This is a genomic window from Dielma fastidiosa (genome assembly GCF_003475485.1).
Classification (GTDB): Bacteria; Bacillota_I; Bacilli_A; order Erysipelotrichales; family Erysipelotrichaceae; genus Dielma; species Dielma fastidiosa.
Genome location: NZ_QRQL01000001.1, coordinates 1 through 113,646, shown reverse-complemented (window position 1 = coordinate 113,646; position 113,646 = coordinate 1). Strand labels below are relative to the sequence as shown.

130 protein-coding genes, 1 riboswitch and 1 other annotated feature (1 of these 132 only partly in view) are annotated in these 113,646 nt (G+C 41.1%); of the genes, 20 read left to right on the top strand and 110 right to left on the bottom strand.

Translation table 11 applies throughout. The features are described 5' to 3' along the window. From dinB to DWZ33_RS00610, 8 genes are all read left to right on the top strand, one after another. Positions 1-257: the final stretch of a DNA polymerase IV gene (dinB, locus tag DWZ33_RS00645; protein WP_118453455.1), read on the top strand. It extends 910 nt beyond the left edge of the window; the window shows 257 of its 1,167 coding nt (coding positions 911-1,167); its start codon lies beyond the left edge, outside the window; it ends in the stop codon at positions 255-257. Between the two features lie 61 nt (positions 258-318). Continuing rightward, positions 319-897: a stage II sporulation protein M gene (locus tag DWZ33_RS00640; RefSeq protein WP_022939600.1), complete on the top strand. Its 579-nt coding sequence runs from the start codon at positions 319-321 to the stop codon at positions 895-897. Positions 898-925: 28 nt separating this feature from the next. Next, positions 926-1,813, top strand: a complete 888-nt coding sequence (locus DWZ33_RS00635; RefSeq protein ID WP_118453454.1) for a tyrosine-type recombinase/integrase — start codon at positions 926-928, stop codon at positions 1,811-1,813. A gap of 12 nt (positions 1,814-1,825) precedes the next feature. Continuing rightward, on the top strand, positions 1,826-3,010 hold the full coding sequence (gene deoB / locus DWZ33_RS00630; RefSeq protein WP_022939602.1) for a phosphopentomutase: 1,185 nt from the start codon (positions 1,826-1,828) through the stop codon (positions 3,008-3,010). A 58-nt stretch (positions 3,011-3,068) separates the two neighbouring features. Further along, positions 3,069-3,905 carry an Mrp/NBP35 family ATP-binding protein gene (locus DWZ33_RS00625; protein WP_118453453.1) on the top strand — a complete coding sequence of 279 codons (837 nt, stop codon included), beginning with the start codon at positions 3,069-3,071 and terminating at the stop codon, positions 3,903-3,905. Between the two features lie 55 nt (positions 3,906-3,960). Continuing rightward, a complete protein-coding gene (locus DWZ33_RS00620) occupies positions 3,961-4,239 on the top strand; it encodes a hypothetical protein (RefSeq protein ID WP_022939604.1) in 279 nt (92 codons plus the stop codon). 165 nt (positions 4,240-4,404) lie between these two features. Further along, positions 4,405-4,986: a hypothetical protein gene (locus DWZ33_RS00615; protein WP_118453452.1), complete on the top strand. Its 582-nt coding sequence runs from the start codon at positions 4,405-4,407 to the stop codon at positions 4,984-4,986. 63 nt (positions 4,987-5,049) lie between these two features. Further along, complete coding sequence (locus tag DWZ33_RS00610; protein WP_118453451.1) at positions 5,050-5,628, top strand: xanthine phosphoribosyltransferase; 579 nt, start codon at positions 5,050-5,052, stop codon at positions 5,626-5,628. 483 nt (positions 5,629-6,111) lie between these two features. On the opposite strand, the gene DWZ33_RS00605 is transcribed toward DWZ33_RS00610, so the two are convergent. Further along, positions 6,112-8,028 (bottom strand): BglG family transcription antiterminator, encoded by a 1,917-nt coding sequence (locus DWZ33_RS00605; protein ID WP_182425449.1) that lies wholly within the window; start codon positions 8,026-8,028, stop codon positions 6,112-6,114. 190 nt (positions 8,029-8,218) lie between these two features. Between DWZ33_RS00605 and DWZ33_RS00600 the strand changes: the two genes are divergently transcribed. From DWZ33_RS00600 to DWZ33_RS00570, 7 genes are all read left to right on the top strand, one after another. Further along, positions 8,219-9,661 (top strand): glycoside hydrolase family 1 protein, encoded by a 1,443-nt coding sequence (locus DWZ33_RS00600; protein ID WP_118453449.1) that lies wholly within the window; start codon positions 8,219-8,221, stop codon positions 9,659-9,661. 10 nt (positions 9,662-9,671) lie between these two features. Continuing rightward, complete coding sequence (locus tag DWZ33_RS00595; protein ID WP_118453448.1) at positions 9,672-11,117, top strand: glycoside hydrolase family 1 protein; 1,446 nt, start codon at positions 9,672-9,674, stop codon at positions 11,115-11,117. A gap of 26 nt (positions 11,118-11,143) precedes the next feature. Next, positions 11,144-11,935 (top strand): histidine phosphatase family protein, encoded by a 792-nt coding sequence (locus tag DWZ33_RS00590; RefSeq protein ID WP_118453447.1) that lies wholly within the window; start codon positions 11,144-11,146, stop codon positions 11,933-11,935. Positions 11,936-12,102: 167 nt separating this feature from the next. Beyond that, positions 12,103-12,432 carry a PTS sugar transporter subunit IIB gene (locus tag DWZ33_RS00585; protein ID WP_118453446.1) on the top strand — a complete coding sequence of 110 codons (330 nt, stop codon included), beginning with the start codon at positions 12,103-12,105 and terminating at the stop codon, positions 12,430-12,432. After that, positions 12,425-13,690, top strand: coding sequence for a PTS sugar transporter subunit IIC (locus DWZ33_RS00580; RefSeq protein WP_118453445.1), 1,266 nt, complete (start codon positions 12,425-12,427; stop codon positions 13,688-13,690). Before DWZ33_RS00585 ends, DWZ33_RS00580 begins: the two co-directional genes overlap by 8 nt. A gap of 2 nt (positions 13,691-13,692) precedes the next feature. Beyond that, on the top strand, positions 13,693-14,019 hold the full coding sequence (locus DWZ33_RS00575) for a PTS lactose/cellobiose transporter subunit IIA (RefSeq protein ID WP_118453444.1): 327 nt from the start codon (positions 13,693-13,695) through the stop codon (positions 14,017-14,019). A 49-nt stretch (positions 14,020-14,068) separates the two neighbouring features. After that, the gene (locus DWZ33_RS00570; protein ID WP_118453443.1) at positions 14,069-14,953 is read left to right on the top strand and encodes an HAD family hydrolase; all 885 of its coding nucleotides are present in this window, start codon (positions 14,069-14,071) and stop codon (positions 14,951-14,953) included. Positions 14,954-15,139: 186 nt separating this feature from the next. Here the strand turns inward: DWZ33_RS00570 and DWZ33_RS00565 are convergent, their stop codons facing one another. Genes DWZ33_RS00565 through DWZ33_RS00550 form a run of 4 tightly spaced genes read right to left on the bottom strand, consistent with a single transcriptional unit; the run spans position 15,140 to position 17,696 of the window. After that, a complete protein-coding gene (locus tag DWZ33_RS00565; RefSeq protein ID WP_118453442.1) occupies positions 15,140-15,394 on the bottom strand; it encodes a hypothetical protein in 255 nt (84 codons plus the stop codon). Between the two features lie 12 nt (positions 15,395-15,406). Next, on the bottom strand, positions 15,407-16,228 hold the full coding sequence (locus DWZ33_RS00560; protein ID WP_118453441.1) for a transporter substrate-binding domain-containing protein: 822 nt from the start codon (positions 16,226-16,228) through the stop codon (positions 15,407-15,409). Between the two features lies 1 nt (position 16,229). Further along, a complete protein-coding gene (locus DWZ33_RS00555; RefSeq protein WP_118453440.1) occupies positions 16,230-17,015 on the bottom strand; it encodes an amino acid ABC transporter ATP-binding protein in 786 nt (261 codons plus the stop codon). Positions 17,016-17,018: 3 nt separating this feature from the next. Next, positions 17,019-17,696 carry an amino acid ABC transporter permease gene (locus DWZ33_RS00550; protein ID WP_118453439.1) on the bottom strand — a complete coding sequence of 226 codons (678 nt, stop codon included), beginning with the start codon at positions 17,694-17,696 and terminating at the stop codon, positions 17,019-17,021. Between the two features lie 158 nt (positions 17,697-17,854). Here DWZ33_RS00550 and DWZ33_RS00545 point away from each other — a divergent pair, with 158 nt between their 5' ends. Further along, positions 17,855-18,748 carry a LysR family transcriptional regulator gene (locus DWZ33_RS00545; RefSeq protein ID WP_022939612.1) on the top strand — a complete coding sequence of 298 codons (894 nt, stop codon included), beginning with the start codon at positions 17,855-17,857 and terminating at the stop codon, positions 18,746-18,748. A gap of 12 nt (positions 18,749-18,760) precedes the next feature. On the opposite strand, the gene DWZ33_RS00540 is transcribed toward DWZ33_RS00545, so the two are convergent. The 12 genes from DWZ33_RS00540 to DWZ33_RS00485 all read right to left on the bottom strand — a co-directional run bounded on the left by DWZ33_RS00540 (position 18,761) and on the right by DWZ33_RS00485 (position 28,517). Continuing rightward, positions 18,761-19,543 (bottom strand): DeoR/GlpR family DNA-binding transcription regulator, encoded by a 783-nt coding sequence (locus DWZ33_RS00540; RefSeq protein ID WP_022939613.1) that lies wholly within the window; start codon positions 19,541-19,543, stop codon positions 18,761-18,763. 86 nt (positions 19,544-19,629) lie between these two features. Then, positions 19,630-20,262: an HAD family hydrolase gene (locus tag DWZ33_RS00535; protein ID WP_118453438.1), complete on the bottom strand. Its 633-nt coding sequence runs from the start codon at positions 20,260-20,262 to the stop codon at positions 19,630-19,632. After that, positions 20,255-21,076 (bottom strand): BtpA family protein, encoded by an 822-nt coding sequence (locus DWZ33_RS00530; RefSeq protein ID WP_022939615.1) that lies wholly within the window; start codon positions 21,074-21,076, stop codon positions 20,255-20,257. The genes DWZ33_RS00535 and DWZ33_RS00530 overlap by 8 nt, the downstream gene beginning before the upstream one ends. 20 nt (positions 21,077-21,096) lie before the next feature. Beyond that, entirely contained in the window at positions 21,097-21,933 is an 837-nt protein-coding gene (locus DWZ33_RS00525; RefSeq protein WP_022939616.1) for a PTS system mannose/fructose/sorbose family transporter subunit IID, read from the bottom strand. Between the two features lie 2 nt (positions 21,934-21,935). Then, the gene (locus DWZ33_RS00520) at positions 21,936-22,679 is read right to left on the bottom strand and encodes a PTS mannose/fructose/sorbose/N-acetylgalactosamine transporter subunit IIC (RefSeq protein WP_022939617.1); all 744 of its coding nucleotides are present in this window, start codon (positions 22,677-22,679) and stop codon (positions 21,936-21,938) included. Between the two features lie 15 nt (positions 22,680-22,694). After that, entirely contained in the window at positions 22,695-23,168 is a 474-nt protein-coding gene (locus DWZ33_RS00515) for a PTS sugar transporter subunit IIB (protein WP_022939618.1), read from the bottom strand. Positions 23,169-23,175: 7 nt separating this feature from the next. After that, positions 23,176-23,586 (bottom strand): PTS sugar transporter subunit IIA, encoded by a 411-nt coding sequence (locus tag DWZ33_RS00510; protein WP_022939619.1) that lies wholly within the window; start codon positions 23,584-23,586, stop codon positions 23,176-23,178. A 165-nt stretch (positions 23,587-23,751) separates the two neighbouring features. Beyond that, positions 23,752-25,236: a DUF5011/hyalin repeat domain-containing protein gene (locus tag DWZ33_RS00505; RefSeq protein WP_182425447.1), complete on the bottom strand. Its 1,485-nt coding sequence runs from the start codon at positions 25,234-25,236 to the stop codon at positions 23,752-23,754. 76 nt (positions 25,237-25,312) lie between these two features. After that, positions 25,313-26,005 (bottom strand): zinc metallopeptidase, encoded by a 693-nt coding sequence (locus tag DWZ33_RS00500; RefSeq protein ID WP_244925823.1) that lies wholly within the window; start codon positions 26,003-26,005, stop codon positions 25,313-25,315. 40 nt (positions 26,006-26,045) lie between these two features. Next, positions 26,046-26,330 carry an HU family DNA-binding protein gene (locus DWZ33_RS00495; RefSeq protein WP_022939622.1) on the bottom strand — a complete coding sequence of 95 codons (285 nt, stop codon included), beginning with the start codon at positions 26,328-26,330 and terminating at the stop codon, positions 26,046-26,048. A 93-nt stretch (positions 26,331-26,423) separates the two neighbouring features. Continuing rightward, positions 26,424-27,902, bottom strand: coding sequence for a stage IV sporulation protein A (spoIVA, locus tag DWZ33_RS00490; protein ID WP_022939623.1), 1,479 nt, complete (start codon positions 27,900-27,902; stop codon positions 26,424-26,426). Positions 27,903-27,974: 72 nt separating this feature from the next. Beyond that, positions 27,975-28,517: a DUF1836 domain-containing protein gene (locus DWZ33_RS00485; RefSeq protein WP_022939624.1), complete on the bottom strand. Its 543-nt coding sequence runs from the start codon at positions 28,515-28,517 to the stop codon at positions 27,975-27,977. Between the two features lie 112 nt (positions 28,518-28,629). On the opposite strand from DWZ33_RS00485, the gene DWZ33_RS00480 reads away from it, so the two are divergent. Beyond that, positions 28,630-29,658: a threonine aldolase family protein gene (locus DWZ33_RS00480; protein WP_118453436.1), complete on the top strand. Its 1,029-nt coding sequence runs from the start codon at positions 28,630-28,632 to the stop codon at positions 29,656-29,658. Between the two features lie 39 nt (positions 29,659-29,697). Here DWZ33_RS00480 and DWZ33_RS00475 read toward each other — a convergent pair whose 3' ends face one another. From DWZ33_RS00475 to DWZ33_RS00400, 16 genes are all read right to left on the bottom strand, one after another. Further along, positions 29,698-30,693, bottom strand: coding sequence for an NAD(P)H-dependent glycerol-3-phosphate dehydrogenase (locus tag DWZ33_RS00475; protein ID WP_022939626.1), 996 nt, complete (start codon positions 30,691-30,693; stop codon positions 29,698-29,700). Positions 30,694-30,704: 11 nt separating this feature from the next. Continuing rightward, positions 30,705-32,015: a ribosome biogenesis GTPase Der gene (gene der, locus DWZ33_RS00470; RefSeq protein ID WP_022939627.1), complete on the bottom strand. Its 1,311-nt coding sequence runs from the start codon at positions 32,013-32,015 to the stop codon at positions 30,705-30,707. Positions 32,016-32,017: 2 nt separating this feature from the next. Then, positions 32,018-32,686 (bottom strand): (d)CMP kinase, encoded by a 669-nt coding sequence (gene cmk / locus DWZ33_RS00465; protein WP_022939628.1) that lies wholly within the window; start codon positions 32,684-32,686, stop codon positions 32,018-32,020. Continuing rightward, positions 32,686-33,501, bottom strand: coding sequence for a hypothetical protein (locus tag DWZ33_RS00460; RefSeq protein ID WP_022939629.1), 816 nt, complete (start codon positions 33,499-33,501; stop codon positions 32,686-32,688). Before DWZ33_RS00460 ends, cmk begins: the two co-directional genes overlap by 1 nt. A 71-nt stretch (positions 33,502-33,572) precedes the next feature. Continuing rightward, complete coding sequence (locus tag DWZ33_RS00455) at positions 33,573-34,190, bottom strand: ECF transporter S component (RefSeq protein ID WP_118453435.1); 618 nt, start codon at positions 34,188-34,190, stop codon at positions 33,573-33,575. 78 nt (positions 34,191-34,268) lie between these two features. Further along, a riboswitch (FMN riboswitch) is annotated at positions 34,269-34,383 on the bottom strand. 82 nt (positions 34,384-34,465) lie between these two features. After that, positions 34,466-35,023, bottom strand: a complete 558-nt coding sequence (gene efp / locus DWZ33_RS00450; RefSeq protein WP_022939631.1) for an elongation factor P — start codon at positions 35,021-35,023, stop codon at positions 34,466-34,468. A gap of 137 nt (positions 35,024-35,160) precedes the next feature. Next, positions 35,161-35,487: a hypothetical protein gene (locus tag DWZ33_RS00445; protein ID WP_022939632.1), complete on the bottom strand. Its 327-nt coding sequence runs from the start codon at positions 35,485-35,487 to the stop codon at positions 35,161-35,163. A 29-nt stretch (positions 35,488-35,516) separates the two neighbouring features. Beyond that, positions 35,517-35,789, bottom strand: a complete 273-nt coding sequence (locus tag DWZ33_RS00440; RefSeq protein WP_147352861.1) for a hypothetical protein — start codon at positions 35,787-35,789, stop codon at positions 35,517-35,519. Then, positions 35,746-36,246, bottom strand: coding sequence for a hypothetical protein (locus DWZ33_RS00435; protein ID WP_147352860.1), 501 nt, complete (start codon positions 36,244-36,246; stop codon positions 35,746-35,748). The genes DWZ33_RS00440 and DWZ33_RS00435 overlap by 44 nt, the downstream gene beginning before the upstream one ends. Next, complete coding sequence (locus tag DWZ33_RS17905) at positions 36,239-36,409, bottom strand: hypothetical protein (RefSeq protein WP_022939635.1); 171 nt, start codon at positions 36,407-36,409, stop codon at positions 36,239-36,241. The genes DWZ33_RS00435 and DWZ33_RS17905 overlap by 8 nt, the downstream gene beginning before the upstream one ends. Beyond that, positions 36,402-36,779 carry a hypothetical protein gene (locus DWZ33_RS00430; protein ID WP_118453432.1) on the bottom strand — a complete coding sequence of 126 codons (378 nt, stop codon included), beginning with the start codon at positions 36,777-36,779 and terminating at the stop codon, positions 36,402-36,404. Before DWZ33_RS00430 ends, DWZ33_RS17905 begins: the two co-directional genes overlap by 8 nt. After that, the gene (gene comGC, locus DWZ33_RS00425; protein WP_022939637.1) at positions 36,769-37,065 is read right to left on the bottom strand and encodes a competence type IV pilus major pilin ComGC; all 297 of its coding nucleotides are present in this window, start codon (positions 37,063-37,065) and stop codon (positions 36,769-36,771) included. The genes DWZ33_RS00430 and comGC overlap by 11 nt, the downstream gene beginning before the upstream one ends. 908 nt (positions 37,066-37,973) lie before the next feature. After that, a complete protein-coding gene (locus DWZ33_RS00415; protein WP_022939639.1) occupies positions 37,974-38,999 on the bottom strand; it encodes an ATPase, T2SS/T4P/T4SS family in 1,026 nt (341 codons plus the stop codon). Positions 39,000-39,122: 123 nt separating this feature from the next. Beyond that, positions 39,123-39,731, bottom strand: a complete 609-nt coding sequence (locus tag DWZ33_RS00410) for an MBL fold metallo-hydrolase (protein ID WP_118453932.1) — start codon at positions 39,729-39,731, stop codon at positions 39,123-39,125. Positions 39,732-39,769: 38 nt separating this feature from the next. Next, positions 39,770-39,919, bottom strand: coding sequence for a 50S ribosomal protein L33 (gene rpmG / locus DWZ33_RS00405; protein WP_022939641.1), 150 nt, complete (start codon positions 39,917-39,919; stop codon positions 39,770-39,772). 94 nt (positions 39,920-40,013) lie between these two features. Further along, positions 40,014-42,131, bottom strand: coding sequence for a peptidoglycan D,D-transpeptidase FtsI family protein (locus DWZ33_RS00400; RefSeq protein WP_118453429.1), 2,118 nt, complete (start codon positions 42,129-42,131; stop codon positions 40,014-40,016). A gap of 72 nt (positions 42,132-42,203) precedes the next feature. On the opposite strand from DWZ33_RS00400, the gene ispG reads away from it, so the two are divergent. After that, positions 42,204-43,271 (top strand): flavodoxin-dependent (E)-4-hydroxy-3-methylbut-2-enyl-diphosphate synthase, encoded by a 1,068-nt coding sequence (ispG, locus tag DWZ33_RS00395; protein ID WP_276330521.1) that lies wholly within the window; start codon positions 42,204-42,206, stop codon positions 43,269-43,271. Positions 43,272-43,292: 21 nt separating this feature from the next. On the opposite strand, the gene DWZ33_RS00390 is transcribed toward ispG, so the two are convergent. From DWZ33_RS00390 to DWZ33_RS00370, 5 genes are all read right to left on the bottom strand, one after another. Beyond that, entirely contained in the window at positions 43,293-44,045 is a 753-nt protein-coding gene (locus tag DWZ33_RS00390) for an ABC transporter permease (RefSeq protein ID WP_118453425.1), read from the bottom strand. Further along, positions 44,042-44,989, bottom strand: coding sequence for an ABC transporter ATP-binding protein (locus DWZ33_RS00385; protein WP_118453423.1), 948 nt, complete (start codon positions 44,987-44,989; stop codon positions 44,042-44,044). Before DWZ33_RS00385 ends, DWZ33_RS00390 begins: the two co-directional genes overlap by 4 nt. A 20-nt stretch (positions 44,990-45,009) precedes the next feature. Then, a complete protein-coding gene (locus tag DWZ33_RS00380; protein WP_118453421.1) occupies positions 45,010-45,867 on the bottom strand; it encodes an AraC family transcriptional regulator in 858 nt (285 codons plus the stop codon). A gap of 141 nt (positions 45,868-46,008) precedes the next feature. Further along, the gene (locus DWZ33_RS00375) at positions 46,009-46,884 is read right to left on the bottom strand and encodes a deoxyribonuclease IV (RefSeq protein ID WP_118453419.1); all 876 of its coding nucleotides are present in this window, start codon (positions 46,882-46,884) and stop codon (positions 46,009-46,011) included. Next, positions 46,881-48,239 (bottom strand): DEAD/DEAH box helicase, encoded by a 1,359-nt coding sequence (locus DWZ33_RS00370; protein ID WP_118453931.1) that lies wholly within the window; start codon positions 48,237-48,239, stop codon positions 46,881-46,883. Before DWZ33_RS00370 ends, DWZ33_RS00375 begins: the two co-directional genes overlap by 4 nt. Positions 48,240-48,430: 191 nt before the next feature. Here DWZ33_RS00370 and ispH point away from each other — a divergent pair, with 191 nt between their 5' ends. Next, entirely contained in the window at positions 48,431-49,315 is an 885-nt protein-coding gene (gene ispH, locus DWZ33_RS00365) for a 4-hydroxy-3-methylbut-2-enyl diphosphate reductase (protein WP_118453417.1), read from the top strand. 16 nt (positions 49,316-49,331) lie between these two features. On the opposite strand, the gene DWZ33_RS00360 is transcribed toward ispH, so the two are convergent. The 10 genes from DWZ33_RS00360 to DWZ33_RS00315 form a co-directional block, all read right to left on the bottom strand. Beyond that, complete coding sequence (locus DWZ33_RS00360) at positions 49,332-49,997, bottom strand: tRNA (adenine(22)-N(1))-methyltransferase (protein ID WP_118453415.1); 666 nt, start codon at positions 49,995-49,997, stop codon at positions 49,332-49,334. Continuing rightward, complete coding sequence (gene rpoD, locus DWZ33_RS00355) at positions 49,997-51,202, bottom strand: RNA polymerase sigma factor RpoD (protein ID WP_022939651.1); 1,206 nt, start codon at positions 51,200-51,202, stop codon at positions 49,997-49,999. Before rpoD ends, DWZ33_RS00360 begins: the two co-directional genes overlap by 1 nt. Before the next feature lie 21 nt (positions 51,203-51,223). Further along, positions 51,224-52,975 (bottom strand): DNA primase, encoded by a 1,752-nt coding sequence (dnaG, locus tag DWZ33_RS00350; protein ID WP_118453413.1) that lies wholly within the window; start codon positions 52,973-52,975, stop codon positions 51,224-51,226. A gap of 13 nt (positions 52,976-52,988) precedes the next feature. Beyond that, positions 52,989-54,371 carry a glycine--tRNA ligase gene (locus DWZ33_RS00345; RefSeq protein WP_118453411.1) on the bottom strand — a complete coding sequence of 461 codons (1,383 nt, stop codon included), beginning with the start codon at positions 54,369-54,371 and terminating at the stop codon, positions 52,989-52,991. Between the two features lie 122 nt (positions 54,372-54,493). Further along, on the bottom strand, positions 54,494-55,210 hold the full coding sequence (gene recO / locus DWZ33_RS00340) for a DNA repair protein RecO (protein ID WP_022939654.1): 717 nt from the start codon (positions 55,208-55,210) through the stop codon (positions 54,494-54,496). Then, complete coding sequence (gene era / locus DWZ33_RS00335) at positions 55,203-56,099, bottom strand: GTPase Era (RefSeq protein WP_118453409.1); 897 nt, start codon at positions 56,097-56,099, stop codon at positions 55,203-55,205. The genes recO and era overlap by 8 nt, the downstream gene beginning before the upstream one ends. Position 56,100: 1 nt before the next feature. After that, positions 56,101-56,496, bottom strand: coding sequence for a cytidine deaminase (locus DWZ33_RS00330; protein WP_022939656.1), 396 nt, complete (start codon positions 56,494-56,496; stop codon positions 56,101-56,103). Beyond that, the gene (locus DWZ33_RS00325) at positions 56,493-56,852 is read right to left on the bottom strand and encodes a diacylglycerol kinase family protein (RefSeq protein ID WP_022939657.1); all 360 of its coding nucleotides are present in this window, start codon (positions 56,850-56,852) and stop codon (positions 56,493-56,495) included. The genes DWZ33_RS00330 and DWZ33_RS00325 overlap by 4 nt, the downstream gene beginning before the upstream one ends. Further along, complete coding sequence (ybeY, locus tag DWZ33_RS00320) at positions 56,824-57,291, bottom strand: rRNA maturation RNase YbeY (RefSeq protein ID WP_118453407.1); 468 nt, start codon at positions 57,289-57,291, stop codon at positions 56,824-56,826. Before ybeY ends, DWZ33_RS00325 begins: the two co-directional genes overlap by 29 nt. A 51-nt stretch (positions 57,292-57,342) precedes the next feature. Beyond that, positions 57,343-57,705: a cysteine peptidase family C39 domain-containing protein gene (locus tag DWZ33_RS00315; protein ID WP_118453404.1), complete on the bottom strand. Its 363-nt coding sequence runs from the start codon at positions 57,703-57,705 to the stop codon at positions 57,343-57,345. Between the two features lie 148 nt (positions 57,706-57,853). Here DWZ33_RS00315 and DWZ33_RS00310 point away from each other — a divergent pair, with 148 nt between their 5' ends. Beyond that, positions 57,854-59,518: a Na/Pi cotransporter family protein gene (locus DWZ33_RS00310; protein WP_022939660.1), complete on the top strand. Its 1,665-nt coding sequence runs from the start codon at positions 57,854-57,856 to the stop codon at positions 59,516-59,518. Positions 59,519-59,541: 23 nt separating this feature from the next. Here the strand turns inward: DWZ33_RS00310 and DWZ33_RS00305 are convergent, their stop codons facing one another. From DWZ33_RS00305 to mnmA, 62 genes are all read right to left on the bottom strand, one after another. Continuing rightward, positions 59,542-60,300, bottom strand: a complete 759-nt coding sequence (locus DWZ33_RS00305) for an SDR family NAD(P)-dependent oxidoreductase (RefSeq protein WP_220452381.1) — start codon at positions 60,298-60,300, stop codon at positions 59,542-59,544. Next, on the bottom strand, positions 60,300-60,884 hold the full coding sequence (locus DWZ33_RS00300; protein WP_244925822.1) for a GNAT family N-acetyltransferase: 585 nt from the start codon (positions 60,882-60,884) through the stop codon (positions 60,300-60,302). Before DWZ33_RS00300 ends, DWZ33_RS00305 begins: the two co-directional genes overlap by 1 nt. Positions 60,885-60,933: 49 nt before the next feature. Next, positions 60,934-61,572 (bottom strand): phosphate signaling complex protein PhoU, encoded by a 639-nt coding sequence (gene phoU / locus DWZ33_RS00295; protein WP_118453402.1) that lies wholly within the window; start codon positions 61,570-61,572, stop codon positions 60,934-60,936. A gap of 9 nt (positions 61,573-61,581) precedes the next feature. Continuing rightward, positions 61,582-62,340 (bottom strand): phosphate ABC transporter ATP-binding protein PstB, encoded by a 759-nt coding sequence (gene pstB, locus DWZ33_RS00290; RefSeq protein WP_022939664.1) that lies wholly within the window; start codon positions 62,338-62,340, stop codon positions 61,582-61,584. A 9-nt stretch (positions 62,341-62,349) separates the two neighbouring features. Beyond that, the gene (pstA, locus tag DWZ33_RS00285) at positions 62,350-63,591 is read right to left on the bottom strand and encodes a phosphate ABC transporter permease PstA (protein WP_118453400.1); all 1,242 of its coding nucleotides are present in this window, start codon (positions 63,589-63,591) and stop codon (positions 62,350-62,352) included. Then, a complete protein-coding gene (pstC, locus tag DWZ33_RS00280; RefSeq protein ID WP_118453398.1) occupies positions 63,588-64,529 on the bottom strand; it encodes a phosphate ABC transporter permease subunit PstC in 942 nt (313 codons plus the stop codon). Before pstC ends, pstA begins: the two co-directional genes overlap by 4 nt. A 69-nt stretch (positions 64,530-64,598) precedes the next feature. Further along, positions 64,599-65,552 (bottom strand): substrate-binding domain-containing protein, encoded by a 954-nt coding sequence (locus DWZ33_RS00275; RefSeq protein WP_118453396.1) that lies wholly within the window; start codon positions 65,550-65,552, stop codon positions 64,599-64,601. A 164-nt stretch (positions 65,553-65,716) separates the two neighbouring features. Beyond that, entirely contained in the window at positions 65,717-65,917 is a 201-nt protein-coding gene (locus DWZ33_RS00270) for a cold-shock protein (RefSeq protein WP_022939668.1), read from the bottom strand. Positions 65,918-66,089: 172 nt separating this feature from the next. Continuing rightward, entirely contained in the window at positions 66,090-67,313 is a 1,224-nt protein-coding gene (locus DWZ33_RS00265) for a sensor histidine kinase (protein ID WP_118453394.1), read from the bottom strand. Further along, positions 67,300-67,977 (bottom strand): response regulator transcription factor, encoded by a 678-nt coding sequence (locus tag DWZ33_RS00260; protein WP_022939670.1) that lies wholly within the window; start codon positions 67,975-67,977, stop codon positions 67,300-67,302. The genes DWZ33_RS00265 and DWZ33_RS00260 overlap by 14 nt, the downstream gene beginning before the upstream one ends. Next, complete coding sequence (locus DWZ33_RS00255) at positions 67,970-68,938, bottom strand: PhoH family protein (protein ID WP_022939671.1); 969 nt, start codon at positions 68,936-68,938, stop codon at positions 67,970-67,972. Before DWZ33_RS00255 ends, DWZ33_RS00260 begins: the two co-directional genes overlap by 8 nt. 1 nt (position 68,939) lies before the next feature. After that, the gene (locus DWZ33_RS00250) at positions 68,940-69,863 is read right to left on the bottom strand and encodes a sporulation protein YqfD (protein ID WP_118453392.1); all 924 of its coding nucleotides are present in this window, start codon (positions 69,861-69,863) and stop codon (positions 68,940-68,942) included. Next, positions 69,856-70,053, bottom strand: coding sequence for a YabP/YqfC family sporulation protein (locus tag DWZ33_RS00245; RefSeq protein ID WP_022939673.1), 198 nt, complete (start codon positions 70,051-70,053; stop codon positions 69,856-69,858). The genes DWZ33_RS00250 and DWZ33_RS00245 overlap by 8 nt, the downstream gene beginning before the upstream one ends. 64 nt (positions 70,054-70,117) lie before the next feature. Then, positions 70,118-71,485, bottom strand: coding sequence for an MATE family efflux transporter (locus DWZ33_RS00240; RefSeq protein ID WP_118453390.1), 1,368 nt, complete (start codon positions 71,483-71,485; stop codon positions 70,118-70,120). A 64-nt stretch (positions 71,486-71,549) separates the two neighbouring features. Then, the gene (gene rpsU / locus DWZ33_RS00235; protein WP_022939675.1) at positions 71,550-71,729 is read right to left on the bottom strand and encodes a 30S ribosomal protein S21; all 180 of its coding nucleotides are present in this window, start codon (positions 71,727-71,729) and stop codon (positions 71,550-71,552) included. 63 nt (positions 71,730-71,792) lie between these two features. Next, complete coding sequence (gene deoC, locus DWZ33_RS00230; protein ID WP_118453387.1) at positions 71,793-72,458, bottom strand: deoxyribose-phosphate aldolase; 666 nt, start codon at positions 72,456-72,458, stop codon at positions 71,793-71,795. Next, complete coding sequence (locus DWZ33_RS00225) at positions 72,442-73,908, bottom strand: UDP-N-acetylmuramoyl-L-alanyl-D-glutamate--2,6-diaminopimelate ligase (RefSeq protein ID WP_118453385.1); 1,467 nt, start codon at positions 73,906-73,908, stop codon at positions 72,442-72,444. Before DWZ33_RS00225 ends, deoC begins: the two co-directional genes overlap by 17 nt. Next, positions 73,905-75,209, bottom strand: a complete 1,305-nt coding sequence (gene mtaB, locus DWZ33_RS00220; RefSeq protein ID WP_118453383.1) for a tRNA (N(6)-L-threonylcarbamoyladenosine(37)-C(2))-methylthiotransferase MtaB — start codon at positions 75,207-75,209, stop codon at positions 73,905-73,907. Before mtaB ends, DWZ33_RS00225 begins: the two co-directional genes overlap by 4 nt. Positions 75,210-75,259: 50 nt before the next feature. Continuing rightward, the gene (locus DWZ33_RS00215) at positions 75,260-76,012 is read right to left on the bottom strand and encodes a hypothetical protein (protein ID WP_118453381.1); all 753 of its coding nucleotides are present in this window, start codon (positions 76,010-76,012) and stop codon (positions 75,260-75,262) included. Continuing rightward, positions 76,009-76,752 carry an RsmE family RNA methyltransferase gene (locus DWZ33_RS00210; protein WP_182425445.1) on the bottom strand — a complete coding sequence of 248 codons (744 nt, stop codon included), beginning with the start codon at positions 76,750-76,752 and terminating at the stop codon, positions 76,009-76,011. Before DWZ33_RS00210 ends, DWZ33_RS00215 begins: the two co-directional genes overlap by 4 nt. Before the next feature lie 85 nt (positions 76,753-76,837). Continuing rightward, complete coding sequence (locus tag DWZ33_RS00205) at positions 76,838-78,247, bottom strand: MATE family efflux transporter (protein ID WP_118453377.1); 1,410 nt, start codon at positions 78,245-78,247, stop codon at positions 76,838-76,840. Positions 78,248-78,386: 139 nt separating this feature from the next. Then, positions 78,387-79,616 carry a helix-turn-helix transcriptional regulator gene (locus DWZ33_RS00200; protein ID WP_118453375.1) on the bottom strand — a complete coding sequence of 410 codons (1,230 nt, stop codon included), beginning with the start codon at positions 79,614-79,616 and terminating at the stop codon, positions 78,387-78,389. Between the two features lie 57 nt (positions 79,617-79,673). After that, positions 79,674-81,383, bottom strand: coding sequence for an FAD-dependent oxidoreductase (locus DWZ33_RS00195; protein WP_118453373.1), 1,710 nt, complete (start codon positions 81,381-81,383; stop codon positions 79,674-79,676). A gap of 159 nt (positions 81,384-81,542) precedes the next feature. Further along, positions 81,543-82,280 (bottom strand): pseudouridine synthase, encoded by a 738-nt coding sequence (locus tag DWZ33_RS00190; protein WP_022939684.1) that lies wholly within the window; start codon positions 82,278-82,280, stop codon positions 81,543-81,545. 40 nt (positions 82,281-82,320) lie between these two features. Further along, a complete protein-coding gene (locus DWZ33_RS00185; RefSeq protein ID WP_118453371.1) occupies positions 82,321-82,833 on the bottom strand; it encodes a spore maturation protein in 513 nt (170 codons plus the stop codon). After that, entirely contained in the window at positions 82,826-83,395 is a 570-nt protein-coding gene (locus tag DWZ33_RS00180; RefSeq protein WP_022939686.1) for a hypothetical protein, read from the bottom strand. The genes DWZ33_RS00185 and DWZ33_RS00180 overlap by 8 nt, the downstream gene beginning before the upstream one ends. After that, the gene (locus tag DWZ33_RS00175) at positions 83,392-84,372 is read right to left on the bottom strand and encodes a D-alanyl-D-alanine carboxypeptidase family protein (protein ID WP_182425443.1); all 981 of its coding nucleotides are present in this window, start codon (positions 84,370-84,372) and stop codon (positions 83,392-83,394) included. The genes DWZ33_RS00180 and DWZ33_RS00175 overlap by 4 nt, the downstream gene beginning before the upstream one ends. A gap of 69 nt (positions 84,373-84,441) precedes the next feature. Continuing rightward, positions 84,442-85,074 carry an HD domain-containing protein gene (locus tag DWZ33_RS00170; protein ID WP_182425441.1) on the bottom strand — a complete coding sequence of 211 codons (633 nt, stop codon included), beginning with the start codon at positions 85,072-85,074 and terminating at the stop codon, positions 84,442-84,444. Beyond that, entirely contained in the window at positions 85,067-85,615 is a 549-nt protein-coding gene (scpB, locus tag DWZ33_RS00165) for an SMC-Scp complex subunit ScpB (RefSeq protein WP_026881065.1), read from the bottom strand. Before scpB ends, DWZ33_RS00170 begins: the two co-directional genes overlap by 8 nt. After that, positions 85,608-86,336 carry a segregation and condensation protein A gene (locus DWZ33_RS00160; protein ID WP_022939690.1) on the bottom strand — a complete coding sequence of 243 codons (729 nt, stop codon included), beginning with the start codon at positions 86,334-86,336 and terminating at the stop codon, positions 85,608-85,610. The genes scpB and DWZ33_RS00160 overlap by 8 nt, the downstream gene beginning before the upstream one ends. A 63-nt stretch (positions 86,337-86,399) precedes the next feature. Then, entirely contained in the window at positions 86,400-87,458 is a 1,059-nt protein-coding gene (locus tag DWZ33_RS18190; protein ID WP_118453365.1) for a GNAT family N-acetyltransferase, read from the bottom strand. A gap of 69 nt (positions 87,459-87,527) precedes the next feature. After that, on the bottom strand, positions 87,528-88,895 hold the full coding sequence (locus tag DWZ33_RS00150) for a spore germination protein (protein ID WP_022939695.1): 1,368 nt from the start codon (positions 88,893-88,895) through the stop codon (positions 87,528-87,530). Next, positions 88,892-89,242 carry a stage V sporulation protein AE gene (gene spoVAE, locus DWZ33_RS00145; protein WP_022939696.1) on the bottom strand — a complete coding sequence of 117 codons (351 nt, stop codon included), beginning with the start codon at positions 89,240-89,242 and terminating at the stop codon, positions 88,892-88,894. The genes DWZ33_RS00150 and spoVAE overlap by 4 nt, the downstream gene beginning before the upstream one ends. Next, positions 89,242-90,237 (bottom strand): stage V sporulation protein AD, encoded by a 996-nt coding sequence (gene spoVAD / locus DWZ33_RS00140; RefSeq protein WP_118453363.1) that lies wholly within the window; start codon positions 90,235-90,237, stop codon positions 89,242-89,244. The genes spoVAE and spoVAD overlap by 1 nt, the downstream gene beginning before the upstream one ends. Continuing rightward, complete coding sequence (locus DWZ33_RS00135; RefSeq protein ID WP_022939698.1) at positions 90,234-90,674, bottom strand: SpoVA/SpoVAEb family sporulation membrane protein; 441 nt, start codon at positions 90,672-90,674, stop codon at positions 90,234-90,236. Before DWZ33_RS00135 ends, spoVAD begins: the two co-directional genes overlap by 4 nt. A 51-nt stretch (positions 90,675-90,725) precedes the next feature. Next, the gene (locus DWZ33_RS00130) at positions 90,726-91,478 is read right to left on the bottom strand and encodes a sigma-70 family RNA polymerase sigma factor (protein WP_022939699.1); all 753 of its coding nucleotides are present in this window, start codon (positions 91,476-91,478) and stop codon (positions 90,726-90,728) included. Further along, a complete protein-coding gene (gene spoIIAB / locus DWZ33_RS00125) occupies positions 91,435-91,872 on the bottom strand; it encodes an anti-sigma F factor (protein ID WP_022939700.1) in 438 nt (145 codons plus the stop codon). The genes DWZ33_RS00130 and spoIIAB overlap by 44 nt, the downstream gene beginning before the upstream one ends. Beyond that, a complete protein-coding gene (locus DWZ33_RS00120; RefSeq protein WP_022939701.1) occupies positions 91,865-92,185 on the bottom strand; it encodes an STAS domain-containing protein in 321 nt (106 codons plus the stop codon). The genes spoIIAB and DWZ33_RS00120 overlap by 8 nt, the downstream gene beginning before the upstream one ends. 102 nt (positions 92,186-92,287) lie before the next feature. Next, complete coding sequence (locus DWZ33_RS00115; RefSeq protein ID WP_118453361.1) at positions 92,288-93,448, bottom strand: D-alanyl-D-alanine carboxypeptidase family protein; 1,161 nt, start codon at positions 93,446-93,448, stop codon at positions 92,288-92,290. 74 nt (positions 93,449-93,522) lie between these two features. After that, on the bottom strand, positions 93,523-94,821 hold the full coding sequence (locus tag DWZ33_RS00110; protein WP_118453359.1) for a pyrimidine-nucleoside phosphorylase: 1,299 nt from the start codon (positions 94,819-94,821) through the stop codon (positions 93,523-93,525). Next, complete coding sequence (locus DWZ33_RS00105) at positions 94,809-95,297, bottom strand: dihydrofolate reductase (protein WP_118453357.1); 489 nt, start codon at positions 95,295-95,297, stop codon at positions 94,809-94,811. Before DWZ33_RS00105 ends, DWZ33_RS00110 begins: the two co-directional genes overlap by 13 nt. After that, positions 95,294-96,166, bottom strand: a complete 873-nt coding sequence (locus DWZ33_RS00100) for a thymidylate synthase (RefSeq protein ID WP_022939705.1) — start codon at positions 96,164-96,166, stop codon at positions 95,294-95,296. Before DWZ33_RS00100 ends, DWZ33_RS00105 begins: the two co-directional genes overlap by 4 nt. After that, positions 96,163-96,876, bottom strand: coding sequence for a pseudouridine synthase (locus tag DWZ33_RS00095; RefSeq protein ID WP_420841407.1), 714 nt, complete (start codon positions 96,874-96,876; stop codon positions 96,163-96,165). Before DWZ33_RS00095 ends, DWZ33_RS00100 begins: the two co-directional genes overlap by 4 nt. Before the next feature lie 3 nt (positions 96,877-96,879). Then, positions 96,880-98,559, bottom strand: coding sequence for an oligosaccharide flippase family protein (locus DWZ33_RS00090; protein WP_118453353.1), 1,680 nt, complete (start codon positions 98,557-98,559; stop codon positions 96,880-96,882). A gap of 1 nt (position 98,560) precedes the next feature. After that, entirely contained in the window at positions 98,561-99,241 is a 681-nt protein-coding gene (locus tag DWZ33_RS00085; RefSeq protein WP_022939708.1) for a hypothetical protein, read from the bottom strand. A gap of 91 nt (positions 99,242-99,332) precedes the next feature. Next, entirely contained in the window at positions 99,333-99,488 is a 156-nt protein-coding gene (locus DWZ33_RS00080; protein ID WP_022939709.1) for a DUF1540 domain-containing protein, read from the bottom strand. 42 nt (positions 99,489-99,530) lie between these two features. Then, on the bottom strand, positions 99,531-99,701 hold the full coding sequence (locus DWZ33_RS00075; RefSeq protein ID WP_022939710.1) for a sporulation protein Cse60: 171 nt from the start codon (positions 99,699-99,701) through the stop codon (positions 99,531-99,533). Positions 99,702-99,745: 44 nt separating this feature from the next. Then, on the bottom strand, positions 99,746-100,600 hold the full coding sequence (gene dapA / locus DWZ33_RS00070) for a 4-hydroxy-tetrahydrodipicolinate synthase (RefSeq protein ID WP_022939711.1): 855 nt from the start codon (positions 100,598-100,600) through the stop codon (positions 99,746-99,748). After that, a complete protein-coding gene (locus tag DWZ33_RS00065; protein WP_022939712.1) occupies positions 100,590-101,180 on the bottom strand; it encodes a dipicolinate synthase subunit B in 591 nt (196 codons plus the stop codon). Before DWZ33_RS00065 ends, dapA begins: the two co-directional genes overlap by 11 nt. Beyond that, positions 101,170-101,940, bottom strand: a complete 771-nt coding sequence (locus DWZ33_RS00060) for a hypothetical protein (protein WP_022939713.1) — start codon at positions 101,938-101,940, stop codon at positions 101,170-101,172. The genes DWZ33_RS00065 and DWZ33_RS00060 overlap by 11 nt, the downstream gene beginning before the upstream one ends. A gap of 138 nt (positions 101,941-102,078) precedes the next feature. Beyond that, positions 102,079-102,573 carry a transcription elongation factor GreA gene (gene greA / locus DWZ33_RS00055; RefSeq protein ID WP_022939714.1) on the bottom strand — a complete coding sequence of 165 codons (495 nt, stop codon included), beginning with the start codon at positions 102,571-102,573 and terminating at the stop codon, positions 102,079-102,081. A 23-nt stretch (positions 102,574-102,596) separates the two neighbouring features. Then, positions 102,597-103,229 (bottom strand): uridine kinase, encoded by a 633-nt coding sequence (udk, locus tag DWZ33_RS00050; protein ID WP_022939715.1) that lies wholly within the window; start codon positions 103,227-103,229, stop codon positions 102,597-102,599. 12 nt (positions 103,230-103,241) lie between these two features. Beyond that, the gene (gene mltG / locus DWZ33_RS00045) at positions 103,242-104,300 is read right to left on the bottom strand and encodes an endolytic transglycosylase MltG (protein WP_118453351.1); all 1,059 of its coding nucleotides are present in this window, start codon (positions 104,298-104,300) and stop codon (positions 103,242-103,244) included. Then, positions 104,287-104,538 (bottom strand): DUF1292 domain-containing protein, encoded by a 252-nt coding sequence (locus DWZ33_RS00040; RefSeq protein ID WP_022939717.1) that lies wholly within the window; start codon positions 104,536-104,538, stop codon positions 104,287-104,289. Before DWZ33_RS00040 ends, mltG begins: the two co-directional genes overlap by 14 nt. A gap of 37 nt (positions 104,539-104,575) precedes the next feature. Then, positions 104,576-104,992: a Holliday junction resolvase RuvX gene (gene ruvX / locus DWZ33_RS00035; RefSeq protein ID WP_022939718.1), complete on the bottom strand. Its 417-nt coding sequence runs from the start codon at positions 104,990-104,992 to the stop codon at positions 104,576-104,578. Beyond that, positions 104,989-105,252, bottom strand: a complete 264-nt coding sequence (locus DWZ33_RS00030; protein ID WP_022939719.1) for an IreB family regulatory phosphoprotein — start codon at positions 105,250-105,252, stop codon at positions 104,989-104,991. Before DWZ33_RS00030 ends, ruvX begins: the two co-directional genes overlap by 4 nt. A 45-nt stretch (positions 105,253-105,297) precedes the next feature. Next, entirely contained in the window at positions 105,298-107,922 is a 2,625-nt protein-coding gene (gene alaS, locus DWZ33_RS00025) for an alanine--tRNA ligase (protein ID WP_147352859.1), read from the bottom strand. Positions 107,923-107,967: 45 nt separating this feature from the next. Next, positions 107,968-108,157: a binding site (T-box leader), on the bottom strand. 40 nt (positions 108,158-108,197) lie between these two features. Next, on the bottom strand, positions 108,198-109,253 hold the full coding sequence (locus tag DWZ33_RS00020) for an AI-2E family transporter (RefSeq protein ID WP_118453349.1): 1,056 nt from the start codon (positions 109,251-109,253) through the stop codon (positions 108,198-108,200). A gap of 23 nt (positions 109,254-109,276) precedes the next feature. Beyond that, the gene (locus DWZ33_RS17900; protein WP_022939722.1) at positions 109,277-109,435 is read right to left on the bottom strand and encodes a hypothetical protein; all 159 of its coding nucleotides are present in this window, start codon (positions 109,433-109,435) and stop codon (positions 109,277-109,279) included. Positions 109,436-109,481: 46 nt separating this feature from the next. Further along, a complete protein-coding gene (gene recD2, locus DWZ33_RS00015; protein WP_118453347.1) occupies positions 109,482-111,674 on the bottom strand; it encodes an SF1B family DNA helicase RecD2 in 2,193 nt (730 codons plus the stop codon). A gap of 11 nt (positions 111,675-111,685) precedes the next feature. Beyond that, positions 111,686-112,405 carry a CPBP family intramembrane glutamic endopeptidase gene (locus DWZ33_RS00010; RefSeq protein ID WP_118453345.1) on the bottom strand — a complete coding sequence of 240 codons (720 nt, stop codon included), beginning with the start codon at positions 112,403-112,405 and terminating at the stop codon, positions 111,686-111,688. After that, positions 112,395-113,549, bottom strand: coding sequence for a tRNA 2-thiouridine(34) synthase MnmA (mnmA, locus tag DWZ33_RS00005; RefSeq protein WP_026881070.1), 1,155 nt, complete (start codon positions 113,547-113,549; stop codon positions 112,395-112,397). Before mnmA ends, DWZ33_RS00010 begins: the two co-directional genes overlap by 11 nt. Positions 113,550-113,646 lie beyond the last annotated feature (97 nt).

Here is a 113,646-nt window from a genome sequence, read left to right as displayed (position 1 = left end):
ACAACTATACCAATGATGCAGATGTAATTTTAGAAAATGCATATTTGCTGTTTGATAAAAACAATGAATCCAGTCTGCCGATCCGGCATTTAGGTATTGCCCTTGGCTCTCTCTATTCAAGTACAAGTTCAGTAGAACAAATTGATCTATTCGCTCAGCCGGAAACACTCAGTCAGCAGGATGTACTGAACGAATTAAACAAAAATCTAAAAAGCGGTTCACTGGTTTATGCTTCAACATTGCTCCAAAAGAAGTAATTGTCGAAATATAAATGAGCTAAACTGCTTTTTTCTTTCATAAATTAAACTGAGGTGGTTTATGAAAAAGAAAGAATCATTTTCGCTGACATTTATCTATTTATTAATGATCGCGGGTTTTCTCTGTGGCTTGATTATTTCCAGAATCGTTGATTTAAGCAGTGTTACAGCACTAGACTCTTTATTAACGACGGTTAATCAAAACAGTGATACTTATGCATACTTTGTTTCGCAATTTGTGATTGGTATTATTTTTATCTTATTTATTTTCTTTTTAGGTACTTCAGTCATCGGTATTCCAGCCATTGCTTTTGTATTATTTACCCGCGGCGTGCAGATTGGTTTTTCATGCGTATTGTTTGTTGCTACTTACCAGCTAAAAGGGATTTTGGGGATTTTACTTGCCTTGCTTCCGCAAGTGCTTTTAGATATCGCAGCGATCGTTATCGTGGCTGTATTTTCGATTGAATGTTCAACGCATCTGCTTTATTGTACGCTGAATCCGATGAAAATGAATGCTAAGGATTATGTCAACCGCGGACTCACGCATTTATTGCTGGCTTTTGTCTTTGTACTGATTGGCTCTTATTTAAAATCTACGTTGATTCTTAAGCTAATTGAACTCTTTAATTTGATATAGTGTGCTATAATATTAGCAGGTGATATGCATGAAAATCTCAGAAGCAATGGCCGATTACTTTCATTACATAACCGCTGTCGATCAGAAAAGTATGAAGACGGTGGAGAGCTACAAGAATGAATGTGCCCATTATCTTAAAGCCTTGAATGAGCAGGGTATTGAAGATATGGAAGCCATCACTTATCAAGCCATTCAGCAGTTTATTGATGCCTCCGCAAAGACTTTGTCGGATAATTCATTGAATCATCGCATCACATGTCTCAGGCTGTTTCATGAATACGCATCCACCATGCTTAACTGCAGCAATCCGGCAGTATATCTCAAAAGTAAGCGCCATGGTCAGCATCTGCCTAATTATTTAAATAAGGAAGATGTGACGCTGCTGCTGACAAGGCAGAATGAGAGTGAGCGTGAGCTGTTGGATGTAACGATTCTGGAATTGATTTATGGCTGCGGTTTGCGGGTGAGTGAATGCTGTGACTTAAAAATCAATCAGGTAAATCTGGAACAGGCATTGCTGCGCTGCCGCGGTAAGCGTGATAAGGAGCGTTATGTGCCGATGAATGAAAATGAGATTAAACTCATTAAGGAGTATTATGGCAGTGTCCGTAGAAAGTGGGACAGCCATCGCTCGATGTATCTTTTGATTAATTCAAGAGGGAATCAAATCAGCCGTCAATATATTTTCACAATGCTGAAAAAGCGCTGTGCGTCATTGGGGCTTGATGAGCGGATCTCACCGCATTCACTGCGGCATTCATTTGCATCCCATCTGCTTGACGGCGGTGCTGATCTGCGTGTTGTACAGGAACTGCTGGGCCATTCCGACATTGCTACTACTCAGATTTATACGCATATCCAGGATGAAAGGCTGAAACAGGCCTATCGGCAGTTCCATCCGAGGAATAAGAAGTAAAAGGAGAACTTTATGAAAAAATATAAACGCATTTTTACGATTGTTATCGATTCTATGGGCGTTGGCGCAGCCCCAGACGCTGCTGAATATGATGATGCCAATACCGACACTTTAGGGCATCTTTCTAAAGCGGTAGACGCTTTTCATATTCCTAATATGCAAAAGCTTGGCTTTGCGAATCTGCACTCAATCGCTCATGTAGATCCTATTGACCACCCAGTAGGCTATTATACCAAAATGGCGGAGGCCAGCTGCGGTAAGGATACGATGACGGGGCATTGGGAATTAATGGGATTAAAAATTACAACACCATTTAAAACATTCACTGAAACGGGCTTTCCGCAAAGCCTGCTTGATGAATTAAGTGAGCGCTGCGGGCATAAGATTGTCGGCAACAAATCAGCCAGCGGCACCGAAATTCTTGATGAGCTGGGTGAACACCAGATGAAAACCGGCGATATGATCGTGTATACGTCTGCCGATTCAGTGCTGCAGATCTGCGGGCATGAAGAAACTTTCGGGCTTGATGAATTATATCGCTGCTGCGCGATTGCCCGTGAATTGACACTGCGTGATGAATACAAGGTTGGCCGAGTAATAGCCCGTCCATATATCGGTGATTCTAAGGGGCACTTTACCCGTACCAGCAACCGTCATGACTATGCGCTGAAGCCATTTGGCAGAACCGTACTGAATGAGTTAAAGGATCATCAATATGATGTAATCAGCGTAGGTAAGATTAATGACATCTTTGATACTGAAGGTATTACTGAAGCATATAAATCTAAGAGCAGCGTACATGGCATGGAACAGACGATTGAGCTTATGGATAAGGATTTTACTGGCTTATGCTTTGTGAATCTTGTTGATTTTGACGCGCTTTGGGGACATCGCCGCAATCCGGCAGGTTATGCTCAGGAAATTGAGAAATTTGACCAGGCTTTAGGTACTGTGCTTGATAAAATGAAGGAAGATGATTTATTACTCATCACAGCTGATCATGGCAATGATCCTACTTATAAGGGAACCGACCATACAAGAGAGATGGTACCGTTTGTCGCTTATTCACCTTCAATGAAGGGCTTTGGCTTATTACCTTATTCAGAAACTTTTGCTTCCTTGGGAGCGACAATTGCTGATAATTTTGAGGTAGCACTGCCTTCACTGGGACATTCTTATCTTAATGATCTGGTGTAGATAAGTTGACAAAATAGGTGCTTCCATTTACAATACATGAGAAAGTGAGTTGATTAATATGGCAAATTGCAGTACATGTCCAAGTAAGGGCAGTTGCGGTAAGGATGAAAGTTCATGCGGCATTGTAAATAATCCGCATAATCATATAAAAAAGGTAGTCGCTGTCATGAGCGGCAAGGGTGGTGTCGGCAAGTCATCGATGACTGTGCTGATGGCTAAGGCTTATGCCTCAGTGGGCTTCACAGTTGGTATTATGGACGCGGATATTACTGGTCCTAGTATCCCTCGGCTGATGGCATTGGAGAAGGAAAAGGCATTTGGCAATGCTGAGCAGGAAATTCTGCCGGTAATTGATAAAGACGGCATCAAAACAATGTCGATCAATTATCTGATTGACAGCGAGGATACACCGGTAATCTGGCGCGGGCCGATCGTCGGCAACGCAGTGAAGCAATTTTGGACAGATGTTGTCTGGGGTGAGCTTGATGTGCTGTTCATTGATATGCCGCCGGGAACTGGTGATGTAGCACTGACAATCATGCAAAGTCTGCCGGTAAACGGTGTTATTATGGTTTCTACACCGCAGCCAATGGTATCGATGATTGTTACAAAAGCGATTAAAATGCTGAAGCAGATGGACATTCCTGTATTGGGTGTAATTGAAAATATGGCCTATATCAATTGTCCTGACTGTGGTAAGAAAATTAACATTTACAGTGAAAATGATACTGAGAAATTTATTGCGGATAATGATATTGAATTATTGGGTGAATTGCCGATGGTTCCTGCTATTTCCAATATCCGTCTGGATGAGGAATTATCAGCAGACGATCAAAAGCTGATTCAGGATTTGATTATGCCAATTGTTACAAAATTGGTACATGTTTTAAATTAATATTTGTGTTCAGCAAGACAGATTATTTTTACTTATAAATAAAGAGGTAGCAGCTATGAACCATAGTTATAGTATCTTATTCATAATTCTAGTATCTATTTATGAATATTATAAAACAAAAGAATCTATGTTTGTGTTTCTTTTACCAATCATTATTTGGTTTGCTATGCCTTCTTTTTATTATCGTCTGATTGTATTTTTAATCTTCTGCATAGCTAAAGCTATTCAGCTCATCGCTTCTAAAAATATATTAAAGAGTCAGTTCTTAGCAATGTATTTGATTGGAGCGGCCTTGCTATGTTTTGAATACGGTGACTTGATTTTTAGAATCTAATCAAAACGCTCTTTTTGTGATATGCCATAGTTGTTCATAAGGTATAGATCATGATTTGAGCGTTTTTTTGTATTAAATTGACAAATCAATTCAAGGTGAAATATAATCTTATTGAAAGCTGAATGTTTTATATAAGAGCTTACTGATTGAGCTAAGGAGCTGATTATGCTGAAAAAAATAGTATCATGGGGTTTAATCATGTGTTTAACCATTATTACACTCTTGCTTCCAGGCAGGACAGTAAACTTTGCTTGGCAGTCTGTTTATGCCGCTGAACAGTCAGAAGATGACCCGGCGATGATAAGCAGCGGTATTCTTGGTTACAGCTATCGTGTTTATAATTCAGGTGATATCGTTGCCTTCACAACAGCTGAAACTGATTATGAATATAAATCTATTCTTGTGGATCTTACAGCCGATATGACATCCGTTTACGCCAATGATTTTATTCAGGCAGTAAATAGTGCCGAAGCTGTATATGAAGATATGCAGAATGCAGTCATAAAATCACAGACGGCCGGCATCATTGGCTTATGGCTTGCATCCGGGCCATTGGCGCCTGCTGCTTTCATACCAATGATCATAGCATTAGAATTAAAGAATGAGGCAGATGAATTAGCACCTGTGATGGATGAATACTTAAATGATATAAGACGAGCTTATCGCTTTCTTTACAGACATCGGATTATGGATAATAATGGCTGTGTTATCATTGATAACCAGCAAATCTGTTCAACCAAAGGTTAATGTGATGATCATGAAATCGGGCAGGGGAGTTATGTAAGAGTCAAATCAAGCTTGGAGGTAATTATGAAGCAATTAGAAGAAGCTATTTTAAAATATGGCAGTGCTATCAATGAGCAGGTATTAAAGGTTGATACATTTTTGAATCATCAAATAGATCCAAATTTAATGTACTTAATGGCAGCGGATATACTTGAGCATTTTAAAGATAAAAAGATTGATAAAATTATCACAATAGAAGCAAGCGGTATCGCCCCGGCACTCATGGTCGCTTACCAGCTGAATGTTCCACTCGTATTCTTTAAAAAAGCAACTTCAAGCATATTAAACGACGAGCTATATCAGTGTCAGGTGCATTCTTTTACTAAAAATAAGGATTATACACTGACCGCCAGTAAGAACTATATTCATGAAGGTGAAAAATTATTATTTGTCGATGATTTTCTCGCTAATGGTGAAGCAGCCCTTGGTGCAATTAATATTGTGAAGCAGGCTAACGCAGAAATTAGCGGTATCGCTATTATTATTGAGAAATCATTTCAGCCAGGACGTGAGCGGCTGGCCGCTGAAGGCTATGATGTTTATAGTTTAGCACGCATTAAACAGATGGCTGCCAATCATATTGAATTTATAAAATACGAATAAACTTTCTAAGAATAAGCCAATGATTAAGATATCGGGCTTATTCTTTCTTTATTCTCTTATATTATAAGTGTATTAATATAACATAATTTATATTATGCGAAGTAATACCTGACTTCAAACCTCTAAACATTAAACTCAATATGTATGTTCCTCGTGAATTTATTATGATAAACTCATTTGTGCCTCTTGATTAATTATATGCATTCAAATATAGAACTATGGATTATTTAAGGTAATCTTATACTTATATCAATTTATTTTATCTAATAAAATTTTTTACTTTCTAATTATATATATCAATTAACACTACTCATATTATCTTTCTTAGATAGCGCATATAAACTAATAATGTAAACTATTTCCCTATTTAATTTCAGTTGTTCCCCTCCCCCTTAATTGATTTCTCATCAGCTATGCTATAAACAAAAGTAAAGGCAAACAGATTTTTCTATTTGCCAGTTCCTCAAGGTTAAATTGTAATATTTAATCAAAAATTTCAACAGTTAATTTTTCTATAAATTCATCATATGAATTAATTGATAGACATTTTAGTATATTGGAGTTTTCAGAAAAGAAAGGAATAATATTATCAACTATTATCTTGAAGAAATCTTCATCTCCAGATTTTACACCTATTAACAAAATAATATTTACTTTATGATCATCCCAATAAACAGGTTCATCATTTATTGCAATCGCAAGAAATGAACTTTTACAATTACTGTACAAAGAATGTGGAATAGCAATTGAACTATCATATGCAGTTGAAGATAGGCGTTCCCTATCAAAAACTTCTTTTTTAAATTCACTATGACATAATCCTAATTTCTCAGCATCATCAGTAATCATATTAATAATATCTTCATATCCTTCAACATTGCGCATCTGAATATTACGATAGAATAATTTTTCAGATAAAAATGTTTTTAATGAATCTTTAAATATTTGTTTCTGCTTTTGATTCTTTAAAGTTTCGATGAAATGATGAATTTCATTGATATTTTTAGGTGATAAAATTTCATCAACATATACAATTGGAAAATCATCATTTTTTAAGAAAGGATAATTAGTTATGATAAAATCTACATTTTTCGGCATTTGTTCAATAAACTTAGCATTAAAAGATGCTACAATTTGAATTGAATCTTCAAATTTCTTTGTAATCTCATTTATTTGTTTAATGAAGTAGTCATGATAATTCATATGAACAAAGACACAATTCAACTTATCATTAGATATATAATTATCGTTTATATAAGCACCTATGTGAATTGCCAAAAAAGTAATTTCACTGTCTGGAACTTTGATATAATCTTCTTTAAACATTTCTTTAACAAAGTAAATTGACATTTCATAAATAAATGGATATTTCGTTTTGATTGTAGTTAACATACTATTACTTTGAGTATTGGTACTTTTTATTCGATCAATCATTAACAGTGTATGCAGAATTATTTTCACCTTAAAATCTTCTCCAAATTGTGACAAGTGATAGTAATTCTCTAATTTTACTAAGGCTAAAAGAGTTTGATCAATTATTTCTTGAGGAACAAATTTAGCGATATTGTCTAAAGTAATTTCTTTTGGATTTATTGAAGTACAATTGTTACAAATGATTAAAGTCAAATAGTGCATTTCATAATCATTTATTTTAATATTAAAGAAATTTTCAGTAATAATTTTTATCTCTTTAAACATATCTTGTTCAGAATATATCTTATATGTTGGTGCAATATCACTATCAAGAACATTATTATCACTAATTCTTTCTACTAAAATGCACAGATAACTAATAAGCGTTATATAGTTATAATCGTTAACATACACTTCATACTTGTTTAGTATCGTTGACAATTGCTCAATATAATCCTTTATATTAGGAATATTAGAAAAATAGAAATTATTACTGATTTCAAAAAAATTATTATTCTCTTTTTGAAGTAAGCTTGATAATAATTTTCGTTTATTGATTTCTGATCCTTCTAAAAATATAACATTTCTTTTTCTTCCCAAGACCAAATCAAATTTTGAAATATTTCTCTTTACTTGTTTAAGCAAAGTTTCTAAATGTGAATCAGAAATAAACATAGTGTCAGCTAAAAAGTATGTAGATATTCTTCCATCTTCTCTTAGAAGATTTTTTAATATGTAATTTACACGACTTTTTGAATCATCATTAAAGAATAGTGAATTTCTTTCATTTTCAATATTGATTTCATGATTTAACATATAACCTTTATTTGAAGATAAAATTAAGTTTTCTTTATAGTCATTAATTCTTTTAACATAATTAGATACAGTCTTTGCTGATACACCAAAAATATCAGCAATACTTGCTGCGTCGTGCCAATCTTGACTATTTTCTAAAAGAAGCAATAGAGCTTTATTTGATATTTTCATATGAAGATTATACCATACCCCCTTCCCTTTAAAATGATAATTATTTTCCATGCAATAGGAAAAAATCGGAAATTATTAATTTCTCATTTTGTTTCTTTTTTTCATTACAATAATCATCCTAGCATGGCATCAAAATAAAATTTAATTCTTATTCCAAGGAATAATATAATGTGTTTACGGAGGTGACGTTATGAGTCGTGTAAATAATAAATTCCCTGAAAATTTTCTATGGGGAGGCGGTTTTGCTGCTAATCAAATGGAAGGTGCTTATTTAGAAGGTGGAAAAGGATTGTGTATTTCAGATTTAACAAGATTTAGAAATGACTTGCCTTTATCAAAAAAAGGTAATAAAGAAATGGACTCTGAAGTTGTAGAGTTTGCTATTCAAGATAATGAAGGTAATTATCCAAAACGCAGAGGAATAGACTTCTATCATACTTATAAAGAAGATTTAAAGCTATTAGGAAAATTTGGACTTGGATTAAATTCTTATCGTACATCGATTAATTGGGCGCGTATTTTTCCAAATGGAGATGATGCAGAACCAAATGAAGAAGGATTAAAGTTCTATGATGACTTGATTGATGAAATTATCGCAAATGGCATGGAGCCAATGATAACGATGAGTCATTATGAGATGCCGGTTAATCTGGTTTTGAAATATCGTGGATGGTATCAGGAAGAAACGATTGATTGTTTTGAAAGATTCGGAAAGGTTATCTTAGATCGTTATCATGAAAAAGTAAAGCTTTGGATTAATGTAAATCAAATCAACTTAATTAGTCATGAATCCATTCTTCATCTAGGTATCCCCTGCGATAAAGTAGATAATATGGCAGAGGCAAAATATCAAGGGGTTCTTAATGAAATGATTGGTTGTGCTCGAATAAGTAAATATGCACATGAAAATTATCCAGATGTGAAAATCGGTTGTATGTTATGTGATGGTTATGATTATGCAGCAACCTGTAAACCTGAAGATGTATTGGCGGCTTTACGACATAATCAAATGGAAGTATTCTATAGTGACGTATTATTAAGAGGTAAAATCCCAGGTTACGCTTGGCATTTCTTTGAAGAAAATGGTTATAACATTCAAATTAATAAAGAAAACGAAGAAATGCTGAAAAATACAAGTGATTATTTCACTTTCTCTTATTATTATACAGGTGTTGTAGACAAAGAACACTTTGAGAACGGAAATAAAACTTTTATGAACAATGAATTAGAAGCGACATCATGGGGATGGAGTATAGATCCTAAGGGTCTTCGTACCCTGCTAAATGTTTTTTATGATCGTTATCAATGTCCAATTTATATTACTGAAAATGGTATCGGATTATTTGATCAATTAGAAAATGGAGAAATACATGATGAGTATCGTTTGGATTTCTATCGTAAACATTTCGAAGCCATGAAAGAAGCAATCAAAGACGGCGTTGATTTACGTGGTTATTATGCCTGGGGTCCTCTTGATATCGTGAGCTGTTCAAGCAGTGAAATGAGCAAACGATATGGCTTTATCTATGTCGATATTGATGATTATGGTAATGGAAGTGGCAAGAGAATTAAAAAAGATAGTTTCAATTGGTTTAATCAAGTTATTAAATCCAATGGTGAAAACCTAGAATAAGAGGTACAAAATGAATTATAAAAAATTTCCAGATAATTTTATTTGGGGTGGAAGCATAGCAGCTCACCAATGTGAAGGAGCTTGGCAGGAAGATGGAAAAGGTCCCAGTGCCATTGATTATCTGACAGGCGGAACTTTTTCAAAGGCTCGACGAGTAACAAAAGAGATTGTTGAAGGCGAATATTATCCAAATCATGAAGGCATTGATTTTTACCATACTTATCCAGAAGACATCAAACTATTTAAAGAAATGGGATTCAAAGCATTGCGTATTTCAATTGACTGGTCAAGAATTTATCCAAATGGTGATGATGAAAAACCAAATCAAAAAGGATTAGACCATTATACCCAAGTTATCGATCAATTACTTGCTTGCGGAATTGAGCCGATTATTACTTTATTTCATTTTGAAATGCCTTTACATATTGTAAGAGAATATAACGGCTGGCTGAACCGCAAAACCATCGATTTGTTTGTTCGCCATTGTACGACCTTATTTAATGAATATAAAGGAAAAGTAAAATATTGGGTTACCTTTAATGAGATTAATCACCTTGACCCCTCTTGTGATTTTGATAGTATTTTTACTTATATGTTAGCTGGCGTTGAATATGATGTGATTAAAAATCCTAAACAGGATCTGGCAACTATTGGCTACAACATGACTTTAGCAAGTGCGAAAGTGGTCGCAGCTGCTAAAGAAATCGATCCTAGCTTCCAAATCGGCGGTGTTTTCGGCTTAACCTGCTACTATCCGCAAACCTGTCATCCGGCAGATAATTTACAGGCATTCTTTGATACGAATCGTGACTTCTATCAAATGGATACATTTGTAAATGGCATCTTTCCGAGATATAAATTAGCAGAATATGAAAAAAATGGCATCCATTTAGAAATAAGTGAAAAGGATAGGCAGGTTTTATTAAATGGTAAAGTTGACTTTTTAGGATTAAACTACTATTCTTCTTCAGTTAGCCCTTCTGTGGTAGTCAAGGAAAACGAAAAAATTGACGGCGTATTAGCGGGCATTAGCAATCCATATTTAGAAGCCAGCGATTGGGGTTGGAAAATTGATCCTGTAGGTTTACGTTATTTATTAAATTATTTAGATCGCAGATATCATGGGATTCCGATGATTATTACTGAAAATGGTTTAGGTGCAGTTGATGAGTTAGATTCAAATGGCAAGGTTCATGATCCATATCGCATTGAATATCTGAGAAAACATTTTGTAGAGATGCGTAATGCCATCGATGATGGTGTTAATTTAATGGGCTATTTAATGTGGGGACCTATTGATTTAGTAAGTGCAACGACTGGTGAAATGAAAAAACGATATGGTTTTATCTATGTTAATAAACAAGATGATGGAACTGGTGATGGCAGAAGAATAAAAAAAGATTCATTTGAATGGTATAAGAGCGTTATTGCTTCAAATGGCGAAAATTTAGCTTAATAACTTAATAAAAGGAGGAAATGAAAATGAAAAAAATATCTGCGATTATGCTTTCGCTTACCCTCGCCGGCTCTATTCTAACAGGATGTGCAAAAACAAATGAGCCTGCTCCTACGCCTGAAGAAAACAAAGTGCTGCAAATTTACTTTGTCCGGCATGGGAAAACTTTTTTTAACTCCACAGATCAAGTTCAAGGGTTTGCTGATACCCCATTAACTGAAAAAGGCATCGAGCAAGCGATAACTTTAGGAAAAGGATTGGCAGATGTTCAATTTACTACAGCTTATACTGGTGAGCTTGGACGTCAAAGAAAGACTGCTCAATTAATTTTAGGTGAAAACAATAATGATATTCCTCAAATTGTCGAACATGTGGGTTTTAATGAATGGAATTATGGTGGTTATGAAGGCAAAATGAATGCTGAAATGTGGGACCCTATTTTTGCCGAAGCAGGTGCACAATTTGACCCATACTGGTCGGAATATGGAAAAGTTTTAGAGTATTATGGCGGCGATCGCGCCTTAGCTGATGCAATTGCGAAAAATGATCCCATTGGTGCCGCTGAGACTTATGATGAAATTTTAGAGCGTGCTCAAAAAGCAATGGATCAGCTTGTTGAAGAATCTCTAGCTGCAGGTGGTGGCAATGTTCTTGTTGTATCATCTGGAAGCCAGATTCCAACGATATTAGAATTAATTGCACCTGGTGTATATGATGGTTCTGATGAAATTTCAAATTGTTCTGTTTCCATTGTAACCTATCAAGATGGAACTTATACAATTGATATAATTGGCGATACAAGCTATCTAAGTGAATAATCAGTCTAATAATTTCTTAGTATTAGGAAAAAAATGATGGTTTGATATTTTACAATTCAAGTATTTTTACATTAAATAAAAATGTTAAAGTACATATCTAAATAAAAAATGTAAATAAAAAACAAGATGTTAAAATACAAGTAGAGATACAAAGGAGATGATTTTGAATGAAAAAATTTAGCGTATTGTTGGTTTGCGGCGGAGGCTTCAGCAGTGGTTTTATGGCTAAAGCGTTACGTGAAGGCGCTGCTAAAAAAGGCTTAGAAATGGATGTCGTTGCTAAGAGTGAATCATTGATTGATGATTATATTGAAGAAGTAGATGCAATCATGGTAGGCCCTCACCTTGCCTATTTAATGAAAGGAATTGAAGAAAACTGTGAGGAGTTCAATGTAACACCTGTGCTTATGAAACCTGATTATTATAAATCACTGAATGGTGCAGAATGTTTAGAACATTTGTTAGAGTGTTTAAAGGAGGATGGCAAATATGAATAAAATTTTATCATTATTTGAACAAAAATTAGTCCCTGCTATGGAAGTCCTAAATAGAAATATTTGGATTAATGTTTTGAAAGATTCATTGATGCAAACATTGCCTATGACCTTGTTAGGATCTATTCTTTGTTTATTAACAGTTCCTGCTGATTTATTAGGCTGGGAATGGTTCTATAACTTCTGGACACCTTGGGGATGGACAATGGGATTACTCAGTATATTCATTGCTGTATTAATTCCTATTAACTATTTAGAAAGAAAGAAACTAAGAAGACAGCGTGTAGCTGCTATCATGACCTCTATTTCATGTTTCTTTATCATTGTAAATCCCAGCGTTTTAGCTGAAGGAACTGTAGGTTTAGCACAGACAGCATTAGGTGCTGGCGGTATGTTAGCTGCGATGCTTAGTGGTGTAATTTCAGCTATTGTATTAGAAAAATTTGGGAAATTCTCATTCTTCAAACCTGATTCAGCAATGCCAGATTTCGTACGTGCGTGGTTTGACCAATTACTCCCTTGTGCAATTTGTGTTATAGGTATGTGGACTATTGTTGATATGCTAGGAATTGATATTTTCGTATTATTACAAAGAGCATTTTCACCTATTGTTAATGTAGCACAAACTTGGTATGGATTGACTTTCCTACTATTCTTTGAAGCATTTGTTTATTCAATGGGTATTTCCTGCTGGGTATTAACCCCTATTACAAACCCAATTTTGACGATGGCTATTGTTGCTAATATTGGCATGGCTAAATCAGGAATTACCGATCCAGCGATGTTGAATCTTTATACTTCTGCAACCATTTATTGTTCATACTATGCGTTTGGCGGTATTGGTAATACTTTAGCATTAAATATAATGTCATTGAGATCAAAATCAAAGAAAATAGCCGGTTTAAGCCGTGCAAGTATTGCCCCAAGTATTTTCAATATTAATGAACCAATTGTATTTGGTATGATTGCATGGAATCCATATTTAATGATTCCAATGTGGTTGAATGGTATCATTATTCCTCTGTTAATGTGGTTCTTTACAAAAATTATTCATTTTGCGCCAATCCCAGTTACTGACTTCTCAGGTTTCTGGTGTATGCCGTTCCCATTTGTGACTTGGCTTGGAACTCAATCAATAAAAGCAGTAACATTGATGTTAGGATTATTTGTAGTTTCTTGGTTAATATACTACCCTTTCTATAAGATTTATGAAAAACAAGAAATTAAAAATGAAGCAGGTTTATTGGAAGAAAGTAAATAATTATGGCAAATACGATTATTGAAACCTCTTTTGATATTATCTTCAATGCCGGTGAGGCAAGAAGTGAATGTGAACTTGCGTTAAATGCTTTAGAAGATTTTGATTTTGTTACTGCAGATGAACATATAAAAAAGGCAAATGATTCAATTGTAAAAGCGCATGCTATGCACACTGATATTCTGCAAAGTTATATCGGTGAGATGGAAGGTCAACCATTCTATATGATTTTCTCACATGCGCAGGATACGTTGATGACGATTAATAGTGAAATTTTGATTGCTAAGCATTTGATTAAAATTTCAAAAGCTGTTTACGAGAAAATTAAGTAATGAGTAAAGGTGTATCAATAAAGATGCACCTTCTTTTAAAAGGAGAGCTATGATTAAACTAATTGCCAGTGATGTTGATGGTACATTACTAGATGATGAAGGACAGTTAAGTATAAAAACAAGAGAAGTAATTCTTGAAGCAGAAAAACAAGGTATACAATTTATATTATGCAGTGGAAGATCTTATTTTGAAATAAGTATCTTACTTGAAGAATTTGGTTTTGATGTCAGCGCAATCTGTTTGAATGGTGCTGATTTACGTGATATATCTGGTGAAGATTTAAAAACTCATTTCATTGAGAATCGATATGTTGACCTAATACATAATATAGCACTTGAAAGAAATTATCTTTTGGAATTTCATTGTCAGAATCAAACCTATCTAACTTGTTCAAAAACACAACTCTATCAGGTTTTCAAAAATTATGAGAATAAAAACAATGAATTCGCTGAACAGCAGCTTATAGATAAATTTAATATGTTTTGGCGATATAGTGATGATACATATAATTGCTCAATAGATAAAATCAAAGAAAAGAAAGTAGTCAAGTTAGAGTTTATCTATTTGCCTGATGAAGATTACGATGATTTTTATGAATATTTAACTCATTACGATTTGAATGTAACAAGTGGTTTTAGTTTTAATAATATTGAACTTAATAATAAGAAAGCAACGAAAGGTGATATGCTGAGAGATTATTGTGAACTGAAAAAAATTGATAAGCAAGATGTTGTTGTCATTGGTGATAGTTATAATGACATAAGCATGTTCGAACTATTTGAAAATAGCGTTGCAGTAGAAAATGCAACGCCAGAATTGAAATTATTAGCAAAATATCGGACAGTTAGTAATAATGAACAGGGTGTAGCTGATGTCATTCAAAAAATTATTAAATACAATCATGATGAAGAAATTTCTTTACTTACTAGCTGAAACACTATAAATTAACTATTTGATTTCCATAAGTCAAATAGTTTTCTTTATATGCATTATCATAGTATTTTATATTTTTAGTTTCCACCTTCCCACTGTCTGCATAACAAGAATCTCAAAATAATTCTTTTTGACTAAGCTCGCCAGCTTTTCAGGTTTAGCATGCCTGCACACATTATTATTTTTTTAATCTGGAAACTGTCTTTGCAGCATATAAATCAGATAATCAAGACAATCGATTCGTTTTTGTTCTTGATGCAGACTGTGCAGCAGGCAGCATCGATGCTTATTCAGCAGACAGATACTCTCTGACAGCCTTCCCTCAGCCAATTGTTTCATGAAACATTCAATTGTTTGTTGATTGCAGCCGGCATCTTTTAAGTTCTGAATCATATCATTTTTATTTTGATAACAGGTATTAAACCTTTTTGATGGTTGCATAATAGTACCTGCTTATTCTACTGAGATATCTGTGCCGAAGTATTTCTCAGAAAGTCTTGTTAAATCACCATTTGCCTCTAATTCAGTCAATGCGTCATTTATCGCCTGCCGCAAACTCTCTGCCGCAGCTTCTTTGCGCATTGGAATCGCTGTCTGACTTGCTTCCTCTGTTAAGACAGCAATCTTAAGCGGCGCTTCCGGATGAGCTTTCATATAATCATAATAAGTTACTTCAGCATTTAAAGTTGCATCAATTCGGCCGCTGAGCAGTAATTCAAAGGTTTGGTTCAAATCGTCGACACCAGTTACTTCAGCACCATAAGCCTCGGCTAAATCAGCATATGTACTAGAGATAGTATTGGCCGTCTGTTTGCCTTCAAGATCACTCATTGCCTGTATTTCATTATTATTAATTAAAGTAATTACAGCTGTGCGGTTGTACGCATAAGGTTTACTGAAATCATATTTTTCAGCACGGTCATCCGTAATTTCAACACCGTTTACCATAATGTCATAGCGTCCCGCATCAAGACCAGCAAGTAAACCATCCCACTCACCTTCCACAAATTCTGCTTCTACGCCCAACTTATCGGCGATTAATTGTGCAACCTCAACATCATATCCGACTAACTGATCGTTTTCATCATGATATGTCCATGGTGCCCAAGTGCCTTCCATTGCGATTATGATTGAACCTCTCTCTTGTATCTGAGCTAATAAGTCACTGCTTTCTGGATTTGAGGATAAATCATTCCCCTTTGAACAGCTGGTCAAATTCAAGCTGCCCAGTATAAATAAAGCTAAAACAAGCATTTTTAATATTTTATTTTTCATTTTATACCTCCTCGTTTACTCGTCTTAATTCATAGGATTGCGAACCTTCATCACTGTTTAAATAAGTTCGCAAAAATGCTTTTATACATGCCTGCTCAGGATTATTAAAAAAATCCTTAGCTGTTTTAGTTTCAATGATTTCTCCATCCATCATAAATATAACCTTATTTGAAACATTTCTGGCAAAATTCATTTCATGAGTGACGACTAACATTGTCATTCCTTCTTCCGCCAGTTTACGCATCACTGACAATACTTCTCCAATCAGCGTGGGATCTAACGCCGAAGTAGGTTCATCAAAATATATGATTTCGGGGTCACTGGCCAGTGCGCGGGCAATGGCTACCCGCTGCTGCTGGCCGCCGGAAAGCTGATGCGGATATGCATCATATTTCGCAGACAAGCCTACCTTATCTAAAGCATACATCCCTTTTTCAAGTGCTTCTTTTTTAGAAAGCTTCCGAGCGATAATCAATCCCTCAGTTACATTTTGTAGTGCTGTCTTATTACGAAACAAATTATAATTTTGAAAAACAAAAGCTGTTTTTTTTCTTACACTGGCAATTTCTTTTTTAGTGATATATTTCAGATTAAATAAGTCACCATCAAAATTCATCGTCCCGCTTTGTGCGGTTTCAAGAAAATTGAGACAGCGCAGAAGCGTTGTTTTGCCGGAACCGCTGGGACCAAGAACAGCAACGACATCCCCCTGTTGGACAGATAAATCTAATCCTTTCAAGACTTCATGACTGCCGAATGATTTATGCAGATCTTTTATCTCTAACATTTGTCAGCCCTCCTGATTTCCATATGTACTTAGCTTTTTCTCACCCAGCCGCTGTAAAAAGGTCAGTACAGATGAAAATAATAAATAAATCAAACCAACCTCAATATACAGCAGTAAAGGTTCATATGTTCTTGCCACGATCCGCTGTGTGGCCATAAACATTTCTGATACCGTAATATTGGCCGCCAGCGACGTATCCTTAACCATCGCGATTAATGAATTGGATAATGGCGGAAACGCGGTTCTAAGTGCCTGTGGAAGAATGATGCGCCGCATAATCTGCATATAGGACATGCCGACACAAAGACCTGCTTCAAATTGACCCTTGGGGACTGATTCTAAGGCTGAGCGAATCGTTTCCGCACAATAAGCTCCTTCATTGAATGAAAACACTAGTACCGCGGCAGGAAAAGGATCAATCAAAATGCCGATATTAGGCAAGCCATAAAAAACAACAAATAACTGAACCAACAGCGGTGTGCCGCGGAAAACCCAAATATAAAACCGCGCTAACTGCTTCAATCCCTTAAGATCAGCAAATTGGACAAGAGCCGTGACAACTGCTAACATTAAAGCCAGCGTGAATGAAATAATCGTTAAAGGTAACGTCATTGTTAAACCAGGAAGCAAAATCTTCCAAAATGAATCAACAATAATCGCTAATAAATGTTCATCTGCCATTCAATCCCTCCTTTTTGATCCATAAAAGCTGTGGATCATCTATACCCTAATTTTAATGATTAATTTTATGAATAGCAAATACTTATATTGAATATATTGCTATGCTTGTAAGTTATAGAAAAAGGGTGTTATAATGATTCTATCAAGGAGGAAGATTTATGGAATTACGTGTATTGCAGTATTTTCTCGCTGTTACAAGAGAACAAAGTATATCCGCGGCTGCCGAGTCGCTGCATCTTTCGCAGCCTACCCTTTCAAGACAGCTGAAGGATATGGAAGAGGAATTAGGCAAGCAGCTGCTGATCCGCGGTAATCGCCGCATTACTTTAACTGAAGAAGGAATGATTTTGCGCAAGCGGGCTGAAGAAATATTAGAATTGGTGCAGAAAACCGAGAATGAAATTACCCTGCCCGATGAAACAATTGCCGGTGATATTTTTATTGGTGCCGGTGAAACTGAAGGTGTGCGCTTTTTAATTGAGGCAGCTCAAAGTCTGCGTGTTCAATATCCGGACATTCATCTGCATATTCACAGCGGTGACGGCTGTGATGTAATGGAAAAATTAGATAAAGGCTTGATTGACTTTGGTTTGGTTTTTGATAATGTCGATACTGCCAAATATGAATCACTGCGAATGCCAAGCTGTGATACATGGGGTGTCTTAATGCGCCGGGATTCACTTTTGGCAAATCTGTCAGCCGTAACCCCTGAAGATTTATGGGATCAGCCATTGATTGTATCCAGAAATTCCATTGAGAATGTCAGCCTGCCCGCGTGGTTTAAACAGGATAAAACGAAATTAAATATTGTCGCAACTTATAACCTGCTGTATAATGGTTCGCTGATGGTTGATGAAGGCTTGGGATATGCATTGGCTTTTGATAAAATCATCAATACAGCTAATACCAATCTTTGCTTTAAGCCGCTGCAGCCTTCCTTGCATGCGGAAATAAATATTATCTGGAAACGATACAGCATTTTTACTAAGGCTGCTGAAAGGTTTATGCTGAAGCTAAGAGAAATGACAGACACAGAAAAAGCCGCTGATTAATGCGGCTTTCTTCTATTCATTGACCAATTTTATTTCTGAACATTTTTCTTTAATTTCGGCAAGTGATTCATCACTTAAATGATTATCAGTAATAATCATATCGACATCTTCAACATTGCAGATACTCCAGCGCTTTACCAAGCCATATTTTGAACTATCGGCACATAGAACTACCTTTTTTGCACATTGAAGCATGGCTTTTTTTGTACTCACATCATCAAGGTAGGTATGCGTGATGCCTGTTTTATTATCAAAAGCGGCTACACCCATAAAATAGAGATCCACATTCAATGATTTCAAGATTTCTACGATCGTAGGGCCATAAAGGTCAAAGGATTCCTTATGCTTCATGCCGCCTAATACAAACAATGAAAGATTATCGTTTTCAGCTTCAGCAAGTGTATAAGCAACCTTTAAATCACAGGTTATAACGGTTAAATTTTCAATATCACGGCGTTTAACTAATTCTTTTGCCAGATACCAAATCGTACTGCCGGAATCCAGTATGATTGACTGATTGCTTTGAATCAGCGAAACCGCCTGAGTGGCGATGGCTTCTTTATAAGCCTTATTATAGAGCTCTTTTTTATTGATTGGCAGTTCAAAGGTCTGCATCGGTAAGTTGCTGACTACCCCGCCATGAACCTTGCGGATACTTTCTTCTTTTTCTAAATCAGTTAAATCACGGTTTAAGGTAGCTTTTGAAATATGAAAATGCTCCAGTAATTCCGCAATGGATACAGTCCCTTTATTATTGATATATTGCAGCAGGTCGATTTGTCTTTGATATTTCACTTATATTCCCCTCTCTGTAGAGATTCCCTTAAATAGAATTATATCATTTCACACATTAAACGACAATGCACTATCTGTTGGAAACATCACAGATTCATCAGTTCCTGAAAGCTGTGAACCTCAAGATCGGCCTTGGAGGTATCCTGAATGATTTTAGAACCCTTATAACCAATTACCCGCATGCCTGCTGCTTTGCCGGCATTGATGCCATTGACAGAATCTTCAATAACCAGGCATTCATTTGTCTCTACACCCAGCTGTTCTGCCGCTTTTTGAAAGATTTCCGGATGAGGCTTGGAATGGCTTACCATTTCACCGCTTACCACTAAATCAAAGGCTGCTTCAATATGCAATGCAGTCAGCACCTGATTGATCCATCCTTGTTCAGATGATGAAGCTAGTGCGATCTTGATGTTCTTACGCTTTAAAAATTCAAGAAAAGACAACAGGCCAGGCATCGGTTCAAGAACGCTTTTTGCGACTTCACAGTCAAAGGCTTCATCCTGCAGCGCCGACAATTCTTCTGCCTTATAGGGAAGCGGATAATGAGCAATCAAATAATTAGAAATAGCATCCATCTTCATGCCGACAACCACAGCTAATTCATCAATTTCCGCATAAACATTCAATCTCGCCAATAAGCTTTTCAGGCTATGCAGATAGATCCATTCGCTATCCAAAAGCACACCATCCATGTCAAATAGGACAGCCTTAATCATAAATCTTCCGCAGTTCCTTTACCTTATCCATAAAGGCTTTTACGCGCTCACCATCGATCTGATTTCTGAATTTACCTTCTTTTTTGAAGCTTGTTCCGACAAATGCGCCGTCAACAACAGCCAAGTAATCCTGGACGTTATCGATTTTAACACCAGTGGCTGCAAACAGCACCGCATCAGGATACGCTTCCCGGCATGTTTTTAATGTTGAGACATCTACTTTCTGGCCTGCTACCATACCAGCAACAGCAATACCGTCAGGCTGATTTAGAAAATACGTCGGCTTCATGATGGCGATGGGATCACGGCCGCCTACATCAGCAGCTGATTCAGGAATTAAATAATGAATCAATTTAAAATCATCAATCCCTAAATTATGCTTCAAACGAACGGCACCGCCGCCATTGCTGTCACAAAAACCACTGCTGGTTGCCCAAGTGCCATGATAAACACCGCGGGTAAATAAAGCACCGCTGGCTGCCGCAAGCGAAATGCTCGCCATATCATCACTGATGCAGTCATTGCCGTAAGGCAGCTTAATTTCCGCTCTTAAAGCTCCCATGACGTAGGCCATCGCCGCCACTGTTTCAAATTCTACCTTAGCCATATAAGGTGTACTGAATTCATTGGTAAATAATAAGCCGTCTACCCCGCCTTCCTGCAAGGCTAAAACATCAGCCCGTGCCATATCGATCACCTTCTGCATACCGCCTTCTTGATCATAATAAGGATCACCGGGCAGCGGCTGCATATGCACCAGTCCAATAATCGCTTTTTTTGTTTTAAATGTTTCTTCAATCCAGTTTTTATCCATTTTAACGCTCTCCTTTTAGCTTAGAACACACCAAGGAATGCACCGGCAATACCGATCACCACAAGAATCAGCATAATTTTAATAACTGATACATTCTTTCTGATCAATGCGTACAAGCCCAGAACAGTTCCTACACTTAATAATCCCGGCATAATTTCATCAAGCAGCGGCTGAATTTCAACAACTGTTTCGCCGAAAGTAAAGACTGCCGTTGTCGAGATTGCCACATAATTTGCGACCATGCAGCCGGCTACCGTCAAACCGAGGATGCCCATGCAGTCTGTCAGTTTGCGGATGATTGCCGCATCGTTGATTTTACTGAAAGCATTGCGGCCCATCTTATAGCCGGTGAAATACATCATATAGCCGACGCCTAGGATATAGGCAGTATAAACAAAGAAGAACATAATCGGTCCAAATACATTGCCGGCAAGTCCCATTTCAACAGCAATGGCCAACAAGATCGTTTTGACAAGCCCCTGTGTAATCGTATCGCCAACTCCGGCTAAAGGTCCCATTAAACCAATCTTTAAGCCGTTGATTACTTCATCTGAATAATCCATGCCGTTAGCCCGTTCTTCCTCAATTGAAGCAATCATGCCTGGAATTAAGGCACCCCATTGATTTTCAGTATTAAAGAATGCCATATGTCTTGTTAGACCGGCAGCTAAATCCTCTTTATCAGGATATAATCTTTTCAGAATCGGGACCATGGCATGGCAGAAGCCCAATGACATCAGACGCTCATAGCTCAAACACATTTCTGATGTCAATTCCCAAATCATAAAACTTTTCATTAAATCTGAACGGCGCAGTTCAATTTTCTTTTCGGTGTTATTTTCCATTGTTTGTTCCATGATTAAGCCTCCTGTTCATCTCGGTAACTGAACCAATAAAGAATTGCAAACGCACCGCCAAGCAGTGAAACAGGGATGATTCCCAATCCTAAATAGACAGATACTACATAACCGATAATAAAATATGGAATAAAGCGGAAGCTGAATAAAGCTTTCAGCAGCATCGCGATTCCCAGTGCCGGCAGCAGCATACCAACCGCTTCAAGACCGCTTAATAATACCTCCGGCAGCATGTTTAAGAATTCATTCAGATATTCAGCACCATAGTATACACATAAGAAGGCTGGTATAAAATAGAGAAAGAAATTCAAAATCTGCGGACAGATTACATTATAGAAAAAGATCCCCTGTGTATTTGCATTTTCAGCACACGTATCCGCTCGGTGAACAAAGAATGAACTGAGCGTCATCTTTGATGTTTCTACGACCATGCCAAATAAACCAAACGATACCGCAATCGTAACCCCCATTTCATAGCCTGAATGGGTTGCAATTGCTAAGGCGGTCGCAACACAGCCGGCCATTGGATAATCGACAGAGCTGATGCCGCCAACCATGATATTTCCCATATATACTAGCTGAGTCATTGATCCGATAATCAGTCCCGCCTGCATATCGCCCATGATTGCACCGATAATCGGGCCGAAGATAATAGGTGAACAAAGCTGAATGGACCAGCATGTAAATTCGATTCCCGATGCACATAGCCAAGTACAAAGTGCAACCAGGATTGCTTGTGTGAACATAATATTCCTCCCTTTTTATTTTAAATTTTTCAAATCAATTTGCTTATCATTTGGTGTCGCTTGAAAATAAACACGGATTCCCGCATCTTCCATTGCTTTTAATACAGCAACTTCATCATCACTGGCAGATACATTTTTATAAAGATTTTTACGTGTTTTACTAGCGCCCATACCGCCGACATTCAAAGCTCTCAGCATAGCACCGCTGTCAAATACTTTTTGAGCCGTCTGCGGTGTTTTCATCAGCAGCACTGTATTTTTATCATCCGCTTCATATTCCGCAATCAACTGTGTCAAATTGTCGGTTCCCTCAATTCTTAATTCAATACCGGAAGGTGCAACCATCTTCAGCACATTGATCAAAAAGCTGTCAGCAGCTACCTGATCATCGATAATTAAAATCTTTTTAGCCTGATAATTCTTGATCCAAGCGGTTACGACCTGGCCATGAATCAAGCGGTCATCGATGCGTATAAACTTAATACTCATTTTTCACTCACTCCTTTGCAAAGCTGTTTAATAATTCATTTTTAGTCATTAAACTCTTCATTCCCATGTTCTTAGCAAATTCTGCCAATTCATCCAGTGCATAATGCTCCTGATTCAGCATAACCTCCAGCATCATGCCAAGATTGACACCTACTACAACCTGCACATTCGGCTTTTGAAGTCTGCCGATAATGCTGTTGAAGGGTGTTCCTCCTAAAATATCAATCAGCACAAGAAATTCATGATCAGGATATTGCAGAAAAACCTCTTCAAGCGTTTCTTTATACGCTTCCGGTGCCATTCCTGCCTGCAAGCCAACCGCAAGCATGTCCTCATGCGGACCGATAATCATCTGCGTGGTCTCTAACAACGCCTGCGCTAAGCTGCCGTGTGTTGCGAGTATCACTTTTCTTTTCATCTTGGTACCCCTTTCTTTATACTCAAAGTATATCATTTTATTTCATTATGTCAACTTAATATCTCATATTATTTCACATAAAATCAAATAATATCTCATTATATCTCATATTCAAACGATTATTCTGCCAAAAATAACAAAACAGGAGCATATTGTCTCTCCTGTCTATTTGATAAATTTTGTCTCAGCGAGCAGCTTAGGATTTTTCAGCATATCGAACAGATATGTGTATTTGCGTGTCCAATTTTTGGGTATTGGCTCTTCATAAAAGGGTTTATCCTGATCAATGTAACGGATTTTCTCCCGAGGGTTGCGGATCACTTTAACGATAATTGTCTTTGTATCAATCAATCCTTCGCTGTCCATGACATAGTAAGTCACAGGGTATTCACCCAAAACCCATGTATCTACATAACCCGTATAGCTGATCACATCATTCAGCCAGCCATCTTCATAATCATAAGCAGAGACATCCTTCATGTAATCAAAGTCATCGTATTGATAAATCGTATGATCACTGGCATCAATCAGCGGCGGATAATTATCTGGTTCAATCACTGTAACAAGCATCTGTTTGATATCATACAGCCCCTTACTGTCTTCAACATAAAAGGTTATCAGATAATTGCCGGGCGCATCCATGACCTCACCATCAATAATCTGCAGCTGATCCGTAAGATCGCCATCCTCAATATCATAAGCAATTGCATAATCAAGCGGATGAATGACCTCACCGGTATAAATGATCGGATGAGCTAAAATTGTAATCTCGGGCGGATTATTGATTTCATAGGCGCTGATGAGTAATGGTTCACCGATATAGTCAACAAAATTACCGGCAATCCAGCTTTCATGATCCTCGCCTTCATGGGAGACATTACGGCCGTTCACACATTCAATCGCCTTGCTTGTATGAATCTTGTAATAAGTCACACCGCCTTTTTGAATCCGATCATAAACATGTGTAAAAACCGTGCCGGGTTCATAAAAGACAAAATACCCATAGGTTGGTGAACAGAAAGTATCAGCTGTTCGGTTTGCGTTTTCTTTTACCGGTTCACTGCGTTCAAATACCGACTGATAGGCAACCCGCAGCTGAGTATCGATCAGATCAGAAAATGCCTGATAAATCACCGTATCACGCTGTGTTTGAAGCGGTACAAGGGTCGGATAATAAATCAATGTTTCCCGGCTGATGCCGCTGCTTAGGCCATGAACGATCAGCGAGGCATAATATGCGGTATCTGTCTGCAGCAATTCAAAAGGAATGACAAATTGAAAGCCGACATTGCGGTAATCATAGTAGCAGACTTCCCCATCCTGATTAAATTCACCATCCCCGCATTTTCTGACATTCATCGTCCGCATAACCTCAGTCTGATCATTTGCCAGAATCGTTCCCGGCAGCACTAAAACTTCTCCCTGATCACTTGTCAGCTTCAATTCAAATTGATGATCGCTGCCATCACGGAAATGCTGAACACTGCTGAGCATCCCCCAGCCATGAATTACAAAGCCTTCCTCACTGATTTCAATTGATTGGATTTCATAAGGCAGCCTTTCTTTATCCGTCGCACTATAACTTTCTATTTTCAGTGAATGAACAGCCAGCAGTAAACAAATTGTCAGAAGCCATTTCAAAACTCTCACCCTACCACCTCCGTTATAGTTATATATAAGCATTAAAAACTTAATTGTTTAAAAAAAAAACGAACCGAAGTCCGTTTTAATCGTTATTTCTTCTTCCTGAAATCAACAGCATACGCAGAATCTGGAAGACAGTATTGATTAATGCCGCCACATAGGTCAATGCCGCTGCTTTAAGCATACTCTGAGCGTCTGCCTGTTCCGCTTCATCAACAATAGCTAAACTCTCAAGCTGCATTAAGGCGCGTTTTGACGCGTTAAATTCAATTGGCAAAGTAATGATTTGGAAAACAGCAACAATACATAATGCTGCGATTCCCAGCATCAGCAAAGGCCGAATACTGAATATCAAGCCCAGAAACAGCACACCCCAGCCCAACTGACTGGCTATGTTTGCCAATGGCAGAATACGGTTTCTCAATTCAATAGCGCCATAGCCTTCCTTATGCTGGATGGCATGACCCACTTCATGAGCCGCAACCGAAACTGATGCAATCGATGTTTTATAATAAATATCCGGTGACAGATTGACTGTATGATCCATTGGATTGTAATGATCAGAAAGTGAACCGCCGTTACTTAACTGAACAGTTACATCCTGAAGACCATTCGCATCCAAGATCATCCGGGCTGTCTGCGCGCCGGTATATCCCTTTTCAGTATCAATTTTACGATAACGGTGATAGGCGCTCTGCATTCTAGCATTGGCGATCATAATCACTGCGAAAGCAGCAATATACAGCAAATACTGCAGATAATAGATATCGTTCACGCTAGTCCCTCCTTAGAAAGAAAAATAGAAGCCGAAGCTTCTATTTAACAGCATCCTTTAATGCTTTAGCTGCCTTAAATGCAGGAGCTTTTGTAGCAGGAATAGGAAGTGGTTCTTTTGTAGCAGGGTTAATACCTGTACGTGCCGCACGTTCCTTAACTTCAAATTTACCGAAACCGCTGATGTCAACTTTTGATCCGTCAACTAATGCAGCAGTAATAGATTCAAATACTGTATCAACTGCAACTGTTGCATCCTTTTTTGTAATTTCTAGTTTATTAGCCAAAACTTCGACTAAACCTTTTTTGTTTAAAACTTCACTCATGTTAATTACCTCCAAACATGAATATATAATATCATCAAACAGTTACTATTTCAACACTTTTATCGAATAAATAAATTTTCAATAAAGGCTTAATTATAGGACTATCGCAATGACATTTCCCTTTCCTTTATTAACCAGTTTAGTTAAAATATCCTGTAAGCGCACCCGTGCAGCTTCAGGGATCATGGAAAGCTTGGCATTAAGCCCGTCACGAATCAGATCAGAGAGTTTACGGCCAAAGATATCAGAATCCCAAATACTCTGATCATCCTTGCCTTGATCTCTTAACAGATAGTTAATTAATTCCTCACTCTGCTCTTTTGAGCCGATAATTGGTTCAAAGGAGCTTTCTACATCAACCTTAATCATGTGAATGCTCGGCGCGATTGCTTTCAGTCTGACACCGTAGCGATTGCCCTGCTTAATGATTTCCGGTGTCGATAATTCGATATCACTCAGACTCGCCGAGGCAAAGCCATATCCGGTTTGTTTCACCATCTTTAATGCGGAACTGATTGCATCATATTCTTTTTTGGCTTTAGAGAAATCCTGCATCAATGACATTAACTCAGCCTTATCCTTGATTTCAACACCCATGATTTCTCGAAGAATATCATTGTATAATCCTGGCTTAATCACAATATCGACAAACACGTTGCCGTTGCCGGGATCAATTGTTGAAAGATTGCTGCTGTCAATATATTCATTTTCATTGAGCACATCGGTAATTTTTTCAACCTCACGCAGCTTGTCGACGGATGACATGCTCGCCTCAATAGAAGCATTGATATTTTTCTTCAGCCAATGATCATCGCTGAGTACCGCCACCCACTGAGGCAGCTGAATGTTGATCTCCGATACCGGGAATTCATAAAGCGCTTCTCTTAAAATTGTATGAATATCAACTTCATTCATCGATTCAACAGAGATAGCCAGAATCGGTACATCATATTTTTCTTTCAATTTCTCAACAACACCGCTGGCTGCCGCACTGGTAGGATCGGTCGTATTAACAATCACAATGAATGGCTTGCCGATTGCGATCAGCTCATCAATGACCTCCTGCTCAGCCTCTACATAAGCTTCCCGCGGCAGATCGGTGATGCTGCCGTCACTCGTTACAACAATACCAATTGTCGAATGATCCTGAATTACCTTCTGAGTGCCTGTTTTAGCTGCCTCATTAAACGGTATGGCTTGATCATACCATGGTGTACGCACCATTCGCATGCCATTCTCATCCTTGTAGCCCTTAGCTTCAGGAATAACATAACCGACGCAGTCAACAAGTCTTACTTTAACGTTAAAGCCGTCCTCAAATTCAATGGTCGCTGCATTATTCGGTACAAATTTCGGTTCGGTGGTCATGATTGTCTTACCTTCACCGGATTGCGGAAGCTCATCTGTCATCCGCGCCTTTTCATACTCATCACTGATGTAAGGAATAACAGCCTTTTCCATAAACTTTTTAATAAATGTTGATTTGCCGACACGGACTGGTCCGACTATTCCCAGATATATGTCTCCGCCCGTACGTTGTGCGATATTTTTTAAAATCTCTGTGGTATTCATTAGGTTCCTCCCTTATTCATTAAACTGTATGTGTCAGAATGCACAGATATGCATAGAATAAGGGGTTAATCTTTATTTTATTTCATTTTCCGGCTGAATGTGAATTACTTTTTGTACCAGCACTTTATTCGCAAAAGCTAAAGCTGCAAACTTCATCGGTATCGCACTCATAACTACTGGATCAATACTATTCAGCGCACCGCCCTTCAGAATTAGGGAAAGCATCATCTGCAAGGCTTGTTCCTGCTCCTCACAGAACAGATTATAGGAATCCTTTTCACTCATCACAACGGTTTGCATCGTAATTGCTGTTTTGATATCAGAAAGTGAAAATACTTGTTTAAACGTAGAAATAACGATCAGATAAGCGAGATGGACACGGTTGTATCGTTTTTTCTGCGGTGAAGGAATCAGTTTCATCTTTACATAATTATTTACCATGGCTGGGGTGATGATCTTCTCATCGGGAATGCTTAAGGGTGCCAGATAACGTTCAATCAGAGAAATCAGTTGATCCATATATAAATCAATAGAGGGCAGTTCATGCCAGCGCGGTAAATGAAAAGTCAGCATGTCCTCTCCCCATTGATATAATTCTTCAGTGTTATTTTTCATAGCTATTCCTCCAAGTTATAGTTTACCTTTTTTTTCTGTTAAGTGCAAATCTTCAATATTGATGAAATAAGAAAAGAGGATTATAATAGTTAAAATGACGGAGGTAGATATGATGTACAGTTTTAGAAATGATTACAGTGAAGGGGCGCATCCCTCGATATTAAAAGCGATGAACGACGAGAATTTAAATCAGAAAATCGGTTATGGAATGGATGAAATCTGTGAGCAGGCACGTGCTTTAATCCGCAAGGAATGCGATGCCCAGCTGGCTGATGTGCATTTCCTAGTCGGCGGTACGCAAGCCAATCTTACCGTGATAGCCGCTGCCCTGCGGCCCTATGAAGCGGTGATTGCCTGTGAGAGCGGACATATCAACGTTCATGAAACAGGATCTATTGAAGCATGCGGACATAAGGTATGTACAGCTTATGCAAAGGACGGCAAATTAACACCGGCCATGATACAGAAGATTGTTGATTTTCATGCGGATGAGCATATGGTCAAACCTAAAATGGTTTATATTTCTAATGCGACGGAGCTGGGAACCATATATTATAAGGAAGAATTAACTGCCCTTCACCAAATCTGCAAGGAACTGGATTTATATCTGTTTATGGATGGCGCGCGGCTGGGCAGTGCTTTAACAGCCGAAGGCAACGATCTGACGCTTGCTGATATCGCAAGGCTTTGTGATGTATTCTATATTGGCGGCACAAAGAACGGCGCGCTGTTCGGTGAAGCTGTGGTGATTAATCATGAACAAATTAAAAAGGAATTTCGCTATAATATCAAACAGCGCGGCGGTATGCTGGCTAAAGGCTTCCTTTTAGGTCTTCAATTTAAAACGCTCTTTGAAAATGATTTGTTTTATTCATTAGCCAAGCAAGCAAACGAATGCGCACAGCGAATGGTCAAAGTCATCAAGGATGCCGGTTTTGAATTTTATGCCGATTCCCCGACGAATCAGCTATTCCCGATTCTGCCGAATTCACTCGCCGATAAGATCAGTGAGAAATACGCATTTCAGGTTCAGGAAAAAATAAATGATGAAACCACAGCGCTGCGCTTTGTAACATCCTGGGCTTGTCCAAATCATGTCATTGATGAATTTATCAATGATTTTAAATCATATACCAAATAGGTAAATTAAAAAATACGCATGACGCGTATTTTTTAATTTTTAAAGTTCTGCTTTTAATTCACGCAGCATTAAATCACGGGCTGAAACCGATGGTTTTTTACCTTCATACAACACTTTATAAATCTCATCAACGATCGGCATATCAATCTGATGCTGCTCCTTCAGTTCATACAAAACCTTAGCGGTGCGCACCCCTTCAACCGTTTTCGTATTGTTCTGCCAGAAGACTTGCGCATCATCCGCCTTGCCTATCTGATAACCCGCTTGAAAATTACGGGAATGTACGCTTGTACAAGTAACAACTAAATCACCAATGCCGGTCAATCCCATAAACGTTTCCTGACGGCCGCCCATTGCAGTACCAAAGCGAATCATTTCAGCTAAGCCGCGGGTAATCAGCGCTGCCTTCGTATTATCGCCATAACCAAGACCTGCCAATACACCGCTCGCTAAAGCAATCGCATTTTTAACCGCTACACCAAGCTCCGAGCCAAGCTCATCATTACCGCGGTAAACCCGGAAGTAATTGTTTGAGAACAGGTGCTGAATCGTCATAGCGTCAGCTTCATTTAATGAAACCGCGCAGATCGTTGTCAGCATTCGCAGTACAACCTCCTCCGCATGACTTGGGCCAATCAGTGAAACTACACTGCTCAGCTTATCTGATGGAATACAGTCACGAATAACATTTGACATACGATCGTTGTTGCCCGGATGAAAACCTTTGGCGGTATTGACAACAATGATTTTCTTAGTTAAATAAGGCAGAATACTTTGGCATACTTCCTCAATCGCAATTGAAGGTACTGATAAAAGCACAACATCCGCATCTTTAACTACGCTGAGATCAGCCGTCGCCTGAAGCTGTGGATTCAACTGCACATCAGGAAAGAATTTCTTTATTGTATGTTCATTTTGAATCTCATTGACTTCCTCATGATTTTTACCCCAAATGATACAATCTTGTCCATTATCAACGAGCACCTGAGCCAGAGCGGTTCCCCAGCTGCCGCTGCCAATTACAACAGTTTTCATTTTATCTTCTCCTATTGCGTTTTTTCTCTGGCGATGATTCTTAATGTCGTACCAGTGAAATCAAATGCCTCACGCAGCTTATTTTCTAAAAAGCGTTTATAGCTGAAATGCAGAAGCTCAGGATCATTAACAAAGAGTACAAAGGTCGGCGGTGCTACCGCAACCTGTGAACAATAATAGATACGCAGACGCTTACCGTTGTGTGTTGGCGGCGGCGTCATTAATTGAGCATCTAAGATGACTTCATTTAACACATTCGTCTGAATTCTCAGCAATGAATAATCATGTACCATATCAATCAGCGGCAGAATTTGATGAATCCGCTGTTTAGTGAGTGCTGATACAAACAGAATCGGCGCATAACTCAGATAGACAAACTCATTGCGCAGTTTCTTTTCGATACTGACAGTTGAGTTTTCATCCTTATCAACCGTATCCCACTTATTATAGATAAGTATTACACCCTTACCGGCTTCATGCGCATAGCCAGCCACATGCTTATCCTGATCGCGGATACCGCTCTCGCCGTCAATGACTACCAATACGACATCACAACGCTCAATGGCGCTCATGGCCCGCATCACAGAGTATTTTTCTACATTTTCATAAACCTTGCCGCGTTTGCGGATACCCGCTGTATCAACAACGACATATTCCTTGCCTTCCCGCTTAAAAGGTGTATCGATGGCATCTCGAGTTGTACCTTCAACATTTGAAACGATAACTCGATCCTGATTCAAAATCGCATTAACCAATGATGATTTACCGACATTAGGACGGCCAATCAGACAGAAGCGCGTCATGCCTTCATATTCATTGCGGATATTCTTAGGGAAAGACTCGACAATTTTATCAAGCATATCACCAATACCGATGCCATGCGTACCTGACAATGCGATTGGATCACCAAGTCCCAAAGCATAGAATTCATAGATTGCATCCATAAATTGCAGATCATCAATCTTATTGACAACAAGAATCACCGGCTTCTGTGATTTACGAAGCATCTTGGCAATATATTCATCATCCTTCGTCAGACCATCTCGGCCATTTACAACAAAAACTATTGAATCCGCTTCTTCAATTGCGATTTCAACCTGCATTTCAATTTCTTCTTTGAACGGCTGATTTTCAATCTGAATACCGCCGGTATCAATAACTCTGAATTCTTTTGTGAGCCATTCTGCCTTGCCATAAATACGGTCGCGGGTAACCCCCGGTGTATCCTCGACAATTGATTTCCGCTCGCCGATAATTCGGTTAAATACTGTCGACTTACCAACATTAGGACGTCCGACAATTGCTGTTATTCCATAGATCATGTTTAACCCTCCTCATTCGATTTGGTTTTCAGTAAGCCTCTGATTTCATCAATCACCTCTTCAATACTCATGTCTGAAGTATCAATTTCAATGGCATCTGCCGCTTTCTTTAAAGGTGAATTTTCACGATGTGTATCCTGATAATCACGCACCTCAATATCACGGATTACTTCCTGTTCATCAAATGGAATGTTTTTTTCTATATATTCTTTAATGCGTCGCTGCGCACGCGCTTTGACCGATGCTACCAAAAAAATCTTAAGCATCGCATCCGGCAATACCACCGTTCCGATATCGCGCCCATCAAGCACATAACCGCCTGCGGATGCAATTTGCTGCTGCAGGGTAACTAACCGTTCCCGCACCATTTTCAATTTAGATACATCAGAAGCCCGCATCGACATTTCATTGGTTCTGATTTCTGATGAGACCTCTTGATTGTTGAGATAAATATGACCCGCTGAATCAACATCCAATTTCATTTGATCCATCATATCAGCTAAAGCCAATTCATCATCAACAGCAATACCTTTTAATTTAGATAAATAGCCGACACAGCGATACATTGCCCCGGTATCTAAATGTTTATAACCAAGCTCTTTGGCGCATAAGCGCGCAATTGTGCTTTTACCAGCCGCACTCGGCCCATCAATAGCAATATTTCTTTTCATTAGATTTTCCCCATTGACTGCAGTACCCAGAACACACTGATGCCGACGATGATAACAAATGCCAGCACCAGCAGCAGCATAATCATATTCAACAGCTTATGTGTTTTATTGATACCCTTATTCAGTCCTGTAATTTCTTCTTCATATTCGTCCAGCTGCACCCGAATCTGCTGCGTCTCTTCAGTTATTTTGCGCTGAAAATCTTCATTCATGCGGTTCATCATCGTATATTCATGGGTGGCGTCCTGCTGAATCATCGCCGGTGTGGTTTCCTGCTTCTCAATTTCAACTCGTTTCACACTCATCCCTTGAACTGGCAGCGTCTCGCTTTCATGCAGCAATTCCTGAATCTGTTTAGCAATCTCCTGCTTTGACTGAGATGCCGTTTCTGATTCAACAACTGGCTGCGGCTGGCTGATCGGATCATCATTCAGTTCTTTTATGTAATCTTCTCTGCGTCTTACCGCCGGCCGATTCAGCTGGTGAAGGATATCAATCTGCGTATTATCGCTTTCCATTAAACCGCGCTTAAGATTGTATTCTTTAACATCTCTGATAATATCATCCATATATTCATTCTTAAATGAATCCGTATTAAAAAGATCCGTCGATGTATCCGCCAGCGTTTCCTTCTTTTCTCTTACCGGCACATGAACTTCCTCTTTAACTTCCATCTTTTTGAATAAGACAGGATCAAATTCATTCAGACGATTTGCATATTGTGAAAGTTGGTCACTTTTAATTTCTTCTGCAGGTTCAGTCTCGATTTCTTTTCGTAATTGTTCATATTTTTTTACCCGAGATAATTTTTCCATAAAAAAAGCCTCCTGACTTTTAATATTATACCAAAAACAGGAGCACTTTTCATCTAATTTAGCAAAACCGCTTATTTTTTTAATAACAGAGAGACACGTTTATAGATCAATGAAACAATTACGGTACAGGCAGCCCCTTTAATCAGGTTCAGCGGTGTTGTCGCAAAGATCACAAAGGTAAAGATACCCGTGATGTTGGCGTTTAATTCTGATCCCATCGCAATCAGCGCGTCCATCGGCATCTGATAAGCCCAAGCATAGACAGGCAGCAGTATGAAGGCATTGACTAAAGCACCAAACAGCATCATTGATAGTGTACCGATTACCATGCCATAAAGCGCTGAACGCTTATTTTTATGATATTTATAAATTAAGGCAGCCGGCACAACAAAGGAACAGCCGATCAAAAAGTTGGCAAGCTCACCGACAAAAAGCGTAGTCGTTCCTTTAATCAGCAGATGTACCACAATTTTGATAAATTCTACCAGCACCGCTGCCAGCGGTCCTAGTGCAAAACCGCTGATCAGCACCGCTACCTCTGAGAAATCAATCTTGTAGAAAGGCGGCAGAAAAGGCAGCGGAAATTCAAAAAACATTAACGCGCCGGCCAGCGCCCCCATGACGGCAATTTTAGCGATCATATTGATATTAAGATAATTCTTTTTTAAACCTGATTCTGTTGATGACATATTTTTTCCTCCTCGTCATACCTTTTTTACAATAAAAAAAGGTTCCAACAAAACCTTTAGGGAACCGATTAAAAGCTTAATCAACTTCTTTCATCCAGACTTTACTGTCGCCATCGGAATTGCACCGATTCATGCCCAAAGGCTCGCGGGGTATACCGCCGGTTGGGACTTGCACCCTACCCTGAAGTTTTTGCTGTATATAGCATAACACTACTTATAAATCTTGTCAAATCATAAGAAAAGCAGATAAAACATCAGTTCTATCTGCCCTTTACTTACGCTCTGCCTGAATATTTGCCGTCCGCAGTATTAACAACGATCATTTCTTCATTGTTGATGAAAAGCGGTACACGAATTTCCAAACCAGTTTCCAGTTTCGCATTCTTAGTTGCTGAAGTTGCTGTATCACCCTTAACGGCTGGTTCAGCTTCTACGATCTGTAATTCAACCTTATCCGGAAGAATAACACCTAATACTTCTCCTTCATACATTGAAATATTTACATTTGAATTCGGCTTAATGAAATTTAATTCCCAAGTCAGTTTTTCCATTGGAATTTCTAATTGTTCATAAGTTTCATTATCCATGAAGATGCAGTTTGTTCCATCATCATACAGATACTGCATTTCACGCTTGTCAATACGAGCCTGCTCTACTTTGTCACCGCCAGTAAAAGATAAATCAATAATTGTTCCTGTTCTTAAGTTTTTAGCTTTAGCCTTTACAATCATTTGACGCATTGCAGTTTTGTTGTGAGAGATGTCCAACACAACATAAATATTATTTTCGTATTCGATAGTAATACCTGGTTTTAAATCATTAACAATAATCATTCTACGACCGCCTTTCAATAGTTCACCCTTATATTTTATATAAATTTATAGATTTGTCAATTATATTCGATAAATAGGGCTTTTTTTTAGTATTTAGCCTTAAATATCTTATTTTTCAGATGGCTTAAGGATAGGTGTTAAATCAATATTTTATATCGGTGTGAACAGCCCAGATTCACTGATGCAATAAAATTAACGGTATAAATTACCCATAGATTATCCAAATTGAATTCAACTTTATTAAACCACCAAAATGCGGCGCAGAAAGCAGTAAAAAGCAAGGCAAAAAGAAAGTCTTTCCATTCGATCGGCTTACAGCTGGCCTGATAGCTTGGTGAAAGCAGGAATGTGTAAGCGGCAAAGAAAAAGGCAAAGATCCAAGCATTTTGATCGACAAACTGAAAAACGATACAAAGCAGAATCATAATCATATAAAAAGCAAAACTGACAATGGCATTTCGCATAATTCACCCCATAGTTAGTTTTGCTGTTTTTAATTAAGATATTCAAAATTCATGATACATTCATCAAGATCGTTAAAGGTTATCAAATATCCAACAGTTTTGTCAGGATAATAAACGCTGACTCTCGCCTGCATTTTATCATAGACAATGGATATGGGAATTCCCTCATATTCAAAATCAATATCAGATTCAGCATAGTTCAGATAATCACTTTTAACCTTCATAATCACGACGGTTTCCAGCCGCTCGCTTAACGAATCACTCTGAAACAACAGCATCGCTGTCTTGATTCTGGTACTCATCAGCAGGATCAATGAGATCATCAGCTGCAGCATCATCAGGGAATAAAGTGAAATCCATCCCCGGCTGTTCACAGGTGAGCCAGCGTTCATTGATTTTAGATTCATTATTCTTTTGATATTGTAGATAGATGCACTCTCCTTTAGTGATAAAATTCATTGCTGAAAGATCCATAAGCATGATTTCATAGCCCGGTGTCTTAACTAAGCGCTGACGGTCAAAGATCAATGTGTATTCCTCATTGTACAGCATGCCGCTTAGAGTATCGTCAACCGCACTGACAGCCTCACTGAGCAAAAGGATATGCCGAAGCTGACGCAGTCCGATTTGATCCTGAATAAAATCATCTTTCTGAATCAAGCTTTGCAGCATCGGCATAACCGCAGCCAAAAGCATCATTGAAAAGGATATGATCCATAGGCTCAGCAGTACCTCAATACTGGTAAATCCTTTATTCATATAAGGCTTCAAGCCGTTCATCCTCACTTTTGAAATCAAATTGATTCTTTAATTGCTGGAAATGATGCTCAGCGGCAAGGGATGAAAGAATCATCACACAAAGCAGCACTGCCCCGGCAAACAGCAGCAGACTTTCCGCTAGCATAAAGCCTTTCTTATTCAAGCGCCATCCGCCCGCTGCCTAGCTGAATAATGATACATCGGCATTGATTCCCTTCATGAAAGCAGTAAGTTCCGGCGTGATTTACATTACCTGCAGCATTAAATTCAATTTTACCCTCATCAACACTTCGCGAGGCCGGCAAAGCTTCACACACCTCATTAAAACAGAGCTGATGCGTACTTAGGGTAATACTGTTAGAATGCTGATTCAAAATCGCATCCAGCTGGGCAGCTTCCAGCTTAGCCATAAATCTGCGGGTATCAGAAGTCAGCGAGGCCGGCGGTCTGACAAAAGGGAAAAGCAGAAGCAGCATAGCAAATGTTGAAACCACAAATAATACTTCAAGTAAAGTATAGCCTTTATTGAACATATGCCTCTCCTTCACTGATTTCAATCATTTTGCCATCGGGACAGCGGCGCTGACTCTCTTTTAAATATTTGCCGTCAATTAACTGCTGGATGCTGACAGGTGTCTCCAATGTATCAATCTCATAAAGCAAAATCTGTGAATTAACGACCTCAACCAATGCTTCACAGCCCTTTTTGCGAATGATCTGCTCCTTTTGCTGAATATTAGGTAAGGTAATGAGAAAGATCAATGAGATAACAGATAATACTAAAATCATTTCTAATACCGTAAAACCGTCCTTTTTCATAACGCCTCCTTTAAAAGCTGCCAATCATTTCAAGCGGCAGCAGCATGATTTGGTAAATCAACACAACAATTAAAGCAATAAAACCATATGAAAAGCACTGAATCCCGATACATACTAGCTTGATTTGTCTGATCCACCGCTGCTGCTGAAAAAGCAGATAATCATCCAAACATGATGACAGCTGCTGAGTGTGCAAGCCACATTTAAAAAAATATTTAAACCGCGCTGACAAATACATAGAGGAAGTAACGGTATCTTCAAAGGACTCACCCGCCTGCAAAGCGTTAAATAACGCATTGCTCGCATCAGCGCTAAGACCTTGTTTGCGCAAATGATGCAGATAAGTAAACATTTCCTTGGTGGAACAGCCGCAGTGAATCAAAGAAAGCATATCAGAAGCAATGACATAGGATATAAGTTCAAGAAAGAGCGGAAAGCGGCAGAGGAGTGAACGGTAATCAGGCTTTAGATAACAAATGATACATAATAGCGGTACAATAATCAGCAGGATAAGCAGCCCATAGGTCACCCCCTTCATAAAAGTAATCATAAGCCTTAATTGATTGAGATTTTCAGCTTCCGAAAAAGTCAGGGTCAGCTGTGGAAATACTGCGGTTGTGAAAACAAACAAGGTGATCAGCGCAAAACAAAGAATAAACAGCGGATAACTGGTTTCCTTAAGCCAAAGCCTTTTTATCGCCTGCTGTTTCTCAACCAGTGATGCGGCATTCATAATTGCCTTAGGCAGTGTTGACAGCTCAAGAAAAAATCTGCAGTGCTGATAAAAAGCACCCTTTCCCTTTGCCAGTACACAATCGTAAAAGCTGATGCCCTGTTCCAGCTGATCAACGACCGGCTGCAGATTTTCATCAACAATCAATAACGAATGGGCCAATGGATATCCCTTCTCAAGCAGGCTGGCTAACTGGACAAACTGATTCATCGAAATCGTAGAGGTCGGCTTTAGCGTCTTTTTTATAGATAATTCCTTCCTCAGCAGCTCTCTTGATTTCTTTAAAAATATCGATATGCTCGCGGCTTGGCTGATCCTCCTCGATCCATCTTCGCAGCGGCTGTTTTTCCAATATTTCATAGAGACAGATCCTACCCTTTCTTTTTTTGCTTACAAACAGCCGCTGATTCGTAATAGCGCTTAATGTATCAAGCAGCTCATGCTTCTCTAAACCAAACTCACACAATCGTTTTATGGCTTCACTCGCGCATTTGCAGTGCATCGTAGAAAAAACTAAATGACCGCTTAACGCGCAGCGAAAAGCCATTTTAGCCGTCTCACTGTCGCGGATTTCACCAATCATCACAACATCAGGATCATGTCTCAAAAGCTGCTTGATGCCCTCCTCATAAGTCAGATTCAGCCGCTCGTTAATTTGCAGCTGCAGATAATTAGGAGAAACAATCTCAATTGGATCCTCAAGCGTTATTACCTTTAACTGCTTATTCAGCGCAATTTCTTCAAGAATCGCATTTAACGTCGTTGTCTTGCCGCTGCCAGTGGGTCCAGTGACTAGAATCATTCCGCTTCTCAAATGTGTCCAGTTATAAAACGTCCGCGTCTGCTCTTTGCGAATGCTTAAATCATCAATAGTTATCACTTCATGATTATTCAGCAGCCGCAAAACAGCGGTCTGCACCTGCAAGGTCGCCAGCATTGAGAAACGAAAATACAGCCTTTTGCCATTGATCATCATTTCAAAATTACCGGACTGCGGCACACTGAGATTCCCCAAATCAAGATTTGCCTGATATTTAATAAAGTTAAATAAAGCCAGATCATAACCATCACCTTCAATGTCGATAAAACCGCGGATTGAACGCATGGCAATTTTAACCTGCTGATCGCGGATCGTGAAATGGATATCGGTAGCACTATGCTTTTGTGCTTCACGAATCAGATTTTCAAGCCTCTCCTTCATCCTCTCACCTCACCTTGTATATATGCATTGAAATATAAAAACACTAAGTTATTTTTATTTTCTTATAACAAAATGGAGCCAACTTAGATGCTGCTAAGTTAGCTCCATTACTGGTTCATCGATTTAATTTAAATATGGATTATGAGCAAATTCTTCAAAAAGTGTCGTTGCATCTCCATGGCCTGGAAACACTTGATAATCAACGCTCATTTTCTTTATTTCATTCAAAGTATTGACCATCTGTGAATTAGATCCGGTAGCTAGATCTGTGCGGCCGATACTGCCTTTAAAAAGCACATCACCGGCAAAAAGATTTTCATTCCAAAGCATCATCACACAGCCAGCAGTATGGCCTGGCGCATCAATAAACTCAACATTAAAACTGCCGATGCTTGCCTTTCCATAAGGAATCGCTCTTGGCTTGGTTTTAATTATGATTTCCCGGCCGCCGGCAGATTCATTCAATCTGGGATTGGTAAGCAAAGGTATGTCTGCCTCACTGATGTAGACAGGACAGCCATAATGCGCCGCTAAATCATCAACCGCGCCGATATGGTCCAGATGTCCATGAGTCAACACAATCCCGCTGACAGAAGCCTGCTTTTCGTCAATCGAAGCAATCATTCGTTCAGCCCGCGCGCCTGGATCAACAATCAGTGCTTCCTGATCTTGATAGAGGACATAACAATTTGTTTGATAAGCACTTACTACAAAACGTTCTATCTTTTTCATCTTCTTCACGAATAAAAAAAGCCGCAAACGGGCTTCTCTTATTTTTTCTCCTTATGTGCAGTTTTCTTGTTGCAACGCGGACAATATTTGCTGATTGTCATACGTTCAGGATTTTTACGTTTATTACGTGTTCCGATGTAGTTCTCTTCACCACATTCTGAACATTTGAATGTAATTCTGTCTCTCATGGTTTCCCTCCTTGATAATGGCTATAAAATTATAACATAAAAATATTGTAAATGCTATACCTTATTTTGTCTAGAGAAATTTAAACTTTTTCCCCTATTCATACGTTTTATAGTATTCAGTAAGCACATCATTCATGATTTCCAAACAGATATTGATCTGTGAACGGTCATTATTTGAATCCGGTGCCGAACAAACAAATGAAATTGTCGGGTTATTACTTGGTGCGAAACCAATTACAGCCGAATTTGTTCTGATCGCCGTTGTACTTATTTCAGCAGTTCCGGTTTTAGCCGCAATATCTTTATTTAAATTTTTAAACCCGCTGCCGCAGAAGGTCGAGCTGACGCACTCACGCATTCCCTGTTTTACACGTTCAAGATAATCAAGATTGCCGCTCACCGTATTCAGCACATTGGTATCATACTGATAAATCACAGATTCATCAGAATTTATCTCATAAACTTCTTTTAAGAAATGCGGCTGAACTCGATAGCCGCCGTTGCCGACTGTTGCGACATACTGAATCAGCTGCAGCGGTGTATATGTATCATACTGTCCGATTGCAAAGTCTAATAGCGTTCCCTGTTCTCGAGCTGTCGAAACATAACCAATAGATTCATATGGAATGTCTACTCCGGTTTCAAGGCCTAAGCCAAACATCTGGTAATACTTTCTGAAAATATCATATGCCGTCATATTCGGCAGATAAAGCGGTGCATTCGGCACATAAACACCACCGGCCAAACGAATCGCGATATGGAACATATAAACGTTACTAGATTTCGCAATCGCTGTAATATCGTTGATTGCTCCCTTATTCTCGGCTGACTGTTTCACCAGTCTTGACGCACCGCTGCCAAATACCATCGGCGCATCGACGATAATTTCATTAGGCTGAACAACACCTTCATTCAAACCCATATACATTGTAGCCAATTTAACGACTGATCCGGATTGCCGTGCTTCCAGATAATTACCGCTGGCATAAGGGGTAAAAGTACCATCATCATTACGCTGCTGACCATTCATTGTAATGATTTCACCATTTTGCGGATTCATTAAAATCACAAACGCCTGTTTGAAATTCTTACGATATTCATTATCCTTTTCACGCTCTAAGACACGCTGAAGGATTTCATCAACCTTTTGCTGAAGCTCGATATCAACGGTCAGCTTCAGATTATAGCCCTTGCGGCCAACTGTTGACGGTGAAAAAATAGCAATACCGCTTTCTTCATCATAACTGATATCCTGTACCGTTCTTGTACCACGCAGATAGTCCTCATACTGCAGTTCAAGACCGCTGCTGCCAACCCGTTCATTCAACGCATAACCCTGAGCCAAATAGTAATCCTTACTGATTTCATCAAGGCCGCGGGTCGATACACTGCCTAAAACATCCCGCAAAGTCGAACCATATTCGTAATTGCGAATCCAGTCGGCAGTCACATCAAAGCCCGGAAATTCTTCCTTATGCTCAACCAGATAAGCGACATCTTCTTTAGAAGCATTCTCAACAATTACCGAGCTGTCCTGACTGGTCGCTTTTTCCATTAAAATCATCACCGGCCAAGCAATACGCTTATCCGCATTGCTGAGATAACCGGCATTCTTTTGAGCCTCGGTTAATTCCTCTAAACAGATGCGGTCAATATCCGCCTGCGTTACCCGATTGATTTTGATGCGATACACCTCATTGGTCGTTAATTCACCACGCAGTGCCTTATCCAATTCTTCCTCAGTCAGCAAATCATTACCATAATTATCGGCAGCAACTAAATAAAAATCTTTCCAGTCGCGTTCCGTAATCGTATCTTCCTTAATCTGAAATACTTGGGCGAATTGTTTTGCTAAGGCCCATTTTGATTCTGAATAAGAAGAAACATTAGAAGGCGGATAATATGTAATATTCAATGATTCCTTATTGCTGACAAGCACATTGCCGTTGCGGTCTACCATTTCACCGCGCGGCGGTGTCACTACCTGCTGTTTGCGGGTAAAGGCCTCCAACTTAACAATATAATCTTCATTTTCCAGTATCTGCACATTAAACAGCTTAACGCCGATGGCAATAAAAAAACATAATACAACAATGATCATGACTTTCATCCGCTGATTGACAATCTTATTGAAATCAGCCGTTTTCTTCAATAAATCACTGCTGTTTTTACGATTTTTGTTATCAATTTCTCTAAAAGGATTTTTTAACATAAACGTCCTCCGTTATCTATTATAATACAATTTTGCCATTCTGAACATCTTTCATGCTATAATATCAGCGAGGTGAAAAACATGAAAAGAACAGAAACCCGCCCGATCCATGTAGGCAGTCTGCAGATCGGCGGTCAGCAAAAAGTAATCATTCAGTCCATGTGCTCAACACGGACAAAAGATATAGATGCCACAGTCAAACAGATTCTTGCTTTAGAAAGAGCTGGCTGTGAGCTTGTGCGCATGGCGGTCATCGATGAGGAAGACGCCGCGGCAATCACGGAAATAAAAAAACAGGTGCATATCCCTTTAGTCGCCGATATCCATTTTGACTATCGGATCGCTATTGCCGCTGTAAAGGCCGGCATAGATAAAATCCGCTTAAACCCCGGCAACATCGGCAAACGGGAAAATGTTGTTGAGGTTGTTAATGTCTGCCGTGAATATAATGTACCAATCCGCATTGGCATCAACAGCGGTTCATTAGAAAAAGATATTCATGAAAAATACGGCCGTCCAACTGCCGAAGGGATGATTGAAAGTGCGCGACGCCATGTCAAAATTCTTGAAGATCTTGGCTTCTATGATATCTGTCTATCCTTTAAATCAAGTGATGTAAGCCTGTGTGTAGAAGTCTATGAAAAGGCCTCTGAGGTCTTTCCCTACCCGCTGCATTTAGGTGTTACAGAAGCGGGTACTAAGCTCACCAGCTCCATTAAATCAAGTGCTGCCTTAGGTATTCTGCTCCATGAAGGCATCGGTGATACAATCCGAATCAGCATTAACGGCGATCCTGTCGATGAAATCGTTGTTTGCCGGCAATTACTTCGCAGTCTTCATTTAATCGATGCTGTTCCAAATCTGATTGCGTGTCCGACATGCGGCCGCACAAGCTATGATATCCAATCTGTAGTGAACGAAATGGAACCCTTTGTCCTAGGTTTAAACAAAGATATTACAGTTGCAATCATGGGCTGTGCTGTCAATGGTCCCGGTGAAGCAAAGCATGCAGACATTGCCATTGCAGGCGGTAAAGATGAAGGCTTGCTGATTAAAAAAGGTGAAATTATTGACCGAGTGCCAACCGCAATGATGGTACAGCGATTGAAAGAAGAAATAATGAAAATGATTGAAGAATAATAAAAGACCTAACCAGGTCTTTTAATTTGTTTCTTTTTTTAATTGCATATAAGCAAAACTAAAACTGATGCCGCTTAACAAGATCAGCATGATAATAACCGCTGCTAATTGATGCGGATCAATCCAGCCATTTAAGATTAAAGCGCGCAGTGCATCAATCACATAGGTAAAGGGATTGCAGCTAAGTGCAATAGCTAATGCATTGTTCATTCCTGCTGCTGGAAATAAAGCGGAACTGAGAAAGAATATCGGCAGTACAATCGCGTTCATAACCGTCTCATACACTACCTCATTAGGCAATATCATGCTGATGCCATAGCATAAGCCAGCCATAAAAAAGACTGTCAGAGCAATTAAAATAAGTACCCAGCCAATTACTGTCAAGTTTAGCGGCAGCTTAACGGATAAGCATAAGGCAATGACACACAAGACAACTGCTTCAAGGTAAGAACATAACACCGCTTCCAAGAGCTGGCCTAATATTATGATTCCACGATGCATCGGAGCAATTAATATCCGATAAAAACTGCCGTCCTTTTTCATCAAGTAATTCATCATCCCGCTGCTGCTGCAAGTGCCAAAGCTGACCAAGATCAAGATACCCGGTAAAATAAACGCCGTATAATTATCAATGCCCGTATTTTGCATCGTCTGCTTTGCGGCACTGCTGTAAAGAATCAGCCAAAGCAAGGGCTGAAGCAGGGTGATGATAATTGTAAAAGCATTATGAAACCGCCATTTAACATTTCGGTATAATAAAGTGAATACCCTCATTTCCCTGCCTCCTGTTCAGCCGTTAAACGCACAAACACATCTTCTAAACTGGGCTGTACGATTTGAATACCCAAACAGGGTATTTTTTGTGTCAGTATCAAACTGAGTGCCTTTTCCATATCAAAATGGCTGTTTTGGGTATGAAGCATCACCGCCGCATCATTTAACATGGCATGTTGATTTGTGAAACATTGCCTAAAGGGTTTTAAATATTTATTGGCCGTCTGTTTGGTATCAAATTGAATCTGCAGATATTCCTGATGAATAACTGCGCGCAGTGCCTGTGGGCTATCCTGAATTAATGCTTTCCCTTCTTTCATGATGCAGATTGTATCACTTAAATTTTCAGCTTCTTCTAAATAATGGGTGGTAAGGAAGATCGTAGTTTTAAATTCATCTCTAATTTTTCTCATCATCTGCCACATTTGTCTTCGTGAACAGACATCCATTCCCACCGTAGGTTCATCTAAAAATAAAATTTTAGGATTTGACATCATATTCAGTGCAACATCTAATCTGCGTTTCACACCGCCGGAATAAGAGGACACTGCATATTCTTTAAACGGCGCTAAATCAAAAGCGTTGATAAGCTCATTCATTCGCTTTATGGCCGCTTGCTTAGGAATCTTATAAAGCTGGCTTTGGAAGAGCATATTATCAGTTAAAGATAAATGCGTATCAATTGAAAGCTGCTGAGCAACACAGGCAATTATGCACCGAACTTCATCCGCATGACAGTTAAGATCCATGCCTTGTATTAAAATCTTCCCAGAAGTCGGTTTCAAATAAGTGGTTAGAATGTTGATTAATGTTGATTTACCCGCTCCATTAGGCCCCAATAAAGAAAATATTTCACCTTCTGCCACCGACATATTAAAACCATTTAATGCCTGTTTGCCATTTTTATAACGTTGAACTAAATCATATGTTTCAATAATTGCCATCAGTTTGCCTCCATCATGTATTAATTTTTTACTTTTTTAATTGCTATCCATATTTCAAAATGACCTGATTCAGACATATCATGATTGATTGGATATATTTCAATATCCGGCAGTTCCGCATAAGCATAGCCGGAAAATGGCAGCCATTCAGTCAGAAAACGTCTGAAAATCGCTTGGCTTGCTTCTTTAAAAAGACCGTCACATTCAAAGACAACCCATACTGCGGCAGGAATTTCCAATACATTCATTCCCATAGGTACAGCTTTGCTGCTGGCTGCTGCAACACTATAATAAAACTGATCATTTAGACTATGAGTGATACCCGCTATGCCAAATGGTTCATTTGTTAAATCATATAAGCTATTAATCTGACCATTTTTTAATAATTTGTCCCAAAAGAATGGCACCAAGTTCTGATTTTCTTCCATGTTTTGCGTCAATGGGAAGCGGATGCCGACAAACCGCATTGCCTTTTTTTCCTCAATACGATAAGACATAGGCTGTTTGCCGCTGACTGTTACCGTAAAACGAATCGGTAAATAGGCGGTTAAGGGCTTGCCTGTTCTTCTGAGCGAAACCGGTGAAACACCATGCACAGCCTGAAATGCCCTATTAAATGAAGTGGGTGAAGCATATCCATACTTAAGAGCGATATCCAGCACTTTACATTTAGTTGTCTGTAAGTCAAAGGCGGCTTGTGTCATTTTGCGCCGACGGATATATTCGGATAATGAAATTCCTACTGCATATGTAAACATCCGCTGAAAATAAGTGGTTGAACAGCAGGCGATGCGGGCGGCTTCATCATAAGATATTTCTTTATCCAAATTATTTTCTATATAATCAATGGCTTTGTTTAGATTTTGTAACCACTCCATACCTTACCTCCTATGCCTATCTTAAACGAATGAATAATTATATTCCTCACTTTTGATGTTCTCTTTTGTAAAGTTTAAATCAATATAAATTTCAAAGCAAATAGATAAAAAAAATCACTGCTTATCAGTCAGTGATTCTGTTTATCCTTGCTGCTTATTTAAAAGGCGGCTGTCAAATACGCCTTGTTTCAGCATTTTAATTTCTTCTTTATAAGGCGGCTGATCATCTACATAAGGAGTCTCTAAAATTTTAGGTATCTGCTCAAGCCGTGGGTGGTGGGCAATCATATTCAGAATATCAAAGCCGATCTTCCCATAACCAATATTTTCATGACGATCCTTGCGGGCTCCGCAGCTGTTTTTAGAGTCATTCAAATGAATTACCCGCAGCCGGTCCAGCCCGATGATTTCATCAAATTCTTCAAGTAATTCGTCAAATTTGGAGAGATCACGGCCCGAATCATGAACATGGCATGTATCAAAGCAAACAGCCAGATGATCCTTATAACGGCAGCCATCAATAATTGCTTTTAACTGATGAAAGTCACAGCCGCATTCACTTCCCTTACCGGCCATCGTTTCCAAAGCAATCATTGTATCACCGATGTTTTCCATCGCTTGATCAAGACCCTCACAAATTTTCTTTATTCCTGCCTCAGTGCCGGCATTGACATGACTGCCGGGGTGCAGCACTAAAATTTTTGCGCCAATCGCTTGTGTTCTTTCAATTTCACGAACTAAGAATTCAACACCGCCCATAAAGGTTTCCGGTTTAAATGTATTGGCCAGATTAATTAAATATGGCGCGTGTATGATGATGTTCTCCGGCATAATGCCATGCTCTGCCATCAATTCCCTCGCTTCATCAATTTTAAACTTGGACAGTTCTACCCGCCGTGAATTAGAGGGCGCACCGGTATAAATCATACAGGCGTTGGCATCATAGCTGATGGTATCCTTAATGGCCTGAAGCATGTAGTCCGGCGCGGACATCGAAACGTGTGATCCGATGATCATTCTTCATTCCTCTCCTTCTGCTTCTTCTTAGCGCGCTCCTTTTGCTGACGCTTGATGTCCTGCTGGATCATCTCACGATGGGCTCGGCGTTTCAGCTTTTCTACCTCCGCCTTGCGTTTCTTCTTATAACCAGGCTTCACCGCTGCCTTTTTACGGCTTACTACTTTCGCAATTTCTTTATCCAGCGGATTGTCTTTTTTTACCTTTGGTGCATTAAAGGTTTTTAATTCAACCCATTCACCATTTTTATAATTCTTAGTTTTGAAACCGATTCCCTTAACCTGAAGCTGCTTGATGAGAGGCTCATCCTCTTTTTTATATAAAGAGAAGCAAGTGCCGTCACGGCCCGCACGGCCGGTTCTGCCTGAGCGATGAATGAAGAAATCCAATTCCTTTGGAAAGCCTAAGGAGATAACATGGGATACTCCTTCAACATCGATACCGCGAGCTGCGATATCCGTAGCTACTACATATGTTTTATCAAGGTTCATCAAATTTTTCATCGCTGAGCGGCGTTCACGCGGCTGCAAATCACCATGCAGTTCAATTAAATCATAACCGTTCTCACGCATTAAAGCCGCGCAGCTCGCTGCCTGTGAGCGTGTGTTAGCAAAAATCAAACAAACATAAGGCGTAAAGCCCGGTAAGATTTCAAGCAGTTTCTGCTCATAGCTTAAATGCTTGCATGGAATCAAAATTTGTTCGATTTTTGGTGAGCTCTTATGCTCATCTTCAATTTGAACGGTGACTGGATTTGACATGTATTTTTTCAAAAAAGGTCTTAAGCCCTGTGGAATCGTAGCTGAAAAGCTCAGCATCTGTAAATCCTTGCGCATTCTGCCCGCAATCGCATCAATATCCTCTAAAAAGCCAAATTCAAGTGTCATATCCGCTTCATCAATAACCAGAATTGAAGCCTTTTCAATCCGCAGCGTCTGCTCATTCAAAAACAAATCGCGGATTCTGCCTGGTGTACCGATAACGATCTGCGGCTGAACCTTAAGCTGTTCACTCATTCTTGATTTCTCAAGACCGCCGGAAATCAGCTTTACGTTAATCTTTGGACATGCCTCGCTGATCTGCTGGGCACGCACATACAGCTGCATTGCCAACTCACGGGTTGGCGCGGTAATCACTGCCTGTACCTCATTCAAATCAGGATTGATTCTTTCTAATATAGGAATTAAAAATGCATGGGTCTTACCGGTACCTGTATCTGAAATACCAATAACATCCTTATTCTTCATGACTAATGGAATTACCTGCTGCTGAATCGGCGTTGGTTCTGTAAACTGATTTATTTCTAAAAAGCGCTGAGTTGCGGCGCTGAAATTATAATCGCTGAATTTACTCATAAAATCATCCTCTCTATTTATTATAACCATTTCTGAATCACAGCTTGCCGCTGATTCAAAATAATTGCCAAACTTCCTTAAAATTATAACATAACCGCTGTTTATCGGCAATTTTTTAATTTTTCTCCACATCAATTCAAATAATTTCACGGCCGATACAGAATATGGTAGAATTGTACTGAGGTGAAATCATGAAAATCATTAAAGTACAGCCGCGCGGTTATTGCAAAGGTGTTGTTCGGGCTATACAAATTGCTAAACAAACCCGGCTTGAGCATCCTGACAAAAAAATAACCGTACTCGGCATGCTTGTTCATAATCAATATGTGGTCGATGCGCTGAAATGCCTGAATATCGATACAATCGAAGATAAAACAAAAAGCCGTCTTGAATTGCTGGATCAGATTGACGAGGGCATTGTCCTCTTTACAGCTCACGGCATTGCTTCGCAAGTAAAAGAAAAAGCTGCTGCGAAAGGGTTGATCTGTGTAGATGCCAGCTGTCCGGATGTGCTTTCAACACAGGTCATAATTAAAAACGCGCTGGCTGACGGCAAGCATGTAGCATATATTGGCAAAAAAGGGCATCCAGAAGCAGAAGCGGTATTAAGCATCAGTCCCACCATTCAGCTGATTGAGCTGCATCAGCCCCTGCCGCCATTAGCAACGCCGCTTTTTGTCACTTGTCAGACAACGATGAGTACCAGTGACGTACTTGCTGTTTTTCAAGAAATCAAGCAGGCTTATCCGCAGGCAGAGATCGGTGAAGAAATCTGTAATGCCACCCGCATCCGCCAGCAGGCGGTGCATGAGCTGCAGGATGTAGATGTCTTAATCGTTGTTGGCGATAAACAAAGCAACAATTCCACAAGGCTTGCGGAAATCGGCCGCAATCACGGCATTCCGCATGTCATACTGATTGATGATGCTTCTCAGCTTGACTTATCAGCCTTTCATGACGATGACGTTGTGGCAGTTACCAGCGGTGCTTCCACCCCTTCTCAGCTTACCGCTCAGGTAATCGATAAGCTCAATGGAGAGGAAATGAAGCCGCTTGACTTAACACGGCTGCTATAAAACAAAAACGGGTTCATCAGGAACTCGTTTTTAATTGCTTATCGATGCGCTGAAACAATTCGGTTAATTCAGCATATTTATCATGATCCTCAGCCAGCTGATCAAGAATCAGTGAAAGCTTATGCCGCCGGTATTCCCAATATTCCTGAAACAATTCCTTCTGCGGCATTAAAGGACCGAACAAAATCTCATCATCACTCAGTTTCCTGCCGCCAAATGGTTCTGCGACAACGATCTGATAATAATGACCTTCATGAACCAAATCTTCATCAACAATGGCAAAGCTATGATCGCTGAGCCATTGGCGCAGCAGGTCTACATCACTGTTAGACTGTAAAATCAAACGTTTAAACTGCGGCAATCGCTCATAATCATTCTCCAAAATCATTTTAATAGTTTCATAGCCCATGCCGGAGATAATCACACAATCAACTTCTTCAGGACAATCACTCAAGCCGGCACAAAGCAAAGGAAAAACCCGATCCAATGTATCGGTTTCTTTAATCGTAGCCATGGCTCGCTGAAGCGGCCCTTCATTAATATCACATGCATATGCCCTGACACATGTGCCGTCAAGCACACATGCACAAGGCAGATAAGCATGATCACAGCCAATATCGGCTAATATACTGTCTTTTAATACAAACTGCTTAATGGCAGCCAGACGTTTGCTTAACTTCATTATGGCTTATCAACAAAGTCCTTCAGCCGTTTGCTGCGGGTCGGATGCTTCAGCTTACGCAAAGCCTTCGCTTCAATCTGACGGATACGCTCACGGGTAACATTAAACTCCTTACCCACTTCTTCAAGCGTACGGGTACGGCCGTCATATAATCCAAAGCGCAGACGCAGCACTTTTTCCTCACGCTCCGTCAGGCCCTGCAGAACCATATTGATTTCATCCTTAAGCAGCTGATTGTTTGCATATTCATCCGGTGACATCGCTTCTTTATCTTCGATGAAATCACCCAGATGTGAATCATCTTCTTCACCGATCGGTGTTTCAAGTGAAACGGGTTCAAGCGCGATTTTTTGAATCTCACGAACCTTTTCCGGTGAAATACCTTCCATCTTTTCAGCAATTTCTTCAGCCGTAGGATCACGCCCTAAATCCTGAACCAATTGACGCTGAATACGGGTCAGCTTATTGATCGTTTCAACCATATGAACCGGAATACGAATCGTTCTGGCCTGATCAGCGATTGCACGGGTGATGGCCTGACGAATCCACCAAGTTGCATATGTAGAAAACTTAAATCCCTTGGTATAGTCAAACTTTTCGACAGCCTTAACAAGACCCATGTTGCCTTCCTGAATCAGATCCAAAAAAAGCATACCGCGGCCAACATATTTCTTTGCGATGGATACGACCAAGCGCAGATTGGCAGCAATCAAAATACGTTTTGCTTCCTCATCACCATTTTGAATCCGGCGGGCAATCTCCGGCTCATCCTCAGGATTCAGCAGTTCAACACGGCCGATTTCCTTTAAATACATCTTAACCGGATCATTGATCTTCGTATGTGAAGAGTTAGCGAAAGACTGTTCCAGAGACTCAATATCACTTGCCAGATTTTCTTCATCAGTAAAATCATCAACTTCATCATCAGCATCAAAATCCATGCTGTCATCATCTAATGCAAGGTCAGCGTCAGTAATATTCAAATCCTCATCATCTGTAATAACGATTTTATTCTGATTAAACCAGTCAAATAATTCATCACTGTCCTGATCACTCAGATCCAAATGCTCGATGGCATCCGCGACATCCTTCTGATACAGGATTTTATTTATTTTATAAGATTCCAGAAGTTCCTGCTTTATATCATCTAAAGTTTTTAATTCTTCAAGCGATTTAACTTCTGCGGCAGTTTGTTTTTTAGCCATGGTATTGCGCCTCCTGTTTTACTATCGTTGTTTAAGCAATTCACTGCGCTGTCTTTTTAACTGTATGATTTCATCACCTATTTTAGCCTTTTCAAGCGGATCACTGATTTTAAGTGACTGTTCACTCAGCTTTTTCATCTTATCTTCTAAGCATGCCGCCTGGATCTTTAAACATGAGTGTAAGAATACATCTTCATTATAATCCGGCAAAGCCAGTTCCCATTCGCTCAATTCAATCAGTAAAGACTTGACAGCCTCTTCTTTAATACTGTTATAAAAATCAGCGATTTCAATTTCATCATGTGTCCGATAGTAATCAATAATATAGATTGCAAGCTTGTTGCAATTTTCATCAATTAAAAATCCCAGCTTATCTTTGAATGCATTATTTGCCTGCAGACTTACCAGCATCTGTGAGAGAATCTCATACTCGGCCCGCAGACTGCCATTCTTCGGCTGCCGCAAACCAATAGAAGGAGTAACTAAAACATTCTTTTTCTCCTTCACCTCAGCTTCACTCATATCAAACTGGGTAAGCTCAAACAATTTCGCAAGATAATTCTTGCGTTCAAAACGCTCGGTGCAGGCATTGATTTCACGGCCTAATTCAACCGCGAACTCTTTTCGCTGCGAATAATTTTCAAGATTGTACTTTTGCTGCAGATAACGGAACAAAAAATCAATCCACGATATCGTTTTCTCTGCCATATGGATCAGCTCATCCTTGCCATATCCATCAATAATCTCATCCGGGTCAAGACCCAGCTGATTATCAACAACTTCAAAATGAAGTCCGATTTCCCGTGCCAGCTTGCCAAATTTATAAGTGGCATTGATACCGGCCCGATCACCGTCATAGCAGATCACGCACTTAGCATGCAGATTTTTAAGCAGCATCAGCTGTTCGCGGGTACAGGCTGTTCCCAGCGTAGCGACACAATCATGAATACCTACTTTCTCAAAAGCGATAACATCCATTGCCCCCTCAACGATCAATATGCGGCCCGTTGACTTTGCCTCAACCTTAGCACGGTGATAGTTAAAGATGAGCGATCCCTTTTTAAAAGCCGGCGTTTCTGATGTATTGATATATTTTGCTTCATCATTTTCATCGACGCGGCGGGCGGTAAACCCAACCGGATTCCCATTACGGTCATGAATCGGAATTAAAATACGATTGGCAAATACATCATGCATTCCACTTGGACTTATCCGCACCACATTGCTTTCAACAAGCTGTGCATCCGTAAATTTCTTGGCATTCATATACGCGTAAAGCGCATCTCCCTTAGGATTATAGCCAATTTCAAATTTTCGGATACATTCTTCATTGATGCCGCGCTGAAGCAAATAAGCCTTCACTTCAGCAGCCTGGGGCGTTGCCAAGGTATAATTCGTATATTCGATCACGGATCGGCAGACCTTATGGATCGACGCGATATTCGGATCGAGTGTTTCATTGACCAGCATCCGATCAGCTTCTTCAACTTCTACACCAGCATAATCAGCAACCTTCAGCACCGCTTCGACAAAAGAGATGTGTTCAAAGTTTTGAACAAAAGTAAAGACATTGCCGCCGGCATTGCAGACAAAGCATTTATAAATCTGCTTATCCGTAGAAATAGACATTGACGGATTGTGATCATCATGAAAAGGACAAGTGCAGACAAAGCCGCGGGCTTTCCTTGTCAATGGCACATAACGCGATATTACATCGGCAATATCGGCGCGTGAGCGAATTTCATTAATTTTTTCCTCACTGAGTCTGGCCAATTTATCACCTCAATTAAAACTTTATTTTCTCGGCGATCCAACGATTTAAGTCACTGATAGCAACCCGGCTCTGTGCCATCGTATCACGTTCACGAATCGTAACACAGCCGTCATCCTTGGTATCAAAGTCAACTGTAATGCAGAACGGTGTACCAATTGCATCCTGACGGCGATACCGTTTACCGATGCTGCCGGCTTCATCATATTCGCAGTTATAATCACCAGCAAGCTGTGCGAACACTGCCTCGGCTTCCTTGCTTAACTGCTTTGACAGCGGCATAACACAAGCCTTAAACGGTGCTAATGCCGGATGCAGACGTAAAACGATACGCGTATCCTTTTCACTCAGCACCTCTTCATCATATGCGTCACAAAGGAATGCAAGCATCAGCCGTTCACAGCCAACTGATGGTTCGATACAATATGCGAGATACTTTTCATTCGTAGCTGGATCAAGATATTCAAGACTCTTCTTACTAGTCTCTTGATGCTGACGTAGGTCATAATCTGTACGGTCAGCAATACCCCAGATTTCACCCCAGCCGATCTGTGAGCCAAAATTATATTCGATATCACATGTACCTTTGGAATAGAAAGCCAGTTCTTTCGCGTCATGATCACGGAAACGCAGGTTTTCAGCTTTAATGCCTAAATTTGTCAAGAAACTCATGCAGGCATTTTTATAGAATTCATACCATTCTAAATCAGTACCCGGCTGACAGAAGAATTCAAGCTCCATCTGTTCAAATTCACGGGTACGGAAAATAAAGTTACCCGGCGTAATTTCATTACGGAATGATTTACCGATCTGACCGATACCAAACGGCAGCTTTTTGCGCATTGTGCGCTGTACATTTTTAAAATTGACGAACATTCCCTGAGCGGTTTCCGGGCGCAGATAAATCGCGTTTTTCGCATCTTCAACAACTCCCTGGAATGTTTTAAACATCAAGTTAAACTGACGGATATCCGTAAAATCATGGCTGCCGCAGTTTGGACAGGCAATCTTATGTTCCTTGATGTAAGTCATCATTTCCTCATTGCTCCAGCCGCCTGGATTTACAGTTCCCTTTGATTCATCTTCAATCAGCTTGTCGGCACGATGTCTTGTCTTGCAGTTGCGGCAGTCCATCAATGGATCTGAAAAACCGCCCACATGACCAGAGGCAACCCATACCTGCGGATTCATTAAAATCGCTGATTGGATACCCACATTGTAAGGACTCTCCTGGATAAATTTTTTCCACCAGGCACGTTTGATATTGTCCTTGTATTCAACGCCTAAAGGACCAAAATCCCATGTGTTTGATAAGCCGCCGTATATTTCAGAACCCTGAAATACAAAGCCGCTGTTTTTCATATGGGAAACGATCGTTTCAAACTTCTTATCATTCATCTGCTTTTTCCCCTTTCAAGAAAAACTAACCATGACAAAGCATGGTTTATTAAGAATTAATCCTCGTTAATATTACAATTAACCATAGTATTTTATACCACATTTCAAACCCGATTGTCAACTTAATTCAAGCCCTCAACAATTCGCAGAAATGCCGCGCTCTGTAAATTTATACCGCTGTAATTCTGAAACAGCTGAAGATATACATCTACAATTGGATAGGTCCACTCGCCGGCCGTCAGCAGCACCTGCGCGTGTTTCAGCTCAGCTTTACACGCCAAGCGAAGCAGCCTCAGCTGTTCTACATTTAAACGCAGATCACTGCTATGCTGACAGCGCTGACAGACAAAGCCGCCGTCATTGATAGAAAAAGCGGCAATCTGCTGTTTTGAACCGCAGCGGCAGCAGCTGTCAACATTAGGCTCAATGCCGATTTCATGGGCGATCAAGGCTAAAAAAAGCGTCAGGATGCAATAAGGCTGCTTGGCGGTTTCCAATAAATCCAAACAAGTAAGCAGTTCCTCATAGCCAAACATCATTTCTTCCAAGCGGTCCATCACTTCCATCATCAGCTGCGCAATCCCCTGTTTCAGAAGATCTTCGCGCAGACCGCGATAGCTTTTTATTAACTCCGCATTCTTCAGCGTGCTGCCTTTCTCAAGCAAATTAAAGCGGCTTAAGGTAAACAGCTGACAGCAATGAGCGTTTTTACTGCTGATTTTATTAATGCCGCGGGCCAGAACACTTCGTTTTCCCGAAGCAGTCAGCACACTCAGCATCGCATCATAATCACGATAATCAACTTTTTTTAGTACAATTCCTTCAAAGCTGTTATTCATCATCCTCATCCATTTCACGGATACCGAATTGCTGAAGCTTGCTTGCACGGTTGCGCCAATCCTTCTCAACGCGGACATAAAGTTCCAGATAAACCTTCTTGCCTAAAATCAGCTCCAGATCACGGCGTGAATCAATACCGATATCCTTAATCATACTGCCCTGCTTACCAATCAGAATACCTTTTTGAGAAGGCCGCTCTACGATGATTAAAGCATTGATCACCACCGAGCTTTTCTTATTTACTTTCTTTTCCAGCACTACTGCCACGGAATGCGGAATTTCTTCTTCCGTCTTATAAAGCACCTTTTCCCGAATCAGCTCGGTAATCATAAAATCTTCATCATGATCACAGATCATATCATCAGGGAAATACTTAGGGCCTTCATTGAGATAGTTTTTACTGACTTCAAGCAGCTCATGTATATTGTCATGCTTTAGAGCAGAAACGGGAAAAATTTCCTTGCATTCCAGTCTTCCCTGCCACTCAATAAGCAGCTTCATCAGCGCTTCCTTGCTTAATAAGTCCACCTTATTCAGAATCAGAAAAATCGGCAGCTGTTTTTCTTTCAGATTATTTAATACAAATTCCTCACCGCTGCCAAAGGGCACCGATGCATCAACCATATAATAAACAAGATCCACACCCGCCAACGATGAAAACGCACTTTTATTCAAAGTCCGCCCCAATTCATGATGCGGCTTATGAATCCCCGGTGTATCAATAAATACCATCTGCGCATCTTCAGTAGTTAAAATCCCCTGAATATTGTTGCGGGTCGTCTGCGGCTTCGGCGATATAATGGCCAGTTTTTGATTCATAATCGCATTCAGCAGGGTCGACTTACCGGCATTGGGCCGGCCCACAATCGCAATAAATCCAGATTTCATCCTAGAGATCCTCGTTAGTAAACGCCATCGGCAGCAATTCTCTGATTGAAGTCGTCGTCTCTGCCTCACGGTTTGCCAGATAGATCGGTGTATCAAAGCCAATCAGTTCACACAATACCTGACGGCATGCCCCGCATGGCGCCGCAATCGTTTTGCCTTCACTGACAATGGCCAGCGCCTCAATATCTTCCTTTCTTACCCCGTTGGAATAAGCCGAGAAAATCGCGCTGCGCTCTGCACAGTTAGCCAGTCCATAAGACGCATTTTCAATATTCGCGCCATAGAAAGTACGGCCATCCTTGCATAATACACAGGCTCCCACACGGTAATGGGAATAAGGCACATACGCATTCTCCATCGCCTTAAATGCCAGATTAACTAATTCATTTTTATTCATCGTAAAGCTCCTTTCAAAATTAACAGGCCTGCCAGCAAGGCGGCCAGTGATACGACAAGCACCGCTGCCGCACCATAATCCTTAATAATTTTAGCCAGTTCATTGTACTGGGGAGAAATCAGATCCACACATTTTTCAATCGCTGAATTAAAAAACTCAGCAGCGATCACTAAACAGATCAGCAGCAGGATAAACAGCCACTCACTTAAGGTAAAGCCATACAGCCCGCCAAAGAGCAGCACCGCTGCCCCAATCAGACACTGAAAGCCGATGCTGCGGTCATGCTTGAGACCATAAGCAATGCCGCTGAAAGCATTGGCAAACTTATTAATCAGCCGTCTTAGGTACGAGATCATTAAGGATCACATCCTGTAAGGCAAACATAATTTTTTCATCCTCGCTCTGCATGTGATCATAGCCGAGAAGATGAAGCAGACCATGGGTAAACAGAAAACATACCTCACGGCGGATAGAATGCCCGTATTCCTGTGCCTGATTTCTTACTGCCTCTACATTGATAAAGATATCACCCAGTTCCTCATCAATTTCTTCACTGATCATATAATCCTCTTCACTGTCTTTCAGGGCAAAAGAGATCACATCGGTAGGCTTGTCGATGGAGCGATAATCCCGATTTATTTCCTGAATGGCATCCGGCGTCACGAAAACAACAGAGCAGCTGGACTCATAAGCCGTCCGCAGCACCTTACTTGTTTTTTCACTGATCTTTTGAAAATCTTCAGCGTAACTTTCCCATTCACTTTCTTCTGTTTGATTGATCATATTAATTTCCATAGAATCTCCTTTATAAGCTTGTTATTCCTAATAAGTATACCATAATTATTTTCAATTAACATAGAGAAGGATCAGCGTTTTATGCCAAATCATAAAGAAATGAAACAATGACAGCAGCGCTTCACCCTTTAAAGGATCATAAACCCAGATTTTTCTTCCCTGCCGCTTTGCAAGCATAAAATGCCCCAGCCAGCGTGAACCGACAAAGGCGATGAAATAAGTATCTGGAATCCGCCAAGTATGATAAGCCCGCGCATCGACATGACTCAAAGCCAAACCGGCACATAAATCATAGATACTCAAGCCGTGTTCATCGATTAACGCATCACAATAATTAATGGCCGCACTTAGGTCAATCGCCATTTTTTCTTGCAGTGCATATAAGATTTTGACTGCGCAATCTTGTTTTTCCATAGAATCACCCCTTTATATATAAGTAAAAATTTGTTTTTATCCTATTCTTAGCCTATTTTATAAAAATTCTTAATCAAATGTAAAAAAATATTTATAATTTTGTTAATTTAATGTTAAAATAAGAGTGTCTATATATGGAGGATAAACTATGCCTACTGAACTCATGCCAGAAGCTGCCGTCCAATGGGACCTGATCATTGGTGGTTTTGCCTTCTTTTTATTTGGCATCCAGTATATGGGTGACGGATTAAAGAGCATTGCCGGTGATAAGCTGCGTTACTTTATTGACAAATACACATCAAAACCATGGATGGGAATTATTATCGGTGCCTTGGTTACCGTAGTAATTCAGTCAAGCTCAGCAACCACAGCCATTGCCATCGGATTTGTGCGTGCTGGAATCATGCGGCTCGATCAGGCCATCGGGGTTATTATGGGAGCTAACATCGGTACGACCGTAACCGCCTTCCTGATTGGTCTGAATGTCGAACAGTTTTCATTATATTTTGTATTTATCGGTGTTTTGTTTATTGTTTTCTCAAAACGGCGCAAAACAACCTACATGGGAGAAATCATTCTCGGCTTTGGTATCCTGTTTTTCGGACTAAAGCTGATGGGTGATGAATTATCGATGATCGGTGAATATCCGCAGTTTGAAGCGGTAGTAACCGCTATGGCGCAGAATCCGATTTTGGCGCTTTTGGGCGGTACCCTGATGACCGGCCTAGTACAGTCGTCAAGTGCTGTCATCGGTATTATTCAAAAGCTGTACAGCTCAGGCGCGATTACTATTGCTGTTGCCCTGCCCTTTGTCTTCGGCAGCAACATCGGTACTACTATCACCGCGATCTTTGCGGCTATCGGCGGTTCCATTTCCAGTAAACGGGCAGCCGGCATTCACGTAATGTTTAACGTATTCGGTACACTGCTCTTCATGCTGATTCTGAAACCTTTTACCGGTTTTATCAGCACTGTCTCCACGCATTTTGCCATTAACAGCATGATGCAGATTGCCTTTGCGCATATCGTCTTTAACTTATCTACGACGATTCTCGCCTATCCGTTTATTAATCTAATGGTCAAAGCGGTTAAAACACTGATTCCCGGTGATGAGAATCAGCGCATTGAAGTCAACATGGAAAATCTTGATCCTAAGATTGCCGCGACCTTACCGGCCGGTGCCTTGGGCGTATCTAAGCAGGCTACGATTAAAATGGGAATGCTTGCCTATGACTCCCTGAAAAACACAAAGGATTATTTTAATACAAAACAAAAACGTTATTCAGAATCTACGCATCAATGTGAGGAAGCAATTAATTCACTGGACAGTAAGATTACCGATTATCTGATGGAAATTGCCCATCACAATCTTGGCACGAACGATACAGATGAATTGATCGCCAATCTTAAATCGTTAAAAGATATTGAACGTATGGGCGATTTAGCAATGAATCTAAGAGAATTTTATTCTATGGCTTTTGAGGAAAAAGGTAAATTCTCTGAAGGCGCGATTGCAGATGTCAATGAAATGTATGATATTATCCTTGAGATGACAAAGCTGGCCATTGATTATTTTAATACCCGTGATGAAAAGCTGATCGACATGATTCAGGATAAAGAAAATTATCTTGATCTGATTGAAGAAAAAGCCCGTCAGCGTCACTTCAAACGCATGGCCCAATCGGAATGCGCAAGAGCGATTACCGGCAGTGTTTATATTGATATTCTATCCAATCTTGAACGTGTCGGCGATCATGCCTGCAACATCGTACGCAACTGTAATATCGAATTGCCATTACATAACAGTTTATAAAAGAAAGCCAAAAAGCTTTTTTTTTATATTTTCATTTTTGCAACAGCCGCCATTTTCAATCGCTTTGGCAGCCAGCGTATCAGCTGATTCATCATGCCAGGAATAATGATTTCCTGATCTTTCATCAATCCATGATAGGCGGCCTTGGCGGCCCTTTCTGGAGATCCAGCAAATTTGGGCGTTGATTTCCCTGCTTTCGTGAAGAAAGCTGTATGTGTTGAACCAGGACAGAGTACAGAGATATGTATCCCGATGTTTTTAGCTTCATAGCGGATAGCTTGAGTATAGCTTAAAACATAGGCCTTGCTGGCATAATAGGAGGCCGTATACGGCCCTGGCTGAAAGGCGCCGATCGATGCTACATTTAAAATACGGCCGCCGCTTTGCTGATGCTCAGCGATAAACAGCTTGCAAAGCATCGTTAATGAAATTATATTCAGCGTCAGCATCTGCAGCTCCCTGTCAGCATCCAGTGTCTCACTTTTCCCGATCAAACCTAAGCCGGCATTATTTATCAAAATATTAAATCGCACATCATCTGCCTTAAGTGACGCATAAAGCTTAAATGCCGCGTCATTGACTGCCAGATCCTGTTCATAAATCAATATTGGAACCGCATACTCTGCCTTTAATTTACACTGCGCTGTAAGCAGATGGCTCATAGTCGATGAAACCAAGATTAAACCATAGCCATGGCTTGCGAATACCTCCGCCAGCGCATAACCGATGCCGCTTGTCGCACCGGTAATCAGCACATATTCCTTATCCATTGACGCAGCCATTAAACAGCTTTTGGATAATCCTGAGCAAGCAGCGCATAGACCGCCATATCGGCTAATCCCGCTTGATTAATGCCGGTCTGCCTCAACGTTCCTTCATACTGCAGGCCGCACTTTGCCATTACCTTTCCAGAATTAGGATTTAATACATCATGATGAGCCTCAATGCGGTTTACCTGCACTTCTTCAAACAAGAACTGAATCACTGCCGCAAAAGCTTCCGTGGTAATTCCCTGATGCCACCACTTTCTTGACAGGCAATAACCGATATGCACACACTTGATGTCTTCCTCAATTTTAACCACTGAAATATTGCCGATCACCTCATCATTATCCTTTAAAGCAATAGCCCACATATACTGCTGATCATGATCCTGAGTAATCCATTCATTCAAAATCATTTTTGTTACCTCAACCGATGAATGTGCCGGCCAAGTCAGATAACGGGTAACCTCGGGATCACTGGCCCAGTTATGATACATATTTTCAGCATCCTCAATCTTAAATTTTCTTAAAACCAAACGTTTGGTTGTCAGCAAGGCGGTTCCTTTATGATGCATAATCTTCACTCCTTTAATTTTAACCATTATAGCTCACTCCCCAGTTTCAAGCAAGAAAAAAAGCCATTTGCATGGCTTATCCAAAATCATAGTGCTGACCCTTCACACAATAAATTACATGCTCACAGATATTAATCGTATGGTCACCGGCACGTTCAATGCTTCTTAAAATCTGCGAGCCTCTCAGCATGATCCGCAGTGACTGCTGATCCGCGTTTTCCTCTAATGTCTGATAGCATTCCTCAATTAACAGATCAATTTCTTTATCTCTTTCAGGAATATCAAAGGCCATATCTACATCCTTTTCCTCATAGCAAAGCATTGCTGCCTTCAGCATCTCAACCATCTTTTCTTCCATTTGAATAATATATGCCTCAACCGTAGGATTAATTGAATCATTTCTGATAATATAGGAAGCGATATTTTTCGCATAGTCACCGATTCGTTCAAGTTCTGAGGCAATTTTAATAGCGGTTATAACCCGCCGAAGATCACTGGCTACCGGTGACAGCAGCGCAAATACCGAAATAGCGATATCATTAATTTCCTCTTCCATGTTATTGATGAAGCTGTCTGCCTTAATCAGTTCCAGGGCCTGCGCGCGGTCCTTTGACACATAAAGCCGCTGCAACGTTTCATGCATGGAAATGACGCGGCTGCCCATCTTCACAACTGAATATTCTAACACTTCAACTTCTTTATCAATTTTAACCATAACCCTCTCCTATCCGAAACGGCCCGTAATATAATCTTCCGTTCGCTTATCTAATGGCTGTTTAAATAATTTTGATGTTTCCTGAAATTCAATAACTTCTCCCAATAAGAAGAAAGCTGTATAATCACTGACTCTTGCCGCCTGCAGCATGCTGTGAGTGACAATGATGATTGTATAGTCATGCTTAAGCTCTTCAATAAGATCTTCAATCTTAGCGGTGGCTATTGGATCAAGGGCACTGGTCGGCTCATCCATTAAGATAACCTCCGGCTCCATCGCAATCGCTCTGGCAATGCATAAACGCTGCTGCTGACCGCCGGACAACCCCATCGCTGAATCATTAAGCCGATCACTCACTTCATCCCATAGGGCTGCCTGCTTTAATGATGTCTCAACGATTTGTGTGAGCAGATGCTTGTCCTTGATTCCCTGACAGCGCGGGCCATAGGCTACATTGTCAAAGATACTCATTGGAAATGGGTTTGGTTTTTGGAAAACCATACCTACCCGGGTACGCAGATCCACTACATTCATCTTGCCCGAATTAATATCTGTATCATTAATCGTGATACTGCCCTCAATCCGGCAGCCTTCAATTAAATCATTCATTCTGTTTAAGCAGCGCAGAAAAGTAGACTTGCCACATCCGGAAGGGCCGATAAAAGCAGTTACTCGATTTTTATTAATATCCATCGTTACTTTTTTCAAAGCCTGTTTCTCACCATAGTACAGATCAAGATCCTTGATCTTAAAAATCGTTTCTTCCATAAGTACCTCCTAATACCACGCTTTATTCAGCCGCTTGCTCAGCAGCTTGACGATAATATTTAAACAAAGAACAAAAATCAAAATAATAATTGAAATAGCGGATGCCAGTTCAAAATTAGGCTGTTCACCGCTCATCACTGACCAGATATGAACGGCCAGGGAAGTTCCCTGCGACAGCAGGGTTGGTGAATCGTTGATAAACGTACCCATTGTATAAATCAGTGCTGCTGACTCACCGATGACCCTGCCGATACTCAGCAGTACGCCGGTCAAAATACCCGGCACCGCACAAGGCAGCACAACCTTGAAGATCGTCTGTGACTGATTGGCACCTAGCGACAGGCTCGCATCACGCAGGCTGTTAGGCACAACAAGCAAAGCTTCCTCGGTAGAACGAATGATGGTCGGCAATAAGATAATTGCCATGGTCAATGAACCTAATAAAATATTAGTTGTCGTCGCCCCAAAGGCTCTCGTAATAGGAAACAGTACCGATACACCCATCAAACCATAGACAATACTAGGAACGCCGGTCAGCGTTTCAATACCGGAACGAATCATTCGGTTGAGTCTTGATTTATTGGCATATTCATTCAGATAGATTGCCGCCGCGATACCAATCGGCAAAGCAATCAGCAAGGATACCACAATCAAATAACCGGTAGTCAGCAAACTGCCGCGGATACCGCCGCCCGGTGTTTTTACATAGGCTGAGGTGATTGATGCCGCATCCTGATCTAAAGCCGCCGCGATTTCAGCCGCGTTCTGACTGGCCAGATTACCAGCGAAATCAGCGCTGCCATCAAGCCTTTTAAAATCTATTTTTTCAATCTGTACGCCTACTTCCAGCGTTAGATCCAATCCTTTATTTGCCCCCGCACTCTTATCGATCGTATGCGCAAAAGGTGAAAGCGGATCAATATATTCGACTAGCACAAGCTCATGCTTGTCGTTGGACAGCGCATCAACAAATGCGATTCCCCATTTTTCAGAAAAGCTGGCCTGTGGGGTTAAGTCATCAGGAGCCGTAAAGCTTCCTGAATGATTTACCTCTGTTTTTACTTCCACCAAGTAATTTTTTGACCAATAATCATTTTTCAATAAATCAAAGCTGATTAATGACGAGCCTTTTGAAAAGATGAAGATAAAAATGCTGATTAATACTGTCACACTGATCAGTGAAGACAGATATGTGATGCCATTCAGCAGACCATCGCTGACTTTACTGGAACGTCGGTTTTCCCTGATCATGATTGATTCCCTACCTTTTTCTTCATTTGATTTAAAACAAAATTAGAAACTAAAATCACTGCCATCAGCACAATACCTACTGAGAAACGAATATCATAATCGAGTCCAGTCGTTTCTTTTAAGCCTGCCAGCATTGTTGAGGTTAAGGTGCGGGTAATATCGAAAAGGTCAAAGGTTGGCCCCATCAGCTTATTACCAGCTACCATCGCAACCGCTGTTGCCTCGCCGAAGGCTCTGCCGATACCAAGAATGGCACCAGCGAAGATACCTGATTTGGCACTGGTTAAAATGACCTTAAAATTGGTTTGTATCTGGGTTGCTCCCAAAGCTAAAGAACCCAATTCCATTTCTTTGTCTACCGAGCGAATGGCTGTGACTGCCATGGATGTGATAGTCGGAAAAATCATGATTGCCAAAAGCAGAATCACTGCCAGCAGCGAGCTGCCGCCGGCTGTAACAATACCCAATTGCGATGCCAGCATTTTTACTAACGCGGTAATTGATCCCGCCGCAAATACACCATAGACAACTGATGGAATTGACGCGAGCAATTCAACAACCGTACTCATGATCTGCGAAATAGACTTAGGCGCAATCTTGGCAATAAACAAAGCGGTCAGCACTGAAATTGGAAATGCCAGCAGCAATGCGCCAAAAGATGAAATCAAAGTATTGATAATAATATAGCCCACGCCATAGATTCCCTGATCCTGCCGCCACGTTGTACCAAGCAGGAAATCAACAGCATTTACCTGACCGTTCGCGTATCCCGGCAGAAAAGGCGCAATTCCTTTAATTCCGACAAACAGCAGAATGACGATGATTGCTGAAGCGGACAGAAAGGCTGCCGCCATAAAGCATCGTTTTGAAATCCTGTCATTCCTTAATTTCCGTTCATTTTTTTCCGTGCTGATTTGTTTTCTGACAAATTTATCCATAATTCTGTTCACATCCTATCATTAAGAAAGATGCCTTGCCACCGCTTAGCATCTTTAAGTACCTTCAGCTTATTGAATATCTTCCCACTTAGTTGTTTCACCAGTGAAAATAGCTTTAATCTGTGCCGCGCTCAGATCAGTAACCGCTGTATTTTCAGCATTTACAATCGTAACCACTGCATCCAAGCAATAAGTGCCGCTCATCATGGCTGATGATGTATCTTCATCACTATTGAATGCACGTGAAGCAAAACCGATATCCGCTTTATTAGCGCCGTCTTTTTCACCGCCTAGAACACGTTTCCAGCCATCGCCTGAACCTGTCTGATTCATTGTGAATTGGAAGTTGCCAGCCATTGGGACAAAGCTCTCCAGCGCTGCCTTCAATGTCTTTTCAACCGAAGTAGAACCTGCAGTGGTAATTGTGATTGAGGAATTATCCTGTTCCACGATTGGATGATTTGCAGCTAATTCAGCCCATGGCTTTGCTTTAGATTTATCTACGACACCGCCTGCCTTTTCAACGACTAACATACCTTCTTCAGAATTTTGCATATAATCTAAAAAGGCTGCGACTAATTGTTCTTTTGCCTCATCGCCAAAATCGCCGGCGGCACGGGTTACGAAATCAAAAGGTCTTTGTAACTTATAAGTACCATCTAAAGCTGCCGCTTCACTTGGTGTTACACCTTCAAATTGAGTTGGTGTTACACCATTTGCCGCAAAGTCAGTAGTTAGTGAAACATAACCGATACCATTCTTGTCCGCACCAACTTTAGCCGCCATATCGCCGTTGCTTGAAACTTCAATAGCTGTATCAAGCAATTGATCAACAAAATCAGATGCCTTTTCATAAGCTTCCCGCGTACCGCTTGATGAATCACGGGTATAGACATTGATTTGTCCTGTTACGCCAGTATTTACCGGATTATCCGTATTCCCGTTATTTTGATCCGCAGCCGGTGTTGATGTACATCCTCCTAATAATAAGCATGCTGTCAGCAATGCAGTGATTTTCTTCATATCAGAAATCCTCCTTGTTTTATTACATTGCCAGTATAAAGAGTGATTGTTAAAGGAGTAGAAAGATTTTGTTAATTCTCTGTTAAAAAAGCAAAATTTGCATAAAAAAAGCAGATGCCTCAGCACCTGCAAGAAAAAAAACACCCAGTGGGTGTTTTCAGAAACTAGATTAAGCTAACGTTAGCAGCTTGAGGACCACGGTTGCCTTCAACGATTTCGAATTGAACCTTTTGGCCTTCTTCTAAAGTCTTATATCCATCAGACTGGATAGCTGAATAATGGATAAAGATTTCTTTGCCATCTTCTGCTTTAATAAATCCGTAACCTTTTTCTGCATTAAAAAATTTAACTGTTCCTGTACTCATTGTTAGTACCTCCATTTTGTCTGTAAACAAGCTGAAGTCATTAGGTATAAAAAAATCACATTAATTCCTTGTACCTTGAGACATAAATACAATTCCTTAAATGTGAATTATAGTTATTGCTTCGTATTACTATTTAAGTATAAGCGCTATTCAGATCAAAGTCAAGCGAAACCTAAAGTTTATTCAGTTTGATCGTAAACACTGTACCTACATTTAATTCTGACCGTACCTCAATCACACCGCCGTGAGCATCAATCACCGATTTAACAATCGCTAAGCCTAAACCGCTGCCGCCCTCAGCCCTTGCCCTTGACTGATTGACTCTATAAAAGCGCTCAAAAATCCGACTCTGTTCATTGACATTAAAGCCGCAGCCCTCATCTTGGACTTGGATATAATAATCATCATCCGTTGTGAAAGTACGCAGCGTAATCGTGCCGCTGTCACTGTACTTCACCGCATTGACTAATAAATTATTCAATACCTGAGACATCTTTTGGGCATCACAGAAAAGCCGTGCTTCTCCTTTTAAATCCAGATTAAGCTTAAGTCCTTTCTCATTGATCAACGGCATCAGCGGTTTGCATACATTCTGTGCCAGTTCATGAAAATCAATGCGTGTGCGGTGCAGAATCGGCTGTTCCACAGACAATTTGCTTAATTCCAGCAGATCCTTGACAATACTCTCTAAGCGCTGCACCTCACTGTTGATTTGATTCAGAAAATCCTTCTGTGCTTCAGGATCATTAAAATCATCCCGAATCAATATCTCGCTCATGCCCTTGATCACTGAAATAGGAGTTTTCAATTCATGGGACGCATCAGCAATAAACCTTTTCTGCATTTTCTCACCGCTCAATGCCTTGGTCATATCCTGAAGCAGAATCAAACAGCCGCTGAATCTGCCATGGCTGGTCACCGGCACCATATACGCCTGATAATCTACATCATCGATACGGATGCGTTCTTCCTGTTCTTTTTCAAGAATAAAGGCATCCTTTATAACCTCTTGAATGGCCGGATCAAAATCATTATGCAGATAATCCAGTTCAATTTTAGCGTCAGAATGACGAAAAGCCAAAGCCTGTGTATTATAGATTACAATCTTCCCCATTTCATCAAGCAGCAATAAGGGAAAAGGAATCGATGATACGATCGTCAGCAGCTGTTTGGTTTTTAAATGTGAATCCGAGCTGCTGGTTTTTAATTCATGCAGCAGATTCTCATTATTTTTACGCACATCCGCCGCCAGCCTGATTTCACTGCTGTACCAAATAAAGCTAAAAGCAATGATCAGCAGCAGAATTACCAAATAAACAGGCAGATTAAATAATGATTCCAAAGCCATCGAAACAATCAGCAGGGCAAACAGCGCACTCAGTTTATGCCTGTCCATCTTTCAGCTCCATACAATAGCCGACACCGCGGTTGGATTGGATGGTCACATTGCTTTTTGCTAATTTACTCCTTAACTTAAAGATATGCACATCGACGATGCGGGTATCACCGTCATATTCAAAGCCCCAGATTTCACTGCAGATCTGGTCTCTGGACAGCACGATTTCATGATTCATCATCAGATAAACAAGCAAATCAAATTCCTTCTTTGTGCAGCCCACAGCCTCATTGCCGATCAGTACCTCACGTTTTTTTAAATGGATACTGACATTGCCGAAAGTCAGCTTCTCATGATCTGCCTTCGGCAGTCTTTTAATATGAGCATTCACACGGGCTACTAATTCACGCGGTGAAAAAGGTTTGGTTATGTAATCGTCGACGCCCTCTTCAAAGGCCTGCAGGATATCGGCCTCATCATCTTTAGCAGTCAGCATGATCATGATGCTGTCAATATTCTTTTTACGCAGGCGGCTGACCAGTTCAAGGCCGGAAAGACGCGGAATCATCCAATCGATGATCAAGACATCAAAATGTTCATTCAGCGCCATATTCAAGGCTGTTTCACCGTCGGCAGCTTCACTCAGCTCATAATCGCGCTTTAAATCATAGGCAATGATCTTACGGATATTATCTTCATCCTCAATGATTAATATTTTATTCATTTCCCTCTGCCCTCTCATAACATTCGATAATCTTCTGAACCAATGGATTACGCACGACATCAAGACCGCTCAGTTCCACAAAGCCAATCTTATCAACCCCTTGTAAGATTTTACGGGCATGCAGCAAGCCGCTGTCCTGCTTTTTCACTAAATCGATCTGCGTACCGTCACCGGTAATCACGACCTTGGAATTAAAGCCCATGCGGGTAAGAAACATTTTCATTTGATTTTTAGTCGTATTCTGTGCTTCATCAAGGATGATAAAAGCATTGTCTAAAGTACGGCCGCGCATATATGCCAAGGGTGCAATTTCGATGACTTCCTTTTCCAACAGCTTCTCTACGGTTTCCACACCGAGCATATCATACAGCGCGTCGTAAAGCGGCCGCAGATAAGGATCAACCTTTTCCTTCAGATCACCAGGCAGAAAGCCGAGGTTTTCACCTGCCTCCACCGCGGGACGGGTTAATACAATCCGTGAAAAATTACCCTTTTTTAACTGAGCAACCGCATAGACAACAGCCAGGTAGGTCTTACCGGTACCGGCCACGCCAGTCGCGAAGATGATATCATCATGCGTTAACGCATCGATTAAAATCCGCTGACCAATCGTCTTTGGATAAATCAGCTTGCCGCTGACCGTCTTAGCAATCGGCTCACTGTTTAACCGTTCAAGATTAATCGACGGCGATGCTTTCACAAGCCGAATTAAATAATTCAAATCTGACGCATTCAGATGCTTCTGCTCATGAATCAGCGTATAGGCAGCCCTGACAATCTTTTCAATGCAATCAAGCACTTCCCGGTTATCACACTGCACATCAAGCTGTCCATTATTAAAAATCAATTCAGCATCAAAGGCTGAACGCAGCAAATCAAGATTTTTATCATGCGTACCGCAAAACATCATAATTTCATCATAAGACCATGTACTGCAATCAATAGAAAACGCTTTTGACATTTTATTCTCCCGGGCTTGAAATATCTTCAAGCAATGTATAATGTAAATCCATTTTTATTTTATCGTCATTTACCGAAAATTGCAAAATATTTTCACTGACGATCTTCTCATCCTCACCCAGCTCTTCACTGATGATCCGCCGTGCCTGAAACAGCAGCTGGAAAAACTGCACACCCTCAGGCAATGAATTATTAGGCATTTCAACGCTGAAGTCCGACCACGTATAAGCAAACACCCTGCCTTTGACATAGATTTCCTCGGGCAGATTCATACTGTCCAGCAAAATATTGCTGACCAATAAATCACCTTTCTTAACTACATCATTAATCTTTACGCATTTTTCACCATGCTGAAGATCAAAAGAAGCGATTACACCATCTTTTTGAGCGATCAATTCATTCCGCGTCAGTTCTTCTTTTTCAACGGTTTTCTTAGGCAGAAAGCGCACCTTCAGCTTGCTGCCGTTTTGTTCAACCTCAATCCAGGTAAAGGATCTCTTTAATTCCTCATTCAGCTGCTGCTTCAGTACATTTTTATCAGTTAGCTGAAAGGGCGGCATAGCCTGAAGCTGTACGAGCGTATCTGCAATCAGAGTACGATTAACAGTTCCCTCACCCAAGATTTCAATATTAAAAACCGTCGATGACAGCAAAAGCCACAAGGCCGCTGCCGCACCGGCGGCAATCAGCCGGTCAAGCTGCTTGAATGTGCGCAGCAGCATACCGATGACACCGGTTGTCTTCAGATGGATAATGTGCGGATATGTCTTGATTAGATCATTGCGGTTTAATACTGAAGCATAAAAAGTGATCGTATCCTTTTTCTGACGAATCCCATAAACGGTCCAGTTATGGGTTTTCACCGTCTGCAGGAAAACATTCAGATTAAAATCCAGGGACCAGTAATCCAAGCCGAATTTATTCATTATTAAACACAACGGTGGCAATCGTGCCGCCGATCAATATTTCATCCCGCGTCAGTGCTGAAATCATCAGATCACTGCCCTGGATAGTCAGTGTATAGTGTGCGCACTGAATCTTGATTTCATTCTTTCTGACTCTGAGAATGGCTTTATATTTCTCAATCATCAACTGACGATCATCATATGTAATCATTCACTCACCTCATTCTATTTTATGAGGTGAATCTTATTATAGAACAGTTCTTTTATAGCTGTGATTATTGAGTAAGCCGATTCAATTCTCTGATTTCAAGCAGACACAGCGGTACCGCAAGCAAAAATGAAGCTATATCCGCCGCCGGCTGTGCCCACTCCGCTCCCTTTAAGCCTAATAATGAAACTAGAAGAAAGAGTGCGGGAATAAAAAACAAGCCTTGACGTGCCATTGCCAAAAGACTGGCCGGCAGCGTTTTGCCAATGTTTTGCAGCAGCATATTCGTTAAGATCACGACACCCATAAAAGGAAAGGACAAGCATTGATAGCGCAATGTCTGCGCACCGATTTCAAGCAGCAGCGGATCTTCACTTCTAAATAAAGCGACTAATGCCGGCGCCCCCAGATAGCCGAGAATCGATATGATAATCAAGCCGATCGTTGAAACCTTGATGCAGAAAATAAAAGCATCTTTAACTCTTTGGTAAAGACCGGCGCCATAATTAAAGCCGCAGACTGGCTGAAAGCCCTGACCGAAGCCAATTAACGCTGAGCTGGCAAACGCTGTGATCTTGGATACGATGGAAAAGGCGGCTATCGCGCTGTCACCATAGTCCTTGACCGCCCAGTTTAATGCGATAACTGCCACACTGGTAAGGCCTTGCCGGCATAGACTTGGCAAACCGCCCTTGGTGATTTGACGATAGCGTTCAAAGGTCGGCTTAAAATGTTTAAACCGTATGTGAATATTTCCCTTCTGCATACTGCCGATAAGCAGGAGCAGCCAGCTGACAAACTGGGCGATGATGGTTGCCAGCGCAGCACCGCCCACACCCATACCTAATGTAAAAATAAAGATTGGATCTAAAAAGATATTCAAGATTGCACCGGCGGTTATGCCAATCATCGCAAATTGCGCGTTCCCCTGCAGCCGCAGCTGATTATTTAAGACCAGCGATGACATCATAAAAGGTGTGCCGATCAAAATATATTTCAGATAATCAACAGTATAAGGCAGAGCGGTGCCGGTAGCCCCCAAAAGCTTTGCCAGCGGTGTCAGAAAAAGCAGCCCTGCCGCGGCAATCCCCGCCCCTAAGCCAATCGGCGTAAAAAAGCCGACCGCTGCCATCTTTTCTGCTTCATCATACTTCTTGCTGCCTAGCTCACGGGATATATAATTGCCTGAACCATGACCAAAGAAAAAGCCAATCGCCTGAATCAGCACCATGATTGAAAAAGCGATTCCGACAGCTGCCGAAGATTCAGTATTATCAAGATGTCCAACATAAACTGAATCAACCATATTATAAAAAGATGATACCAGCATACTGATGATCGTTGGTACTGACATGGCCAGAATCAAACGCTCAACGGGTGCTTCCGTCATTCTTTTATGCTTTTCATTCCGTTTTTGTTCCTCATATGTATCCATATCCGATCCCCTTTCTTATCAATCAAAAAGACACCCCGTTTAAGAAGTGTCCCTAAGTATTTAGTTATTTACTGCGGCGAGCCTTACGTGCTGCTTCTGATTTAAGCTTACGACGTACGCCTGGTTTTACATAAAACTCTCTTTTGCGAGCTTCAGCAAGGGTTCCATTTCTAGATACTTGACGTTTGAATCTGCGTAAAGCATCATCTAGAACTTCATTTTCTTTTATTACTACTTTTGGCATTACTTACCCTCCCTTCTGATGCAAGCATTAACATTATACATAATTATGTGATATTTTGCAAGCTTAATATGAAGAATTTACATTTTCTTTTTGAAGAAGTTTTACACCGGCACTTGTACCGATACGATCAGCCCCGGCTTCCACCATTGCCTGAAGATCTTCATAGCATCTCACACCGCCGGCAGCCTTAACTTTACAAGCCCCGTGAACACTTTCTTTCATCAGCTTTACATTCTCCACTGTAGCACCCGCTGTTGAGAAACCGGTAGAAGTTTTAACGAAGGCTGCTTTTGCGTTCACGCAGCATTCACAAGCCTTGACAATCTCTTCTTTGCTTAAAAGACATGTTTCAAGTATGACCTTAACACAATGATGATCGGCTGCCGCTACCACACTGCGGATATCCTCTTCCACCAATGCATAGTTATGATCTTTTAAAGCGCCGATATTGATGACCATATCAAATTCTTCCGCGCCGTTAGCTAAAGCGTCCTTAGTCTCGTAAGCTTTAACCGCCGAAGTTGCTGCGCCCAACGGGAAACCGATGACCGTACAAACCTTTACGTCACTGCCCTTCAGCGCTTCCGCGCAATATTTAACCCATGTCGGATTCACACAAACTGACGCAAAGTCATAGGTTCTCGCTTCCTCACACAGCTTTTGAATCTGTGCCTGTGTAGAATCAGCCTTCAATAATGTATGATCAATTAACTTATTCATCTTTTCCATCCTCCTCGATGCCCAAGTAATATCTGCGGATGATTGCCCGTGCCGCCCGATGATCGCCAATATAAGGTTCCCGGCCATTTTCACGGTAAATGAATGTTTCATCGCCTTTGCCGAGAATCAGCACGGTATCATCGACATTGGCCATCTCGATTGCCTGCCTGATAGCGTCATAACGGTTTTCAATATAAATATTGTTGGTATCTACGATCCCCGCTTTAATTTCATTGGCAATCTCTCTTGGATCTTCATCACGCGGATCATCCTCTGTCAGAATAATCATATCACAAAATTCACTGGCAACACTACCGAAAACTTTGCGTTTATGACGGTCGCGCTTGCCGGCGCTGCCAAATACGGCAATGATCTTACGCTGCGGCTGAGTAATCAGCTTAGCATATTCAAATACTTTCTGTAAGCCGTCAGGCGTATGCGCAAAGTCAACGAATACGTTAAATGGCTGACCTTCATCAATGCGTTCTAAACGGCCGTCAACCTGATCCAGCGTATCCAGACAATCCAATACTTTTTCAAGCTCCAAGCCGCTTTCATGCATGGCAGCGATTGCCGCCAGCAAATTATAAATATTATACAAAGCGATCAGATTCGTTTTCACTTCATATTCACGGTCCTGATGCAGCAGCTTAAATCTGGAATGCTGAGTGCCCAAGCGAATATCATCAGCCCGATAATCCGCATCATTTTGTACGCCATAAGTGACCACCCGCGCGTTACATACTTCTATCAACGCGCGGCAGCACTCATCATCAGCATTTAATATGCAGACACCGTTCTTATTTACCATCTTAAACAGCTTCTTCTTAGCTTCAAAATAATTCTCAAAAGTACCGTGAAAATCAAGATGGTCATAGGTCAGATTGGTAAAGATTACCGTATTAAAATCAACTGTATTCACCCGGCCTAATTCAAGACCATGGCTGCTTACTTCCATGGCCACTGCCTTCATCCCGTGATCCACCATATCCTTAAGCGTTGAATGAATCGTCAAGACATCTGGTGTTGTCAGTGAAGGCGGTAAAGTAACATCACCATAAGAAATAGAAATCGTCCCCATATAGCCGCATGGCTCAAACCGAGAGTGAACATCACGGATGATTTTCGCAATCGTTGACTTACCGTTAGTGCCGGTTACGCCGTAAACCTGAAGCTTGCGGCTTGGATAATCATAGAACTTATTAGCCAGACGATTCATTGTCGCTAAAACATTTTCAACCTTGATATAGACGATGCATTTACGCTTATTTTCTATCGGTTTGCTGTGAACAATGCAGAGAGCACCGTTATCGATCGCCTGATCAACAAAATCATGGCCATCGCTATTGATTCCTGAAACACAGAAAAAGATACTGTTTTTAGTCTTGATCCGAGAATCGAAACTGAGTTCTTCGATTTCTATTTCCGGTGCGTGATCAAACATCTCTGATAGCTTCATCCTTTTACCTCCTCGATTTTGCCCTGCAGCATCCCATTTTCATAACCTGTGATAATTACATTATGAAATTGATTTACAACTGACGCATCGCACATGACAGTGACTGGAAAATACTGACTGGCATGCCCTATTGCCAATTGATTCTCCTGTTTTTCAAAAAGCACGCTGACCCGTCTGCCGATCCAGCCTTGCTGGTACAGCGCATAATCATTCCCGCTTTTTACATTTAATAGTTTGGCACGTTCTTTCTTTACTAAACCGCTGATTTGATTCGACATGCCTGCCGCCTTTGTACCATCGCGTTTAGAAAATGGAAATACATGCATAAAGCTGAACTGAATGCGATCAAGATTTGACAGCGTCTCATTAAAATCTTCTTCTGATTCATCAGGAAAGCCAACAATAATATCGGTAGATATTGAACAATCAGGCAATAATGCGCGGATCTCATCGATTCGCTTGATAAATGCTTCAATCGTATAAGGACGATTCATGGCCTTTAACACATGATTGCTGGCACTTTGAATCGGAATATGTAAATGCCGGGCAATCCGCTCATCCTGCTGCATTAAAGTAAGAAACTCATCACTCAGTTCATTGATTTCTATTGAAGATAAACGAATTCTTTGCAAGCCCTCGACCTCATTTAACAGCCGTCTCAATAAAGCGGTCAAATCAGTACCTAAATCATGACCATAACGGCCGGTATGAATCCCGGATAAGACGATTTCATAATGCTGATTAGCTACCAGCTCCTTAGCTGTTTTAATCACATCATCCATCGGCAATGAACGCTCCCGTCCTCTCGCGTAAGGAATGATGCAATAGGAACAAAACTGATTGCAGCCATCCTGAATCTTAAGAAAAGCCCGCGTATGATCCGTAAAGCGATGGATTGGCAGCGCCTCAAACACCTTCACATTGTCAATCTCATGAACCAGATTCAAGCGCTTCTTTTGTTTATAGGCTTGATCCACTTCTAAAGCTAAGCCAGCTTTGCCATCACTGCCTAAAATGAGATCAACGCCTTCAATATCAGCAATTTCTTTGCTGCTGGTCTGAACGTAACAGCCAACCACGGCAATAAATGCCTCTGGATTTGTACGGATTGCCTGATGAATTTTCTGACGGCTCTTACTGCCTGCCGTATTGGTAACCGCACATGTATTAATAATGTAGATATCCGCTTTTTCTTTAAAATCCACTTCTGTATATCCCAGCTCTAAAAGCCCCTGAACATAAGCCTGGGATTCGTATGTATTGACTTTGCAGCCGAGTGTACTCATAGCAAATGTAGTCATTTTAATCACCTCAAACTAACTTATTATACACTATTTCATCTTAAATACAATCATCTTTGCCATTTACTTAACAGCTTCTCACCCTTGCGCAAGCCCTTTTCCGAAAGCCATTGCCGGCTGAGAATCAGCTGAAGTGCCCCACGCTCATCAGCCTGTATCAGATAAGGCAAAAGCTCAGCAAGCTCTGAAGGCTCGGCACATTGAGATAAAGACAATGAATACAATGTCTGCCCATTTGAAAGAACATATAGCCGATGATTGAGTTTACAAAAACAGAAACATTGCTCTTCTGCCTCGCCAATCAGTTCAAGATCAGTAAAACCGGCAGCGATTACATCCGTGCTTAAGCTTTTCTGAGTGATTAAAGAAGCATACTCATAACGCAGCTGCGCATACTGTTTTAATTCAAAAAGAACCATCTCATCACGGTAAATATCATTCATCCGCTCATCAAACATCGGTATGAATACCTGCTTATGATTGCGCATCACATACGGCAAGGCTGCCTTCAGCGCATCGATTTCAATATTAATCAGTCTTTTCTTCTCTAAATAATTTAAGCTTGACCAATAATCATTCATTTCGTAACAGGCTTTAAAAAAAACAGTTTCAAACGCCTGTTTGCTTAAAATACAGCGATACAGGAATTGCGCATAAAAGAATTCAAGATCACTCTTGATGGGCAGATTTAATTTATCCGCTTTAAACTGTGATTGAATAAGCGGCAGCTGTTCTCGGCAGCCCTGAGTTTTAAACAGCGGTTCACGCTGATCCTTTTCACATAATTTAATCAATTGTTTCATTTTACTTCACCTGACAGATCATAATGATAGCTGATGGCGTTTAAGGCAAATAACGCAGCTGTCTCAGCACGGAAAATTGCTGTGCCTAAGCTTACCCGCACAAAACCAAAAGCCTCAGCCTTAGCCACTTCTTCCAAGCTAAAACCACCTTCCGGTCCAATCATTACCGCAATGGATGAAATATCCGGATGTTCCTTAAACACCGCCGCCAGATTGCAGGCTTTTAAATCCGCATCCTCATAGGCTATCAGCTTTAAGTCGGCCTGCACGCCCAGTACCTGATCAAAATCAGCACTAGCCAGCACCGGTGTCTGATGAGCCCGCTTGCATTGTTCACAAGCCTCTAAAGCAATCTTATTCCAGCGCATCAGCTTTTTATCCGCCTTCTCTTCTTTGGCCTTCACGACACAGCGGCTGCTGATCATCGGCTGAATCTCATAGGCACCGCATTCACATGCTTTCTGCAGCAGATAATCCCATTTATCCCCCTTAATCAATCCCATAATAAGCGTTGTTTTAACCCTTGAAGCATTTAAAGGGAGGACCTCAAGCACCAAGCCGGCCACTTGATCATCGGCGAATTCAATGGCTGTCAAATAGGGCTGTTCACACGCATCCACCACCCGCACCTGACTGCCTTGTTTCATCCGCAATACATTCTTTATATGATGCGCCTGTTCCTTATTAAAAACAAACCGTTCATCGATATTTAATTTACCTTGTACAAAATACTGCTGCATAACATCACCTGCAACCATTTTAACGTATTTACCAATAAACTGCAATTAAAGGCAAGAAAAAAGGGCAGCTTCTGCCCTTGTTCAATCAAGCCCCCTGGATTTTCAATTCATGAAGTTCAATGAGCGAAGTCTCATGTTCCTTATCCAAATGCCTTAAAAAATACGTACTTATGAAGATGACCACGATAAATGATATTACATCGGCAATTGGAGCCGAAACCAAGACACCCTCAACCCCAAAGAATATCGGTAAAACCAATACCAACGGTACACTTAAAACAAAGTCACGCAGTAGGGATAAGCCCATTGATAACATCGGTTTACCTAATGACTGCAGGAAGATGCTGGTCGCTTTTTGGATACAGCATAAAAGAATCGTTCCTAGATAGCACCTAAAGGCCATAACCGCAAATTCATTGTATAATTCATTTTCACTGCCGAAGATACGAATAATCTGTAAGGGGAAGCACTCAAAACAAATTGTCGCGATAATTCCAACGGTGATTTCCGCAAGAACCATCGTTTTAAATATCTGTTTGACGCGTTTCATTTCCTTGGCGCCATAGTTATAACCAACTATTGGCTGTGAACCTGCCGCAATACCAACCACAAAGGAAATAACGATCTGGAATACTTTCATGACAATGCCCACTACCGTTAATGGAATATCAGCGCCATATTTTGATTGTGCGCCATAAGTTACCAATACATTATTCATGACACCCATAATCACTACAATTGAAATCTGTGTCAGAAAGCTGCTGATACCTAATGGCAGAATTCTTTTCAGTAATTTTGTGCGAAGCATAAAGCTGCCCTTGTGTAACTGAATTGATTTAGTGTGCTTTAGATAATACAAGGCTAAAATTGCGGAAACAAATTGCCCAAGGATAGTAGCTAATGCGGCTCCCATCATACCCCAGCCAAAAACAAAGATGGCGATTGGATCAAGAATGATATTAATGATGCAGCCAGCCAAAGTTGATAACATTGCAAATTGCGGACTGCCGTCAGCACGAATGATTGAATTCATCATATTAGCAAACATAAAGCAAGGAATACCGATAACAATATAGCTGTAATATTCTGATGCATAAGCAAGAGTATTTGCTGTTGCGCCAAAGCTCATTAAAATATGATTCTTGAAAATAATTAATAATGCGGTAAGAACGATTGAAACAATCAAAGTAAACACAACCGCATTTCCTACACTGCGATGTGCATTCCCCTCATCCTTACTCCCTTGACAAATACTCAGATAGGCTGCACAGCCATCACCAATGAGCAATGCAATAGATAAGGCTAGTATTGTTACCGGGAATACGACATTAGTCGCACCATTGCCCAGATAACCGATGCCTTGACCGATAAAAATTTGATCCACGATATTGTATAGAGCGGATACTAACAAGGACATTGTACAGGGTATAGAAAACTTCAGCATCAGCTTACCAACTGATTCCTCTGCCAAATAATGATTCATACTATTTTTCATAAAAACCTCCATTTTCACATAATAAAAAGACCACAGCTTTAGCTTGCCACGCGATTGACCCTCGCATATAAGCTGCAGTCGTAGTCTTCATGTGTGTCAGTATAACACAAATAAATTTGTCTCGTAAGATATTTTTTTATTATTTTTGATTAATCTGACGGTATTCCTGCGGCCGCATGGCGGTCAGCTGTTTGAATTTCATACAGAAATATTGAACGTTCTGCATACCGCACTGCAGAGCAATCTCACCAATTTTTAAATTTGTCTCACATAATAAATGCTTTGCCTTGCGAATCCTAAGCTCATTGATGAAATATGGCAGACTGACACCCATTTCCGCATTAAAGACACGGCTTAAGTAAGAAGCGGAGACATTCATTGCATCAGCAATCTCATATAGACTGATACTCTCCTGATAATGACGGTTAACATATTGAATAGTGTTAATAATCAGCGGGCTGATGGCGGCTTTATGTTCTGTTTTAAATTGGCAGAAGGTAAGCAGCAGATTAAACAGCGATGCCTCAAATTCTTCAATAGCGCAGTATTGTTCTAACCGCAGCACCTCATTGATCGGTTCTTCAAAATCGAGACGAAACTGCAAATTCAAAATCAGCAGCATTTTCTTAAGTTCAGAAATGATATCATATGTCAGGATAACATCCATGCTTCTTTTCAGTGACAGCATTATTTCATGTACAATGAATCGCATATTTTCAAGTTTACCGTCAAGCAGATTTTGCTGCAGCTTCTGAACCATCGGTATCAAATCAATCAATTTCACATTCTGACGGTCTTTGATAAACATTGACGCCTGCATCGAACACGGACGCATTTTATAAAAAGCCAGCCGATGGCTATTCCTTAACTGTTTAAATGCTGACTGAAAGTGCGCATATGAAACAATTGGTTCTGAATACAGCGTTATGCTGCTTAAATATGGATGCTTAACCTGCCTTGCTTCAATGAATTGCTGCTGCAGCTTTTTTTGAATCTGATCAGCAATGATGGGTATTGGCAATTCCTTGCTTGTTTTAGGTGTAATCATGACCGCAATTAATTTTGATGAGTCATAATTGACCGCACTCATTTCCTTTTCAAATTCATAAGTCTGTTCAAGGGATACCAGCAAGTATTTAACAGCGGCAAAAATATCCAGATAATTTTCACGGTTTAAGTTTAATTTACTATTATAAAAACGCTTTTCAATACCGGCAAGAATCAAATAGCAGTTATTAAAATCTATTTTCAGCTCAACATTCATTTCCTGCATCATTTCTAAAAGCTGATCATATTGCTGACCAAAAAGACTTTCATTTATAATGTATCGTTTGCAAGTTTCAATTTGCTGCTGCTTGAAATTATCCATAAGTACCTCTTTTTTATTATAAAGCAGGCAGTCTAAATTATCCAGACTGCCTCAGCTTTATTTATTTAAAATATCTTCGGCAACGAGCTTGCCAAAAGTAACATTTTCATTAGTAGGCGCACCGCCAAATAATCCATCATGCGCGCATTCACCAACGGCATAAAGATTATTAATCGCATGACCTGCTTTGGTTACCACATGCATGGATGAATCCACCTCTATACCGCCCAAAGTAACTTGTAAGCCGGGTTTTGTTGAAACCGCATAATAAGGGGCTTGCGTAAAATCAATCGTAAGATTAGCTGAACGGCCAAATTCCTCGTCGACACCTGTCTTTACAGCCAACTGGTATTTCTCAATCGTTGCGGTTAGATTATCAGCAGGAACACCCATTTTTTCAGCAAGCTCTTCAATTGTATCAGCTTCTATAAAATAGCCCTGATCTTTAAAGCCCTGAAGCCGTTTTGACTTATCCATAGCACTTTGATCGATCAGAATATATACATGATCGCCTTCCTGTTCCATCATCCATTTAGAAAGTGTTGTATAATCCGGATAATAATCATTACAGAAACGTTTGCCTTCTAAATTTACCATGATGCCGCCTTCTGCCCGTGCCGCGCTCAGACTTGAATTCACACCATTCTCACTATGAACGGACGGATTCAGACGTACAACATCCATAAAAGCCAAATTAGCATCTACTGCTTTTACCAATTCAAAGCCATCGCCTGTTGAACCAGCAGCAGATGTAGATGGTAAATCTGCCCATTCAGGCGCATATTCCAGCAACGCTTCTTTACCTGATGCAAAACCGCCAGTCGCAATAACAATGTTGTCAGCATAAATTGTATAAGTCTCATTTTGACTTTCAACCTTAACACCCTTTACCTGATCATTCTCAGTGACCAATTCAACAGCTTTTGTTGACAGACGCATATCTACATCCAAGCGTTCAATTTCAGCATTCAGTGCCTTAACGATAGCAACGCCAAGAGAACTGCCGTCCTCAGTTGCCACCTGATAAGTTGAGAGCGGACGGTTGATTTTAGTTCCCAGACTATTCAGCCATTCAACACTTTCCTCAGAGCGTTCAAGCAGCGTTTTCCAATTATCAGCATTCATATCTGGATTTTTACTTACTTGGTCAGCGATGTATTCATCAATGCTTAAGCCTAATCCAGCCTGCTTTTGATATTCGGTATTAACAGCTACAAAGTAAGTGGCCGCAAGACTTGTAGCACCGCCATTCATAGCTTGCTTCTCAACAAGAATCACATTCTGACCGCCTTTTTTAAGTTCAATGGCAGTAGTCATACCAGCACCGCCGGCGCCAATAACTACGGTATCACAAATGACATCCTCGGCCTCAGATTTCACCGCTTCAATTACTTCCTTATTTTTCATTGCTTCAACATCAAAGCCTGCCGCCATAAGTCCCAGCTCAGCAGCTTCCAAAATCGCCTTGCTTGTATTAGTAGCGCCGGCAATGGTATCTATCTTCAAGCTTTGATGCTCAACAATCGCCGCCGGAATGCTTTGAATCGGCACATCAGCAATCCCTGCGGTTTCTATATGCTCAACAACCTCTACCCGAATTACTTTCGCATCCTTAACCTCTACCTCAACCTTAACATCTCCATTATTCCCCTTTGCACTTTCTGTATAGACACCATCACTGATATTGGTATCCGCCGGCTTATTACTGCAGCCAGCAATTGTTGCAATCATACACAAAGCTAAAACACACCTTAGTAATTTTTTCATATGATTCCCTCTTCTTTCACCTTCATTTTAGCATTGTGAAATTATTATTTTGTTATATTTTTTTTACACTTGTTCATATTTTTTGACATAAGAAAAAATCACTCTGCCATATTCAGCAGCCATACCGCTGAATATTTTGGAATGATTAATCAATTAATACTATTTAGTTTTCTGTTCGCCCTCTAAAGCAAGACGGCGCAGCATTTTAACCTCATGCGGTTTTAAAATCCGGTATTCACCCTGACTCATATCGCTGACCGTAAGAAAACCGAGTGATTTTCGATGCAGACTGGTAACTGTATGCCCATAAACCTCCATCATCCGTTTAATCTGGCGGTTCCGGCCTTCCTTGATTGTAATATCAAAACGCGTCTTTTGATGATCAAAATCCTTGTTCTTAACTCTCAGCTTAGCTGGCAGCGTCTGAATGCCGTCATCAAGTACAACACCCTTTTCAAGGGCTTTAATCTGTTCAGTTGTCAAAATCCCATCAATGATTACCTCATAGGTTTTAGGAATATGATACTTAGGGTGAATCAGCTGATTGGCAAATTCACCGTCATTCGTTAAAATAAGTACACCGCTTGTATCGTAATCAAGACGGCCGACCGTAAAAATGCGCTCATCACATTTAACCAGTGATACCACTGTTTTGCGGTCAAATTCGTCATCTAATGTGCAGACGGATTTCTTTGGTTTATTCATAACAAAATAAACCTTATTCTCCTTTTGAATCTGCTCACCATCAACCTCAATAATATCTCCGCGTTTTACTTTATATCCTTGTTCAGTAATGGTTTCACCATTCACTGTTACTCTGCCTTCACTAATCATCACTTCCGCTTTTCTTCTTGATGTGATGCCGCTTGCAGCAATTACTTTTTGTAAGCGTTCCATTTAAAATCATCCTCTCTATTCCTTATTTTACCCTAAAAAGCTATGAAAAGAAATAGAACGTTAAAAGAATTGCCATCGTAATACCGGCTAAATCACTGATTAAACCGATTGCCAGTGAATTTTTGATCTTTTTCACGCCGACGCTGGCAAAATAAAGTGTAATAACATATAATGTCGTATCGGTTGAGCCTTGAATGATACTTGCCATCTGACCGGCAAAGGAATCGACACCCAAGGTTTTAAAAATATCGATCATCACTGCCAGTGACGCATTGCCGCTGATGGGTCTGAACAGCATCATCGGAAAGATTTCCTTTGGTATCACACCGGCAAAAGAAGTAAACAGATTGGCAACGGCATCTAAAAGACCGCTTTCCTTCATCATCGCAATCGAGAACATCATCCCCAGCATTGCCGGAAAGACATCATTAAATAAGCCGAAGCCATCCTGTACGCCATGAACAAAATGACTGTATGCGTCTACTTTCTTAATAATAGCAACAATCAGAATAATGCCCAAAAAGGCCGGCAGAATGATGTTTGTGCTAAGCACGGTTCCACCACCTGTCTACAACTAAACCGACAAAAGAAGCGAAGAGCGTCGATACGACGGCAAAGGGAATAAAAGTAGTAGGATCTAAAGATCCATAGGCCGCCCGCAGCGCGATGATCGTGGTAGGAAAGATCGTTACGCCGCCGGTATTAAGCACCAGAAAAGTAACCATGGAGCGGCTGGCGGTTTCCTTATCCGGATTATGCTTCTGCATTCCCTTAATTGCCTTTAAGCCCACAGGTGTTGCCGCTGAGCCAAGGCCAAACATATTGATTACAATATTGCTGGCAACATAACCGAGAGTTTCTGTATCATCCTTGATATCAGGCAGGATAAAACGCAGAAACGGCCGCAGACAACGTTCCAGAAAAGCCAGACAGCCGCCAGCCTGAGCAATTTCTAAAATACCGTTGAAAAAACAAGTGATTGCTAATAATGGCAGTACAAAATTTAATGTTTCTTCACCAACGGTAACCATTGACTGTGACAAAGCATCAACTTTGCCGGTAGCTATGCCATAGACCAATGAACATAAAATCATCACATTCCAGAGCTTGTTCATGAAAACACCTTCCTTAACAAAGATTGTTTGATGATTGGATAACTTTGTGTCTTGCTTACTTGGCCGCTGCTGACCATGACCGTAACCGTATTCTTATCGATACTGGTTACGATTTTAAAAGGCTGCTGATCACTTTTGGCAGCAAGAAAGACAAACGGCTCAGCCACACTGAATTCAATTCCCTGCGTTTTATACAGTCCCTGATCAAGAATTACATATTCCTGATATTGTTCAAAAAACGCCTCATGTTTGGCTTTATGCAGTTCAAAATATTCACTTTCACGAAAACTGACAACAATACTTTCGCTGTCCCCTGCCTGAGCACTGGTCACTAAGGTTTTGCCGGAGTTCATCGTATATCCGGTTTTGCCGCCGTTACACGCGTCATATTCCGCAAGCAGACGATTTTTATTCTTCCAGACACCTAGCTCACCATGATAATTCTGCGTGCCGGCAATCTTTCTGAATACATCGTTGGCCATCGCCGCTTTCATGCATAAAGCCATATCATAGCAGGTTGAAAGATTGCCGCCGTCTTCTTCATCTAAACCGCTGGGATTGCGGAACACACTGTCTTTCATGCCTAATTCAGCGGCTTTCTCATTCATCATGTCAACAAAGGTTGCCACATTGCCGCCGACATGCTCAGCCAGCGCGTAAGCCGCATCATTGCCGCTTCTAAGCATCAAGCCATGCAGCAATGTAATCAAGGTCACCTGCTGCCCTTCCTTTAAATAAATGGAGCTGCCAACCTGATGAGAGGCATCATAGCTGATGGTAACGATCTCATTGAGCTCACTGTGTTCCAAAACCACCAGCGCGGTCATGATTTTGCTGATGGATGCTACACTTTGTACATCATGGCTATCCTTTTCTTCAATCACACTGCCATCTGAACTAATCACTACATAACTGGCCCGAATAGACATCGGCGCCAGTAAATTCAACGCTAATAGCAACAGCAGACATTTTTTCATAAGCTTCACCCTTATCATTGTATGCAGCAGCAACACATTTCAGACAAGAAAAAAATCAGCCGAAGCTGATTATTCAAAAACGGAAAGATCAATTTGTTCCAAAAGCTTTTCATTATAAGCTTTCAGCAATATCAGCTGTTCTTTAAACAGCTCTTTAGCACATGCGCTGCCGCCCATGCCCTCGTCAAGCATTCGATTCACATTCGCTAAGCGCCAGACAATCCTTTCCCGCAATGCCGGCATTGATTTGAACGAACTCATTTCATACAAGAACGTCTCTGCAATCCGATAAGCACCCAGCCGGTCAATGTTGTCACAGTCACTCAAGGCATCTGCCTCACGGATATGCGGATAATCGCCCGGACATTGATCATCTACATACATGGCAATACAATACAGAATATCATGCTGCTGCTTTTCACTTAAGGCTAAAGTTTTCAAAAAAGGCTGAACCAGCGCGGCAGATACCCGGCCATGGTCAATCTCTTTTTCAGCGTCAAATTTACCATAATCATGCAGCAGACATGCCAAAGGCAGCACTTCATCATCATAAGCTTCAGCCGCGCACAGCTTTAAACCGAGCTGATATACTCTCAGTGAATGCTCATACCGATAATTTAAATCAAGAATATCAAGCTGTTCAAAGGAATATAAATGTGCTTTTAAAAAGTCATGCGCTTTCCTTAAATTATCCTTATTCATTGAATAACTCCTCATCCATATTCTGTTCAATAACCGGCAGATCCGGCAATTCATTCAAACTCTTTAATTTAAAAGCATCCATGAACTCTTCAGTAACCTCATAAAGAAAAGGTCTGCCCGGTGCATCGGTACGCCCGCACTCTTTAATGAGTGAGCGAGCCAACAGCTTACGGATCATCATATCACAGCTGACGCCTCTGATTTCTTCAATCTCAACCCGCGTGATCGGCTGCTTATAAGCTATGATTGCCAAGGTTTCCATCGCTGCCTGAGATAAGGTTCCCATCTTAGTTGAAGAAAACAATTTCTCCGCATAAGGATGAATCTTTTCCTTAGAGATAAATTTATAACAGCCGCCAAAGCATACAAGCTCAATGCCATGCTGATCCTCAAGATAATCTTTCATCATTTCATCAAGCAGAAGCTGTGCCTCATTTTCACTGCATTCACAGCTTTCCTTCAGCTGTTCAATCGTCAATCCCTCATCGCCGCTTAAAAAGAGCAGTCCCTCAATGACCGGCTTTAATTCCATCTTATTCATCTCCTTTAATGATCCAGATCGTATCATCGTCATCAACAGCATAGTTGATCTCCCCATGCTTAATCAGATCCAATACTGACAAGAAAGTTACAATCACCATATGCAGATCCGTACAATCCTCACATAATGTTTCAAAATTCATTTTACCGCTCCAAAACCGCAGACGATCCTGAATCTGTACGACACGCTCATCCAGTGATAATTCCTTAATCGTCATCCTTGTCTGCTGAGGACGCTGCAAAAATGAACGGCGGATGATTTTATTCATCGCCTTTACCAAATCATAAGGATTCCCCTGAAGCTCTTCTTCTCTAACTAAAGTGATCCATTGATTCGTCTCTTCACTCGGCGGTTTTGTATAAGACATCTGACGCTGATTATAATAATCCTCAAATGTCTGACAGACCTCTTTATAGCGCTGATATTCAAGCAGCCGCGCGACCAGCTTATCACGCTGATCTTCTTCAAACTCCTCTTCAATCAATACCTTTTCACGAGGCAGCAGTTTTTTGCTTTTATATTCAATCAAGCCTGCCAGCTCGGATAAATATTCACTGGCTATTTCAAGATGGTAGGCTTCCATCGCATTCAGATAAGTCAGATATTGTTCCGTTAATATATCCATATCCAAGTCAAAAAGATCCAATTTATTTTCCTTGATCAGATGCAGCATCAAATCAAGAGGTCCCTCAAAGGAATGGGTCGTTACTTCAAATGCCATGGAATCACCTCTAGGGGTAATTATAACAAAAATCACTTCTGAAATAAAGAATTTATCATGAAATCAAAGTCTCTGTTCACTTATGCGTGCTGTTTGAGTACCTCTTTCAATTAATCGCATAATTAACAGCGGATAGGGATTCCCCTGCTCATCACACTCGCTGCGCTTATAAGTTTGAAATCCAATGTGTTCATAGAAACCGACAGCCTGAGGGTTTTGTTCATTCACTGTCAATTCATTTACTGCATAGTGATCAATGCCAAACTGAAGCAGTCTTTTGCCGATGCCTTTGCCGCGCTCTTCATTTAGGATAAACAGCATTTCAAGTCGCTTTTCCGCAATCCCCATAAAAGCGATGGGAGTATTACAATCATTCATCATCACGATGAGATGCGGCACGGAAAGCAGCGCCTGAGGAACATATTCTTTAATTTTTGATATTTCAGCTGCTGATAAAAATAAGTGAGTTGCTGTCACTGAGTTTTCCCAAACAGCCATAAGCTGTTCAATTAATAAGTCACTGCGATCCATAATTTCTACGATTTTCATTTTGTCTCCTTTTTCATTATTCATAGCCGCTTCTTTAGCTAATCGGGTATAGTTAGATACAAAATTGGTTTTTGCCAAAGTATACCCATCACGGTCAAATTCATACAGCTTCCATAATTTCAGCTTTAATTGCTCATACTCTTTCGCAATCTCAAAATGTTTATTCAGATAATCACGAAAATATATTTCATCATGATCATTGTTAAGTCTTAAATGAATATGAAAGACTCTTTCCGCAAAGCCATGCTCTGTATACCCTTTATTTAACGAAATGCGATTTTCTGTCTCCGACATACAAATATAGCCATTCTTTATCAGCAATGTTTTAATCTGTTTCAGGTCAGCCGGTTCAGCCGCTTCAATCAAAATATCGATGATCGGCTTAGCCCATATCCCTTTAATTGCCGTAGAGCCGATATGATTGATCCTTAAGGACAAATCAGGTAAAAGCATGCACAAAAACTGCCTTTCCTCTTCATACCATGTCTGCCAGCATGGCTGATAAGCGCTCAGTGAGATTGGAAATAAGTGCCACAATTCTTCTAGGTTCATATCGGATAGTTGTTTAGTCATAAATACCTCCGTCTAATCATAAGTATTTCCATTATATCCGATGAAAAGGAAAAAAGCGAAATTATTCAATCATTTCGCTTTCATCTGATCATTTTGTTTTTTAGTTGAGTGGATCAATGAGCCAAACAGCAGACGGCGCATCTCCTTGAAGGAAAAAGGAATCAAGGGATAAAGATAAGGATACTTAATTGTATCCGTCGATAACAGCAATAGAAAATGTGCGATAATACCGATACAGAAACCGGGTATCTTAAAGAACAATGTCATTAAATTCAAACAGATACGGGAAAATTTATTTGCCAGTGAGATTTCATAACCGGGGGTTAGAAAGTTACCGAGGTTGCTGATGGCAATCATAATCAGTATTTCTTTGGTATATGCTCCGAATTCAATCCCAAAATCACCAAGCACAAAGACGACAAGAAAGCCCATGATGCCGGAAAGCATATTGGGAGCATGAATCAGTGACTGGCGAATCCATTCAACGACCAGCTCAGCAAATAGAATCTGGAAGCCAAATTCAAACGGATGAACGCCCTGTACCGGCAGATTCAGCATCGTTGGATTCTCGCTGACCCGCAGGGCAATCCACAAGGGCATCAGGTAGATTGATAAGAAGATGCCGATATAGCGTGACAGCCGGGTGCAGAACGCCAGCAGCGGTGTCTGGGTGTATTCCTCTGCCTGCTGGATCTGTTCAAAGAAAGTGGTTGGCAGCAGAATAGCGGAAGGTATCGTATCTACCAATACGACTAAGCTTCCCTGCAGCAGATGCAAGGCGCATAGATCAGGGCGTTCAGTATAACGGACATGAGGATAAGGATTCAATGTTTTGCCATAAAGCGCTTCTACCAGATTGCGGTCATTGTAGATTTCAACCTGACTGTTTGCCTGCAGGCGATGCTTAAAATCATCAAGCACATCCTGATCAACGATCCCGCGCATATAGACAAGGGCTAAATCTGTTTTAGTCAGCTTGCCTTCCTTATCCAGCTCCACCACCAGCCGTTCATCGCGGATACGGCGGCGGATCAAGCCAACATTCTGAATGATATTCTCTACAAAGGCATCATTCGAACCGCGGATGCTTTTTTCATTTTCCGGTGCATGCACTGAACGGGTCGGATAACCGCGGGTTTCAACGCTGTAATAAGCCGGATCATGATCGAGAAGCACAACGCATTGGCCGCTTAAGATCTGAGTAATTGCTGCCTGTTCATCCAAAAGGGCACTGACGGAACCATTAAAAAAGGTTAAAGGGTCCTCCTTAGGACTTTGTGTAAAGCCTTGAATCAATGCATTAACAGCGCTTTGAGCGGACAGACTGGATAAAAAAATCATACTGATTGTACGGCCGTGCAGCTCATAGGTGGTAAAGGATACATCAAAGGACGCGGAAAGCTTTTGTCTGATGGATGCCAGACGTACTTCGTTCATGATTTAGGTTTGAAGAGGACTGCGACAATAAAAGCCATGAAGATTGCGAAGGCAATACCGGCGCTGCATTTATCAAATACACCGGTAATCAGTCCCAGCCAGCCATCCTCCATCGCACCGGCAAAGGAACCATGAGCCAAAGAATGACCAAAGCTGGTAATCGGCAGTGAGGCTCCGACACTTGCCCAATCAACAAGCTTATCATAAATATTAAAGCTTTCCAAAAACGCTCCCAACACAACAAATAACGAGGTTATGTGACCGGGTGTCAGCTTGGTATTATCATAGATCAGCTGACCGGCAAGACAGAGTGTGCCGCACGTTAAAAACGCATAGATGTAAACCATTAAGCATCCTTCCTTTCAAAACAGATCGCATGAGCGACACAAGGAATCGCTTCCTTCTGCGCTAAGATTACCGGTGTCAGCAAAGCGCCGGTCGCAATCAATAGAATGCGCTTCATCTGCTTACTCTGCAGCAGATCAAACAGCTTACTAACCGTTACAACCATTGAACAGGCACAGCCTGAGCCGCCGCAGAAAATCGGCTGATTGTTGACATCATAGATCATTAAGCCGCAGTCATTCAGCTTATTATCAAGCTGAAAACGCTGTTTCAGACACAAGTCGCTCAGCATTGCATAACCAAGCTTAGATAAGTCACCGGTTACAACAAGATCATAATCGTCAAAAGTACGATTCATATCCTTAAAATGAGTCATCAGCGTATCATAGGCAGCGGGCACCATGGCACGGCCCATATCATTGGCATCACTGAAATTCCAATCGATCACCTGACCAATCGTAAAGGCAGTCACCGCGATTGCTGCTGGCTTGCTGCCTAACACCACTGCCCCGGCACCGGTAACCGTCGAAGTTGTCGTTTCCTTTTTCTGTGTGCCATATTCATTGGGATAACGAAACTGCCTTTCCGCCGTTGCTGTATGTGATGAAGTAAATGCCAGCACATGCTTCATTTGTAAATGCTCAACAGCAATTGCCGCGTGTCCCATCGCTAAAGCTGAGGTGGAACAAGCCCCGTATAAGCTGACAAAAGGAACCTTGAGATCCTTCGCAAAATAATTGGAAGACGCGCATTGATTAATTAAATCACCGCCGTATGCCAATGCAATGTCATGGGTTGTCAGTTTACCCTTTTTTAAAGTATCGCTGACAGCTTCTTTAATCAGACGCCGTTCAGCTTTTTCAAAGGTTGATTCCTCACAATAGTTATCACTAAAAGCATTCGTGAAATATTCTCCCAGTGGACCTGCCTTCTCCAGCGGGCCTACCGCGCAGCCGCTGCTTTGCACATAAACATTTTTAAATTGCAGCGTTGTCATAATAAGCTCACCCCATAACGGATCGCGCTGAATACAATGGCTGCCACAATGCCATAAGTCAGCACCGAGCCGGCAAGCTTAAACATATTCGAACCGATGCCCATGATCAAACCTTCACTCTTACTCTCCAATGCCTCAGAAGCCAATGAATTGGCAAACCCGCTGATTGGAATAAATAACCCCGCGCCTACCCATTGCGCCAGGTTGTCATAAATACCTAAGCCAGTACATAAAGCAGTAATCAAGATGACAGCTAACACAACCACTGTTACAGATTCATCAGCCTTCATCTGAAATTGTTCAACTAAAAAATTTGCCGCAAACTGACCAATAACGGCAAGCAAGCCGCCAAACACAAATGCCAGCAGCGCATTGCGAAGCTTATGCCGCTTTGGCTCATGACGTTCAGCAACCTTTTTTAAATGGATTTCGTTCATAAAAAAACCTCCTTGTCCATAGTATGTGCAGACAAGGAGATGCTTAAACACTTAATCACTGACAAAACGTTCTTTCAGCTGCTTCAAAATTTTCTTCTCCAAACGGGAGACCTGTACCTGAGATATATTCAGCTTTCTGGCAATTTCATCCTGCTTCAGGCCGCATTCATAGCGATAATGAATCAACAGCTGATCCCGGGCATCCAAAGCCTTAATTTCTTTCTGCATCGCGCAGCGCAGTGTGATATCACTCACCTCACGATCCGATATCTTATCCTCAAGATACAATGAATTGCCATCTTTTTCATAGATTGGCTCATCTAAGGAATAGATAAACTGATTCGCGTCAAAAGCCAGCAATACATCACTGACATCATAGCCGCTGGCAGCAGCAATCTCACTATACGTCGGTTCCCGGTTCAATTTCTGAAATAATTCATCCTTGACCTTCACCATGACCAGAAAGCCTTCTTTCAGTGAGCGTGAGATGCGCATGGAACCGTCATCTCTAAAAAAACGTTTGATTTCACCAAAGATGATCGGCACCGCATAAGTAGAAAACTGAACATTCATTGAGAGATCAAAATTATTCAGCGCCTTCATCAATCCTACACAGCCGATTTGAAAAAGATCCTCACGGCTGATTTTCTTAGAAACAAAACGCTGAATACATGAATAGACCAAACCCTGATTCTTTTCCACAAAGGCTTCCTTGGCCGCCTCATTGCCCTCATGAGCCGCTTTGATCAGCGCTTCATTATCAAGCGTTGTCAGCGGATTTGTGGAGCTGTTTCTGGATAACAACGGTCGTACCTTCTTTCGGTGTCGATATAACATCAAAGGAATCTGAGAATGTATCCATGATTGTCATTCCCATACCCGAGCGTTCAAGTTCACTCTTGCTTGTATACAAAGGCTGCAGACACTGATCGATATCATTGATACCGCAGCCCTTATCAGTAACGATAATCGTCACCAATGAATTTACCTCATAGCCGATTTCCAGCTTTACGATTCCCTCACGGCTGCCTTCATAGCCATGGATGATCGCGTTGGTAACTGCCTCCGCGACAATTGTTTTAATTTCCATTACCTCATCAACACTTGGATTGAGCGGCATCAGGAAAGCAATTGCCGATGTTCTCGCAAAAGCTTCATTTTCAATTCTGCTTTTAAAAGTCAAACACATCTTATTCATAGTTTCCCTCATTTCTTTCTTCACGGATCAGCTGGAAGATACCGGACATAGCAAATAAAGCACGGTTGTTTTTGGAAAGATTAGCAACACTCATGGCTATCCCCAGCTTCTGACATTGCTTATAACGGGCCAATAAAAATCCGATGCCGGTGCTGTCTACAAAAGTGACATCCCTGAAGTCAAAGCACAGGGCAGCTGGTTTCTCCTTCTCAATAAGCTTTATGCATTCATCCTTAAGCTGAGTGATTGCATAGTTATCTAATTCTTCGCTGAAATAAATGATCAGTCGATTGTTTTTTAGTTCTGTTCGCATAAGACCTTCCTTTCGTTTTTTATCTTATCACAGCTTTTAAAATGAAAGTTGATTTACGACAAACACTCCTAAGCTTCGACAAAAAAAACAAGCACCGCGTCCTTACGCAAGTACTTGTTTCCATAGATTTAAAAACAGATCAAAATAAGATACTTTTTCCATCGGTACATTTACGCCCAAATCAACCGTAAGCGTCGTTTGATTATCCAGCGTGATCACCAGCTCAGCAATTTTTTCATCAACAGCATACGGCAGTTCATTTTTAGTAAGCACTACCTTTTGTTCTGTAATCTGCGGTTCTTCCCCTATTTTAAAGACAATTGGCACCTCATTTAAAGTAACCAGCTCAGCCGTTTCCGGCTTTGCCAAATCGATGTTAAGCGCGTCGATCACACTGCCCTTTTCATAGATTATTTTCTGATCAAACATCGCAAAGCCATAGTCCAGCAGCTGCTTGGTTTCCGCATTTCTTACCTGACTGCTAGGCTCCTTCATCACCACGCTGATCAGTCGAAGATTGTCGCGTTTTGCGGTAACCGTGATACAGCTCATCGCTTCCTGGGTAAAACCGGTTTTTAAGCCGTCGACACCCTCCATCTGCTTGATCAGCTTGTTGGTATTCACAAGCCAGAACGGCTTTTCGCTGTCTTCACGGATATACGTATCATAAGTTGAAGTAATGGCCAGCAACTGATCACCGCCGGTTTGAATCAGCACTTGGGCAATCCGGGCCATATCCTTGGCACAGGAATAATGCTCGGGATCATGGAGTCCGGTCGTATTCACGAAATGGGTATTTTCCAAACCGATTTCCTTTCCCTTATCATTCATTTTCTTCACAAAATTCTCTACACTGCCGCCCAGCTTTTCTGCCATCGCCACCATTGCGTCATTGGCTGATGCGATACAGATTGATTTAATCATATCCTCAACCTTCATTACCTCATTCACCTCTAAAAATATCTGTGAGCCACCCATAGAAGCCGCCGTTTCACTGACGGTAACCGTATCCTCCATGCTTAAACTGCCATTATTCAACGCTTCAAAAATCAGGATCAGCCCCATCATTTTAGTCATGGAAGCCGGATACAGTTTTTCGGTTTCATTCTTTTTAAAAACTACCTGGCCTGTAGAATATTCCATCACATAGGCGCTCTGTGCCTGATTTGCTAAAGCCGGCTGTTCCTGTTCTTCCTCAGCCTTAATTGGACTCAGCGTTAAGGTCAGCATGCAGATCAGTATAGCTATCCAACCCTTTTTCATTGATTCACCTCAATGCATTCTATGGACTAAAAGACAGAAATATGCAAAAAAGCCTGAGAACCCTCAGACTTGTTTTATAAAACCTTTACAATTAACGGCATTTTCTCACATGCAGTATCAGAAACCACAAAGCATTCATGGAAATGAGTGATCCATTCATCGCTTAATGGCGCATTGATATGAACATAAGCAAGCACATCACCGTCATGAATCGCATCGCCGGCTTTTTTATTTAATACAATACCGACAGCCGGATCGATCGTATCTTCCTTAACCGCTCTTCCGGCGCCGATCTGCATTGCTAATGTGCCTAATTCCAGCGCTTTAAGCTCACGAATCCAACCGTTTTTATGCGTTTTTATTTCAACGACGGTTTTTGCCGTTGGCAATAATTCAGGATGCTTGATCTGTTCGACATCACCGCCCTGAGCCGCTACGAGCTCCATCAGCTTGGCTAATGCGCTGCCATCCTCAATGCTCTTTTTCAGCATGACCATGGCCGCTTCCTCATTTTCCGCAATTTTAGCCTGTACCAGCATGATACTGCCGGCCTGCAGACATAATTCAGTAAAATCAGCCGGGCCTTCGTTCTTTAATGTAGCGATTGCCTCTTTAACCTCAAGCGCATTGCCGATCGCATTGCCCAATGGCTGATTCATGTTAGAAATCATCGCTCTTGTATCACGGCCTAAATGTTTGCCAATCGTAATCATCGTTGCTGCCAGCTCTTCCGCGTCCTCAACACTCTGCATAAAGGCGCCTTCACCAAATTTCACATCCAGCAGGATCGCGTCCGAGCCCGCCGCCAGCTTTTTTGACATGATGCTTGACGCAATTAAAGGAATTGAATTCACGGTGGCTGTTACATCACGCAGCGCATAAAGCTTCTTATCCGCAGGCACCAGACTCTTAGTCTGACCGATTAAGGCAATGCCGATATCATTCACCTGCTTCACAAAAGCATCTTCATCAAGAAAAACATTAAAGCCTTTTATAGATTCTACTTTATCCAGTGTACCGCCGGTATGGCCTAAGCCGCGGCCTGACATTTTAGCGACCTTAGCACCGCAGGCAGCCACCATCGGCGTTAAGGAAAGACTGGTTTTGTCACCGACACCGCCGGTAGAATGCTTATCTACCTTAATGCCCTGAATCGATGACAAATCAATGATATCACCGCTGTGCAGCATCGCATTGCACAGATCCGCAATCTCTTCACCATCCATTCCTTGAAAATAAATGGCCATGCACAGCGCGCTGACCTGATAATCAGGAATTCGTTCAGCTACATACTCACTGATCCAAAAATTAATTTCTTCACGGCTTAATCGTCCGCCGTCGCGTTTCTTTTCAATGATATCTACAAATCGCATCGTGTTCCCTCTTTTCTTCGATAATGAATCAACAGAAAACCATCAAACTGTTCCTTGCTTACAACGATAAATTCATTCACATCATAGGCTGGAAAATAAGTATCGCCGGCATAATCACCAGGCACTAATGAAATCCACATCTCATCCACATAAGGCAGCGCCGCTTGATAGATTTTAGCGCCGCCGCAGATCATCAGCAATTCGTCGCATTGCTGGTATTTTTTTAATAACCCCTTAAAGTCATTGATGACATGAACATGCTCAGCCTCATAATGCAGCGGCTGGTGCGTAATAACATAGGTCGTACGCTGCGGCAGTGGCTTTTTTAATGCCTCAAAGGTTGTCCGGCCCATCACGATATGCTGATGCAGCGTCTTTTCCTTAAACTGCTTCAAATCTTCTTTTAACTGCCATGGCATCCAGCCATCCTTGCCGATGCACAGCTTTTCATCATGAGCGACAATCAGTGAAATCATACGCTCACCTTCGCTTTGATAGCCGGATATGGATCATATCCCTCAATTTTGAAATCCTCATATTTAAAATCATAGATACTCTTTACATCCGGATTGATGATCAGCTTCGGTAAAGCTCTAGGTTCTCTTGCCAGCTGCGTTTCCACCTGATCAAAATGATCGAGATAAATATGTACATCACCAAAGGTATGAATAAATTCCTTAGCTTCATAGCCGCACACTGAAGCAATCATATGCGTCAGCAATGAATAAGAAGCGATATTGAACGGTACGCCCAAAAACACATCCGCACTGCGCTGATACAGCTGACAGGAGAGATATTTCTTATCCGCAGATACATAGAACTGCATGAAAGCATGGCATGGCGGCAAAGCCATATCCTTGATTTGCGCAGGATTCCACGCGCTGATGATATGACGTCTTGAGAAAGGATTTTCCTTTAGATCATGAATTAGATTTTCCAATTGATCAACCCCAAAGAAGTCACGCCATTGATGACCATAAACCGGTCCCAGCTCACCCCATTGCTTAGCAAAATCATCCTCAGTTTTAATCCGCTCAATAAATTCTTCCAAGCTCTCATTTTGATAAGCGGATGACTGAGTGTATTTCTCATAAGGCCATTCATTCCAGATCTTAACATTTTTTAATACTAATGGCTGAATGTTGGTTGAACCGCTGATAAACCAAAGCAATTCTTCCGCGATTCCCTTAAAGAAGACTTTCTTAGTGGTCAGCAATGGAAATCCCTCACGCAGATCAATCCGCATTTGATAACCAAAGCAAGACTTTGTGCCAGTACCGGTACGATCCTGACGCAGCTCGCCATTTTCCATAATGTGTCTGCATAAATCTAAATATTGTTTCATAAATCTGCCTCCCTGTTCTTTAACGCATGTATTTCTGCTTCACTCAGCGGCCGGTATTCACCGCAAGCCAGTGATTCATCAAGCTTTAAGCTGCCCATCTGCAGCCGCTTTAAATAAACGACCTCATTGCCAACAGCATGCATCATCCGTTTGATCTGATGAAATTTCCCCTCATGAATTGTCAGTTCCATCTCATCATCACTGATTTGCCGCACCGCTGCCGGTTCACAGCATTCCTCTTCATTAATCTGAATGCCTGCTTCCAAAGCCTCAATAGCGGCCTGTGTAATCGCTTTTGCCACCTTTACATAATAAATCTTATCCACATGCTTCTTAGGCGCTAAAAGCTCATGCGCCAACGCACCGTCATTAGTAATCAATAACAGTCCTTCAGTATCGATATCAAGCCGGCCGACCGGAAAGGCATCCATCGGTATATACTGATCGAAGCAATCCATGACCGTCGCCTGTTTTTCATCAAAGGTCGCGCTGATCACCCCCGCTGGCTTATTCAGCATCATATAAATATATTTCTCATAGCTCACCGCTTCATCATCCAGCAGTACAACATCGTTTATCTCATCAATTTTCAAATCATCATTACGCACCAGCTGACCATTTACCTTGATCCGCTTGCTGCGAATCAGCTGCTTAACCTCCTTGCGCGTACCTAAACCCGCATGGGCTAAAAATTTATCTAATCGCATCATGAGCTACCCTCTTCGCACTAATCGTTTCATCATCTTATTAATATCAATCTTAAAAATTGTCTGCGGCAGCTGCAGGAATGCCGTAATTGCCAAATAAGCGCCGACACTCAGCAGTCCCTGAATACCCAATATGAGCACGCACAGCAGTCGGCCATGACCAACAGCATTAAAGCCGATAAAATTAAATACCAGACATAACAGCGCCATGCCGGCAACGCCAAGCATCATCAGCACCATCTTGCGGATCGTATATTTCCACTGCACCTTGTAATTGCGTTTCAGGAAATAAGCATCTAACAAGATAATCGTCAGCATTGAAAGCAGATTGGAAATTGAAGCCCCCTGCATACCAAAGAAATGAATGCACGGAATTTCAAAAACCAGCTTTACAGCCGCGCCGATAATCAAATTGATAAAGTTCTGTTTACGCAGTCCTACCGCCATCAGCAAGGAAGTAAAAATGGGTGTCAGCGTACCAAAAAGCGCGTCAATCGTATGCCATTTCAGCAATACACCGCCTAATTCAAGCGAAGATGTAATCAGCATCACATTGCCGGCACCCGGATAAGTTACTAAGCTCTCGCCATAAAGCAGATACATAATCGGTCTTGAAAAGAACAAGAGACAAAATGAAAGCGGGATCGCCAGATATAATACTGAATCGACACAGTCATACACATGTCTGCGCAGTTCCTTCCACTTGCGGTCAATGACTGATACCGTAATATAAGGGATTATCGAAATCGAAAAACCCGGAGCAAGAATCTGCGGGATCGATGTTACCTTATTCACCTGTACCGAAATAATTGAACCAAAGATATAGTTGCAAAGATCAGCCGCAACCCCGGTTGCCTCTAATGCCTTCGTATAAAACAGCCAGTCAATCATATTATTTGAAAAGCCGACAATAGCGACTAAAAGATAAGGAATCGCGATACGCACTAATTCCTTAAACAGCAGCTTATGATCATCCACCGAATAAACTTCCTGCTCATTCGCAAGCCGTTTAATTTCCGGCATATTTTTTTTATCAAATATAAAGATATGCACCAACGCGCAGATGGCTGCTACGCTGGTCGAAAATACAGCAAAATATACCGCCCAGATGCGATCCTGTTTAAATACATAAACCGCTATTGCACCCGCCCCCAGCAAAAACATGACCCTTGAGAGCTGTTCCAATACCTGTGAAAAAGCATAGATTTCCATTTTCTTCAAGCCTTGGTAAAAGCCTCTGAAGGCACTTAAAACCGGCACAAAAAAGAGGGCAAAGGAAATCAGCACAATCACATTGCGGGTGATCTGCAGTGATTCCGGACTTGAATTAACACCCAAAACGATCGAGGCCAGCGGGGTCGCAAATAGAATTAAAAAAGACATGCCGATAAAGCCCAAAGCGACCATCAGCCCCTGCGCAATCCGCTTGATTACCAGCGTTGTACGATAATCACCAATGTTTGAATACTTGGCAACCAGTGTCGCGATGGCATAGGGGATACCGGCAATTGAGACATTGAGAATATACGAATAAATCTCATACGCAAAGCCGTAATACTGCATATTATCCGCGCCGGCAATCGCATTGAGCGGAATTACATAAAGCAGCCCCAGCAGCTTTGAAATAAAGATACCGGCTGAGCTGATCAGCCCGCCGATAATAATTGATTGCTTCTTATTTTTCATTCTAATAACTCTCGCCCTCTACCCATTCACCATATTCATTATAATAACCATCCTCATAATAGTCATCCTCTGAATAATCCTCGGTATCGTCGCCTTCACCATTCTCATCATTATTTTCATCATTTGCCGGCGTTTCATCCGTACCGACTTCATTGAGTACCTTACCCTCTGCAGGAGCCGCTACATCCGCCGCGTATTCCGCATCGAGATTAAAGAAGATACGTGTTTCATTCAAGCCTGAATAATCACGGTAGACGACAAAAACATTGAGTGTAAACTGCGGTACATCAGAAACCCCATTGCATGCCAAAGCCGCATAAAAACCACGCTGCGCATTGCTTTGAAAAGGAATCAGATTAAACTGCTCCTCATCAATGACACCAATTGAAGGAAATATATTCTCTGATCCAACCTTAGAAACATCGATAACCATCATTTCAACATTATACATTGCCTGTTTAGGATTACTGATTGTCACTTCATAAACATACTGTCCCTTGCTGTCCTTCGTAACTGAAAGATCATAATCAAAAGGAATCTCGCTGGAAACCGTAGAATTATTATTAATAATCGCTTCTACATAGCCGATATATTTAGTATTCGTATCGGAAGCCGCATTATTCGATTTAGCGCATCCGCCTATAAGACACAGACAGAATAAAAGGGTTATGATTTTATGCATAAACTCACCTCACAAATTAGTATAACATAAAATTAATTGAATTCATATTTAATAATAAAAAGGCCGGATCACTTTTGACCCAGCCTTTTCATTAACCTCTGCGCTTAAATGAATCGCATTCTGTCTGCTGACAGCAATCCGCTTTGCCGCATTGACAGCCAACGGTAATTTCATGAGCACAGCAGCACTGATGTTCATTAAAAATACAGTTATCAACCCGGCAGTTGATGTTTGTTTTCTTTTCCATGGTCATTTCCTCCCAAACTTAGTCTAGCCCTCACGGACAAAACTATTCGTAGAGAATCAGGGCAGAAAAACAAAAGATCTGTTCATCTTCACCCTCAAAAGCTGCGGTCGCAAAGCGGATATCCAAAATCTTGGGCTGCTTGCTTTCAATAAACTCGTTGATTGCATCACTGAGATCATCCTCATGCTGTTCATCAAAAACCTTTACCTTCATCTTATCACCCATTGAAGTTTAACATGAAGCCTTTAATTATTTTGTCATTTAAAGTAGGTATCCAGCTGAGCGCATGTCTTTTCAGAAATCGTACTCATGGGCAGCCGCAGAATATTTTTGCATAACCCCATCTTTGAATATAAATATTTAACACAGGAAGGATTGCTTTCAAGGAAAAACAAACGAGCGATCAGCTTAAAAAAGATGTCTTTGCCGGTGCAGTCTTCCCCCTGCTCATACGCCTCAAAAAAAGCAATTAATTCGGGGGTATACAAATGACCGATCACACTGACAACGCCGCTCATGCCGGCAATCATCCCTTCGAGCAGATAACCGTCCTCACCGCTGTAAACATTAAAATCATCGAGTTCCGCAAGGATTTCACTGACCATCTGAAGATTATGATCCGCTTGTTTTAGGGCAACGATATTCTTAAAATCTTTAGCCAGACGGATTACCGTCGCACTTTCCAGCGCCACTCCGCAGCGGCCCGGCACATTATAAAGCATGATATTTTTGCGCGCGTTTTCCGCTAAGACCGCAAAATGCTCATACAAGCCGTATTGTGACGGTTTATTATAATATGGAACCACAATGAGATAGCCGTCAAAGTCAAGCTGTTCACTTAATTTAATCAACCGGACTGAATCGCAGGTGGCATTGCTGCCGGCGCCAAACCATACCTCACAGCGCTTATTCACCTGATTAATGACAAATTCAAGGAAATCCAGCTTTTCATTTTCTGAAAGAGTTGGTGATTCCCCGGTCGTTCCGCATACCATCAATCCGCTGACACCCTCGCTGATCAGCTTTTCAATGATCCGTTCAGCACTTTCATAATCGATTGCATTGGCTTCCGTAAACGGGGTTATCATCGCCACATAACATTTACTTTTCATAAAACACCACCTGTCTGAGGATTGGCTGAAGCTGTCTGCCCATTAAGGCATCCTCGCATGTCTGCGCGATCAAAGACCAGTCTGCCACTAAGCTGTTAGGCTTTTTCATGGGATCATCCTGTGCAAACGGTACAAAATATATATTTTTCAGCGCCAGTAAACTAAAAATATTACGGCCTGAGATTCCTAATGCATCATTGGTTGCGATACCGCAGATGATTGGTTTCTGATTGCGCAGCATTGCCTTAGCCGCTAAGGCAACCGGACAGTCATAAGCACCGTTTACCAGCTTAGCAACACTGTTGGCACTCATCGGTGCGATTACCATACAATCAAAATATTTCCGCGGACCAACCTTCTCCGCTTCCACAATATCCTTGATCAATGGCTGATTCGTGATGTGTTCACAATCATTTTGAAAATCAATCGCGTTATAAAACCGCGTTGAACAAGCTGCCACATTCTTGGTTAAAACGACCTGTACTTCATTGTCTGCCGCCAAATCTCTCAGAACCTGAATGATCGCCTGATGATTACAAAATGAACCTGTAATACCAAATAATATCTTTCTATTCTCCATGCTCCATCTCCTTCATCACACATTCGGCAAGTATCCGGCCAGCGCTTTTTGAGGCGATCAAAGCCGGCAGCACACCAGCGTTAATCACATGACCGCCTTTTGAGGTTATACGGCTCTCCGGCATACGGTAGGCTGATACAATATTCAAAATCAACGGTGCTTTCGGCCAATGATTTACCAAATTCTCATCAACCCAATTAGTTAATGAGGTATTGATAACTATATCGCTGACCGGCAGCTGCTTCCATGTGCTCACCGACATAAAATCACTTGTTTCATGATCCACCTTTCGGCGAATGACCCGCACCTTTACATCCAATGCCTTCAGCAAATTGTAAATTTCTTTACCGCTGTGACCAAAGCCCAGCAAATCAACCTTACATTCACTCAATCCCACTGTTGTGTTATCCAGCAGCAAAAACAGCACACCTTCAGCCGTCAGCCGTGAATTAGCGCTGAGAAACAGATCATCATCGGATAAGTTCACACATTTAAAAGGCAGCTGATTGATTTCTTCATTCACCGTAGCCGTGAAGATGATGCAATCCTTACGGCAGTGATGCCAAAAATCATCCGGCAGATTCACCCATGCATTCTGCAGCTTAACCTGATTAGAACGTATACCGCTCATCGGCAGCAGCAAATAATCAAATATCGGTAAGGCATCATTGACATTATTAATTAAATAAGTCGATGTGGATGTACTTAAGTACCGCTGTGCTTCAAGCATCCGCTGATCAGAATTAAAAATTCCTATCACTTTATCATCCTTTCATGCCTATACTATGTAGAAAAAGAAAAAAGGCACAAGAAAATGCAAAATATCACTTTCTGTGCCAAACAAGAAAAAAAGCGTAATTCCAATTGGATCTACGCTTATCTATATGATTTTGTTTGATTATCCGATCAATTCCAAAATCTTAACATCATAAGGTTCTTCAACCTGATTCACCGTTACAACATCGCCGACCTTGCTGTCGATGATCGCTGCCGCAAGCGGGGTGATATTTGATAATTTACCCTGCAAAGGATCTGATTCTACTGAACCGACGATCGTATAAGTCTCTTCTTCATTGGATTCCAAATCCAAGATTTTTACTGTTGAACCCAGCTTTACCGTCTTGCTGTTTTTCTTCCGGCTGGCTGCCTCATCATCAATGATTTCAACATTTGCCAGCATTGCTTCCAAATCACGAATACGTGCTTCAACACGTGCCTGACGGTCACGAGCCGCATCATAGTCCGCATTTTCACTCAAGTCACCCTGTGCGCGCGCTTCCTGTAATTCACGGATTACATCCTGTCGAACTACATGAATTAAATTTTCCTGTTCCTGCAATAACTCATTATAACCTTCTTTGGTTACAAGTACCTTCTTATCTTCTGAAGCCATTTTATCACTCCTTAACTCGGCTATTATAGCATATTTTCCTGTATTATACTACTGATTTTTGTCGTCAGCAGATCGATTGCCACCTGATTGTGACCGCCCTCTGGAATTATGATATCCGCATATTTTCGGCTCGGTTCAATAAAAGTATTATGCATTACTTTTACGGTTGTCGTATACTGTTCAATCACTGAATCAATCGTTCTGCCGCGTTTTTTCACATCACGGATCAAACGCCGGATAAAGCGGATATCATCATCCGTATCCACAAAGATCCTGATATCACAAAGATCACGCAGCTGCTCATCCTCAAGAATAAACAAGCCCTCAATCACAATTACATCGCTTGGCTCTATATGTTCAGTCTCCTCACTGCGGGTATGAACAACAAAATCATAAACCGGCTTTTCAATAGCGACACCCGCCATCAGCTGTTTTAGCTGGGCTACAAATAAATCATTATCAAAAGCAAATGGATGATCGTAATTCGTTTTTACACGTTCCTCCATCGTCTTATTTTTCTGATCCTTATAGTAATCATCCTGACGGATAATAACTACTGAATTGGTATTTTCATATCTTTCCTTTAAGCGCCGGGAAATCGATGACTTCCCAGAAGCACTGCCGCCGGCAATACCGATAATTACTGATTTTTTCACTGCTGTCACCTCTTAGTAATTGAGATACTGTTCAATATTCGCTAGATGCTCTTCATAGGTAGTTGCATAATAAACTGTTTTATCACCATAAACATCGGCAATAAAATACATGTAATCGGAAGGTGTCGGATTCAATACCGCTTCAATGGCATCGATACCTGGATTACATACCGGTCCAATCGGCAGGCCATCGATCATATATGTATTATATGGACTTTCTACCTCATAATTCTGTTCACAGTCCAGCCAGCTGTCATACTCATAGAGGGCATAACAAACCGTCACGCTTGACTGCAGACGATAGCCGTCACGCAGACGGTTTTCAAAGATACCGGCAATCAGTTTCATATCATCCGGATGCCCCGATTCAAACTGCACGACCGATGCCAAGGTTACCAAGTCATGGAAGCTCATTTCACTGCCTTCCAGCTGACCCTTAAACATCTGATAATTGCGGTCAAACTCATCAAGGAAACGCATCGTCACATCGCGGGCATTAGTCTCGCGGTAAAAGAAATAGGTTTCCGGATAAAGGTATCCTTCCAGTGCTACTGTCAGCTCTGGATTTTTTATGCTTTCATCTAAAAATTCATACTTTGCGATCATCTCATCCAAAAAGGCTTCATCATTCCAAAGCGCCATCAGCTCCTCGGCGCTTACATTTGTATTCTCAGCCACTGTTTCAGCGATATCCTTAGCCCAATAGCCTTCAGGAATCGTGATTGATACCTGATTGCTCATCGCCGCATTTGGATCATTTAAGACCGTCAGTATTTCCTCAGGTGTCCATGATTTATCAAGTGTATAAGTACCCGCCTTAAAATCACTCAGGCCCTTCTGCTTCATCACCAGCTTCGCAACAAGTTCATTTTTAATGATATAGTTATCCTTTAGATTTTTAAGAATCTGATCCGCGTTTTCACCTTCACTGATCTCAAATTCAATAGGATTTTCTACATGACTTACCGGTTCAAGCCCTGAGCGGTAATACATGAAACCACCCAAGCCGACAAGGATTGCCAGTAATAGAACAAAGGCAAGAACAAGACCCTTTTTATTAAGCTTCTTCATCTTCGCCAAAAGCGCCAAGCACTTCTTCTACCATTGCCCATTCCTCATCCGTTTCAATCGGCAGCAGATTGCCCTCATCATCATAGCAGGAAGCGAAGACTTCACCGCTTTCATCCTTAGGGTCACAGAACACAACATACTTCTTTCCGCGGCCTTCATCATCAAAGGTAAAAAGAATCTCCATCTCTACTTCTTTGCCATTTTCATCAGTAATAAATAAACTGTTTGATTCCAACATACTTTTTCCTCCATTAATAAGAAAGGGCAATCAGCCCTTAACTTTTACTATCAAGATAACCTTGCAGAATCTGCACCGACGCCATTTGATCAATGACCTGCTTGCGCTTTTTACGCGATACATCTGCCGCAATCAAAATGCGTTCCGCCGCAACGGTGGTCAGCCGCTCATCCCATAATACGACTTTTAAGCCCTGAGCTTCAAGCTTTTCCTTAAAAGCAATTGAAACCTCACCGCGGATGCCTATATCGCCATTCATATGCTTTGGCAGTCCGAGAACTACCGTTTCAATCTGAAACTCATCGATATACTTCTGTAGCAATACCAGGCACTGATCATAATCATCATCCTGAAAACGCAGTGTTTCTACCGGCCGGGCAATCATCCCCATAACATCGCTGACACTTACCCCGCAGGTGCGGCTGCCAAGATCCAGTCCTAAGATCCGCTTCATTGCTTAAGATCTTCCAGATATGTACGCACCATCTCTTCGATGATCTCGTAACGCTCAACGCTCTGGATGATTGAGCGGGCATTATTATGACTGGAAATATATGCCGGATCATTAGAAATCAAATAACCGGCTAATTGATTGACAGAATTATAACCTCTTTCTTTTAATGCCTCATCGACGATTCTTAAAATATGACGAATGTTGTCACGTCTTAGATCATCGGATTTAAAGGCCATCGTTTCAGTAACATCTTTTTTCATAGGAGTACCTCCTTTTCATTTATTTTACCTTAATTTATATTAAAATTAAAGTCCTAAACCTAGTTTATTTTTAACATCTTTAAGTGCTTCATCAAGCTTCTCATCAGATTTGCCGCCCGCCTGAGCAAGATCCGGCCGGCCGCCGCCCTTACCATCGCAGATCAGCGCTGCCTGCTTAACCAGATTACCGCAGTGACAGCCAGCCTTAACCGCCTTCTGACTCGCACCGCTGACAAAGACAACCTTGCCATTATGACTGCCGCCGATAAAGACAACCCCGTCGATCTTATCACGCAAAGTCATTACCATATCCTTTAACGTATTGCCTTCAACATTATCAATGCGTTCAACTAACATAGCTGTGCCATTTACATCAACCGCATTCTTAGCAAGCTCGTCAGCCTTAAGGACAAGCATCGAAGCATTGAGCGCCGCATTTTCTTTCTTTACGGTATTTAATTCATCAAGCATCTGCGTGCTCTTTGCCACCACATTGCTTAAACCGTTCAGCTTCAGCATGCCGGCAATCTCCTTCAATTGATTTTCCAATGCGACAAAATCACGATAAGCAGCATAACCGCTCTTGGCTACGATACGGCGCACACCTGATCCGATACTCTCTTCAGATTCAATCTTAAAGACACCGATTTCCTGTGTGTTGTGAACATGACAGCCGCCGCAGAATTCTTTAGAAACATCACCCATGCTGACAACGCGGACAACATCGCCGTACTTTTCATCAAACAAGGCGGTTGCGCCTGTCTTGCGGGCTTCATCAATATTCATATTCTGAATCATTACCGGATTTTTCTGTGCGATATATTGATTGACTAAATCTTCAATCTGCTGGAGCTGTTCCTCACTCACCTTTTCAAAATGGGTGAAGTCAAAACGCAGATATTCATCGCTGACAAATGATCCGGCTTGTGCGATATGACTGCCTACAACAGCCTTCAAAGCGCTTTGCAGCAAGTGACAGGCAGAGTGATTGCTGGTGATAATCAAACGCTTTTCGGTATCAATCTGACCGGTAACGTCATCACCGCATTTAATCGTACCATTCACAAGCTTAACATGATGCAGATGCTGCTTATGCGGAGCCTTCTTCACATCACTAACCTTTGCCTTCATCGCGCCGTTCAGCAGCACACCGCTGTCTGCCACCTGTCCGCCGCTTTCCGCATAGAAACAAGTTTCTGATAAGATAACATCGCCTTCTTCATCAATCACATCCACTTGGTGACCGTCTACGAAGCAAGCAATGACCTTTGCATGACAAATTGTCTCTTCATAACCGATGAATTTGCTGGCCTCTGTAAAGTTCATTAAATCGGCTGACTGTGAGTTCATTGATTCCAGCGCTTCACGGCTGTTTCTAGCTCTTTCACGCTGTTTCTCCATTTCCTTGTCGAAGCCCTCTTTATCTACTTCAAAGCCTGACTCCTGAGCCATTTCAACAGTTAATTCAAATGGGAAACCATAAGTATCATAAAGCTTAAACGCTGTTTCCCCGCTGATTACCTTATCCTTTGTAGATGCGATTACTTCATTCATCAGACGCTCGCCATCAGCTAAAGTATCATGGAAACGTTCTTCCTCAGCCTTCACAAGCTTTTGAATATATTCGATCTTTTCACCGATATAAGGATAGTAATCCTTCATGATCTCATAAACAACCGGTACCAGCTGATACATAAAGGCACCTTCAATCTTCAGCTTTCTGCCGAATCTTACAGCCCGGCGAAGCACACGGCGAAGCACATAGCCGCGGCCTTCATTCGCAAACAGCGCGCCATCAGCCAATGCGAAAGTCACTGTACGGATGTGATCAGCAATAACACGGTATGCCATCTTATTCTCAGCATAAGGAATAGAAGTAAACTTTTCAGTCGCATGAATCAGCGGCAGGAAGAGATCGGTATCAAAGTTAGTTTCACCATCTTGTAAGATGCAGGCTAAACGCTCAAGCCCCATCCCGGTATCAATATTCTTCTGCGGTAATTCCTTATAGTCCTTGCGGTCAACGCCCTCTTTGCCGTCATACTGTGAGAAAACCACATTCCAGATTTCAATATAGCGGTCATTGTCCAAATCCTCAAAAAACAGCCGTTCACCGATATGCTCTGGATCATACGCTTCACCGCGGTCATAGAACATTTCCGTATTCGGACCGCACGGACCTTCACCAATCTGCCAGAAATTGTGTTCTGTCTTACAAATATGCGAAGGATCAACACCCATTTCATTCACCCAGATATTATAAGCTTCAGTATCATCAGGATGTACCGTCACATACATTCTTTCCTTTTCAAAACCGATATATTCAGGACTTGTTAAAAAAGTCCAAGCATAAGTGATCGCCTCACGCTTAAAATAATCACCAATTGAGAAATTGCCGAGCATTTCAAAGAATGTATGGTGACGAGCCGTTCTGCCGACATTTTCAATATCATTGGTACGGATTGATTTCTGCGCATTGGTAATCCGATTGTTGGCTGGTTTGATCGTGCCGTCAAAATATTTCTTTAAAGCGGCAACCCCTGAATTGATCCATAACAACGTAGGATCGTTATGCGGCACTAAAGACGCTCCCGGTTCAACCATATGACCGTTACTTTTAAAATAATCTAAAAACATTTGTCTAATTTCACTGCCAGTTAAATTTTTCATAAAATTTCCTCCTTTTAATTGAAGCATAAAAAAACGCTCCTGTCGTCCAGGAACGTAATAATTACGCGGTACCATCCTGATTCACAGCAAGGCTGTGCACTTAGTTATCCTTAATTAGCGTAAGGGTACGCGCAAAACTCCAACGCAGCCTTCAAACCTTCACCTCACAGGCTCACACCAACCGCCTGCTCTCTTCAGAAGTGTTAATTTTACTCCTCATTTTCATCATTTTGCCTTTGTAATTATAGCATATGAAATTTTATTCTTCAAGCATCTCACCAGAAAATATCTTCCCAGCCGCCGACATTCTGATGGGAAGCGGCATGCATATAACTGCGTACTGATATTTGCATAAAACTGGCTAAAATTGGTGAGAGAATTAAGCCGATAACACCTAACATCGCTTCCCCCAGCAGCAAGCCTAGAAACAGGTATAAGGGATGCACATCCATCGCTTTATGAAAGATCAGCGGCTGAATGAAATTGGCCTCTATCTGCTGAAGCACCCACACCACAGCAATACATAAAATCGGAAACTGCGTAAAATGCAGATAACCGGCTAAGGCAATCAATAAAATACCGATGGTTGCGCCGATATAAGGGAATAAATTTAACAAAGCCAACAAACCGGCATACAACAGACTATTGGGAAATTTAAACAAGACAAGAATCAGAAAAACACTGACAAAAATAAACAGCAGATCAATACAAGTACCGATAATATACTGTACAACCACATTGCTTCCCGTCTTATAAAAATTAAACCATCGCTGATGATCAACGACATATTTTTTAACCATATTCACCCCGGCATCAAAATCAATGCTGATAAAAAAAGCAATCATATAGCTGAGGGTAAAAATAGTAAAGCCAGACACGCCATCCATCACAAATTTCATGCCGATATCTGTTGAGTTGTTGATGAGTGAGCGTTTGAAATCATCATTAAAAACAAAATCCAGCTGATTAGCATTCAGCCAGGACGATAATTCGCCCAGCCAGCTTTCTAATGTTGATGAAATCGTTGACAGCTCATTAATCAAAACCGGCAGCAGCAACAGCAAAAAGCCAAGAAAAACAATCATACCGCCGCCGTAGACAATAAACACTGAGGTGCGGTTCGTGAAATACTTATTTAAGCTCATGATGATAGGCTGCAATGACAAAGCTAATATTAAACCATACAGCAAAGGCTTCAGCGCCAGGAGTAAGGTTATCAGCGGATCATAGAGACCTACTGCTTTTAAAATCAGCACTAGGATATATATGCTAAGACAAGCCGGCAGCCAGCGCATTAAGAGAACGCGCAGCTGATTTACTTTTTCTTTCATAGAAAAACCCCAACGAATGGGGTTTAGTCAAGATACTCTTGAACTGAATGAAGATTTCTCATCATCTGTTTTTTAGCGCGGCGGCCTTTATAGCAAAGCTCATCAATTTCGCTTTCCTTGCAATAACCAACCAAAACACCAATGCCAATACCGCAAAGCAGTGTCATAAGACTTTTATTCATAGTAATCACTCCTTATCACTTTTTAGTATGAGTGAGAGCAATGAATTTATCCAAAATATTCGCGGATTCTTAATTCTAAAGTCGTATTTCTGATTTTTCTTTCCTGCTGAAGAATCGCTTTTTCAAAAGCCTCCCGTTCCCCCAGCAAAACCAAACTTTTTTTGGCGCGGGTAACACCGGTATAGATTAAACGGCGCTGCAGCATGATATGGTGCTCATTTAAGATCGGCATAATCACGATTGGATATTCACTGCCCTGTGATTTATGAATTGAAACACAATAAGCATGCGTCAGCACATTAAAATTCTCTGGTGTATATTCGACAATGATACCGTCAAAATCAACAAAGATACGATTTTGATGATTAAAATCCTCTTCCGCAGGCACAATCTCCGCAATCCTGCCGATATCTCCGTTATAGACATCATCATCCGGCTGATTTTTCAGCTGTAAGACCTTATCGCCTTCCCGAAAGGTTCGAAAGCCTAAACGGATTTCCTTCTTATAAAGCGCCGGCGGGTTGCATAATTTCTGTAAGGCGAGATTTAAACCGTCGATTCCGGATACACCGCTGTACATCGGTGCCAGCACTTGAATATCCGTATCAGCATATCCCTTTTCAAAGGCATTGTTGACAATCTTTAAAATCTGATCCTTTACCTGATAATTACGGCATTCAAAAAACGCGACATCATGACCGCTGTCCAATACCGTACAGCAGCCGCGGCGGATTTCATGAGCCAGTTCAACAGCATCGCTGCCCTGACTCTGCCTGAAGATTTTTTCCAGCCGGCATACCTTAAAGCACTGGCTGGCAATCAGATCCTTCAGCACACAGCCGGGCCCCACCGAAGGCAGCTGGTCTTCATCACCGATCACAAGGATTTTCTTTACCTGCTTGCTGGCCAGCAATAAATTATAGAATAGCCATTGATCAACCATAGAAAATTCATCGATAATCAACAGATCCGCAGTAATCGGTTCCTCAGCATTAACTAAAAACGTATTGCTTTCAAGATCCCATTTCAATAAACGATGAATCGTTGTAGCCTGTACATCGCTGCATTCACTAAGCCGTTTAGCGGCTCGGCCGGTCGGTGCGCATAAAGCAATATTGTTGTAGGGGTAATAATTGCGGTACAGGGCAATAATACCTCTCACAATCGTTGTTTTACCAGTACCGGGTCCGCCTGTCAGGATGGAAAAGGATTCATTAAAAAAATCACGGATTGCTGCTTTCTGTTTTTCTTCATAAGTAATCGCAAAATCAGCTTCAACCTCTTTCAGACGCTCCTCAAGATCGTCCGTAATTGCTTCAATCTCATTCACATAAGGAAAACCTGATAAAAAAGAAGCAATCCCCTTCTCTGCATCATATTGTGTGCTGTGATAGATGCGGTTTTCTTCAATAATGATCATCCGGTCCATTTTCAGCTGTTCTACATACTCATCAATCTCTTCGGCAGTCAGCATCAAGCCTTCTTTGCGCAGACGCTTGGAAAAAGCAGTCATAAATTCATCATAGTTTAGAAAACTGTTGCCGCTGCTCATACAGGCATCCAACAGCACTGACAGCAGCAGTGCCTTTAAACGATACGGATGATGCTGTTCAAAGCCCAGACTGTAAGCAATTTTATCAGCGGTTTTAAAACCGATGCCGTCAATGTCTTCAATCATCTGATAGGGATTATTTTTGATGATAGCTGCGGCGTCAGCGCCATAAACCACTTCCAGCTTCATGATATTGCGGACACCTAAACCAAGCTTATTGAAAAATACAATGCTGTCATCAACCTCATCATTTTCATCAATGCCGTTAATGATTGATTGAATACGCTTGTCATTTTTCTTCTTAAACAAAGGAATCAGTACATCGGGATCTGCCTTAATTCGCTGAATGGCGTCATTACCCAATTCAGCGACAATCATTTCAGCAGTCTTGCGGCCAATGCCGGGAAACAGCGCGCTGGAAAAATAACGCACCAAAGAGTCCTCATCCTTAGGCATGACCTTTTCCATGCTTTGCGCAGCAAATTGTACGCCATATTTTTCATGTTCGATATAACTGCCCTTCAATGAAACAAGCACATCCATCTGCAAAGCAGCAAAGCAGCCAGTCACTATACAGTCTTTCTCATTTAATTCATGCAGACGAAAACGAGCTACCGTAAAGCCGTTATAATCGTTGCGATAGCGGATCGAAACAAATTTACCAACAATCTCAATAAGCTCTTCCATCTTCGCCCTCCTTATAAAAACATGGCTAAGGTGCCCAGCAGGTTAACCATAAAATGAAGCATGATACTCGGATAGATCGAATCATTCTGCTCATAGGCAATACATAATATGAAGCCGATACCGGCATATGTCAGCAAGTACCAGGCATCGGTAAAATTACCCGCCAGCAGCGATGAATAAATATGAATTGAGCCAAACATCAAGCCGCTGATCAGCATGGAACAGATAAAGTTCAGCTTTCCACGGCAGCAGCGAAAAAAGACACCGCGAAACAAGGTTTCCTCAACAATCGGTGCATAGATGACAGTGATAAAAGCCGTCAGCAGCGGAATGGCCTTCATTGACTGATCCAATCCCTCCTGATTTACACTGCTGGCCGTCCCTGACAACATTGAGGCAATCAAAGAGAAGCCGATATTTGCTAAATAAACGATGATACATAAAAAGAAGACATTTTTCAGCACTTTACTCAGCGGCGGCAATTTCTGCCAGCTTTCCTTAAACAGCGGAAAAGCTACGATGACTGAGAATAGGATCATCCAAATATAAAAAGCAAATAAGACCGCACTTGATGTCTGGATTGCCCAAGGATTAAGCCATAATGTAATACGGGCCGCCCATCGCGGATAAAAGTAAGCAAAGCCTACATAGTAATTAAGAATCAACAACAGACAGCGCAGCGGCGATAAAGGTGCCTTGTCCATCCTTGTGCCTGTCAGTTTAACGGCCATTGGCAAGTCTCTTTTCCAAACGGGATGCTAATGCTTCACCGTGATAGAACACTTCATCGATCACACCGCCGCCAAGACAGCACTCACCCTGATAGAAAACCGCTTCCTGACCGCATGTAACCGCCTTAACCGCAGGGTCACATTTCACAAATACCGTAGTGTCATCAATAAAACGAATCGTTACCTCATTATCTTTTTGACGATAACGGAATTTCGCACTGCATTGAAGCTCACCCTGCGGCTTATCCTTGGCAAACCAATTGACACCGCTAACCAAACAGCTGTCACTTAACAGCCATTCATTTTCATCACCATTGGCAACATAAAGAATATTCTTCTCAACATCCTTGCCTACGACAAAATAAGGACCGTGATCACCGCCGATTCCCATGCCGCGGCGCTGACCAATCGTATAGTATAGCACACCCTCATGGCTGCCAACCTGAGCTAAGCTATTTATATCGACAATAATTCCCGGTTTAGCAGGCAGATAATTCTGCAGGAATTGTTTGAAATTACGTTCACCAATAAAACAGATGCCGGTGGAATCTTTCTTTTTCGCAACCGCCAGCTCCCACTCATCAGCAATCCGCCGTACCTCAGGCTTTGCTAAATCACCAATAGGAAACAATGTCTTCGCAAGCGCATGAACCGGTACCTGACATAAGAAATAAGTCTGGTCTTTATTCTCATCACTTCCCCGCAATAACTTAGTTTCACCTTCATTGCTGACTCTGGCATAATGGCCGGTTGCCACTAAGTCAAAGCCTTGTTCCATCGCAAATTTAAAGAAAGCATCAAATTTTACATATTTATTACATAGAATATCTGGATTAGGCGTTCTGCCTTTTTTATATTCATCTAAGAATTGTGTAAAAACATTATCCCAGTATTCTTTCACAAAATCCACGCGTAAAAGCTCAAGACCTAACCGGTCTGCTACCCGTTTCGCATCCATATAATCCGCTTCCTGAGGACAAACGTCATCCTGAATCGTCGGATTTCCTAATATATCATTGTTTGCCAGTGCATCCCAGTTACGCATAAATGCACAAGTAACATCATAACCCTGTTCCTTTAGAATGACAGCCGCTACTGCCGAATCTACACCGCCGGATAAACCCAGCAATACTTTCTTACCCATTGTCATCACCTCGTATTATTATACATGAAATCAAACATAAAAAAAAGACCCAATGAAGGGTCGATCACCTGGCAGCTAGTTATCTTCACGGGAGCAA

What these genes read in the sequence shown, in the direction of transcription:
- DWZ33_RS00575 (WP_118453444.1), top strand. Translation starts at nt 13,693, where the DNA reads ATGGCAAATACGATTATTGAAACCTCTTTTGATATTATCTTCAATGCC.
- DWZ33_RS00580 (WP_118453445.1), top strand. Translation starts at nt 12,425, where the DNA reads ATGAATAAAATTTTATCATTATTTGAACAAAAATTAGTCCCTGCTATG.
- DWZ33_RS00260 (WP_022939670.1), bottom strand. Translation starts at nt 67,977, where the DNA reads ATGAATAAAATATTAATCATTGAGGATGAAGATAATATCCGTAAGATC.
- DWZ33_RS00545 (WP_022939612.1), top strand. Translation starts at nt 17,855, where the DNA reads ATGGAATTACGTGTATTGCAGTATTTTCTCGCTGTTACAAGAGAACAA.
- DWZ33_RS00085 (WP_022939708.1), bottom strand. Translation starts at nt 99,241, where the DNA reads ATGCATAAAATCATAACCCTTTTATTCTGTCTGTGTCTTATAGGCGGA.
- DWZ33_RS00635 (WP_118453454.1), top strand. Translation starts at nt 926, where the DNA reads ATGAAAATCTCAGAAGCAATGGCCGATTACTTTCATTACATAACCGCT.
- DWZ33_RS00225 (WP_118453385.1), bottom strand. Translation starts at nt 73,908, where the DNA reads ATGAAGCTATCAGAGATGTTTGATCACGCACCGGAAATAGAAATCGAA.
- spoIIAB (WP_022939700.1), bottom strand. Translation starts at nt 91,872, where the DNA reads ATGAATAAGATGTGTTTGACTTTTAAAAGCAGAATTGAAAATGAAGCT.
- DWZ33_RS00160 (WP_022939690.1), bottom strand. Translation starts at nt 86,336, where the DNA reads ATGGCATTTGAAGTAACGACCCATTCCTTTGAGGGACCTCTTGATTTG.
- comGC (WP_022939637.1), bottom strand. Translation starts at nt 37,065, where the DNA reads ATGAAAAAGGACGGTTTTACGGTATTAGAAATGATTTTAGTATTATCT.
- rpsU (WP_022939675.1), bottom strand. Translation starts at nt 71,729, where the DNA reads ATGCCAAAAGTAGTAATAAAAGAAAATGAAGTTCTAGATGATGCTTTA.
- DWZ33_RS00080 (WP_022939709.1), bottom strand. Translation starts at nt 99,488, where the DNA reads ATGGAAAAGAAAACAAACATCAACTGCCGGGTTGATAACTGTATTTTT.
- DWZ33_RS17900 (WP_022939722.1), bottom strand. Translation starts at nt 109,435, where the DNA reads ATGAATAAAAGTCTTATGACACTGCTTTGCGGTATTGGCATTGGTGTT.
- DWZ33_RS00360 (WP_118453415.1), bottom strand. Translation starts at nt 49,997, where the DNA reads ATGAAGTTAAGCAAACGTCTGGCTGCCATTAAGCAGTTTGTATTAAAA.
- DWZ33_RS00345 (WP_118453411.1), bottom strand. Translation starts at nt 54,371, where the DNA reads ATGAATGATAAGAAGTTTGAAACGATCGTTTCCCATATGAAAAACAGC.
- DWZ33_RS00445 (WP_022939632.1), bottom strand. Translation starts at nt 35,487, where the DNA reads ATGCGAAATGCCATTGTCAGTTTTGCTTTTTATATGATTATGATTCTG.
- DWZ33_RS00265 (WP_118453394.1), bottom strand. Translation starts at nt 67,313, where the DNA reads ATGGACAGGCATAAACTGAGTGCGCTGTTTGCCCTGCTGATTGTTTCG.
- pstC (WP_118453398.1), bottom strand. Translation starts at nt 64,529, where the DNA reads ATGGATAAATTTGTCAGAAAACAAATCAGCACGGAAAAAAATGAACGG.
- DWZ33_RS00620 (WP_022939604.1), top strand. Translation starts at nt 3,961, where the DNA reads ATGAACCATAGTTATAGTATCTTATTCATAATTCTAGTATCTATTTAT.
- DWZ33_RS00115 (WP_118453361.1), bottom strand. Translation starts at nt 93,448, where the DNA reads ATGAAAAAGGGTTGGATAGCTATACTGATCTGCATGCTGACCTTAACG.
- DWZ33_RS00550 (WP_118453439.1), bottom strand. Translation starts at nt 17,696, where the DNA reads ATGGCAGATGAACATTTATTAGCGATTATTGTTGATTCATTTTGGAAG.
- DWZ33_RS00390 (WP_118453425.1), bottom strand. Translation starts at nt 44,045, where the DNA reads ATGAGGGTATTCACTTTATTATACCGAAATGTTAAATGGCGGTTTCAT.
- DWZ33_RS00435 (WP_147352860.1), bottom strand. Translation starts at nt 36,246, where the DNA reads ATGAATAAAGGATTTACCAGTATTGAGGTACTGCTGAGCCTATGGATC.
- DWZ33_RS18190 (WP_118453365.1), bottom strand. Translation starts at nt 87,458, where the DNA reads ATGACTAAACAACTATCCGATATGAACCTAGAAGAATTGTGGCACTTA.
- DWZ33_RS00255 (WP_022939671.1), bottom strand. Translation starts at nt 68,938, where the DNA reads ATGTCAAAAGCGTTTTCTATTGATTGCAGTACATGGTCTTATGATGAA.
- spoIVA (WP_022939623.1), bottom strand. Translation starts at nt 27,902, where the DNA reads ATGAATACCACAGAGATTTTAAAAAATATCGCACAACGTACGGGCGGA.
- DWZ33_RS00215 (WP_118453381.1), bottom strand. Translation starts at nt 76,012, where the DNA reads ATGAAACAATTGATTAAATTATGTGAAAAGGATCAGCGTGAACCGCTG.
- DWZ33_RS00415 (WP_022939639.1), bottom strand. Translation starts at nt 38,999, where the DNA reads ATGAAGGAGAGGCTTGAAAATCTGATTCGTGAAGCACAAAAGCATAGT.
- DWZ33_RS00175 (WP_182425443.1), bottom strand. Translation starts at nt 84,372, where the DNA reads ATGAAAAAATGTCTGCTGTTGCTATTAGCGTTGAATTTACTGGCGCCG.
- DWZ33_RS00555 (WP_118453440.1), bottom strand. Translation starts at nt 17,015, where the DNA reads ATGTTAGAGATAAAAGATCTGCATAAATCATTCGGCAGTCATGAAGTC.
- pstA (WP_118453400.1), bottom strand. Translation starts at nt 63,591, where the DNA reads ATGATCAGGGAAAACCGACGTTCCAGTAAAGTCAGCGATGGTCTGCTG.
- DWZ33_RS00190 (WP_022939684.1), bottom strand. Translation starts at nt 82,280, where the DNA reads ATGGAACGCTTACAAAAAGTAATTGCTGCAAGCGGCATCACATCAAGA.
- DWZ33_RS00150 (WP_022939695.1), bottom strand. Translation starts at nt 88,895, where the DNA reads ATGAACGAAGTACGTCTGGCATCCATCAGACAAAAGCTTTCCGCGTCC.
- DWZ33_RS00120 (WP_022939701.1), bottom strand. Translation starts at nt 92,185, where the DNA reads ATGCGAACAGAACTAAAAAACAATCGACTGATCATTTATTTCAGCGAA.
- deoB (WP_022939602.1), top strand. Translation starts at nt 1,826, where the DNA reads ATGAAAAAATATAAACGCATTTTTACGATTGTTATCGATTCTATGGGC.
- DWZ33_RS00065 (WP_022939712.1), bottom strand. Translation starts at nt 101,180, where the DNA reads ATGGAGAATAGAAAGATATTATTTGGTATTACAGGTTCATTTTGTAAT.
- dapA (WP_022939711.1), bottom strand. Translation starts at nt 100,600, where the DNA reads ATGAAAAGTAAATGTTATGTGGCGATGATAACCCCGTTTACGGAAGCC.
- cmk (WP_022939628.1), bottom strand. Translation starts at nt 32,686, where the DNA reads ATGAAAAGAAATATTGCTATTGATGGGCCGAGTGCGGCTGGTAAAAGC.
- DWZ33_RS00560 (WP_118453441.1), bottom strand. Translation starts at nt 16,228, where the DNA reads ATGAAAAATAAAATATTAAAAATGCTTGTTTTAGCTTTATTTATACTG.
- DWZ33_RS00595 (WP_118453448.1), top strand. Translation starts at nt 9,672, where the DNA reads ATGAATTATAAAAAATTTCCAGATAATTTTATTTGGGGTGGAAGCATA.
- phoU (WP_118453402.1), bottom strand. Translation starts at nt 61,572, where the DNA reads ATGGTTAAAATTGATAAAGAAGTTGAAGTGTTAGAATATTCAGTTGTG.
- DWZ33_RS00010 (WP_118453345.1), bottom strand. Translation starts at nt 112,405, where the DNA reads ATGGCCGTTAAACTGACAGGCACAAGGATGGACAAGGCACCTTTATCG.
- DWZ33_RS00300 (WP_244925822.1), bottom strand. Translation starts at nt 60,884, where the DNA reads ATGGTTAAAATTAAAGGAGTGAAGATTATGCATCATAAAGGAACCGCC.
- DWZ33_RS00585 (WP_118453446.1), top strand. Translation starts at nt 12,103, where the DNA reads ATGAAAAAATTTAGCGTATTGTTGGTTTGCGGCGGAGGCTTCAGCAGT.
- DWZ33_RS00100 (WP_022939705.1), bottom strand. Translation starts at nt 96,166, where the DNA reads ATGAAACAATATTTAGATTTATGCAGACACATTATGGAAAATGGCGAG.
- DWZ33_RS00570 (WP_118453443.1), top strand. Translation starts at nt 14,069, where the DNA reads ATGATTAAACTAATTGCCAGTGATGTTGATGGTACATTACTAGATGAT.
- DWZ33_RS00090 (WP_118453353.1), bottom strand. Translation starts at nt 98,559, where the DNA reads ATGAAAAATAAGAAGCAATCAATTATTATCGGCGGGCTGATCAGCTCA.
- recD2 (WP_118453347.1), bottom strand. Translation starts at nt 111,674, where the DNA reads ATGGAAGAGCTTATTGAGATTGTTGGTAAATTTGTTTCGATCCGCTAT.
- spoVAD (WP_118453363.1), bottom strand. Translation starts at nt 90,237, where the DNA reads ATGACAACGCTGCAATTTAAAAATGTTTATGTGCAAAGCAGCGGCTGC.
- DWZ33_RS00135 (WP_022939698.1), bottom strand. Translation starts at nt 90,674, where the DNA reads ATGAACGAAATCCATTTAAAAAAGGTTGCTGAACGTCATGAGCCAAAG.
- DWZ33_RS00240 (WP_118453390.1), bottom strand. Translation starts at nt 71,485, where the DNA reads ATGGATACATATGAGGAACAAAAACGGAATGAAAAGCATAAAAGAATG.
- DWZ33_RS00475 (WP_022939626.1), bottom strand. Translation starts at nt 30,693, where the DNA reads ATGAAAACTGTTGTAATTGGCAGCGGCAGCTGGGGAACCGCTCTGGCT.
- DWZ33_RS00245 (WP_022939673.1), bottom strand. Translation starts at nt 70,053, where the DNA reads ATGATTACATATGATGATCGTCAGTTGATGATTGAGAAATATAAAGCC.
- DWZ33_RS00440 (WP_147352861.1), bottom strand. Translation starts at nt 35,789, where the DNA reads ATGAGTACCAGAATCAAGACAGCGATGCTGTTGTTTCAGAGTGATTCG.
- greA (WP_022939714.1), bottom strand. Translation starts at nt 102,573, where the DNA reads ATGGCTTCAGAAGATAAGAAGGTACTTGTAACCAAAGAAGGTTATAAT.
- DWZ33_RS00480 (WP_118453436.1), top strand. Translation starts at nt 28,630, where the DNA reads ATGTACAGTTTTAGAAATGATTACAGTGAAGGGGCGCATCCCTCGATA.
- alaS (WP_147352859.1), bottom strand. Translation starts at nt 107,922, where the DNA reads ATGAAAAATTTAACTGGCAGTGAAATTAGACAAATGTTTTTAGATTAT.
- DWZ33_RS00625 (WP_118453453.1), top strand. Translation starts at nt 3,069, where the DNA reads ATGGCAAATTGCAGTACATGTCCAAGTAAGGGCAGTTGCGGTAAGGAT.
- DWZ33_RS00095 (WP_420841407.1), bottom strand. Translation starts at nt 96,876, where the DNA reads ATGATGCGATTAGATAAATTTTTAGCCCATGCGGGTTTAGGTACGCGC.
- DWZ33_RS00640 (WP_022939600.1), top strand. Translation starts at nt 319, where the DNA reads ATGAAAAAGAAAGAATCATTTTCGCTGACATTTATCTATTTATTAATG.
- DWZ33_RS00605 (WP_182425449.1), bottom strand. Translation starts at nt 8,028, where the DNA reads ATGAAAATATCAAATAAAGCTCTATTGCTTCTTTTAGAAAATAGTCAA.
- rpoD (WP_022939651.1), bottom strand. Translation starts at nt 51,202, where the DNA reads ATGGCTAAAAAACAAACTGCCGCAGAAGTTAAATCGCTTGAAGAATTA.
- recO (WP_022939654.1), bottom strand. Translation starts at nt 55,210, where the DNA reads ATGAATAACAGCTTTGAAGGAATTGTACTAAAAAAAGTTGATTATCGT.
- DWZ33_RS00200 (WP_118453375.1), bottom strand. Translation starts at nt 79,616, where the DNA reads ATGGATAATTTCAAGCAGCAGCAAATTGAAACTTGCAAACGATACATT.
- DWZ33_RS00105 (WP_118453357.1), bottom strand. Translation starts at nt 95,297, where the DNA reads ATGATTTCACTGATTGTCGCTCATGATGAAAAGCTGTGCATCGGCAAG.
- mnmA (WP_026881070.1), bottom strand. Translation starts at nt 113,549, where the DNA reads ATGGGTAAGAAAGTATTGCTGGGTTTATCCGGCGGTGTAGATTCGGCA.
- DWZ33_RS00325 (WP_022939657.1), bottom strand. Translation starts at nt 56,852, where the DNA reads ATGATCTCGTACCTAAGACGGCTGATTAATAAGTTTGCCAATGCTTTC.
- DWZ33_RS00535 (WP_118453438.1), bottom strand. Translation starts at nt 20,262, where the DNA reads ATGATTAAGGCTGTCCTATTTGACATGGATGGTGTGCTTTTGGATAGC.
- DWZ33_RS00525 (WP_022939616.1), bottom strand. Translation starts at nt 21,933, where the DNA reads ATGGAACAAACAATGGAAAATAACACCGAAAAGAAAATTGAACTGCGC.
- DWZ33_RS00180 (WP_022939686.1), bottom strand. Translation starts at nt 83,395, where the DNA reads ATGAACAAGCTCTGGAATGTGATGATTTTATGTTCATTGGTCTATGGC.
- DWZ33_RS00455 (WP_118453435.1), bottom strand. Translation starts at nt 34,190, where the DNA reads ATGTCATCAACAGAATCAGGTTTAAAAAAGAATTATCTTAATATCAAT.
- DWZ33_RS00170 (WP_182425441.1), bottom strand. Translation starts at nt 85,074, where the DNA reads ATGAATAAGGATAATTTAAGGAAAGCGCATGACTTTTTAAAAGCACAT.
- scpB (WP_026881065.1), bottom strand. Translation starts at nt 85,615, where the DNA reads ATGAATAAGATGGAATTAAAGCCGGTCATTGAGGGACTGCTCTTTTTA.
- DWZ33_RS00520 (WP_022939617.1), bottom strand. Translation starts at nt 22,679, where the DNA reads ATGTTCACACAAGCAATCCTGGTTGCACTTTGTACTTGGCTATGTGCA.
- DWZ33_RS00275 (WP_118453396.1), bottom strand. Translation starts at nt 65,552, where the DNA reads ATGAAGAAAATCACTGCATTGCTGACAGCATGCTTATTATTAGGAGGA.
- DWZ33_RS00205 (WP_118453377.1), bottom strand. Translation starts at nt 78,247, where the DNA reads ATGAAAAATAGTATGAATCATTATTTGGCAGAGGAATCAGTTGGTAAG.
- DWZ33_RS00040 (WP_022939717.1), bottom strand. Translation starts at nt 104,538, where the DNA reads ATGTTGGAATCAAACAGTTTATTTATTACTGATGAAAATGGCAAAGAA.
- deoC (WP_118453387.1), bottom strand. Translation starts at nt 72,458, where the DNA reads ATGGAAAAGATGAATAAGTTAATTGATCATACATTATTGAAGGCTGAT.
- DWZ33_RS00400 (WP_118453429.1), bottom strand. Translation starts at nt 42,131, where the DNA reads ATGTTAAAAAATCCTTTTAGAGAAATTGATAACAAAAATCGTAAAAAC.
- DWZ33_RS00305 (WP_220452381.1), bottom strand. Translation starts at nt 60,300, where the DNA reads ATGGCTGCGTCAATGGATAAGGAATATGTGCTGATTACCGGTGCGACA.
- mltG (WP_118453351.1), bottom strand. Translation starts at nt 104,300, where the DNA reads ATGAAGAAGCTTAATAAAAAGGGTCTTGTTCTTGCCTTTGTTCTATTA.
- DWZ33_RS00485 (WP_022939624.1), bottom strand. Translation starts at nt 28,517, where the DNA reads ATGAAAAATAACACTGAAGAATTATATCAATGGGGAGAGGACATGCTG.
- DWZ33_RS00385 (WP_118453423.1), bottom strand. Translation starts at nt 44,989, where the DNA reads ATGGCAATTATTGAAACATATGATTTAGTTCAACGTTATAAAAATGGC.
- DWZ33_RS00020 (WP_118453349.1), bottom strand. Translation starts at nt 109,253, where the DNA reads ATGAAAGAAAAAGTAAATCAGCTGCGCGTTCTCTTAATGCGCTGGCTG.
- mtaB (WP_118453383.1), bottom strand. Translation starts at nt 75,209, where the DNA reads ATGACTACATTTGCTATGAGTACACTCGGCTGCAAAGTCAATACATAC.
- DWZ33_RS00495 (WP_022939622.1), bottom strand. Translation starts at nt 26,330, where the DNA reads ATGAGTGAAGTTTTAAACAAAAAAGGTTTAGTCGAAGTTTTGGCTAAT.
- DWZ33_RS00510 (WP_022939619.1), bottom strand. Translation starts at nt 23,586, where the DNA reads ATGAAAAGAAAAGTGATACTCGCAACACACGGCAGCTTAGCGCAGGCG.
- DWZ33_RS00380 (WP_118453421.1), bottom strand. Translation starts at nt 45,867, where the DNA reads ATGGAGTGGTTACAAAATCTAAACAAAGCCATTGATTATATAGAAAAT.
- efp (WP_022939631.1), bottom strand. Translation starts at nt 35,023, where the DNA reads ATGATTATTGTTAATGATTTAAAACCAGGTATTACTATCGAATACGAA.
- DWZ33_RS00565 (WP_118453442.1), bottom strand. Translation starts at nt 15,394, where the DNA reads ATGCAACCATCAAAAAGGTTTAATACCTGTTATCAAAATAAAAATGAT.
- DWZ33_RS00375 (WP_118453419.1), bottom strand. Translation starts at nt 46,884, where the DNA reads ATGATCATCGGATCACACGTTTCGATGTCCGCGCCGGACTACATGCTT.
- DWZ33_RS00075 (WP_022939710.1), bottom strand. Translation starts at nt 99,701, where the DNA reads ATGAAGGTAAAGGTTTTTGATGAACAGCATGAGGATGATCTCAGTGAT.
- DWZ33_RS00310 (WP_022939660.1), top strand. Translation starts at nt 57,854, where the DNA reads ATGCCTACTGAACTCATGCCAGAAGCTGCCGTCCAATGGGACCTGATC.
- DWZ33_RS00370 (WP_118453931.1), bottom strand. Translation starts at nt 48,239, where the DNA reads ATGAGTAAATTCAGCGATTATAATTTCAGCGCCGCAACTCAGCGCTTT.
- DWZ33_RS00430 (WP_118453432.1), bottom strand. Translation starts at nt 36,779, where the DNA reads ATGTTCAATAAAGGCTATACTTTACTTGAAGTATTATTTGTGGTTTCA.
- DWZ33_RS00250 (WP_118453392.1), bottom strand. Translation starts at nt 69,863, where the DNA reads ATGAATAAATTCGGCTTGGATTACTGGTCCCTGGATTTTAATCTGAAT.
- rpmG (WP_022939641.1), bottom strand. Translation starts at nt 39,919, where the DNA reads ATGAGAGACAGAATTACATTCAAATGTTCAGAATGTGGTGAAGAGAAC.
- DWZ33_RS00600 (WP_118453449.1), top strand. Translation starts at nt 8,219, where the DNA reads ATGAGTCGTGTAAATAATAAATTCCCTGAAAATTTTCTATGGGGAGGC.
- DWZ33_RS00460 (WP_022939629.1), bottom strand. Translation starts at nt 33,501, where the DNA reads ATGGAAAAATTATCTCGGGTAAAAAAATATGAACAATTACGAAAAGAA.
- DWZ33_RS00195 (WP_118453373.1), bottom strand. Translation starts at nt 81,383, where the DNA reads ATGAAAAAATTACTAAGGTGTGTTTTAGCTTTGTGTATGATTGCAACA.
- DWZ33_RS00410 (WP_118453932.1), bottom strand. Translation starts at nt 39,731, where the DNA reads ATGAAAAAGATAGAACGTTTTGTAGTAAGTGCTTATCAAACAAATTGT.
- DWZ33_RS00515 (WP_022939618.1), bottom strand. Translation starts at nt 23,168, where the DNA reads ATGAGTATTAAGTTTATACGCATCGATGACCGCTTGATTCATGGCCAG.
- DWZ33_RS00610 (WP_118453451.1), top strand. Translation starts at nt 5,050, where the DNA reads ATGAAGCAATTAGAAGAAGCTATTTTAAAATATGGCAGTGCTATCAAT.
- DWZ33_RS00530 (WP_022939615.1), bottom strand. Translation starts at nt 21,076, where the DNA reads ATGGATAAAAACTGGATTGAAGAAACATTTAAAACAAAAAAAGCGATT.
- DWZ33_RS00615 (WP_118453452.1), top strand. Translation starts at nt 4,405, where the DNA reads ATGCTGAAAAAAATAGTATCATGGGGTTTAATCATGTGTTTAACCATT.
- ispH (WP_118453417.1), top strand. Translation starts at nt 48,431, where the DNA reads ATGAAAATCATTAAAGTACAGCCGCGCGGTTATTGCAAAGGTGTTGTT.
- era (WP_118453409.1), bottom strand. Translation starts at nt 56,099, where the DNA reads ATGAAATCTGGATTTATTGCGATTGTGGGCCGGCCCAATGCCGGTAAG.
- DWZ33_RS00315 (WP_118453404.1), bottom strand. Translation starts at nt 57,705, where the DNA reads ATGGAAAAACAAGATTGCGCAGTCAAAATCTTATATGCACTGCAAGAA.
- pstB (WP_022939664.1), bottom strand. Translation starts at nt 62,340, where the DNA reads ATGGAAGAAACGATTTTTAAGATCAAGGATCTTGATCTGTACTATGGT.
- ybeY (WP_118453407.1), bottom strand. Translation starts at nt 57,291, where the DNA reads ATGGAAATTAATATGATCAATCAAACAGAAGAAAGTGAATGGGAAAGT.
- DWZ33_RS00590 (WP_118453447.1), top strand. Translation starts at nt 11,144, where the DNA reads ATGAAAAAAATATCTGCGATTATGCTTTCGCTTACCCTCGCCGGCTCT.
- spoVAE (WP_022939696.1), bottom strand. Translation starts at nt 89,242, where the DNA reads ATGGTTTACATCTATGCGTTTTTAACGTGCGGCACACTCTGTCTTGCC.
- DWZ33_RS00270 (WP_022939668.1), bottom strand. Translation starts at nt 65,917, where the DNA reads ATGAGTACAGGAACAGTTAAATTTTTTAATGCAGAAAAAGGTTACGGA.
- DWZ33_RS00030 (WP_022939719.1), bottom strand. Translation starts at nt 105,252, where the DNA reads ATGAAAAAAGATGTTACTGAAACGATGGCCTTTAAATCCGATGATCTA.
- ruvX (WP_022939718.1), bottom strand. Translation starts at nt 104,992, where the DNA reads ATGAAGCGGATCTTAGGACTGGATCTTGGCAGCCGCACCTGCGGGGTA.
- DWZ33_RS00330 (WP_022939656.1), bottom strand. Translation starts at nt 56,496, where the DNA reads ATGAATAAAAATGAATTAGTTAATCTGGCATTTAAGGCGATGGAGAAT.
- DWZ33_RS00110 (WP_118453359.1), bottom strand. Translation starts at nt 94,821, where the DNA reads ATGCGATTTGTAGATATCATTGAAAAGAAACGCGACGGCGGACGATTA.
- DWZ33_RS00210 (WP_182425445.1), bottom strand. Translation starts at nt 76,752, where the DNA reads ATGCAGCAGTATTTTGTACAAGGTAAATTAAATATCGATGAACGGTTT.
- der (WP_022939627.1), bottom strand. Translation starts at nt 32,015, where the DNA reads ATGATCTATGGAATAACAGCAATTGTCGGACGTCCTAATGTTGGTAAG.